Origin of the sequence: uncultured Marinobacter sp., assembly GCF_913055835.1 — a bacterium.
Taxonomy (GTDB): Bacteria; Pseudomonadota; Gammaproteobacteria; order Pseudomonadales; family Oleiphilaceae; genus Marinobacter.
In genome coordinates this window covers 1-113765 of sequence record NZ_CAJXKQ010000002.1, presented here as the reverse complement: position 1 = coordinate 113765, position 113765 = coordinate 1, and the positions used below count along the sequence as shown (strand labels likewise).

Below are 113765 nucleotides of genomic sequence, written 5' to 3'. Positions count from 1 at the left end.
TCGAGCTCAAGGGTAATGGGCGGATCACCGTCTGCTGGTTCACCGCAGTGGAAGCAATCCAGGGTGGTCAACCTTGGGCAGACTCCCCGGCCTTGACCGTTATGCCGCTTTCAGAGGGTAGCCAGGCTTCGCCCTTTAGACGCCATTCGTTGGCCGGGCCCCGAAGGTCATAGTACCAGCGGCCGTCGATGTCGTTGTGGAGCTTGCCAGCGAAGCGTCCCGGGGCGACCTGCTGGAACTGGATGGTACGGTCTTTGTCGGACAGCGTCGGATGGAACAGATTGAGAACCAGATAGGGGAAATCGGCCGGACCGTCAACGGTATTCAGGTCCACGGTCACGTTCCGGTTCTGGAAATCGATCTGGGCTACCATTCCCAGGTCCACTGCTTTCTGGTCGCGGGCGATGGACATATTGATACCCCGTCCTTCCTTGGACCAGTCGTCTGTCACCATCGCATTTTCAGTGTTGATTGCGATGGTGATTGCGACGGCGCAGTAAATGATGGATGCGCCCGGAAATATCAGCAGGAACCAGAACCAGGGCTGGCGGTACCAGGGTGCTACGGGTGTTTCAGTTGTCATAACTCAGTGTCTCGTAAAAACGGTCAGATCTGTGCGATCGAAAATCAGCGCGTTGGACCGACAAATCGGCTTTCAGTTTCAAGGCTCAGCGAAGAATCTGTCTCGGACTGTGCTCGGAACAGGATCTCGTTGTTGGATTCGGTAATGGATTCCGGAGGCACGTCGACAACCGTCGGTAGTGAGCGGTTCTCACCACTTTCAACAGTTACCGAGGTATCGGTCAGGATCCGGATCCCCTCCAGGCCGGTCACTGCGACGGTGAAGGTCTGGGGCACCTCTGTCATATTGGCAATTTTCAGCGTGTAGCTGTTCTCAACCCGCCCCTCGCCATTGAAGCTGTAAAGGGCTCCGCGATCTCGAAGGGCGTCCATCTGGGCCGGCACTCGTGTGGCGATTGTGAAAATAATTGCCGCAATCATCAATGACAGGACTGCACCATAGCCAAAGGTTCTTGGGCGCAGGAGCTTCGAGGTCTTGCCTTCCAGTTCATTCTCTGTGGTGTAACGGATCAGCCCCCGCGGGTAATTCATCTTGTCCATGATCTCGTCACAGGCATCAATACACAGGGCGCAGCCAATACATTCGTACTGAAGGCCGTCCCTGATATCGATGCCCGTTGGGCATACCTGGACACACTGGCCGCAATCGATGCAGTCACCCAGCCCGGCCTCCGCCGGATCCACGCCTTTCTTGCGGCCACCCCGTGGCTCGCCCCGGTTGGGGTCATAGGAGACCACTCGGGTGTTGGGATCAAACATAACCGACTGGAAGCGGGCATAGGGGCACATGTACAGACAAACCTGCTCGCGCATCCAGCCCGCGTTGAGATAGGTGGCGACGGTAAAGAAGGCAACCCAGAAATAGGCCCAGCCATTGGCTTGCAAGGTGAAGAGGTCGGCAATCAATTCGCGGATAGGGTAGAAGTAGCCGACAAAGGTGAGGCCTGTGGCAAGCGCGATCAGAAGCCAGACTGCATGTTTGGCGGATTTTTTGACCACCTTTTCTGTCGACCGAGGCGCCTTATCGAGCTTCATACGCTTGTTTCGGCTTCCTTCGATCCGCTCCTCAACCCACATGAAAATGAAGGTCCATACCGTCTGGGGGCAGGTGTAGCCGCACCAGACCCGGCCAAACAGTGTGGTAATGAAGAACAGGCCAAAGGCGCAGATAATCAGCATGCCCGAGAGCAGGATGAAATCTTTCGGGTAAAAGGTGGCGCCGTACAAATGAAACTCACGGGCAGGGAGGTCAAAGTGAATCAGTGGCTGTCCGTCCAGGGTGAACCAGACAAAGGCAAAGTACATGCCCATCAGCAGTGTCAGGCTGACATTACGAATGCGCTGAAAGAAGCCTTTCACTTCCTTGACGTAAATCTTCTTACGGCTCGCGTATAGCTCGACGGTTCCGGATTTATTGTTGTTGTCGGAGGGGCCAGAAGATGGGTCAACCTGTTTGACCGGAATCTCACTGCTCATCGTTACCTCCAGGAAAAGGGTAATGCGGGGCAACAGGCCTTGGGGCTGCTGATCTTTTCAAGCCTGTGCCCGCGTCGCAGACACAGGGTTGAAAAGACCGGGCCGGGGCTTACCCCGGCCGGTCGACTCAGTTCGAGAGGCTGTAGACGTAAGCCGCGAGAATCTGAATCTGATCGTCTGAAAGCAGGCGATCCTGGGCAGGCATCTGGTTCTGGCGACCGTTCATGACGGTTTCCTTGATCCATTCGTAGGTCGAACCATAGAGCCAGGTATTGTCGGTCAGGTTGGGCGCGCCCATAGCCTGCATACCCTTGCCCTCAGGGCCATGACAGGCCACACAAGCCTGTGCGAAGACCTGTTCGCCAGCCTTGGCAGCTTCGGCGTCTTTTTCCCGACCACTGAAGCTCAGAACATAGTTCACAACCTGGTCGACCTGCTCGTTGGTCATGCCGGGCATGGTGCCTTTGGCGGGCATGTTACCCATACGACCATTGTGCAGGGTTTCCAGGATGGCTTCCGGTGTTCCGCCCCAGAGCCAGTCGTCGTCGGTCAGGTTGGGGAAGCCAACCTGGCCACGAGCGGCAGAGCCATGGCAGACCGCACAGTTGTTGGCAAACAGACGCTGACCAATTTTCATGGCGTCGTCGTTCTCGGCCAATTCGGGAACCGGGGTCTGGCCGTACTGGGCGTAAATTTCACCGTACTTTTCTTCGGCTTCTGCAACTTCGGCTTCCCACTGGTTGACCGCGGTCCAGCCAAGGAGGCCTTTCCAGTTGCCAAGACCCGGGTACAGCGCGAGATAGCCTAGTGCGAAAACACAGGTAGCCAGGAACAGATAGAACCACCACTTGGGCAGTGGGTTATCGTATTCCTCAATGCCATCGAAGGAATGGCCCATGGTGCGGTCGGTTTCGGTATCGGTCGTCTGGCTCTTGCGGGTTGCCCACAGCAGCCACCAGCAGCCGAACACGGTACCGAGCACGATCACACTGATCCAGATGCTCCAAAAGGTACTCATTCTTTTTTCTCCGTTTTTTCCTGTTCGAGCGTACGCTTTTCCACGTCGTCATCGTCGAAGGGCAGGTGAGCTGCCTCGTCGTTGGCCTTCTTGCGGTGGGCGCTGTAGGCCCACCAGACGATTCCCAGGAAAACCGCCATTACCAGAAGTGTGTGAATGCCGCGTAACTCATTAATATCCATGGGTTCACCGTTTGTCTGAAATCACTGTACCCAGCTGTTGCAGGTAAGCGACCAGAGCCTCGATTTCAAATTTGCCTTCCACCTGCGCAGAAGCCTCTGCAATCTGCTCGTCGGTGTATGGCACGCCCAGCGTCTGGAGAGTCTCCATCTTTGCGGCGGTCTTGGTGTGGTCTACCCGGTCTTCAAACAGCCAGGGGAAAGCCGGCATGTTTGATTCAGGTACAACGCTGCGCGGATCATAAAGGTGCTGGCGCTGCCAGGCGTCGGAATAACGACCGCCTACACGAGCCAGATCCGGACCGGTACGCTTGGAACCCCACAGGAACGGACGGTCGTATACGAACTCGCCCGCGACGGAGTAGTGACCATACCGCTCGGTCTCTGCCCGGAACGGGCGGATCTGCTGGGTATGGCACACATGGCAGCCCTCACGGATGTAAATGTCCCGTCCTTCAAGTTCCAGTGCCGACAGGGGCTCAAGGCCCTCTACCGGCTCATTGGTTTCCTTCAGGAAGAACAGGGGCACCACTTCGGCAAGAAAGCCACCGCTGATGGTCAGGACGATCAGCACGATCATCAGACCAAGGTTTTTTTCAACTATTTCGTGTTTCATCTGATCTCTCTCCCGTTACGCCGGCTGGGTCGCCGCGTTGTCCTGCGCGATCGCATCTTTCTGGCGAACGGTCATGTACACGTTGTAAGCCATGATGAACATGCCGGTCAGGAAGATAGCGCCGCCAAGGAAGCGCACGAAGTAGCCGGGGTAGGAGGCTTCCAGTGCTTCAACAAAGCTGTAGGTCAGGGTGCCGTCCTGGTTGACCGCACGCCACATCAGGCCTTGCATGATGCCGTTGACCCACATGGCAACGATGTACAGCACGGTGCCGACGGTCGCGAGCCAGAAGTGAGCGTTGATCAGGGCCGTACTGTACATGGCCTGCACACCCCAGAGTTTCGGGATCAGGTGATAAACCGCGCCGATACTGATCATGGCAACCCATCCAAGGGCGCCGGAGTGTACGTGGCCGATGGTCCAGTCAGTATTGTGCGAAAGTGCGTTCACGGTCTTGATAGACATCATGGGACCTTCGAAGGTGGACATGCCGTAGAACGACAGGGAAACCACCAGGAAGCGCAGAATCGGGTCAGTGCGCAGCTTGTGCCATGCGCCCGAGAGAGTCATCATGCCGTTGATCATGCCGCCCCAGGAGGGTGCGAGCAGAATCAGGGACATCACCATGCCTGCGGTCTGTGCCCAGTCTGGCAGTGCAGAGTAGTGCAGGTGGTGACCACCGGCCCATACGTAGGTTGCGATCAGGGCCCAGAAGTGGACGATCGACAGGCGATAGGAGTAGACAGGACGGTTGGCCTGCTTGGGAACGAAGTAGTACATCATGCCCAGGAAGCCGGCGGTCAGGAAGAAGCCTACCGCGTTGTGGCCGTACCACCATTGCATCATGGCGTCAGTGACGCCAGCGTAGGCGGAGTAGGACTTGAAAGCACTGGCGGGCAGCGCCATGTTGTTACCGATGTGCAGGCAGGCAACCGTAATGATGAAAGCGCCGTAGAACCAGTTTGCCACGTAGATGTGGGGAGTGCTGCGCTTCATGACGGTTCCGAAGAACACCAGCGCATAAGTCACCCAGACAATGGCGATGGCAATATCGATTGGCCATTCGAGTTCGGCATATTCCTTGGAAGAGGTAAGGCCGAGCGGCAGAGTAATAGCTGCCGAGACAATGATCGCCTGCCAGCCCCAGAAGGTGAACGACGCAAGGCCATCGGAAATCAGACGGGCCTGGCAGGTACGCTGCACCACGTAGTAGGAGGTAGCGAACAAGGCACTTCCACCAAAGCCGAAGATTACGGCATTGGTATGCAGCGGCCTGAGACGGCCGAAGTGGGTAAAGGGCAGGTCGAGGTTGAGGGACGGCCAGACCAGCTGTGCTGCAATCAGCACACCCAGCGCCATACCTACAATACCCCATACCACTGTCATGATGGCGAATTGTCTCACCACCTTGTAGTTGTATGTCAGGTTTGCATTTACTGTGCTCATAGCCTTACCAATGGGTTTAGAGTGGGGAATTATGCGGGCGCAAGTATGGAGAAACGATTAGCTGTTTGCAATGACTCAGGTCAACTCCTGACATCCGTCAAATGCGCCGAAATCAGCAACATGGCTTCCTTTTCAGTGCCGTTTCTGTAGTTGTTTCAGCGCAGGGAATGAGTGTTGCCTGAATGCAATGATAGTCGCTTAACCGGATGAGGTGAATTCTGTGGAGTTGATTAAGACCAAAGGCTATGAAAGTCCTTCTAAAGTCGTGCTGATTCTGGCGCACGGTGCGGGTGCGCCGGCCGACTCGCCCTTTATGGAAGAGCTCTCTGCGGCGCTTGAGCGTGAGGGTATCGAAACGGTTCGTTTCGAGTTCCCTTATATGCAGAAACGACGCCAGGATGGAAAAAAGCGTCCCCCTGACCGCGAGCCGGTCTTACTGGAGTATTTCTCCAGGGTGATAGACCAGGTGCGGGCAGAGCAGGGAAGCGGAAGTTTGATCCTGGTGGGAGGCAAGTCCATGGGCGGCCGGATGGCAAGTATTCTTGCCAGCCGCAGGGAAGGCATTGATGGTGTTGTCTGTTTTGGCTATCCGTTTCACCCGCCGGGAAAACCGGACCGTTGGCGGACTGCTCATTTCCAGGATCTCCACTGCCCCATGCTGGTGCTTCAGGGAACCAGGGATCCTTTCGGCAAGCCCGCCGAAATGGACGGCCACGAGAAGGAGCTGGAAACCATCAGTCTGCGCTGGCTGGAAGGCGGCAATCACGACTTCCAGCCACTGAAAAGTCAGGCGCTGACACAAAGTGAATTGATTGCGTTGGCTGCCAGGGAAACCAGGATCTTCGCGGATGAGCGACTATCGGCCTGATCTTCACTCCACCTCAATAGCTTCGGATAACCGGGCACGGTTGCGGCCCTCGCTTTTTGCCCGGTAAAGGGCTTCATCCGCTCGCTCGAACAGCTGGTTTTGAGTCTCGTCAGGCTTCAGTGACGCGATGCCAGCGCTCAGAGTCAGTCGTACCCTGGTGCCGTCCGGCGACGAGAGCGGGGTGTTGGCGATATCACTCAGCAATGCGGCGCAGACGTTCATGGCACCGGCCGCATCGGTTCCGGGCAGCAGCAGGGCAAATTCCTCACCGCCGAAACGGATAGCTACATCCCTTGGACGCTTTACATGCCGGGTGAGCATTTCGGCTATGAATTGCAGACAGGTATCTCCGAATCCGTGGCCCCAGGTGTCATTGATAGTCTTGAAATGGTCGGCGTCCACCAGGGCCAGGGTCAATGGTTGGGAGTTACGACGGGCTTCGGCGCAAAGTTCAGGGAATATGTTGTTAAGGTGTCTTCGGTTGTACAGCCCGGTGAGAGCGTCGTTCAGGCTCATCGTCGATAATTTACGGTTGGCCTTTTCCAGCTCTCTCATGGTGTTTCTGAGCTGCGCAGTGCGCTCGTGCACCTTGAATTCCAGTTCTGTCCTTGCGCCGTGTTCCACGTCCAGCAGTTTCTGGTTGAGCAGGCGCCATCGTTGCACCATGGCGTAGTTCAGCAGGATCACCTGTCCACCCACCGCTGACTGCATCAGTGCTTCCCTCGCCAGGAAATCCGTGAGATAGCCGAAGGCCGCCAGGGCGTAAATGAGGCCACCAACGAGCATGATCAGCCACGCCAGAAGATACCAGATTGCAGGTTGATAGCCTTGCTTCCAGCGGACGGCTGCAATAATGAACAGGCTGGAGATGACCGTCATCGCCAGAACCGTGTTGAGCAGGATGGTCTTGTTGTAAGGCAGGATCAAAGTCAGCACTAGGAATCCGATACAGAACCAGGCCTGACCCTTGAGCACGGTATCCGGGATGGTTCCTCTCTCAACTTCCAGGAACGACCGGCCAAAAAGTATCATGGCCAGGGCGCACAGCGACAACGAAAGAGGAATGGAGGTATTGGCAAAGCTGGCGTTGTCCGGCCAGAAGTACTGGTTGGCAAATCCGCCCATGGCGAACAGAAAGAGCCCCAGCGCCGCCAGATAGAACGCGTTATAGAAGTAATAGCCGGTTCCGGAGCTGAAAAAAAGCAACAGGTTGAATACTGCGAACACCAGGAGGGCGCCATAGAAAAGCCCGTGGGTCAGGGTAAGGTGGTTGCTTCGTGCAATGACTTCTGCCGCAGTTTCAAAGCTGAGCGGCACATTGAGCGCGCCATTACTATGGATCCGGATCGTTAGGGAACGGGTTTCACCGCCATCCAGGGTGACGGGGAGCAGAAAATACCGGTAGTCTACCGCCCGGGATGCGAAGGGGCGTTGATCACCGGTAACAAGTGTCTCTGTAGTATCCTCTCCGGTTTGCCAGAATGTAACTTCGTCCAGCAGGGGATAGTTGAGCTTCAGGAACCAGCTGGCGCGCTCAGCCCCGGAGTTCCTGACCAGCAGATGGACCCAGTAAACGGATTTGGTGTGGCTGAAAACCAGGTCCCGCCCGTTTGCCGGCGTCCACTCCAGATCTTCCGGAAGCCCTGCCGGATCCTTGGCTGTATGGCCGGGCGCGTCCGGCGGAGCACTGTAATAGCAGATATATTGCATCAGGGAAGCGCGCGCAGCAGGATCGGTTGCCTCCAGTGTGGGGCAGCCGGACGGGAAGGATCCTGTGTCTGGCAGCGCCAGTGCAGGGATCAGCAAAAGGCTGAGAATGGCAATCAAGCGCAAAACGGACGTCATTCATGGCTTCCCGCGGTTATCAGAGCGGGAAGTGTAGCCAGAGAGGACAATCTGCGCTGTTAAACAGATTCAACTTTTGCGGGTTGGTCTTCAACCCTCATTCAGGAAACGCATGGAACAGATTCTCGTATTTTGCCGGCCTGGTTTCGAAACTGAAGCCGGCCGTGAAGTGACCGACTCGGCCGCGGAGCGGGGTATTTTCGGGTATTTCGAGCCCCTGAAAGACCAGGGGCTGGTGCGGTTCTATCCGGCTGCTCCGGAAATCGCGGATGATGTGATGGCCCGTCTGCCGCTCGCGGAGCTCGTCTTCGTGCGCGACTGGATCGTCGTTTTGGGGCAATTCCGCCTGCCGGAGACGGACAGGGTCGGCGCCGTTATCGAGGGAATCCGCGGGCTTGGGCGCGGTTTCCCGGGGTGTGCGCGGCTGGAAGTCCGGCTACCGGAAAACAACGCGGACGGAGACCTTGGAAACTTTGGCCGGAAGTGGGTGTCGCCCTTATCCCGAGGCTTGCGTGGAGCCGGCCTGCTTAAGCCCGACCAGAATGCCTCCGCTCCGGCCCGGCTAGAGGTTTTCCTGCCGGACTTCGCTTCGGTGGTAGTGGGGTACAGCCTCGCGGATAACCGGGCCAGGTTCGTCGGCGGCATTCCGCGACTGCGGCTGCCGGCATCGGCGCCCAGTCGTTCCGCGCTCAAGCTGGAGGAGGCCTGGAAAGTGTTCCTGCCTCCGGAACAGGAACTGGACTACCTCGGCGGTGGCAAGAAGGCTGCAGATCTTGGTGCCGCGCCCGGCGGCTGGACCTGGCAGCTTGTTCGCCAGGGGATGAACGTAACTGCAGTCGACAACGGCCCGATGAACGATGAATTGATGGCATCGGGGCAGGTGGAGCATGTGGAAGCGGATGGCTATGGTTGGCGTCCGAAACGGGGAATTGACTGGATGGTCTGCGACATCGTGGATCAGCCCCGGAAAACCGCGAAGCTGGCGGTGACATGGGTTGGTGAGGGTCTTTGCCGTTATACGGTGTTCAATCTCAAGTTGCCGATGAAAAAGCGGTACGACGAGTGGTTGATCTGCCGGGACATACTGGTCAGCGGTCTGAGAGCGGCGGGCATTGGCTTTCGTCTCAAGGCCCGCCACTTGTATCATGACAGGGAGGAGATCACCTGTTTCATTGAGCGGACAGGTTAAAAGGCGCTTTGCTCCAGGACCGTGATGTGCTCCTCTTCGTCCATCATGGGGACAAGCTCCAGCATGAGCTCACGGCGTTCATCGGAGTGAAACCAGCGGTCCCAGTCTGCTTCTGACCGCCAGTTTGCCAGTGTTATGCGGTGATTGGGGTCATGGCTGTCGACCAGGGTCTCGCCGGATATAAAGCCGGGGGCACTGACAGCCTGCTGGAGAACCTTGCGGGAGCGTTCTTCGTATGCTGTTTCAAGTGTTTCAGCAATATGGCGTTCAATGAGAACCCTGATCATGGCAAACCTCCACGTGTTTTAACTGTTATAAACAATAATTTAGCAGGTTTTTACGAAAAATCAGGTTCATTGACAGGAGAGTTAGTGTGAAGGCAACCGAATACGATCTGGAGCTGGACGCCCGCGGGCTTTTTTGCCCGGAGCCGGTCATGATGCTTCATAACCGGATCAACGATGTTCAACCCGGTGGGGTGCTGCGGGTTGTAGCCACTGATCCTTCCACTACCCGTGACATACCCAGGTTCTGTCAGTTCCTTGGTCACGAGCTGATAAACCAGGTTGAGGATGATGACCTGTTTATCTACCTGATACGCCGAGGGTAACTGACGCCCCCATTGCTAAACCTCCGGGCGCAGGGTCCGGAGGTGACCAAGAAATTCCTCCCGATCCATTTCGCCCAGCACCCTTCCCTGTGAAAGCTCTTCGCCATTGCTGCCATAGAACAGAATGGCGGGCGGTCCGAACAGGCCAAGTTCGTCCAGCATGGCCTGTTGTTCCGGCGTGTTGTCGGTCATGTCGATCTGTAGCAACGTGTAGGGGGCAAGCGCCTGTATGACATCCGGCTTGCTGAACACATTGCGCTCCATGACCTTGCAGGAAATACACCAGTCAGCATAGAAATCCAGCATAACGGGCCGGCCCTGTTGCCGGGCCTGTTGCATCATTGCCCGGATTTCAGAAGGTTGTTCCACGCGCACAAAATCCGCGTGCTGGAGACTTCCAGTGCCCGCTGCGCCGGACGATGCAGATGCTACTGTAAAGGGCGCCAGAGGTTTCAGGGGGTCATTGGCCCCGCCCACCGCGCCCGCCAGCAAAGCGAGGCCGTAGGCGAAAAGTACCAGGCCAAGGCCTTTACGGGTTCGCTCCCAACCTGCCTTGGCCGCATCAAAGGCGCCCAACTGGACGCCGGTGATGGCAACGAGAAGGCCCCAGAGTGTCAGTGCCAGCCACCCCGGGACCAGGCGCTCAACCAGCCAGATGGCCACCGCCAGCAACATCACACCATAGAAGTGTTTTACCGCAGTCATCCAGTGGCCGGTGGTTGGCAGCAGTTTCCGACCTCCCACCGCCACTAGAATCAAAGGAATGCCCATGCCGAGGCCGAGTGAAAAAAGGGCGACACCGCCGATGACCGCATCTTGGGTGGTGGATATATACAAAAGGCTGCCGGCCAGCGGAGCAGATACACAGGGGGACACAATCAGGGCAGACAGGGCGCCAATTCCGAAGATGCTGACAACCCGGCTTCCGGTGAGCCGGTGGCTGGCGTCATTGAGTGGTTCACGAATGAAGCGCGGTAGCTGGATTTCGAACAGATCGAACATGGATAGCGCAAAAACCACGAACAGCAGCGCAAAGATGCTTAAAACCCAGGGTGATTGCAGCTGCGCCTGAAGATTGAAGCTGGCACCCAGAAGACCAGTCAGCACGCCGGCTGCGGCATAGGTCAGTGCCATACCCAGAACGTAACTGCCGGACAGGAGCAGGGCGTGCCCGGTGGTTCTTGTGTTCCTGCCGGAAACCAGGGATGAAATAATCGGTACCATGGGCAAAACGCACGGGGTGAAGGTCAATCCAAGCCCCAGCAACAAAAACACGCCTGCGATCACGAGGGTAGATTGCTGGGCGAGAAAGCCTGCAAGCCCGGTGGCGGTTTCGGTGTTGACGGGAGTGCTGCCGCTGCCCGGAATGCCGGCAGTCGACGCAGCGGGAGAGCCTGAGCCGCCGTTGCCCTGGTAGAAAAGTACATCCCGTGTCTGGGGCGGATAACACAGCCCCGCCTTGGCGCAGCCCTGATAGGTTACCTGCAGTTGGGCTTCCCGGACGCCGGCCGGAAGCGAAACAGGAACTCGGGCTTCAATGGGGTCGAAAAACACTTCGGTTCTGCCGAAGAATTCGTCTTCAGTCACCGTACCTGGCGCCGAAAACACCGGCTCGCCGAGTTCTACATCGGGATTGGTGGCGCTAATGCTTACCCGTTCGCGATAAAGATAGTGTCCGGGTGTGATATTCCAGGACAAAACGACGGCGTCAGCGTCAGTGGTGAAGCTGAAAGGCAATGCTTCGTCCACAGGGAGAAACTCGTTACCCTGGCCGCCAAACAGGGAGCCCCCGTTGCTACCAAGAGCCCAGGTTGAAGGGGAGGCAAGAAGCGCAAGGGTGAGTGCAAGAAACAGGCGCAGTGGATTCGCCCGTTGGCGTTTCATCTTCGATACTGCAGTGAAAGCCATCATTGATTGTACAATTTCCCGGTTAGTGTCTCTTTGAACAGACTCTCTTGGAGTCGGACTGTTACAGCGCAATCGCTGCCGGCTCACGCCAGCAATGGACACCAGGGGCCTGTCAAAGTTCCCTCTGGTATTGGGGGCGGTAAAGTCGCACAATAGCCACCCAATGAATCCGAGCCCAAATGATCTTATCATGCTGTTTAATGACCTTTTCCGGGAAGCATACCGGACAGTTCTGGTCAAAGGCAGCGGTGAACCTGAATACCTGCCTGCCAGCGGGCCCGAAGGCCTTGCTCAGGTAGTTTTTGCCCATGGCTATTATGCCAGTGCTTTGCATGAAATAAGCCACTGGTGTATTGCTGGTGAGTACCGGCGCACACTTCATGACTATGGTTACTGGTACTGTCCGGATGGCCGTACACTGCAGCAGCAACAGGCGTTTGAGCGTGTTGAGGTCAAGCCTCAGGCCATCGAATGGTTGTTTTCTGTGGCTGCAGGGTCCCGTTTTCACATCAGTGTGGACAACCTTTCGGGCGTTGGCGCTGCCAATGAAGGGCGTTTCCGGCACAACGTTCGGAATCAGGCAGGCGAGTATCTGGTACGGGGGTTGCCACCCCGAGCCCAGACATTTCTTGATGCGCTGGCAACGTTTTATGGCACCGGAGAAGCCCTTGAAGAGCGCTGGCACGAGGATGCCCGGCGTATTGCTCCGTTATATTCTGAATCAGGACATTCCCAGGAAAACTGAGACTTTATGACATCTGACCCAAAACACACCGGCGACCTGAGATTCAGTGACCTGAACCTCGACAAGCGTTTGCTGGATGCCATTACGGCCATTGGTTTTGAATACTGCACACCCATACAGGCAGAAACGCTGCCCTGGACACTGGCCTGCGAAGACCTGATTGGTCAGGCGCAAACCGGTACTGGTAAAACCGCCGCGTTTCTGATTACAGCCATCCAGAGTCTGCTGGAAACTCCGGTTCCCGAGAAAGACCGTTTCGCTTCGGAGCCCCGGGTACTTGCCCTGGCTCCCACGCGGGAGCTGGCGATGCAGATCGCGAAGGATGCAGAACAGTTATGCAAGCACACCGGGCACAATGTGGTGACGGTTGTAGGCGGCATGAACTATGACAAGCAACGGGACCAGTTGCAGAACGAGATTGTCGACATCCTCGTTGCCACTCCGGGGCGCCTCATCGATTTTCTCGGATCCCAGGACGTGTTCCTGGATCAGCTCGATATCCTGATTCTGGACGAAGCGGATCGGATGCTCGACATGGGCTTCATCCCGGATGTGAAGCGGATCATCCGCAAGTGCACACCCAAGGAGGAGCGCCAGACGCTGCTGTTCAGTGCCACCTTCAACCAGGATGTGCTCAATCTCGCCTCCATGTGGACGAGCAACGCCGAGTTCGTGGAAATAGAGCCGGAGCAGAAAACGGCGGAACGGGTTGAGCAGACGGTGTATCTGGTGGGCGAGGATGAGAAGCTTCCGGTTCTGGTGAATTTCCTGAAACGTCCGGAAGTGGAAAAGGCGCTGGTATTTGCCAATCGTCGGGATCAGTGCCGCGATCTGGAGGAAGATTTGAGGAACCAGGGTGTCAAGGTGGCTTTGATGTCTGGTGAGATCGCCCAGAACAAACGCCTGAAAACCCTGGATCAGTTCAAGAAGGGCAGTATCCAGGTGCTGGTGGCAACCGATGTGGCCGGCCGTGGCATTCACGTCAACGGCGTCACCCACGTTTTCAACTACAATCTGCCGGATAATGCCGAAGATTATGTGCATCGTATCGGGCGCACGGGCAGGGCTGGCAAGCATGGGGTTTCCATCAGTTTTGCCGGTGAGGATGATTCTTTCGCGCTGCCGGCCATCGAAACCTACATCAGCCAGAAGCTGAAGACCGCAGTGCCCGATGAATCGCTCATGGCGCCGATGGAAAACCCGCCGATTACCCGCAAACGTGGCCGACGTCCCCAGGGTTCGGGTGGTCGTGGTCAGGGTGGGCGTAATCAGCGTCAGCGCAGGAACTGACAGGGCCGGACATCATCATGTTGATCGTAGCAGACGAAAACATTCCCCTACTGGACTCCTTCTTTGGAGACATCGGTGAAATCCGGCGAGTGTCCGGTCGAACCCTGTCGAACGAGGATGTCCGGGACGCCGACATACTGCTGGTTCGTTCCGTCACCAGGGTAAACCGCAAGCTCCTGGAGGGCAGCCGGGTCCGCTTTGTCGGCACATCCACCATCGGTACCGATCATGTCGATCTGGACTGGCTGGAACAAGCGGGAATCCGGTTTTCTGCGGCGCCCGGCTGCAACGCCAACAGTGTGGCGGAGTATGTGCTGTCTGTGCTGTCACTGCATGCTGAACGGCGCGGGCTTGTAGACTGGTCCCAGCTCAGTGTCGGCATCGTGGGTGTCGGCAATGTTGGAGGTGAGCTGGCGCACAAGCTGGAGCGGCTGGGGTTTGATGTCCGCCTTTGCGATCCACCCAGGGCAGACAGAGAAGAAGACGATCAGGAGTTCGTGGCGCTTGAAGAAGCGATGAAATGTGACGTGGTGTCCCTGCATACACCGCTGACCCGCGAGGGAGATCATCCCACCCTGGGCATGATCGGCCGTGCCGAACTTGAGAGCCTGGGTTCGGATCAGCTTCTTATTAATGCGGGTAGGGGAGAGGTCATCGAGTCTTCAGCGTTGCTGGCCCGCCTTGAGCAGGCCAATGCGCCCACGGTGGCCCTGGATGTCTGGGAGCAGGAACCCAGGATTCATCCCGAGCTGGTTGACCGGGTCTGGCTGGCGACACCGCACATTGCTGGGTACAGCCTGGAAGGCAAGGTACAGGGAACCGAAATGATCTATCAGGCCCTGAGCCACTTCCTGGGCCTGCCGGTTCGCAAAAAAGCGGGCCAGTTTCTGCCGGAGCCAGCGTTGAGCAAGATTTCCTTTACCAGCTCCGCCGATGAAGAGGATGCTATTCGCATCGCTTTGAGAGCCTGTTATGACCCGCGTCGAGATGATGCAAGGCTTCGTAATGCCATGACAGGCTCGCCGGAAGAGCGAGGTGTCGCGTTTGACAGACTGCGCCGGGATTATCCGGTGCGTCGGGAATGCTCCAGCCTCAAGATTCAGCTCAAGGGCACAAGCAAATCCCTGCAGGACAGTTTCAGGGCAATCGGGTTCAAGCTGAAAATCTGATCGAAGGCTCTGAGGCCTCGCTGGGAACAAAGAAAAAGCCGGCGCCCCGGGGCGCCGGCTTTTCTATTACAGCTTGGCGCTCTGCAACGCCTGTATCCGGTCTTCCAAGGGTGGGTGGGTCATGAACAGGGCGCTCAGCCCACCCCGGGCGCCCCGGTTAATGCCGAATGCCTGGAGGCTGTCGGGCATCTGGTCCGGCACCTCGCTTTCCTGCCTCAGCCTCGCCAGGGCGCTGATCATTGCCGCACGACCGGCCAGCTGTGCACCGGCAATATCCGCCCGGAACTCCCGGCGGCGGGAGAACCAGAACACAATGGTGCTGGCAAGAATACCCAGAACGATTTCGGCAACGATGCTGACGGCGAAAAAACCGAGCCCATGACCGCTTTCATTCTTGAATATTACCCGGTCGACAAAGGAGCCGATGACCCGGGATGCGAAGATGACAAACGTATTCACCACCCCCTGAATCAAGGCCAGTGTCACCATGTCGCCATTGGCAACGTGGCCGATTTCGTGGCCGAGAACCGCCCTGATCTCATCCTTGTTGAAACGATGCAGAAGGCCCTCGCTGACCGCTACCAGCGCATCGTTCTTGTTCCAGCCTGTTGCGAAGGCATTGGATTGGGACGCCGGGAAAATAGCGACCTCCGGCATGCCGATGCCGGCGTTTTTCGCCAACTCTGCCACAGTATCCACCAGCCAGCGTTCGGCGGGCGTTCTCGGAGAATCAATGACCCGGGCTTTGGTGCTCCATTTCGCCATTCGCTTGGATATCAGCAGAGACACGATGGCGCCGGCGAATCCGAAGACCGCTGCGAAGGCCAGCAATGAGCCATACTGGATACCATTCTGGGCGAGATAGCTGTCCACGCCCAGCAATCGCAGCGTAAAGCTGGCGACAAGGATTACAGCAAGGTTGGTTGCCAGAAACAGCAGAATACGCATGTTGGTTCCCTGATCAGTTTGTCACAGAAAATAAAGCCGTTATTCAGACCGTTATATGCGGCCGCGGTTCAATCAATCAACGAGCTTACGGTGATTTAATAATCGCCGCGATCCGCGAAGAAGGTCGTCTGCATGATCTGGCTGATTCGGGCGGAGTTACCGCTGCGCAGCGCAGTTCGAATCAGGTGAATATGGGTGGAGAGATCATCTTTCACGGAAGGGGGCAGGGAACTGGCCGAGCCTTCTTCGGGAATGCCGAACTCCCTGGCCAAAGCCTGCGGGGCGGGAGAACTCAGACGGATAAATGCGTCCCGGGTCAGCACAGCCTGATCCAGTGCCTCCTGGCGAATAGTATCGATATACCTGAGCAGGCCTTCCTCTGAAAGCCAGAGCAGGGCGCCGAAACAGGCCATATGTCGCTTGCTGTGAAGCCCGAACTCGTCCGGCTCATCCGGACCGGCTATGTCCTCGACGAACAGGTTTATCCGGCGCGGGAACGCGCCGTACAACTGTACCAGAGCAATTGCCGCATCCTTGTAGAATTCTTCAACATGGATATCTGCCATGGTTTGCCCCGTTATTGCTGGTATTGGCCAAGGAAGTTCCCGAGCCGGCCCATGGCGTCCTCCAGGGTGTCTTCCCGTGGCAGGAAAACCACTCTCAGGTGCTGTTTGTCATCAATGTTGAAGGCCGATCCCTGTACAAGCAGGATTTTCTCCTGCAGCAGGAGGTCCAGAACCAGTTTTTCATCATTGACGATGGGAAAACGCTTCGGATCCAGTTTCGGGAAAAGGTATAACGCGCCCTGAGGTTTAACGCAGCTGACCCCGGGGATGTCGTTGAGCATTCGCCAGGCGGTTTCCCGTTGCTCATACAGGCGCCCGTTTGGTGCAACCAGATCGTTGATGGACTGATAGCCACCAAGCGCTGTCTGGATGGCCAGTTGAGCGGGAACATTGGCGCAGAGTCGCATGTTGGAGAGCATTTCAATGCCCTCAATCAGATCCTTTGCCCGATGCTTGGCACCACTGACAATCATCCAGCCGGAGCGGTAACCCGCTGCCCGATAGTTCTTGGACAGACCGTTGTAGGTGAAGAAAAGCACATCGTCTGCCAATGAGGCGGTGGAAATGTGCTGGGTGCCGTCGTAAAGAATCTTGTCGTAAATCTCGTCGGACAGGACGATCAGATTGTGCTTGCGGGCCAGCTCGATGACCTGTTCCAGAAGCTCTTTCGAATACACGGCCCCGGTCGGATTGTTGGGGTTGATCAGCACAATGGCCCGGGTACGACGGGTAATTTTCTTGCGGATATCGTCGATATCTGGAAACCAGTCCTGCTGCTCGTCACAGCGATAGTGCACGGGCTTGCCGCTGGAAAGTGTAACGGCAGCGGTCCAGAGCGGGTAGTCAGGGGCCGGGATCAACACCTCGTCACCGGTGTTCAACATAGCCTGCATGGTCATGACAATCAGCTCGCTGACACCATTGCCCAGAAAGATGTCGTCAATATCGACCTTGTCGATGCCTCGTTGCTGGCAGTAGTGCATGACCGCCTTGCGGGCTGAGAACAGCCCTTTCGATTCCACATAGCCCTGGGCCAGGTGCATGTTGTAGATGACGTCCTGCTGAATCTCTTCCGGGACATCCAGCTCGAAGGCGGCGGGGTTGCCTATGTTGAGCTTGAGTACCCGATGCCCCTCCTCTTCGAGTCGACGCGCTTCCCGCAGAACTACGCCACGGATTTCATAACACACGTTATCCAGCTTGGCGGATTTGTAGTAGTTCTGCATAAGACCCGGACGTCCTTCTTTTGAGATCGGTAAATGGCACCTGCCGACACGACAGGCCTTTATTCTAGCGGAGCGAGGGCCAGCGGCAACAGGGGAATTATGATGAATTGTGTCGTGATAAGGCAGATTTAGCTCACAAACCTGAACCGGTTTTTAAAAATGATCCCCGTACAGCCTGCCTTGCCATGGTTTTTTCTTCCGTGTTGTGAACAATGGTTCCAGAAGAACGCAAAACACCAAATGGAGAGGTTTATGGCAGGCGAGACGATCTACGATTTCACGGTCCAGGATATCAAGGGTAACGAGAGAAGCATGGCAGAGTACCAGGGCAAGGTGCTTCTGATCGTGAATACCGCCAGCAAATGCGGTTTTACGCCACAGTTCGAGGGCCTGCAGTCCCTTCACACGGAGTTGGGCGATAAGGGTTTTGAGGTACTGGGCTTTCCCTGCAACCAGTTCCTGAACCAGGATCCGGGCGACGAGGATGCAATTAGCCAGTTCTGCAGCCTGAACTACGGTGTCGATTTCCCCATGTTCTCCAAGATTGACGTCAATGGCGATGGCGCTCATCCGCTATTCCGTTTTCTCAAGCGGGAAGCCAAAGGGCTTATGGGGTCTGAAAAGGTGAAGTGGAACTTCACCAAATTTCTGGTCGGGCCCGATGGCAAGGTTGTTCGCCGCTATCCGCCCACCACAAAACCTGAAGATATCCGGGCCGACATCGAAAAGCTGCTAACGGCTTGAACCCTCGGGAGGGGCAGAGGGGCGCCAGCGTTCAATCACTGACCGTAGTTCGTCTCGCTTGTACGGCTTGGTTATGTAGTCGTTCATGCCCGAGGCAAGGCAGTCTTCGCGATCGCCCTGCATCACATTGGCCGTAACCGCAATGATGGGCAGGTGTTTCCATTCCGGGTTCTGGCGGATCCTCTGCGTTGCCTCATAGCCATCCATCACAGGCATCTGGCAATCCATCAGCACCAGGTCGTAGTGATTCTGTTCCAGGGCCTGTATGGCTTTAAGGCCGTTCTCGGCATGGTCCGTACGGTGCCCCAGTCTTTTTAACAGGCTACTGGCTACCAGTTGGTTTACCTGATTATCCTCAACCAGAAGGATCGAGAGGGCTGGTTCCGTAACGGTCGGCTCCGTTGTTTCAGTGGCCGGGGCCAACTGGTCTTGGGAGGAAACCAGGCCTGCAGCGCGGCCAAGGCAGCGAAGCAATTCGTCCCGTCGCAATGGCAGTGACAGTAGCTGATGATGCCCCTTGCCCGGTGGCAGGGTCCCGGTAGAGTCGGCAAGAATAACGCCGGCGCCTTGCCAATCGGCAGCAAATTCCAGGGTTTCCTTATCCTCGGCGCCGGCCAGCGCCAGGAGAATTCCCTCCGGATGCCGGCTCGCTCCACGGATCGGAATGCCCCACTTGCGAAGCTGGGCCTCGATCGCGGAGCGATAGGGGTTATCCGCCGGGATGGCCATGGCAATGCCAACGTCTTTTAGCCGGGAGTCTACTTTCGGAAGCTCCTGCTCTGCGTCAGTCTGTTGAATTGGCAAGGGCAGGGTAACGGTGAAGTGAGTCCCGCTGCCCTCCCGGGAGTCCACCAGGATCTGGCCATGCATTCGTTCCACCAGTTGACGGCAAAGGGTCAGGCCAAGGCCCGTGCCGCCATACAGGCGGGTGGTATCCGCGTCCGCCTGGGAAAAAGGCGAGAATATCCGGTGCAGTCCTTCATTGGACATCCCGATCCCGGTGTCTACCACGTCGATTCGCAAGCTGCCCCCGGAATAGGCTGCCCGAATCCTGACGCTGCCCTCATCGGTGAATTTGATGGCGTTGCTCAGCAGGTTGTTGAGCACCTGGCGCACCCGTGTCGGATCTCCGAGGAATTTCTCAGGCAGATCAGGATCGACCTCGGTAATCAGGTGAATATGCTTCCGGCGCGCCTGCTGGGCGTGGAGTGTTGCGCATTCCTCTATCAGATGCCGAACGCTGAACGGGATGTTCTCCAGACTGAGTTTGCCGGCTTCCACTTTGGAAATGTCCAGAATGTCGTTGAGTAGCCCGAGGAGGCTCTCGCCGGCATTGAGGGCAATTTCCATGCGATTGCGTTGGGCCGGGTCCAGTTCACCCTCCAGTGCCAGGCCGAGCATGCCCAGAACGCCATTGAGAGGGGTGCGGATTTCATGGCTCATGCTGGCCAGAAAGTTGGCTCTTGCCCGTGCCCGGCGAACTGCATCTTCCTTGGCTTTCACCAGGGCGCGGTTACCCCGTTGCAGGGCCTCGTTCTTTTCGGAGATTTCCCGGGTACGATCCTCCACTTCCTGTTCAAGATGAGTGGAATAGTTCTTCATGGCGCTTTCGGCGTGCCGTAGCTGGGCCAGGCTCGAATCAATGGTCTCGAGATGCTGGTTGATAATGCCAACCATGGTTCCGATCTCATCCTCCCGGTGGTTTGCCGGGATTGGAAGTCTGACTTTTTCCGGAGAGCTGGCCCGAACCTGGCTAAGAGCGCTGATCACGTTGAGCATGGGACGGGTAAGAACGAAATAGAAGATGGCCAGCAATGCCGCAGACAGGATCAGACTTTTCAGCAGGCCGCTGATCAGCGTGTAGCCGGCCCTCTGAAGAAACAGTGCACCATAGTGATAGGTATCAATGGTGACGATCAGGTGCCCGAGTGGCAGATCCTCTAACTGGGGAACCTGTAATTCCTGACGGAAAACACGGTCGGAGCCAAACAGCAGATCACTGACCCATCGGTAGGGCGACACCGGGCTGCTTTTGCTGGCTGCAGCCATGGTTTCGTCGTCGTTGTCCGTGATCCGAGCGTCGATGGTGGCGGGATGGCGAAGCAGGCCATCGAGTAATTCCTCCGCCAGGCGGACATCAATGTTATAGGCAATCTGGGATGCAGGGCTGTTGCTGATATCGATCAGCGCGTGGATTTCCTTTTCCATGGACTCTTTCGCGCTGAAGTAGTCCAGGGTGATCTGGACAACATTCAGCACCAGCCCGAGGGCCATGGCAACCAGTACCGTGTCCCGGGTCAGTCGATAGGAAAGTCGTTGTTTGAAGCCCTTGCTCACGGGTTTGAACTGTCCCTGTTGGCGGGTCCGCAATGGTGACCCGCTTTGTGCCTTCAGTCGTCGTAATCGGCTTTTTTCTTCCACTCATCGTCGTGGAGAAAAGTATCCCATTCCCTGTCCAGCTTGGATTCACCCTGCGGGCTTTCCTTGCCCTCTGCGCTCAGCGCCTCCAGTTCCTTGATACGGGTGCGAAAACTCTTGACCGCTTTCATGGCGAGAGGATTGTCTCGGGATTTGCCCATTTCAGTACTGGCAAGGTGGTAAGCATGGATGGCCTTGCGAAACTGGTTCTGGCGCACGTAGTCGCGGGCCTGAAACACATGCAGGTCGGCGTGGGTCTTGTGGACCAGGAAGAGCACATACTTGAGGTTTTTCTTGGCCGTGGCCGCGTCAATCCGGCCACTCTTGTGCATGGCTTCGATCATCTTGAACAGATTCTGAAGCAATTCCTTGACGTAATTGGATTTTTCGGCGGAATCAATCTTCACCGGAGTGGTGGTGTCGCGCTTCTCGATGATCTGGGTTTTCAGCTCGGCAGCAGCATTCTGCCAATCCTTGACCGGCAGGTTGGATTTAAGGCCGGCAAGCTCGGCACAGGCTTCTTCCATGCGTTTGATCAGGAGCAGTTTCAGGTCGGCCGTCAGGTATTGGCCGGGAATTTCGGTCAGCAGCCGATTGGCCCTGTTGTAGGCGTCTTCCTGGGCTGTAATCTTGCGTGCCCGTTCTATACGGGCACGCTCGCGCATCTGGCTGAGCACAATAATGACAATCGAGACGGTAACGATGGCCGCCAACAGAAGGACGATCGTAGTGGTATCCATTTTGTCAGTAACGACTCCGGCTTCAGGATCAAATGATGGCGGGTCTGTGAACCGGCCTCAAAATACCGATATTATTCAGCAAGTATCCGGAAGACTAGCAGAAATCCCGCCCGAGATCCGTTTTCAAATGTGAAAGTTCGTGTCCCGGATTGATTACGTGAATCCTTTGTATCCTGTATATTGTTTTAATGAATGAGCCCGGTTTTTCCCGTTTTTCTGGCGTTTCGGAGTTTTTGTGGATATTTCCCGTGTTGACTTGAATCTGCTCGTTTACCTGGATGTGTTGTTGCGCGAGCGGAACGTTACCAAGGCCGCCAACCACCTGGGTATCACCCAGCCCGCCATGAGTAACGGCCTTAAGCGGTTGCGCGACCTGTTCAGTGACCCGCTGCTGGTGCGAACCAGTGAAGGCATGACGGCCACTGAGCGTGCCCGGGAACTGCAGCCGCTGGTACGGGGAATTCTGTCGGATATTGAACAGGCAGTGCAGGAGAAGACACCGTTTTCGGCGTTGGAAAGCCAGCGTGTGTTCCGGATTATGGCCAGTGATTACGCCGAATCCTGTCTGATGCCCCGGGTTCTGCGACGGATTCGTCAGGAAGCGCCCCATGTCACCCTGGACGTGCTCACCCCCAGCGATGTCAGCTTTCTGGATGTGGAACAGGGCCGGCTCGACATGGCCATCAACCGGTTCGACAAGATCCCCCAGTCTTTTCACCAGAAGACCCTCTGGACCGAGTATTTTGCCTGTCTTATGAATGCCCGGAACCCGGTGCTGAAAGAGCCCTTTACCCTGGATACCTATCTGGATGCCAGCCATATCTGGGTCAGCAAGACCGGGTTTGGTGTTGGTGTGGGTGTGAACCCCAAGGATGTCCAGCGTCTGGGCTGGGTAGACGAAGCGCTGTCGAGAATGGGCCGTAAACGCCAGATTTCGGTATTTACCCGGCATTACCAGGTGGCGATGTTGCTGGCCGAGCAGCACGATCTGATTGCCACCCTGCCATCCCGGGCTGCCTGGCTTCAGAAAGACAATCCGAATCTGGTCGTGAAGGTGCCTCCTTTCGAGATTCCTCCGTTCGAACTGAAAATGGCCTGGAGCCCGTTGCTGCAGCACAACGCCGACCACCAGTGGCTACGTAAACTGATCGCCGAGGTGGCGACTGAGGTGGATGCCGAGTTTGCTCCTTTCGGAGCCAGGTTTGAAGCGCCGGACTCGCCCCAGGCGCATCACTCAGAGCGGTAGGTCCCGGAGTTCCAGGGAAGGGCGCGCCGCATCCCACATACGCTGGAAACTTTCAGACAGCAGTTTTACCCGACCGCCATCCGAGAACTTGGCAAAACCTTCAGGTTTGTAGAAGTCGTGCCGGTAAACCACGCCTTCGCGGTCAGCGATAATGAACGGCTGATCTTCAACCGGATAGTCCTCGTTTACCAGTCGAAGCTCCATGCGGCTCGGCAGTCGGCGCATAAGCTCGACAAGCGCGTGGCGACGTTTCACCAGGGGTTTGTCGTCATGGATGAGCAACCTGACCTCACTGAGCCGGTGCCGACGGGCAAGGGAGGAGATCAGCTCCCGGAATCGGTGCCTGTCGTAAAGGTCATGTTCAAGTAGCCGGTCATACAGCCAGATGCGCTGGCCAGCCTGCCCAACCACCGAATCCATCAGCCCCAGAAGTCTGGCCTCGGTATCAAACAGCCAGGAGCCCGTGTCGCTGCCCAGAATCATCGGCTGGTCTTTGTCTTTGAGGCGCTCGGCGGCAAGGTCCGGTGCCAGGCAGCGCATGTCAAAGTGGGGAATGCCGGCGTCGTCATAAACGCCCGAACAGACATGGAAGCCTGAACGCTGGTAGAAGGGAATGGCATGCTCCTGGGCAGACAGCCTGAGCTCGGAAAACCGGTCGGCGGATTCTGCAATCAGGTGCCTCAGCAGTGCTTCGCCGATACCCTGTCCACGATACTGGGGCAGTATCGCCATGCGGCCAATGTGGCCCGTTTCTTCCAGGGTTGAAAACAGGCGGGCGACGCCTGCGGGGGTGTTGTCCGGTAGCACTGCGAGGTAATGGTCGGCAATTTCGTCGGTTTCATCCCATTCCAGTTCCGGCGGGACTCTCTGTTCCTCAATGAACACCCGCTCGCGAATATCGCGGATGGATCCCGGAGCCAGCTGCCAGCTGTATTTGCGAAACCGAATGCTCATAAGACTTAGTCGAAGTAAACCGAACCCTGATTGTAGAGCGTGGTCAGAAGCCCCAGCAACGCTTCATCTTCAGCAAATCGGGCCAGGGCAGTCATATCCACCCGAGCCGCGGAGCACAGTAACGGAGCGAGTGGTCGCGCGTCGCCCTTGAGCAGAAACTGCTCGCCATCAACAAACAGTGCGGTTTCACTGGGGAAATCGTAGTAGGCGAAACGGGAGCCTTCGTTCCAACGCAACTGCTCGCCGGCGTGAATCGCTTCGGCAACGTCCTCATTGGACGCTGGCTCGTCGGCGGGAACAACAATGTCCATACTCTTGGGCGCTGTCGAGAACTGGCCAAACCAGAGCGCCAGTTGCCGGCGATCGCCAAGCTTTTCCCGGATCACACTCTCCAGGCGATCAACCACGTCGGGCTGGATCGTGCCGGGATTGTTCTGGACCTTCAGGTCCGGATCATTCAGGTGGTCCCCTGCGTCTGACTGACTGCAGAGGAAGTCGGTAAATCCGGTAAGAATGTCGTCGACGGTCGGCGCCCGGAAACCCACCGACAGTGTGATGCAGTCATCTTCCGCAACTCCGTGGTGGCCAATACCCGGGGGAAGGTACAGCATGTCGCCGGGTGCCAGGGTAACGGTTTCTTCGCCATCCCAACTGCTCAGAATGCGGAGCGGGGTGCCTTCGACCCGGGGCGAGGTGTGGTCGCAGTGGCCTCCAAACGTCCACCGGCGGTGACCCTGGGCCTGGAGCAGGAATACATCGTACTGGTCGTAATGGGGCCCAACACTGCCGCCTTTCGGGGCAAAGCTGGCCATGATGTCATCCAGGCGCCAGTTGGGAATGAACCGGAAATGCTCCAGTAGATCGGCAATATCGGGCACCCAGTGGTCCAGACCCTGAACCAGGAGCGTCCAGTCCTGTTCCGGGAGTGAGCTGAACCGGTCCGGCGAGAAGGGGCCGTTATGGAGCTGCCAGGGCTTGCCATCATCGTTTTCGATGACAATCCGGGACTCCACGCCTTCCTCGCAGGCGAGGCCAGCCAGTTCATCGGCGCTGACGGGGCACTGGAAGTCGGGAAATGCCTGACGGATGACCAGCGGCTTTTTCTGCCAGTAGTCCCGCAGAAATTCAGAGGGTGTCAGTCCGCCAAGCATGTCCATGGGTGCTACTCCCGGTTTCAGATGTTTTGTGCCTGATCGACCGCGTTACCGATATAACGGCCCGGAGTCAGGGCCATCAGCTCGGCCTTGGCCTGTTCCGGAATGTCGAGGCTCTCTACGAAATTCTTGATCACTTCCGGAGTCATTGCCTTGCCGCGGGTCAACGCCTTGAGCTTTTCGTAGGGCTTTTCAATGTTGTAACGGCGCATCACCGTCTGGATCGGCTCGGCAAGCACTTCCCAGGCATGGTCCAGGTCTTCATCCAGGCGAGCCGGGTTAATTTCCAGTTTGCCAAGGCCCTTCAATGTGGCTTCGTAAGCAATCAGGCTGTGGGCGAAGCCAACGCCCAGATTGCGCAGTACGGTGGAGTCGGTCAGATCCCGCTGCCAGCGTGAAATGGGCAGCTTGGCGGAGAGATGGCTGAACAGTGCGTTGGCGATGCCCAGGTTGCCCTCGGAGTTCTCGAAATCGATGGGGTTGACCTTGTGGGGCATGGTCGAGGAACCCACTTCGCCTTCCACCGTTTTCTGCTTGAAGTAGCCAAGAGAGATATAGCCCCAGATGTCACGATCCAGGTCGATCAGGATCGTGTTGAAGCGGGCGATGGCATCGTACAGTTCGGCGATGTAATCGTGGGGCTCGATCTGGGTGGTATACGGGTTCCAGTCGAGGCCAAGGCTCTCGATGAATTCCTGGGCATTCAGGGCCCAGTCGATTTCCGGGTAGGCGGACAGGTGAGCGTTGTAGTTGCCCACGGCGCCGTTGATCTTGCCCAACAGTTCGGTGTCACGGATCTGTTTTACCTGGCGACGCAGCCGATGAACCACGTTAGCCAGCTCTTTGCCCACGGTGGTGGGGGAGGCAGTCTGGCCGTGGGTGCGCGACAGCATCGGCTGTTGGGCGTGGTCATGAGCCAGTTGCGCCAGCTTGTTGACCACACGGTCCATGGCCGGCAGCAGGCCATGGTCCAGGCCTTCCCGCAGCATCAGGCCATGGGAGAGGTTGTTGATGTCTTCGGAGGTGCAGGCAAAGTGAACAAATTCCGTCACGGCGTGCAGTTCCGGAACGCAGGCAATCTTCTCCTTGATGAAATACTCTACAGCTTTCACATCGTGATTGGTGGTGCGTTCGATGTCCTTGATGCGCTCTGCGTCTTCCAGGCTGAATTCGCTCACCAAACGGTTCAGGAACCCGTTGGCATCGGCTGAAAACGCGGGAACCTCGGCCACGCCAGGGTGAGCGGCCAGTTTCTGCAACCAGCGGATCTCGACGGTTACCCGGTTCCTGATCAGGCCATATTCACTGAAAATTTCACGGAAGACGCTAACCTTGCTGCCATAGCGTCCATCGACCGGGGAAATGGCGGTCAGGGCGGTGAGTTCCATCGAAAACCTCTCAAGTCATCAAAGATTCGGATCAAAAGAAAATAAGGGGTGCATATCATACACCACCGGGCGCACTGAATCAGCGCCGTCAGTGGTACAGGGAGCGATTGGCTTCCTCGGCCAACTCGCCGGCAAGCCGGATGACTTTTTTCCGGGCAAAGATCAGTTGCCAGCGACGCCCGCCAGTCTGACGCCAGAGGACGGCGGAACGAATGCCCGCAAGCAGCAGGGCACGTACTTTTGCAGCGTTCTCCTCCCGCTGCAGAATGGAGGGGTTGCCACTGACCTGGATACGCAGCCGGAAGGTGCTGATGGTATCTGCATAGACCGATGCCAGATTGCTGATCAGGTTGGGGTGGGTATATCCGAAGTGGCTAGCGGTGTGTCTGGCCTGGTCAATTCGGCTGCCAATAACATCCAGCATGTCAGAGCGGCGATTCAGTTTGGATTCGAGCTGGACCAAGTTGAGGGCATAGCGCAATACTTCAATGTCCTGCTGCCGGGATTGCTGGCTAAGAACCGACGACAGGGTCACAAGGCCTTCGCGGATGTCGCGAAGTTCGCCACCGTACACGTCCAGGGTGTTCTCCGGATTGGTGGCAAACAGCGAGCGGATGGACGTTTCCAGGCTGGCTTCGTTGCACTGACCGTTGTGGGCAATCTGCTGGACCAGATTGGCGGCCTGGAAAACCCCGGCCAGGGCCAGGGTTTGATCCTTGAGAGAGCGACTCATGCAGTTTCTTCCTGGGGCCGGGTTCCTGTCAGGCGGGCGGGCAAGGGTTCGCCGTCGCGCCAGGTCTGCTCAATGACTCCCCCGCCGAGGCACACATCGCCATCGTAGAAAACGACAGATTGCCCGGGGGTGACGGCGCGCTGGGCGTCGTCAAAATCTACCCGGACACCGCCCTCGATCACGACAACATGGCAATCCTGGTCCGGCTGCCGGTAACGGGTTTTAGCCTTGCACCGGAAGCTAACGGCAGGGGGTGCTCCGGCCACCCAGTCAATCGGCCCGGATACCAGGCCCCGGGAAAAGAGCAGGGGATGGTGCTTGCCCTGCACCGCGATAAGAACATTGCGGCTGAGATCTTTCTCCGCTACATACCAGGGGTCGTCTCCGAATTCGCTGAGACCACCAATGCCCAGGCCCTGTCTCTGACCAATGGTGTGATACATCAGGCCCTGGTGCCGGCCAATTTTCTGGCCATCCGGTGTTTCAATATCACCGGGCTGGGCTGGAAGATACTGCTTCAGGAAATCCTTGAACTTGCGCTCGCCAATAAAACAGATGCCGGTGGAGTCTTTTTTGTCATGGGTGACGAAACCCTGCTGCTCGGCAATACGGCGGACTTCCGGTTTTTCCAGCTCGCCCACAGGGAACAGCGTCCGCGCAATGCGGTCGCCGGAGACGGCATGCAGGAAATAGCTCTGATCCTTGTTGGCATCAAGGCCCTTGAGGAGCTGAGCCTTGCCGGGAGCGTCGGCTATGGGACGCTGGCGGGCATAGTGGCCGGTGGCAATGTAGTCAGCACCAAGGGTGATGGCATAATCCAGAAACGCCCGGAATTTTACTTCCTTGTTGCACAGGATGTCTGGATTGGGGGTACGCCCGGCCTGGTACTCGGACAGGAAGTGTTCAAAGACCCGGTCCCAGTATTCGGCCGCGAAGCTGGCGGTGTGCAGCTTGATGCCGATGGCATCGGCCACGGCCTGGGCGTCGGCCAGATCCGTCATGGCGGTGCAGTACTCGGTGCCGTCGTCCTCATCCCAGTTCTTCATGAACAGGCCTTCAACCTGGTAGCCCTGGTCCTTGAGCAGCCACGCGGCCACGGAAGAATCCACGCCGCCGGACATGCCGACAATCACGCGGGTGTTGGCTATGCTGTTTGAAAACTGGGCTTCGGGTGCGTTGGTCATGACAGCTTCGTTACCGGCTAAAAAACCGAAAGTTTATCATCTTTCCCGAGGCGCCGTCTGCGCATCCACCACCACGTCCAGCGGGTAATGCCGGCCGTTTCGGTAATCTTCTATGCATCGGAGCACAAGCGGGCTGCGCAATTTATCGCCCAACCCGCGAATTTCATCCAGGGTCAGCCAGTGGGCGGCAATGATGCCATCGTCCAGCTGATCGGTAAGGCGGGTGCGAGCCCGGGCTGCATAACAGAAGCGATAGTAGGTAACTCCGTTGGCCGGGGCTTTGTAGGTGTAGATGCCAAGAAAGTGCAGCGGCTCGATGTCCCAGCCCGTCTCTTCCAGGGCTTCCCTGCGAACGGCATCCAGAATGGCTTCGTCTTCCTCCACGTGGCCTGCGGGCTGGTTGAAAACAACTTTGCCGCCGCTGACTTCTTCAACCATGAGATAGCGGCCGGCGCCGTTTTCTACGATGACGGCCACGGTGGCGTGGGGTGTCCAGGTCATGATTTCCGGTGTCTCCCGGGTCGGGCGCCGCCGGCTTTGGGGCGACGGGTTGATTTTGCCGAGGCTGGAAGATTAACGGTAATGGCCCGGTGGGCTCCCGAATCCAGGCCCTCCAGCGTCCAGTCTCCAATCCGGTATCGGATCAGCCTGAGTGTTGGAAAGCCTACGGCGGCGGTCATTCGTCGCACCTGCCGGTTCTTGCCTTCGGTGATGGTCAGCTCAATCCAGCTGGTGGGAACTGTTTCTCGATGGCGAACCGGCGGCACCCTGGGCCAGACGGCAGGAGCGGCCATTCTGGCGGCTTTCGCCGGCCGGGTCAGGCCATCTTTCAGCTGAACTCCGGTCGCCAGGTGTTTTAACGCGTCTTCCGTAATGTCGCCTTCCACCTGCACCCAGTAGGTTTTCGGCATCTTCAGCGAGGGGGAAGCAATCCGGTGTTGCAGTGAGCCTTCGGAGGTAAGAAGAAGCAGGCCCTCGGAATCATAGTCGAGACGACCGGCCGGGTAGATACCAGGGATCCGCAGATAGTCCGCCAGGGTTGCTCTCGGTGAGTTGCCACCGGAGACGCCATCGTCAGTAAACTGGCTCAAAACCTGGAAGGGTTTGTTGAAAAGCACGAGTTCTGCCATGCGCTGCCGGGTTCCCGAAATTCGGAGGTGTTGGTTGGGGCAGGGTACTGCAAAGAGAGGCAGTGGCAAAGTAATGCCGGTGTCGGTCAGAAGGAAGTGGTTTTAAACGGCACGAGAAATTGGGCCCACCAGCACGCCACCGGTGGGTGTGGTTGCTTGATTGTCACAATCGTTCAGGCGTTTACTGCGCGGGGCGGATAGCCGTCCCGGCCAGACTCCTGCTGCCCCGACTTTCCGGAAGATTCGCTCCCGGTGCCAGCTTGCGCTTTGCTGGCGGGCAATTCGTCAGGGACGATATTGACTGCGTGAATGCCCTTGTCGCTGGGCTTTTTGTCGAAGGTTACGGCCTGGCCGGCTTTCAGGGTCTTATAGCCGTCCATTTGCACCGAAGAGAAGTGCGCAAACAGGTCGTCACTGCAGCCATCCTCGATGATGAATCCGTACCCTTTGGCATTGTTGAACCACTTGACCTTGCCTCTTGGCATGATGAACTCCCCTGTTCTTTTGCTGTCTCTATTCTTGTTGATTCTTTGTTTGCCTATCGGTGCCGTCGCACGGTCGGTCCGAATCCTGTTACACAATCCTTGCATGGATTTACATTATTTTACAATGCAACTTAACTTTCGGCCAATCGTGACGGCGAGTCAATAGTTTGTGTGCCGGGAATGTGTGGTTGAACGCAGTCTGGAAACGGTATCATGTCCGTATTGATAAATATCTCATGCCCCGCTTGAAAACCCGGGGGCGGACATCCACATTTAACAGGAGCACCGATAAACCGGTAAGGAATGATGCGGACTATCGAAAATTCTCTACTAATATTCAATCAGGGGGAGGACGAACAACCGGGGCGACAGGATGACCTCAGCGTTGCTCCCGAGAAGCCTGCTCTCAAGCGTCCGGCGCGATACAGGGTGGTGCTTCTGAATGACGATTACACGCCCATGGATTTTGTCGTGGATGTGTTGATGAAGTTCTTCGGAATGAACGAGGAAAAGGCGACGCAGGTGATGCTGCTCGTCCATACGCAGGGAAAAGCTGTATGCGGGGTATATACCCGGGACATCGCGGAAACAAAGGCGGCACAGGTGAACCAGTATTCCTCGGAATGCGAACATCCGCTCCTTTGCGAGATTGAACGTGCGGACTGAAAGACGTTGGGGTGGCCCATGCTGAGCAAAGATCTAGAAATTACGCTGAATACGGCCTTCAAGAATGCCCGGGATAAGCGTCATGAGTTCATGACTGTGGAGCATCTGTTGCTGGCCCTACTGGATAATGAATCGGCAGTGGGCGTTCTGAAAGCTTGCGGCGCAGACCTCAAGCGGCTTCAGGAAGAGCTGGTCGAATTCGTGGATTCAACCACACCATTGATTCCCAGCAGTGACAGTGAGCGGGAGACCCAGCCCACGCTGGGGTTCCAGCGCGTGTTGCAGCGGGCGGTTTTTCATGTGCAGTCCTCGGGCAAGAAAGAGGTGACCGGTGCCAACGTGCTGGTAGCCATTTTCAGCGAACAGGAGAGCCAGGCGGTCTATGTACTGAAAAAACAGAGCATTGCCCGCATTGATGTGGTGAACTTTGTGTCCCACGGTATCTCCCGCGTCCAGGGTGCGGAAGATCAGGAGAGCCACGACCAAGCATCCCATGATGAAGCTGGCGAGGAAGGCGGACAGTCCAAGCCGCTGGAAAGCTACGCCACCAATCTGAATGAGCAGGCCCGTCAGGGCCGTATTGATCCGCTGATCGGGCGTGAGCATGAAGTCGAGCGGGTCGTCCAGATCCTGGTTCGTCGTCGCAAGAACAACCCGCTGCTGGTCGGGGAGGCCGGTGTCGGCAAAACCGCCATCGCAGAAGGCCTGGCCAAACGTATTGTCGATGGTCAGGTTCCTGACATCATTTCCGATGCGGTGGTCTACTCGTTGGACCTGGGGGCTCTGCTCGCCGGGACCAAGTATCGCGGCGACTTCGAGAAGCGTCTGAAAGGATTGCTTGCCGAGCTCAAGAAAGAAAACCATGCGATTCTGTTCATCGACGAGATTCACACCATCATCGGAGCGGGTTCTGCCTCCGGTGGTGTGATGGACGCCTCCAACCTGCTCAAGCCCATGCTCAGCTCCGGGGAAATCCGGTGCATTGGTTCAACCACGTTCCAGGAATTCCGGGGCATCTTCGAGAAAGACAGTGCCCTGGCGCGCCGTTTCCAGAAAATTGATGTAAACGAGCCCAGCGTTGAAGATACCTATCAGATCCTCAAGGGCCTCAAGCCCAGCTTCGAGAAACACCACGATCTGAAATACACCGACAAGGCGCTGCGTGTGGCCGCCGAGTTGTCGGATCGCTACATCACCGATCGTCATCTGCCGGACAAGGCCATCGACGTAATTGATGAGGCCGGTGCCCGCCAGAGGCTGCAGCCTGAAGGCAAGCGCAAGAAGACCGTTGATGTCACCGAGATCGAGGATGTGGTTGCGAATATTGCACGCATTCCGCCGAAGAACGTGTCTACCAGCGACAAGGATCTGCTGCGGAACCTGGAGCGGGATCTGAAGATGACCGTCTTTGGGCAGGATCCGGCAATCGAATCGCTGTCCACCGCCATCAAGCTGGCCCGTGCCGGACTGAAGGCGCCGGAGAAGCCGGAGGGTGCCTTCCTGTTCGCAGGGCCGACCGGTGTCGGTAAAACCGAGGTTACCAAGCAGTTGGCCAAGGTTCTGGGCATCGAGCTGGTGCGGTTTGACATGTCCGAGTACATGGAGCGCCATACAGTGTCACGGCTGATTGGTGCGCCTCCGGGCTACGTCGGCTACGATCAGGGCGGCCTGCTGACCGAATCTGTCAACAAGCATCCGCACTGTGTGCTCCTGCTGGATGAGATCGAGAAAGCCCATCCGGAAGTGTTCAACCTGCTGCTGCAGGTCATGGACCATGGCACGCTGACCGATAACAACGGCCGCAAGGCAGATTTCCGCCACGTGATTCTGGTGATGACCACCAACGCCGGCGCCGAAAGCATGGCCCGCCGGTCCATTGGCTTCAGCGAGCAGGATCACAGCACCGACGGCATGGAAATCATCAGCAAAACTTTCACGCCGGAGTTCCGCAACCGTCTGGACGGTATCATCCAGTTCGGTGACCTGCAGATGGACACCATTACCCATGTGGTGGACAAGTTCCTCACGGAACTGCAGGCGCAGCTGGACGAGAAGCGTGTGGTTCTGCATGTGGATGATGATGCCAAGGCCTGGCTCGCCGAGAAGGGCTATGACATCACCATGGGCGCCCGTCCCATGTCCCGTCTGATCCAGGACAAGATCAAGCGGCCACTGGCCGAGCAGATTCTGTTCGGGCGTTTGTCAGAGAAGGGCGGGGATGTCTTCATTCACCTTCGTGATGATGAGCTGGTATTCGAGTACGAGGACGAGCCTGCCGAGGCCGTCTGACCTTCTCGAGAAAGGGAAAACCGCTGTCCGGGTGACCGGCAGCGGTTTTTTTATGTGCTAACGAAAAAAGCCCCCGAAGGGGCTTTCAGATGTCACGGGAGCATCAACGGGCGCGGTATACGATGCGGCCCTTGCTCAGGTCGTAGGGAGTCAGCTCAACCTTGACCTTGTCACCTGTCAGGATGCGGATGTAGTTCTTGCGCATCTTGCCGGAGATGTGAGCTGTCACAACATGACCGTTGCTGAGCTCAACGCGGAACATGGTGTTTGGAAGGGTGTCGATGATAACGCCTTCCATTTCAATGGCATCTGATTTCGGCATTCAGTAGAAACCTCGCTTGGATATGCTTCTCGTAATTTTAAATTGCGCAATTCTGCCTGATTTATCGGCGTTTGGCAAAGTTAGCCTGGGTCCAGTTCACGCCAGTGGCCGTCTCGAAGCGCCTCGATCGGGCGAAACCGGGTTTTGTAGTTCATCTTCCGGCACTGTTTGATCCAGTAACCGAGATACAGATGGGGCAAACCCCTGCGGCGGGCTTCTTCGATTTGCCAGAGGATCGCGTAGGTGCCCAGGCTCCTGTCCTCCATGTCAGGGTCAAACACCGTGTAAATGGCCGAAAGCCCGTCGTCCAGCAGGTCCACGGCTGCCAGTCCTACGAGTCGATCATCCTTGTGGATCTCCAGGAACCAGGAGTCGGTTGCACCCTCTACCAGGAACGACGTGAACTGTTCCCGGGTGGGTGGGTACATATCGCCATCCTGGTGTCGCTGCTCAATGTAGTTGGCGTAGAGCTGGTAGTACCTTTCCGCGAAGGTGGCCGGCACCATGGTGCACTTCAGGTCGGAGTTCTTCTTGAGTACTCGCCGCTGACTTCTGTCCGGGCTGAAATCGTCGACCTTCAGTCTGACCGGGATACAGGCATTGCACTGTTCGCAGTGAGGGCGGTAATAATGCGATCCGCTGCGGCGGAAACCAAGGGCGGTGAGCTGACTGTAAAGCCTTTTATCGATATGGGCCCGCGGATCCACAAACATGGTGGTTGCCTCGCGGTCTGGCAGGTAGCTGCAATCGTGGGGCGGCGTCGCGAAGAACACCAGGGTTCTGAGATTGCTCATTCACTCCTCCGGCCCGGGCCAACGCCATCGGAAGGTCCAGTCGGTCTGATCCGGTTTCTGGTCGATGCTCATCCTGAGTATAGATAAAAACTCTTCCCGTGGAATAGTCCGTGCGCCCATGGTCAGAAGGTGCCGGCTTTCCACCTGGCAATCCATGATCCGGTAACCCCAGAGCTGTAACTGGTGCGCCAGGTGCACCATGAGAACCTTGGACGCGTTGGTTTCCAGGGAAAACATGGATTCTCCGAAAAAGCACCGGCCAATCGCCAGTCCGTACATGCCACCGGCCAGTTCGCCACGCTGGTTCCAGATCTCGATGGAGTGGGCGACACCCATGCGGTGGAGCTCTGAGTAGCTGGCGATCATCTCTTCGGTAATCCAGGTGCCTTCGGCCCGGGTTGAGGCGCAAAGGCGGATAATCCGTCCGAAGTGTTTGTCGGCGGTTACCTGGAAACGCTGCTGGTTCAGGGTGCGGCGCAGGCTGCGGGACACGTGGATTTCGTCTGGAAAGAGGACGCATCTCGGGTTTGGCGACCACCACAGGATGGGTTGGTCGTCGCTGTACCAGGGGAAGATGCCGTTCCGGTAGGCCAGGATGAGGCGCTCTGTGGACAGGTCTCCGCCGAGGGCAAGTAGGCCGTCCGGGTCGTCCAGGGCTTCGTTGGCGGGGGGGAACCAGAGTTGGTCCGGGTCTAGCCAGGGTAGTGAGGTCATCCTTCTCCGGCAATTACTGCAATGTTTCGGTTCTATTCTACAGAGTACCGGCCGGTGAGAGCCGCCTTCTGAAACACGCTGTGAATACGTCCTTGTACGCTTGGCTCCGCCATCCATGGCTCCGCACAGTTTCAGAAGGCGGCTCCCACCGGCCTTCGCAAACTTTTGAGTTCGCGTTCCTTTTCTTTACTCAAGCACAATCAGTCTTGCTGATCCAGAAACTTTTCCGCATCCAGGGCGGCCATGCAGCCGAAGCCGGCAGAGGTGACGGCCTGGCGGTAGACGTGGTCGGCTACGTCGCCGGCGGCGAAGACGCCGGGAATGCTGCTTTGGGTGGCCATGCCTTCGAGGCCGGAGCGGATGCGGATGTAGCCGTTCTCCATGTCCAGTTGGCCCTGGAACAGGTCGGTGTTGGGTTTGTGGCCGATGGCGATGAATACGCCGGCCAGGTCCATTTCCTGGGTGGAGCCGTCTTTGGTGCTCTTGATGCGCATGCCGGTCACGCCGGTGCCGTCGCCCAGGACTTCGTCGAGGGTGTGGTCCCAGACGATCTTGACGTTGCCGTTTTCGGCTTTTTCAAACAGTTTGTCCTGGAGGATCTTTTCGGCGCGGAGGCTGTCGCGGCGGTGTACCAGGGTGACCTCGTCGGCGATGTTGGAGAGGTACAGGGCCTCTTCGACGGCGGTGTTGCCGCCGCCGATAACGGCGACTTTCTGTTTCTTGTAGAAGAAACCGTCGCAGGTGGCGCAGGCGGAGACGCCCTGGCCTTTGAATTTTTCTTCAGATTCCAGGCCCAGGTACATGGCGGAGGCGCCGGTGGCGATGATCAGGGCGTCGCAGGTGTATTCACCGCCGTCGCCCTTGAGGCGGAAGGGGCGGTTGCGCAGGTCGGCTTCGTTGATGGTGTCATAGACGATGCTGGTTTCGAAGCGTTCGGCGTGTTTGAGCATGCGCTGCATGAGCTCCGGGCCCTGAACGCCGTCGTTGTCGCCGGGCCAGTTGTCGACGTCGGTGGTGGTGGTGAGCTGGCCGCCGACTTCAATACCGGTAATCAGGGTCGGGTTCAGGTTGGCGCGGGCTGCGTAGACAGCAGCGGTATAGCCAGCAGGGCCGGAACCGAGGATGATCAGTCGGGAATGTTTGGTGTCGCTCATTGAAGATTCTCTCACTGAAAAAACCGTACGTTGCCGGGCCCGGTTTCAGGGCCAGACGCTTCGGGGAAAGGAGCAAAGGCTAACATGAAAGGCGCGGTCTGCCATTCGTTTTGGCCAATTCCGCTTATAAAACCTTGCTATTTACTCAAGCACGGAAACGGTTGCCAGCAACTGGCGAACCCTTTCAGCACTTTTGCCGGATTCTCCCTGTTCGAGGCGGTGGGCTGCCACGGCGGGAAAGACCGCCTGGATGTCATCCGGTAGCACGTGATGACGGCCCTCCATCAGGGCCCAGGCCTTGGCGGCCCGTACCAGCCCCAGTCCCGCCCGGGGTGAAAGCCCGTATAGAAGGCCGGGCATTCTCCGGCTCTGTTCCAGCAATCTTTGTACGTAATCAAGAAGCGCCGGGCTGGCGGTAATCCGGGTTACGCCTTCCTGCAAGGTTTTCAGATCGGCCTGGGAGAGCAGCGTGGGGAGTTTTTCCGTCATGGTGCGACGGTCTTCGCCCTCCAGCAGTTCCCTTTCGGCCCGTGGGTCCGGATAGCCCAGCCGAAGGCGCATAAGGAACCTGTCCAGCTGGGATTCGGGCAGGGGGTAGGTACCACCCTGTTCGATGGGATTCTGGGTGGCAATTACAAAGAAGGGGTGGGGCAGTGGCCGGGTCTCTCCCTCGATGGACACCTGCCGCTCTTCCATGGCTTCGAGCAGGGCGCTTTGCGTGCGCGGTGATGCCCGGTTTATTTCATCTGCCAGCACCACCTGGGCAAAAATCGGCCCCGGATGAAATACCAGGCTGCCCGCCTGTTTATCGTACATGGAGTAACCAAGCACATCCGCGGGAAGCAGGTCGTTGGTGAACTGGATACGCTGGTAGCTGAGTCCCATGACTTTGGCCAGGGCATGGGAGAGGGTGGTCTTGCCCATGCCGGGAATGTCTTCGATCAGCAGGTGGCCCCTGGCCAGGAGCCCGCAGAGGGCCAGGCGCACCTGCTGGTCTTTGCCCAGGAGTATCTGGTTCAGTTCACTGACTACGGTATCGACCAGTTTTTTCATTCCGGGCTCAGTCCCTTACGCGTTTGAGAATGTCGCCGTAGGCGTCTATTCGGCGGTCTCTCAAATACGGCCAGATACGGCGAACCGATTCACTGCGGTTGCGATCCAGGGTGACAGCCAGAATGCACTCGGAGTTGTCATCGCCACGGGCCAGAAACTCGCCCTGGGGGCCACAGATAAAACTGTTGCCCCAGAAACGAATGCCATCGCTGTGTCCGGAGGGGTCCGGTTCGGTGCCGACCCGGTTGGGTGCCACTACCGGTAGGTTATTGGCAACCGCATGGCCCCGCTGTACGGTGACCCAGGCGTCCAGTTGGCGTGCCTGCTCGTCCGGGTCATCCGTTACATCCCAGCCGATAGCAGTGGGGTATATGAGCATCTCCGCGCCGGCGAGTGCCATCAGCCGGGCGGCTTCGGGGTACCACTGGTCCCAGCATACCAGCACGCCGAGTCTGCCAACGGATGTGTCAATGGGCGTGAAACCGCTGTGGCCGTCATTGAACTGGGCGTCGCCGGGCGTAAAGTAGAATTTTTCGTAGAAACCTGGGTCGTCCGGAATGTGCATCTTCCGGTAAAGGCCTGCGATGGAGCCGTCTGTTTCTAAGACGACGGCGGTATTGTGATACACGCCATTCATGCGCCGCTCAAAAATGGAACCAACCAGCACTATGCCCAGTTCGCGGGCCAGATCCGACAGGCGCTGGCTGGTGGGGCCGGGAATCGGCTCGGCCAGGTCGAAAACCGAGGTGTCTTCGGTCTGGCAGAAATACAGAGTGGCGTGGAGTTCCTGGAGAATAACCAGATCTGCACCGCCGGCCGCGGCTTCGCGGACCAGTTTCTCGGTAACGGCGAGGCTGGCGGTCTTATCACTGCTGCAGGCCTGCTGTATGGCGGCTATGTTGATCTGGTTTTTGCGCGATTCACTGCTCATCAACTGACTACTCCGGCTGGGATTTGCATGGTCACACAGTGGAGGCTGCCATGCTGGTAAATCAAGGGCCGGCAATCAATGGGCACTATCTCCCGGCTCGGGAAAATGTCTTTCATGACAAGGATGGCGTCTTCATCCTGTGGCACGCCATACACGGGCAGCAACACCGCATCGTTGATGATCAGGAAGTTTGCGTAGGTGGCGGGCAGGCGCTCACCGTCCTGGTCGTAGATGGCGTCTGGCCAGGGCAGAGGCGTCAGTTTGTAAGGGGAGCCGTCGGCCTGACGGAATTCCTGGAGCTCTTCTTCCATTGCCGCAAGCGCACTGTAGTGTTCATCGGCCACATTGGGACAAGCCACATAACAGATATGATCCGGCGCGCAGAATCGGGCCAGGGTATCAATATGGCTGTCGGTGTCGTCTCCGGCAAGGTAGCCATGATTGAGCCAGAGAATCCGGCTCACGCCCAATACCTCTGAGAGCAGCTGCTCAATGGCTGTCCGATCCATGGCCGGGTTTCGGGTCGGCGTCAGCAGACATTCAGAGGTGGTCAGCAGGGTGCCCCGGCCATCCGATTCAAAGGAACCGCCCTCCAGCACGAAGTCCACCTGTTGCATCGCGGTGGTGCCAAAGACACCGGCATTGAGCAGATGATTGTTCAATGCGTCGTCTTTTTCCGAGGGGAACTTTCCGCCCCAGGCGTTGAACCGGAAATCCAGAAGTGTGGGCTTGTCGTCACTCAGTATAGTGATCGGCCCATGGTCCCTTGCCCAGGTATCGTTTGCTGGCGCAGGAACCGCCTTCACACGGCCAGGGAAACCGCTTTGCTCGGCGAAGCGGTTCAGGTCCCGTTCCAGCTCCTGCAGACGGGCGACGTGTTCACAACTGATAACCACATGTTCGTATCGGAGAACGGCTTTCGCGATGTTCTCGAAGACTGGCTCCACCTCCTTGATCAGGCCTGCCCAGTCGGTTCCCGGATGGGGCCAGGTCAGCATTACGGCGCTTTGGGGGGCCCATTCCGGGGGCAACACTCGTTTGGTTGTCACTACGTCACCTTGAATCATAAAAGACGCCATTCTAACCAACGATTGGTTGAACGTCAGGACATGAGAAGGGAATTTCCGACCTGGAAAGGCCCCTCGGGCCTTCAGCGATTATGCTTGAGAACGGTATGGATAACCCGGTCGCCTTCGAAATAAACGACAAAGTTCTGGTAATGCCATTGGGTGATCGGTGGCTGGCCTACCGGGCCCTGAATCTCCATGGGCGCGCCCCAGGATGCGCGGACTGAGGACTGGCTCATACCGGAGCCCGGAAAGCTGGCCTGATCGCGATCGGCCTGGGCACCAACCGGCACCCGAACTTCTTCAGCTACCGCGGACGTCATCTGGAAAAAGGCCAGTGTGGCAGTCACTGCCAGTGCACCGAACAGGGTAGATTGTTTTCTCATTGATGGGTCTCCGTGAAAACTGGCGTCCTCGGAAGGACATGGATAAAGCGTAATATCCGAAAAAGACTAGCAAAAGTCACCCGTTTTTCCCCAGTCTACTCTTTTTGTCGCTGTCGAATCTGCCACCGCATCACATGCCGTGCGATTTGTTGGCGATCTCCGTCATCAATCCTGGCAAATTCCGTGTGAACCCTTGCTCCGCCTGAGGAATCAGGGTGTACCTCGAGAACCCGGGCAATCGCCTGTGGTTGGAAAAGTTCGGGCGGGAGGGTCATCCGGACAGCGGCCCGGTCTCCGGGTTGCCAGGCGGGGGTGCTGCTGGAGAAGGAGAGGCCGCCTTCGCTGAGGGTTACTTCCTGCCAGTCCTCAGGTTGCAACGGATTTTGCTCAAAGGCCATAATGCGCGCAAGCGTGTCCAGCTTGCCGTTCAGGGACTTGATCAGCCCGGTTAGCAGCCGGTCTCTCTCGGCTAGGCTGGCAAGCTGGGATTTTACGTCCTGGTCCAACCGCCTGAATTCAGCTTTCAGGCTTTCAAGGTGGTCACCATCGAAGGCATTCCCGTCCATTGGGGTGTCGGGTGCCAGCTTGCGGATCTCCAGGCCGATCCGGTCTTCAATGCGGTAAAAGTCCCGGCGTTCGGGTGAATAGTCCACCGGTTCGTTTGGGATGTCGGACGACTGCATCGCGGCTCCGGAAAGCTGAATTTTTATTGGTACAGAACAGTTTAGCAGTTTCCCTCCGTGCTGGAAGGTAGAAGGTACTCGGGAAAACCAGACCACGACAGACCTGAAGGTAGCAACAGGCACCTCTTCATGTTCAGACCCTTATCGTTTTACATTGGCTTGCGATACACGGCCGCCAAGCGCCGCAATCACTTCATTTCCTTCATATCCCTGACCTCGATGATCGGGCTGATGCTGGGCGTGGCGGTACTGATCATCGTACTGTCCGTCATGAACGGCTTCGACCGGGAACTCAAGCAGAGGATTCTCGGGATGGTGCCCCACGCCACAATACAGGGCGCGGGGCCCCTGGACGATTGGCAATCGGTTGATGCACGGGTGCAGGAGCATCCACGTGTGCTGGCTGCGGCTCCTTTCATTCAGGGGCAGGGTATGGTCACCGGCGGCGGGAATGTTCGTGGCGTTATGCTTAACGGCATTCTGCCGGAAGAAGAACGCACGGTTTCGATCATCGAGAATCATATGATCGAAGGTGGGTTGGATGATCTGGTGTCCGGCGAGTTTGGCATCATTATCGGTCGCCTGATGGCGGCCAGCCTGCGTCTGCAGGTGGGTGACAAGGTGACCGTGGTGCTGCCTGAAGCCTCGGTGACGCCAGCAGGGGTGCTCCCGAGGCTCAAGCGTTTCACCGTCAAGGGCATATTCAGTGTCGGGGCTGAACTGGATGGCAACTACACCCTGATCCACATGGATGATGCCGCCAAGCTCATGCGCACCGGGGGTAAGGCTGAAGGCGTCCGCCTGCTCGTGGATGACCTGTTCGCCGCACCCAAGGTGTCGCAGCAGGCCGCTGAGGCCCTGGGCGGGCGCTACTACGTATCCGACTGGACCCGCACCCACGGCAATCTGTTCCAGGCCATCCGCATGGAGAAAACCATGATCGGCCTGCTTCTGATGTTTATCGTCGCTGTGGCGGCCTTTAATATCGTTTCCACTCTGGTGATGGTTGTCACTGATAAAACCGGTGACATCGCGATCCTTAGAACCATGGGAGCGACGCCGGGGCGGATCATGCGCATCTTTATCGTTCAGGGGGCGGTTATTGGTATCTTCGGAACCATCGTCGGCACCGCGCTGGGTGTCTTCGGAGCACTCAATATCAGTGCCTTTATCTCCTGGCTTGAGGGTGCGCTTGGGCATCAGTTCCTCAGCGCAGATGTCTACTTTATCAGCTACCTGCCGTCCCAGCTGCAATGGCAGGACGTTTTCATAATCAGCGGCGCCGGCCTTGCCATGAGCTTGTTGGCAACCATTTACCCGGCCTGGCGGGCCTCCAGGGTAGATCCGGCGGAGGCGCTTCGCTATGAGTAAGGAATATTCGGCTATGGCGCATTCTGCCCCGGTGATCGACTGTCGCCAGGTGACCCGGACCTACAATGAGGGCCCCGGAAAGCTGACCATTTTTTCAGACATCTCACTGGAAGTTGCCCAGGGTGAGACCGTTGCCATCGTTGGCAGCAGCGGTGCGGGGAAAACCACCTTGCTGAACCTTCTGGGCGGGCTCGACAAGCCGTCGTCCGGCCAGATCTCTATCTGCGGTGAGGACATTCATCGGCTCTCTGAAGCTCGGCGGGCGCGGTTCCGCAACGCCCATCTGGGCTTTGTCTATCAGTTTCACCACCTGTTGCCGGAATTTACCGCGCTTGAGAACGTCATGATGCCCTGTGCCCTGGGTGGTATGGCGGTATCCAAATCGCGAGACAAGGCAAGCAGTTTGCTGGAACGAGTGGGTCTTGCCGAACGGCTGGATCACAAGCCTGGCGAGCTCTCTGGCGGTGAGCGTCAGCGGGTGGCTATAGCGCGTGCGTTGGTCAATGAGCCGGACTGCGTGCTGATGGATGAGCCGACCGGAAACCTGGATGAGCACACCGGCGAAGGCGTCCAGGCACTCATCGAGTCCCTCAGGGATCAGTTGGGCATTGCCTTTGTGATGGTAACCCATGATATGAAAATGGCCCGAAGCCTGGGGCGGGTCATGCGGCTTGAGCAGGGCCGGTTGATTCAGGAAGTCTGATCAGCCGCCCGACGGCGCCTGAGTCTTGCAGTGCGCCGCACCTGCCAGTCGGAGCGGATTTTCCTGCGCCAGAGATACTGGATGATCAGATAGGCCAGGCAAGCGGACACGGTGGCAACCACCAGGGACCCGAGATAGAGGGGAATACCGATATCCAGCAGCCGCTCGCTGATCCAGGACCAGGACAGTTCAAATTCAAAACTCAGGACAGGGCGGTCCAGGACCCAGGCGCCGATCTTGTAGTTGAAATAGAACATTGGCGGCATGGTTACCGGGTTACTGATCCAGACCAGAACAACCGACAGTGGCAAATTGGCATTGAACCAGATAGCAAAAAAAGCTGCTGCGAGCATCTGGAAAGGCATGGGAATAAAGCAGAACCAGATGCCGACGAGAAAGGCCCTGGCGACACAGTGACGGTTGATGTGCCAGAGGTTTGGCTCATGAAGAATATCGCCCAGAAAGCTCAGCGACTGCATCGCTTGCACCTTCTCTGGTGAGGGCAGATAGCGTTTCATGAACTTCTTTGGCATTGGAAGTTCTGCCTTTAAGCGGAGTTAGTAAACCGGCTCATCGGATGGCGCCGGTGTTTATTACAAACAGGAGGACAAGGATTGTCCGGAAGTATCAACCGCCCGGCATGCTCTCACGGCAAGTCCGGTTTTGCAGTAGTGGGCATTATCGCCTTCTCTTGTGGCGTCATCTTACTGTATTGGCTGCCGATACTGCCACCTCCTGAGTGGTTGATCGCCGCGATATTGCTGCCCGTTCTTGCCCTGTCCTGTGCTTTATCGCCCCTTGCCTCCCGGCTCACCGTGTTCGGCCTGGGCCTTGTTGTCGGGCTGTCCTGGGCCTCCTGGCATGCCGGAGACCGTCTCTCGGCCGTCCTTCCGGCCAGTCTCGAAAGGGAGCGACTCTCAGTCTCGGGATACCTGTGCGACATACCGTCTCCCGGAAGCTTCAACAGCTTACGTTTCAGCTTCTGTGTCACCCAGTGGCACAACCTTCCCATCGAAGCCGGACGCGAATCAAGGATGCCGGACCTGCTCAGATTGGCCTGGTACGGTCACGGGGATGCACACCTTCCCGCCCAACGCCTGCGGCTGGAGGTGATGCTCAAGCGGCCCCATGGCACCTTGAATCCTGCCGGTTTCCGCTACGAGGACTGGCTCTTTCGTAAGGGGTACCGGGCCACGGGAAGCGTGCGTAGTGTTCGGGTTGACCCGACGGTAATGTGTTCGCTGTATTGCCAGTACCGGAGTCTCCATCTATCACTCAAAACCTGGACCACGGAGCGGTTTGGTGATGCCAGGCATTTTCCACTGGTGTCCTCGCTGTTAATTGGCCATCGCGGCCACATGGAACAGAGGCACTGGGATGTCCTCAAGGCGACCGGCACCATTCACCTGGTGGCGATATCGGGGCTGCATCTGGGGCTGGTTGCGTTGGGTGCCGGCTTTTTATGCAGGCGACTGTTGCTGGCGTTGCCGGCCCGAACGGTAAGTGATCAGGCAAGACGTTGGATTGTCTTCACATCGGTTCTGAGTTGCTGCCTGGTTTACGCCCTGGCGGCCGGCTTTACCGTGCCGACACGTCGGGCTCTGGTCATGGTGGTTGCAGGCGGTTGGCTGATTCTTATGAGTCGTCAGGCGCCGGTTTGGCAGGCCTTCCTGGCTGCACTGGCGGCTGTTCTTCTGCTGGATCCCTTTGCGCCCCTGGACCAGGGTTTCTGGCTGTCCTTCACGGCTGTCGCCGTGCTGATTGCGGTGTTCTCGGCGCGGCTTGCGGGAACCGGCTCGTTGACCGGGCTGGTGCTTGCGCAGTTCGCCGTCTTCGGGGGGTTATGGCCAATTCTGGAGGTGTTTGGGCAAGGACAGCCCCTGGTTGGTTTGTTGGCCAATGTCGCGGCGATTCCGTGGGTGTCCTTCGTTGTCATGCCATTGCTGGTCACAGGCGGGTTGATTGTGGCCGTCGCTCCGGCGTCTGCCGAGCTGTTTGTGCCGCTGTTCGATTGGGCACTGGGCGTGCTCTGGTACGTGCTTGCATGGTTAGCGGAGTGGCAGGCGCCGGGCATAGAAGCGAGTGTTCCGGAGATTGTTGGTTGGGCGTTACTGACTGTGGTCCTGGTGTTTATGCCGTTTGCGAGATTTCGCCTTGTTGCGGCCCTGTTGGCGGTGTTGTGGCTGATGTACCCGGGCCCGACGTCGGTGAAAAATCCCTATTTGCGCGCGCCGGAAATACGGGTCTGGGATGTTGGTCAGGGCCTGTCGGTACTGGTCCGTCATGGGCATGAGGTGTTGGTCTACGACACAGGGCCTGCCGTTCCGGGTGTATTCTCCGCTGTTGAATCGACCCTCCTGCCCAACCTTAAGGCTGAGGGCATCAGGCGGATCGATACCCTGGTGATCAGTCACGCCGACAGCGATCATGCCGGCGGTGTATCCGAACTGACCCGGCAGATCGAAGTCGGAAAAGTCATTTCTGGCGAGCCGGCTTCCGTCAGACAGCAGGTTGCTGATCGGACTGTCTCGGGCTGCAAGCGCTTAACCCAGCAACTGGGCGGTTTGGTTCTGGAGTTTTGGCAGGGGGAGGGTGCGAAAGAAGGTAACGATGCGTCCTGTGTTCTGCGGATTTACCATCCCGAATCAGGCACCGAATGGCTGTTGCCGGGGGATATCACCGACCACATGGAAGCCCGGTATCTGGTTTATCTCGCTGATCGAGAGGAGCATCAAGTGCCGGTTACCCGAGTGCTTGTCGCGCCCCACCATGGCAGCAAAACGTCCTCCTCTGAGGCCTGGGTCAAGGCGTTGAAGCCGGACCAGGTGATCTTTACCGCCGGCTATCGACACCGGTATGGCCATCCCCATCCAACGGTTACCGCCCGCTACGACGGAATCGGGGCCGTTTCCCTGAATACAGCCTGTTCCGGCAGCATCGTGATGACTATTGTCGATAACCAATTGGCGTTAAAGGAAATGCGCCATCAGTCGCCATTCTGGATTGGCGGCCCGGGGCTTGCCCGTGCTCAATGTAAAATACCGTGACATTGCAGGTGTGGCCTCCACCGGTAGCTATGCTAAAGTAGCGCGGCTTGTAAACAATGAGGGAGACCAAGCGTGTTCGAGCTGTTGAAAGCCGGTGGCATTCTGATGGTGCCAATTGTTGCCTGTTCCATTCTGGCGCTGGCCATCATTCTGGAGCGTTTCTGGACCCTTCGCGCCTCCAGGGTAGCGCCTCCCCAGACCATTAACGAGTTATGGCGCTGGATCAAGAAAAAAGAGCTCAATGGCCGGAAGCTGAAAGCCCTGCAGGGTTCCTCCCCCCTCGGTCGTATTCTGGCCGGTGGCCTGCTTAACGCGAAGCATGGCCGGGAGATCATGAAAGAGAGCATCGAGCACGAAGCGAGCCAGGTCATTCATGATCTCGAGCGCTTCCTGAACCCCTTGGGCACCGTAGCGACCATTACCCCACTGCTGGGTCTGCTGGGCACGGTTATCGGCATGATCAAGGTATTTGCCGAGATCCAGCTGGCCGGGGTTGGCAACGCGGGCAATCTGGCGGGCGGCATCTCTGAAGCGCTGATTACCACGGCCGCCGGTCTGAGCGTGGCCATTCCGGCGCTGATCTGCCACCGCTACTTCATCCGTCGGGTGGATGAGCTGGTTGTCAGTATGGAGCAGGAAGCCATCAAGCTGGTTGAGGTAGTGCACGGAGACCGCGAAATCGACGTGGAAGGAGCCTGAACGCCGTGAAGTTCAAGCGCCAGAGAAGCCAGGAAGTCGGGGTAGACCTGACACCACTGATCGACGTGGTGTTCCTGCTGCTGATTTTCTTTATGGTTTCCACAACCTTTACCCGGGAAAGCCATCTGCAGATCGAGCTTCCCGAGTCCAGTGGTGAGCCTGCGCCGGCATCGGAAGTGCAGCAGATTGACGTGGTGATCAATGCCGAAGGGCAGTACATCCTGAACGACCGGACCCTGGTCAACAACCGGCGAGAGACGCTGGAGCGGGGTGTGCGAGAGCTGGCTGAGGGCAACAATTCACTGCCGTTTATTATTACCGCCGACGCCCGTACGCCCCACGAGTTTGTGGTTCGTGCCATGGACGTCGCAGGCCGTCTGGGATTTGCCAAGCTCAGCATTACTACCGAGCGGGAGGCTGAAAGCCAGTGAAGGTAAGCGAGCCTTTGCCTGATCCTTCGGCGGGGTTGCCAGCGGGCAGTTGGGAAACCTACAAACGCCTCCTCGCTTATGTGAAGCCCTTTCTGCTGGCTTTTTCCCTGGCGGTGCTCGGGAACATCATCTATGCCGCCGCCTCGACCGGTATGGCGGCTGCGATGGAATACGTCATTGCAGCCATTGAGAACCCGACCGACCAGAACCGCCTGATGCTTACCCTGGTCATCGTGGGGGTGTTCGCATTCCGCGGGCTGGGCACCTTCCTGAGCCAGTATTTCATCAGTTATGTCGGCCGCCAGGTCATCAATGCACTACGCAATGATGTTTTCGATCGACTGATGACTTTGCCCTCCCGTTATTTTGATGACAATGCGGCGGGTCGTCTGGTTTCCAAGCTCACATTCAACGTTGAGCAGGTGGCGGAGGCTACAACCAACGCTGTAACCATTACGCTACGGGAAGGCCTGACCATCGTCGGCTTGCTGGGCTACATGTTCTACACCAACTGGAAGCTCACGCTGATCTTCCTGGCGGTAGGGCCGCTCATCGCGGCGGTCGTAAGTTATGCCAGCAAACGCTTCCGCAAGATCAGCAAGCGTATCCAGGGATCCATGGGCGACATAACTCACGTGGCCTCCGAATCAATTACCGGCTACCGCGTTGTTCGCACCTTTGGTGGGGAAGACTATGAACGCCAACGTTTTCAGGAAGTTAATAATAAGAACCTCAAGCAAAGTCTGAAGATGGCGTCTACCCAGGCCATCAGTGTTCCGGTGATTCAGGTGCTCGTGGCCATCGCCATTGCGGGCTTGGTCTGGATGATGCTCGCGCCAGAAATCCGTGGTGAAATGACCACGGGGCAGCTTGTTGCCTTCATCACTGCTGCAACCACCATGGCAAAGCCAATCCGCCAGGTTACGTCGGTCCACGCCAAGATCCAGAAGGGTGTCGCTGCGGCCTATGATGTCTTCGAAACCATTGATGAGTCCCCGGAGCAGGATCCGGGGACTTATTCTCCAGATCGCGTTGAAGGCGACATCGAATTTGATGACGTGGCGTTCCGGTACCGCGACCAGTTGGACAACGTGCTTGAGGGTATTTCACTCAACATTCCGGCCGGGCAGAGCGTGGCTCTGGTCGGTCGCTCCGGGAGCGGAAAATCCACGCTGGTGAGCCTGTTGCCGAGGTTCTACGAGTACACCGGCGGCGATATACGGATCGACGGCCATTCGCTGCGTGATTTTTCCCTGAAAGCCTTGCGGAAACAGATCGCTCTGGTAACCCAGAATGTTGTCCTGTTCAACGACACCATCGCTGCCAATATTGCCTACGGTTCGTTGAGGGACTGCACACCGGAGGAAATCCGGGAGGCCGCCGCCAAGGCCCATGCGCTGGAGTTTATCGACCGAATGCCGGAAGGCCTGGACACGATGATCGGCGATAACGGTGTGATGCTCTCGGGTGGACAGCGGCAGAGGCTCGCCATCGCCCGGGCACTGCTCAAGAATGCACCGATCCTGATTCTCGATGAGGCCACCTCGGCGCTGGATACCGAATCTGAACGGCACATCCAGGAGGCCCTGGAAACAGTCATGAGAGGACGTACCACATTGGTTATCGCGCATCGCCTCTCCACTATCGAGAAAGCCGACAGGATTCTGGTGATGGAAAATGGACGAATTGCAGAATCCGGCCGCCATGATGAGCTTCTTGCTGCTGGCGGCGCATATGCCCAGCTGCACCAGATGCAGTTCAGCGATCAGCCATGAACGCGTTGCAATCTGCCATGAGCGCGCTGGTTGAGCGTCTCTGGTATGGCAGCAAGCGCCCGCTGGCTTTTCTTGCACCGCTGTCGTGGCTGTACCGAAGCATCGCGGAAGCCCGGCGGCGCGCTGCCTGGGACGCGCGGGATGCCTCTCTCCCGGTTCCGGTCATTGTGGTTGGCAACATCACCGCTGGTGGAACCGGGAAGTCGCCACTCACCGCCTGGCTAGTCTCTGAACTGGTATCGGCTGGCTGGCGGCCGGTCATTCTCAGCAGGGGGTATGGCGGTGATGCGGGCCAATACCCGCTGGCTGTCGCGGCGGACACCAGTCCAGACGAGGCCGGTGACGAGCCGGTGATGCTGGCGCTCAGCACCGGGTGCCCGGTGGTTGTTGATCCCCGGCGTCGACGCGCCGCAGATTATGCTCTCGAGAATAACCTCGGTGATTTGCTGATCTGTGACGACGGTCTACAGCATTACAAACTGCCCAGGGATCTCGAGCTATCGGTATTTGATGGGCGGCGGGGCATCGGCAACGGCGCCCTGATTCCCGTCGGCCCCCTGCGAGAGCCGATTTCGCGGCTTGCTTCTGTGGATTTTGTTATCGTAAACGGTAAGGAATTTTCGGAGCAGGCGCTTGAGACTTTTGCTGGCGTCGACCATCCGGCCGTCTATTCCATGGATCTTGAGCCCGCTTCCCTTGTTCACCTGAAGACGGGTGTTTCCAGGCCGGTTGGAGATCTCGATGGGAAGACTGTGACGGCGGTGGCCGGGATCGGCAATCCGGCCCGCTTTTTCGATACACTCAGAGCCTTGGGTGCAGATGTTACCGAGAGGGCTCTCCCGGATCACCATCGGTTCCGCCCTGAGGATCTGACGACCGACAATGGAGAGTTGATTGTCATGACGGCCAAGGACGCGGTGAAATGCCGGGACTTCGCGCCCGAAAATGCCTGGAGCCTGGTGGTTGAGGCCAGATTGCCGGAGCAGTTCCGGGATGCCTTTCTGGCCCGGGTTAGCCAGTGTGCCGAACCGTTAACTTCGTGATATCAAGTGAGTAAGCAACATGGATAAGAAACTGTTGGCGATGCTGGCCTGCCCGGTCTGCAAGGGCGATCTCAAGCTCAACGAGGACAGAACCGAGTTGGTCTGTTATCAGGATGCCATGGCATTCCCGATCCGGGAGGGAATCCCGGTGATGCTGGCTACAGAGGCCAGGACCCTGTCCACCGATGAGCGCCTGCACAAGCGCTGAACCCAAGTCCACCAGGGTAGATACTTCATGTCTTTTACCGTTGTGATCCCGGCGCGCTATGCCTCCAGTCGCCTACCAGGTAAGCCGCTGGCGGACATTGCCGGAAAGCCCATGATCCAGCATGTTTGTGAGCGTGCTTCAGAAAGCCGGGCAGACCGGGTGGTTGTAGCCACTGACGACGACCGGATTCGCACCGCCTGCGAGAGCTTTGGTGCCGAGGTGGTCATGACGTCTCCGAATCACGCCAGTGGCACCGACCGACTCGAGGAAGTCGCCCGGGCGCTTGGATTCGACGCCGACCACCGGGTAGTCAACGTGCAGGGCGATGAACCCCTGATTCCGCCAGAGCTGATCAATCAGGTGGCAGACAACCTTGAGTTTTACCCGGAAGCCGCCATTGCCACCCTGTGCGAACGAATTCATGACCCGGAGCAGGTCTTCAACCCCAATGTGGTCAAGGTGGTGTTTGATCACCAGGGGATGGCCCATTACTTCAGCCGGGCACCCATTCCATGGGCCCGGGACCAATGGCAGGAGGGTACGCCGCTGACGGGCGTCGACATATCCTTGCCACACAATATGGGTTACTTCAGGCATATCGGAATTTATGGTTACCGTGCTTCGGTGCTTGCACAGTTTGTCAGTTGGGCGCCTGCCCCCACAGAGGTTAGCGAATCCCTGGAACAGTTGCGGGCGCTATACAACGGTGCCCGGATCCATGTGGATGTGGCTGCCGTGAACCCGCAAGGTGGCATTGACACCGAAGCTGATCTGCAACGGGTCCGCAGCTGGCTGGAAAGGAGAGACATCGACCATGGCTGAACCGGTAAAGGTACTTTTTGTCTGTCTGGGCAACATCTGTCGCTCGCCCAGTGCCGAAGGTGTGTTTCGCTCCCTGGTGCAGCAGGCGGGCCTCGCGGATAGGGTTCACATCGACTCCTGCGGCACCGGCCACTGGCATATTGGCAAGAGCCCTGATACGCGTGCCCAGGAGGCTGCTCGGCGCCGGGGTATCGATATCAGCGGATTGCGGGCACGCCAGTTCAGTCCAGAGGATCTGGATAGCTTCGATTACGTGCTGGTGATGGATCGACAGAACCTGGCTGATATAAAGGATGTCTGGCATCAGAATGGCGGCACTCGGCCGGCACTTTTTCTTGAGTATGGTCGATCGTCACATCAGGAAGTGCCAGACCCGTATTACGGCGGTGACGAAGGTTTCGAAACCGTGCTTGATCTGATTCACGATGCGGGCGAGGGGCTGCTGGCGGATATCCGGGGGCGCCTGGCTTGAGTCAGCGGCCTGAGATCCGTGAGAACGTCGAGCTGAGGGCGCTAAACACCCTGCACGTTCCGGCCAGGGCCCGCTTTTATGTGGAGGCTCATAGCGCGGACGAGCTGGTCTCGTCATTGGACTGGGCTGCGTCCGAGGGCCTGGAAGTGCTGATTCTCGGTGGTGGCAGCAATCTGGTATTGGCCGGAGATTTTATCGGCCTGGTGCTCCGTGTGGCCATTCGTGGACGCCGCTGGGAGCATATCGAAGATCACATGGCCACGCTGGTACTTGGCGCCGGAGAGAACTGGCATGAGGCGGTCGTGTACGCGGCCCGTGCCGGTTACCGCGGCATCGAGAATCTGGCGTTGATTCCCGGAACCGCGGGTGCGGCTCCGGTTCAGAATATTGGTGCCTACGGCGTCGAACTCTGCGATTGCCTGGAATCGGTTACGGCGCTGGACCGCAACACTGGCGAGCTGGTGGTTCTGGAAAACGCAGAGTGCCGGTTTGCGTACCGCGATAGCCTGTTCAAGCAGACACCGGGCCGTTACGTGATCATCGAAGTCCGCCTGGCCCTTTCGCGCTCCAGGCCCCTGGTGCTCGGGTATCGGGATCTTCAGGAATACCTCGGTGACACGAAGGACTCCGATCTTGATCCCCTGCATGTGGCAGAGGCCGTTATGGCCATCCGGCGCCGAAAGCTGCCGGACCCGGATATCATTCCGAACGCCGGGAGTTTCTTCAAGAACCCGGTGGTGGACACCGCCACGTTTGAGTCTCTCCGGGAACGCGACCCCGATATCGTGGCGTATCCTCAAGAGCACGGCGTTAAACTGGCCGCGGCCTGGCTGATTGACCAATGTGGCTGGAAAGGGTTTCGTAACGCCAGGGTGGGCGTTCATAACCGTCAGGCACTGGTTTTGATTAATCACTCCGGCGGCACAGGTGCTGACATACTCGAGCTTGCGGAAACGATCCGCCAATCGGTGGGAGAGCGGTTCGGAGTGACGCTGGAAATGGAGCCGGGGATTGTGGGCGGTACCGAAAAACATAATCGCTGACGGCAACCTTTTGACAGGTTGCCGTCAGAACCAGGTCTGCCCGAGGCGGGCAGGGTTTTAAAGCCCTTTGCGGGGCGAAGCATTGATCAGGAAGGGGAGTGCGTCCGCCACCTGGACATCCTGTTTTTCCGCATCCCTACGGCCCTTGTATTCCAGGGTTCCTGCAGCCAGGCCGCGCTCGGACACCACAAACCGGTGCGGAATCCCAATCAGTTCCATGTCAGCAAACTTCACACCCGGACGCTCTTTGCGATCATCCAGAAGCACGTCGTAGCCGGCCTGGCGAAGCTGCTCGTAGAGCTTTTCGCCAGCCTCGGCAACCGTGGGTGACTTGTGGGCGTTAAGGGTGACAATGGCCACCTGGAAAGGCGCGATGGCGTCGGGCCAGATGATGCCGTTCTCGTCGTGGTTCTGTTCAATAGCGGCCGCGACAACCCGGGAGACGCCCAGGCCATAGCACCCCATTTCCATGGTCACAGTTTTGCCGTTCTCATCCAGAACCGTGGCGTTCATGGCGGTGCTGTACTTGTTGCCGAGCTTGAAGATGTGACCGACCTCAATACCCCGCCGGATTTCCAGGGTGCCCTTGCCATCCGGGCTGGGGTCGCCTTCAACCACGTTTCGCAGGTCTTCCACACGGTCAAGCTCTGCGTCCCGCTCCCAGTTTACCCCGGTGAGGTGGAAACCTTCACGGTTGGCGCCGCATACAAAGTCTGCAAGGTGAGCAGCGCTGCGGTCGACAATGACCGGCACATTGAGTTTAACCGGTCCGATAGAGCCTGCCTTGCACCCGACGGCCTGCTCGATTTCCTCGTCGGTGGCCATGGTCAGCGGCTCGGCCACGCCGGACAGATTTTCTGCCTTGATTTCGTTAAGGGTGTGGTCGCCACGCAGGACCAGTGCGACCAGCCCTGCGTTGCCATCTTCGTCTGCTTCTGCTTTCACCAGCAGGGTCTTCACCGTGCGGGTGGCATCAATGCCGAGCAGCTGCGATACCGCTTCAATGGTTTTCTGGTCCGGTGTGGCGACTTCTTTCATTTCCTCGGCCGGAGCAGGGCGGCTTCCAGTGGGTGCCAGCGCTTCTGCCTTTTCAATGTTGGCGGCGTACTCGCTGTCTGTGCTGAATACGATGTCATCTTCGCCGGAGGAGGCGAGTACGTGGAACTCATGGGATGCGCTGCCGCCAATGGCGCCGGAGTCTGCCTGTACGGCACGGTAATCCAGGCCGAACCGGTCGAAGATGGCGCAGTAGGTGCGGTGCATCAGCTCATAGGTTTCGTTCAGGGATTCTGCATTCAGGTGGAAGGAGTAGGCATCCTTCATGAGGAATTCCCGGGCCCGCATGACACCGAACCGGGGGCGACGCTCGTCCCGGAATTTGGTCTGGACCTGGTAAAAGTTGGCCGGCAGTTCCTTGTAGCTGCTGATCTCGTTCCGGATCAGGTCGGTAATGACCTCTTCGTGGGTCGGCCCGAAACAGAAATCCCGGCCGTGGCGGTCTTTCATTCGCAGTAGTTCGCCGCCGTACTGGGTCCAGCGCCCGGATTCCTCCCAGAGTTCGGCCGGCTGAACCGCCGGCATCAATACTTCCTGGGCACCACTCTTATCCATTTCTTCACGAACAATCCGCTCAACCTTGCGCAGGGTGCGCAGGCCCATCGGCAGCCAGGTGTACAGCCCGGCGGCCAGTTTACGGATCATGCCGGCACGCAACATCAACTGATGGCTGATGATCTCGGCGTCGGCGGGGGTCTCTTTCTGGGTGGCAATCAGGTAGCGGCTTGCTCGCATCGTGTCTTCCGTTTGTAATAAATCTGAAGTGTTAGACTAATGGACAGGCGGCGGTTTGCCCGCCGAAGCCTTTATTTGTCGTAAAGTGGCCATTATTGTACGGAGCCTGTTGCACAAGGTACAGATGATGACCGACGAATCTATTGATGTGGCCCCGCGGCGCCAGCCGGTTCAGGCGCGAAGCCGCGAAAGGGTCAACACCATCCTTAGCCATGCCGCCGCCATTTTTCACGAGACCGGCGTCGATGCGGTCAGCATGTCAGCGATTGCCAGGCAGTCGGGAATGTCGCTGGCTTCCCTGTACCGGTATTTTCCCAATAAGGCGGCTATTGTTCATGCCATTGCCGAACAGCATGTGGAGAAGATCGAGCGTGCTTTGAGGGAGCGTTTACAGGAACTGAGTCTGGTTGATGCGGTGGACGTTCTTATCGATCAGTTCTACGAGTTTTACCGTGATGAACCCCCCTATTCGGCGATCTGGAGCGGCGTGGAAGCCATGCCGGAACTCCGTAAACTGGACCTTAGAGAACTTTACACCAACGCCCGTGACCTGGATGAGAAACTCAAAGAGGAGTGCCCCAGGATACCTGAGGACCGCCGTTGGACGGCAAGCCTGCTGCTTCCAAGGTCTGCGGGCACTGTGCTGAGGCTGGCGGTGACCCTGCCAGAGGCACAGGGCCGTCAGTTGGTAGAGGAGCTCAAGTGTATGGCCCGGGCTTACGTTCGCGAGCTTGTAGCGTGAATCACGAAAGATACCCGAGGGGCAGGGCGGTACTGTCGATTACTCTGCGGAGTACAAAGCTGGAATGGACTCCACTGACTCCCTGAATACGGGTAATACGGTTCAACAGGAAATGATGGTAGTGGTCCATGTCCGGAACCACCACTTTCAGCATGTAATCGGCATCCTGGCCGGTGATCAGGTAGCACTCCTGCACCTCTGGGTATTCGGCTACCTGCTCTTCAAAGGCTGCAAAACGCTCTGGCGTGTGGCGGTCCATGCCTATGAGTATGATCGCTGTCAGTGACAGACCGAGCTTCTTGTGGTCCAGAATAGTGACGGTTCTGACAATGATGCCGGCTTCCTCGAGGGCCCTGACTCGCCGCAGGCAAGGTGAGGGAGACAGCCCGACTTTTTCCGCCAGTTCCTGGTTGGTGAGGGAGCCATCCTGCTGGATATGTTCGAGTATCCGACGGTCCATCTTGTCAATTTTGACGAGCGATTTCTGATTTGCGGTCATAAAATTCTACGAATCTCTCATATTCAGCAATTTATAGATTAGAAAATACCCCTTCCCGGTAAAGTTCGCAATCAAATACCAGCTTTATCGCGTTAACCTGTACACACTGAAAATTTCATCCCGGAAACCGCAAGGAATCACACGCATGGCTTTCGATCATCGCAAATACGTTGCGTTCAAACCTGTTGCCAAAACTGACCGGCGCTGGCCGGATAAGGTCATCGAAAAGGCGCCGACCTGGTGTGCCGTAGATCTTCGGGATGGCAATCAGGCTCTTGTGAAGCCTATGTCCGTCGCTCAGAAAACGCGGATGTTCGAGTTGCTGGTCAAGCTGGGATTCAAGGAAATCGAGATTGGCTTCCCCGCTGCCAGCCAGCCGGATTTCGACTTCTGCCGAAAGCTGATCGAAGAAAACCGTATTCCTGAGGATGTGAAGATCCAGGTGTTGACCCAGGCGCGCCCTGAATTGATCGAACGGACCTATGAAGCGTTGGCCGGCGCCCGCAAAGCGATCGTCCACGTGTACAACTCCACCTCCACCGTGCAGCGGGAGCAGGTATTTGGCCTGGATCGCGATGGTATCAGGGACATCGCCGTCAATGGTGCGAAACTGGTTCGTGACATTGCCGCCCGTCACCCGGAAACCGAATGGACGTTCCAATACTCACCGGAGAGCTTTACCGGTACCGAGCTGGATTTCGCCGCGGAGGTGATTGATGCTGTGAGCGAGGTCTGGCGGCCGGAGGAAGGGCAGCCGATGATCATTAACCTGCCTGCCACCGTTGAGATGGCGACACCGAATGTGTTCGCCGACCAGATCGAGTGGATCTGCGACAACATCAAGCGTCGTGAGCACATCAGCATCAGCGTGCACACCCACAACGATCGTGGCTGCGCCGTGGCGGCTGCAGAACTGGCGGTGATGGCGGGAGCCGACCGGGTCGAAGGTACCCTGATGGGCAATGGCGAGCGCACCGGCAACATGGACCTGGTGACCATGGCCATGAACCTCTATTCCCAGGGCATTGATCCAACTCTGGATCTGTCCGGCATGGCGGAGATCACCGAGGTGGTTGAGGCCTGTACCGAGATTTCCACCCATCCGCGGCACCCTTATGCCGGCGAACTGGTCTTTACCGCCTTCTCCGGCAGCCATCAGGACGCCATCCGCAAATGTCTGGCCCGCCGCAAGGATGGTGAGATCTGGAATGTCGCCTATCTGCCCATCGACCCGTTCGATGTCGGCCGCCGCTATGAAGAGGTGGTGCGCATCAACAGTCAGTCTGGAAAAGGTGGTGTTGCCTATGTTCTGGAGCGGGATTACAACATCAGCTTGCCGCGCTGGCTGCAGATCGAGTTCAGCAAGTTGGTCCAGAGAGAAGCGGAAACCAACGGTGGTGAGATCGACTCCCTGACCATTCATCGCCTGTTCGAGGATCGGTATCTGAAAGTCCACGCCGATTGGGCGCTGCGCTCTTACGACCTGCATCGGGACGAAGAGGGTGTTCACGCCGAGGTGTCGGTTGGTCGAGAGGCTTCTCCCATTCGCCTCGATGGTCATGGACTGGGCGCTGTTGAGGCCGTGTCGGAAGCACTGGAGAAGCGTTTTGGCATATCCATCGCAGTAGAAGCTTACGATGAATTCGCCCTCGGTGAGGGCACCAATGCCAACGCCCTTGCCTGCATCCGCTTGACCGCAAGCGATAGGCATTGCAGTGCAGCGGCACTGGCAGAAGACACGACGTCTGCAACCTTGCAGGCACTGTTTTCGGCGGTAGCCCAGGCAGTGGGCGTTGAAATGCCCAGAGAAAAAATGGAGGCGGAAGCGGCGGGCGCGTAAAACCTACCGCCCAGACGACACAAGCCGGCACGAGTGCCGGCTTGTTGATTTTCCGATGCCCGTGAGGGGCAAAGGACGGAGCGTAGACCCTCAGACCGGGGTAACGTTTTCCGCCTGCGGGCCTTTCGGGCCCTGTGTCACGGTGAACTGCACCTGCTGGCCTTCGGTCAGGGTGCGGAAACCGCTTGCGTTGATTGCGCTGTAGTGAACAAACACGTCGCTGCCACCGTCCTGAGCGATAAAGCCGAAGCCTTTTGATTCGTTAAACCACTTTACGTGGCCGGTTTTAGTATCGGACATTGATCTTTCCTGTCTTTCTGTAATTTGCCCTCACGGGACCTTCAAAATTCCACATGGAATCGTTGCTGAGAAATCCAGAGAGTACTGAGGAAGGGGCAACGAAGAGCACTTCGGCAGGACGTTGAAACGCATTCACCAAATACCGCTGTATTTTCACAGCAATTTCAGTATAGACCGACTTTGGGGGGCGTCAACGAAATTTTGCACCTTTCATGCAGGTTTTATTGTGGGCAAAAACAACGGCTTGGGATTTGATTGAACAAAAAATGCCCGCCCCCGGTTCAGTGGGGACAGGCAGGGTTCAGAGCGCCGTTGTCAGTGGCGGAATTGCTCGCTGATTTCTTCCAGTATGGCCGGGTCATCAATGGTGCTGGGCACCGAGTATTCCTCGCCATCAGCGATCTGCCGGATAACCCGTCTCAGGATCTTGCCGGAGCGGGTCTTTGGCAGTCGTTCCACCACCAGTGCCCGGCGGAAGCAGGCAATGGCACCGATCTTGTCACGGACCATCTCGACCAGCTCGTCTTCCAGTTCGTCATGGTCGATGGTTGCGCCATCCTTGATGAGGACCAGGCCGATGGGGATCTGTCCCTTCATGTCATCGTGAGCACCAACGACGCAGCATTCGGCCACCGCGGGATGGGAGGCAACGACTTCTTCCATCTCGCCGGTGGACAGCCGGTGCCCGGCCACATTGATCACATCATCGGTGCGGCCCATGACAAACACATAGCCGTCGTCGTCGATGAAACCGCCATCTCCGGAGCTGTAAAAGCCTGAGATGGGCTCGAGGTAGGTTTTGCGGAAGCGCTCGTCGTCGCCCCAGACGGTCATCATGCAGCCAGGTGGCAGCGGCAGTTTTACAGCAATCTGACCCTGCTCGCCTGCGGGCATCTGGCTGCCGTTCATGTCTACCACCTGAACGTTGTAACCTGGGGAGGGTACGGTTGCCGAGCCCGGCTTGGTGGCCATCAGTTCGATGCCCACCGGGTTGCAGCAAATGGCCCATCCGGTTTCGGTTTGCCACCAGTGGTCAAGCACTGGCAGGCCGGTGTGTTCCTTCAGCCACTCATAGGTGGCTGGATCCAGGCGTTCGCCGGCCAGGAACAGGCGCTTCAGTGAACTTATGTCATAGCGTGACAGCTGATCCGCTTCCGGATCCTCCTTGCGGACGGCGCGGAATGCGGTGGGCGCGGTAAACAGCATGTTCACCTTGTGGTCCTGAACCACCCGCCAGAAGGCACCCGCATCCGGCGTTTTCACCGGCTTGCCTTCGTACAGGATGGTGGTGCAGCCGGCAAACAGCGGGGCGTAAACAATGTAGCTATGGCCAACGACCCAGCCAACGTCGGAAGCTGCCCAATAAACATCACCGGGTTTGGCGTCGTAGACCAGCTTCATGCTGTAGTTCAGCGCAACCGCGTGGCCACCGTTGTCACGAACCACACCCTTGGGCTTACCGGTGGTGCCCGAGGTGTAAAGGATATAGAGAGGGTCGGTAGACTTGACGGGCACCGGGTTGGCCGCCTTGGCCGTTTTCATGAGCTCGTTCCAGTCATGGTCCCGGCCGGCCTGAAGATCGGCTTGCACCTGGGGGCGCTGGTACACGATGCAGGTTTCCGGTTTGTGGCTGGCCTGGTCAATGGCCTTGTTGACCAACGGCTTGTACTCGATCACCCGGGTAACTTCGATGCCGCAGGAGGCGGTAATTACCGCCTTGGGTTTGGCGTCGTCAATGCGAACCGCAAGTTCATGGGCTGCAAAACCGCCAAAGACCACGGAGTGGATGGCACCGATCCGCGCGCAGCCCAGCATTGCGATAACGGCTTCCGGGATCATTGGCATGTAGATGATGACCCGGTCGCCCTTGGTGATACCGCGGTCCTTCAGGGCGCCGGCAAATCGTGCAACTTCATCGGTGAGCTCGTTGTACGTGTAGCTGCGCTGGGTATCGGTAACCGGAGAATCGTAGATCAGGGCTTTCTGCTCACCACGTCCTGCGCGGATGTTGGCATCCAGCGCCACATCGCAGGTGTTCAGGGTGCCGTCAGGGAACCACTGCCCGTGGCCGTTGTCGGTTGGCTGCCAGATGGTTTTCGGCGGTTCGATCCAGTCAATTTTTTCCGCCTGTTCACGCCAGAATTCGTCCGGTTTGTCTATCGACCGCCGGAACTCTGAGTGGTAGTCCATACATTCCACCTCATCGTGCCTGTTGTTGTTTTAGTTCGTTTCCTGACAACTTTAGGCCGTTTGAAATCATGGACTAGTAGACCATTGGCTTAGTCTGAGGGTTCTAGGGGCCAGTTTCTTCTTCAGATTTGACTGAAGTCACCTTCGCAGTCATTTCACCTCTCGAAACACGGGCTGAAATGGTATCGCCCGGTTTAACGCCCGAGGCATCTCGGAGAATGTTCCCGCTCTTGTCGCGTACGATGGAATACCCTCGTCCAAGCGTCGCCAGGGGACTGACCACATTCAGGGTCTTCGCCGCATGTTCCAGGTTGTCGCGACGTTGTTTCAGATCCTGTCGCATTACTGAGGCCAGTCGCTCGCTCACGCGCCGGAGAGCTTCCTGACTCTCCGACAGCTGTCGGCGGGGTGACTGCATGGCCAGCCTCTGGCTCAGGTGATCGTTGTGTACGCCAAGGGTTGTGAGGCGCTGTCGGATGGCTTTCTGAAGCCGCAACTCCAATTCATCCATGCGCTGGGCTTTTTCCAGAAGCTCCCTTCTGGGGTCCCGCAGTCTCGCGCCCAGATGCCCAAGCTGGGTGCCCAGGCGCTTCAGAGCGAGGCCCATGGCAGTGGATAGTCTGAGTTCCCGCTCACGGAGCTGTCTGAGCCAGTCAGACTGATCCGGTGAAATCTTTTCGGCCGCGGCCGAAGGCGTTGGTGCCCGAAGATCGGCCACGAAATCTGCAATGGTGACATCCACCTCATGTCCGACCGCGCTGACTGTGGGAATACTGCAAGCGGCAATGGCGCGTGCAACCGACTCTTCATTGAAGCACCAGAGATCCTCCAGGGAGCCACCGCCACGACCGATAATCAGTACATCGGCAACACCGTGGTTCTGGGCAGCTTCAATGGCTCGTACTATGTCAGCAGTCGCCGCCTTGCCCTGGACGGCCGTGGGGTAGAGCGTTACCGGTATAGCGGGGCACCGCCGCGCCAGAACGGTGAGAATGTCGTGAATCGCGGCGCCGGTGGGTGAGGTGACTACGCCAATGTGTCTGGGCAGTGAGGGCAGAGGTTTCTTGCGGGCCTGTTCAAAAAGCCCCTCGGCGAGCAGTTTGCGTTTGAGTTCCTCGAATGCCTGTTGCAAAGCGCCGAGGCCCGCGGGCTCAATATGCTCGACGATGATCTGGAAGTCGCCCCGGTTTTCGTAGAGGGTCACCCTGCCGCGAATCCGAACCTGGTCGCCCTCCTTGGGAAGCGTCCTGATACGCTGGTTCATCCCCCGGAACATGGCGCATCGCACCTGGCACTTCCGGTCTTTCAGGGAAAAGTACCAGTGACCGGAGGAGGGGCGTGAGAATCCGGAGAGTTCTCCTTCAACCCATACCTGCATGAAGCTGGATTCCAGAAGGTGTCTGGCCTGGTGGTTCAGCTCACTGACACTGAGTGCCCGGGGCCGGGTGTCCTGAAGATGCGGGGTCGCCGGTCCTGATCCGTCGTTATACATACGCAATAGCCGAAAAAAGGGAGGGTAAAAATAGCGAAATTTCAAAAAGATGCAATCGAACCTTAAAAACGGGCCGGTTTACTGTCCCCGAGAGCCCCATTATAATAGATCGATTAAGGATTTTGCTTTGCTGTACCGCCGCGGGTACGGCACGGAAACTCCCAACTTAGCACGATCAAAAGGCGGATCCCAATGCTGCGAATTGCCGAAGAAGCCCTCACATTTGATGATGTTCTGCTGGTTCCCGGATACTCGGAAGTGCTGCCCCACGAGGTCAGCCTGCAGACTCAACTGACCAAGGGTATCACCCTAAACATTCCTCTTCTGTCATCCGCCATGGATACCGTTACCGAGGCGGAATTGGCCATCGCCATGGCCCAGGAAGGCGGTATCGGCATCATGCACAAGAACATGACCGTTGAGCAACAGGCGGCGGCAGTCCGCAAGGTCAAGAAGTTCGAAAGTGGTGTTGTCAAGGATCCGATTACAGTATCGCCAGACACCACGGTACGCGAATTGGTCGATATCACCATGGCAAACAGCATTTCGGGCCTGCCTGTGGTGGATGGTCACGATCTGATCGGTATCGTAACAGGTCGTGATATCCGGTTTGAAAGCCGCATGGATACGCTGGTTCGCGATATCATGACCCCGAAGGACAAGCTGGTAACCGTCAAGGAAGGCGCCTGCCTTGAAGAAGTGAAAGAGCTGCTGCATCGCCACCGGATCGAAAAGGTTCTGGTGGTCAACGACAACTTCGAGCTGCGCGGCCTGATCACCGTCAAGGATATCCAGAAGGCCAAGGATTATCCGCTGGCGTGCAAGGATGATCAGGGACGTCTGCGGGTTGGCGCGGCGGTCAGTACTGGCGGCGACACCGAAGCACGAATTACCGCACTGGCCGAAGCCGGGGTTGATGTGATTGTTGTGGATACGGCCCATGGTCACTCCCGTGGCGTCATCGAGCGTGTTCGCTGGATCAAGAAGAATTTCCCGGATGTGCAGGTCATTGGCGGTAACATTGCCACTTCGCACGCGGCGCTCGCCCTTGCAGAAGCCGGAGCGGATGCGGTGAAGGTGGGTATCGGTCCCGGTTCCATCTGTACCACTCGCATCGTAGCGGGTATTGGCGTTCCCCAGATCTCTGCGGTTTCCAACGTGGCGGCCGCCCTGAAGGAGAAGGGGGTCCCGGTAATCGCAGATGGCGGTATCCGTTTCTCTGGCGATATTGCCAAGGCTATTGCGGCTGGTGCCCACAGCGTCATGATCGGCAGCCTCCTGGCAGGTACCGATGAAGCTCCGGGTGAGGTTGAGCTGTTCCAGGGGCGCAGTTACAAGGCGTATCGGGGTATGGGGTCCATCGGGGCCATGGGTCAGGGCTCCAGCGACCGTTACTTCCAGGACGCCAGCAAAGGCATCGAGAAGCTGGTGCCGGAAGGCATTGAAGGCCGCGTTGCCTGCAAGGGTCCGATGCGTAACATTGTTCACCAATTGGTTGGTGGTCTGCGTGCTGCCATGGGCTACACCGGTAGCGCCACCATGGAAGAAATGCGTACCAAGCCCGAATTCGTGCGCATCACCAACGCCGGTATGCGTGAGAGCCACGTGCACGATGTGACCATCACGAAAGAATCGCCCAACTACCGTATCGGTTAACCATTGCCCTACCAGACGCGGCCCCCAGAGGGCCGCGTTGTTTATTCAGCTCCGAGGACTCCATGGCCCAGAACATTCACGACCACCGCATCCTGATTCTCGATTTCGGTTCCCAGTACACCCAGCTGATTGCCCGCCGTGTGCGGGAAATTGGCGTTTACTGTGAGATCAAAGCGTTCGATATTACCGAGGACGAGCTCAATGAATTCAATCCCAAGGGGATTATTCTTGCGGGTGGGCCGGAGTCGGTAACTCAACTTGGCGGTCCCCGAGCGCCGGAAGGGCTGTTTGATCGTGGCATCCCCATTCTCGGCATCTGCTACGGCATGCAGACCATGGCTGAACAACTTGGTGGCCGCGTTGCCAGCTCCGAGAAACGTGAGTTCGGCTATGCTCAAGTCAAGGTGCGGGCCAAGGGGCCGTTGCTGGCGGATATCACCGACCATCTGACACCGGCCGGTGAGTCGTTGCTGGATGTGTGGATGAGCCACGGTGACAAGGTTGTGGCCATGCCCGAAGGCTTCGAGTTGCTGGCCTCTACCGAAAGCGCGCCGATTTCTGCAATGCAGGATCTCAGTCGGAACCTGTATGGTGTTCAGTTTCATCCCGAGGTCACCCACACCCTCCAGGGCAAACGGATTCTCGAGCATTTCATCCTGAATATCTGTAAATGCGAAGCCCTGTGGACACCTGCAAAGATCGTCGATGACGCCGTTCAGCAGATTCGCGAGCAAGTCGGCAGCGACAAGGTTTTGTTGGGATTGTCTGGTGGCGTCGACTCCTCGGTAACAGCTGCACTGCTGCACCGGGCAATTGGTGATCAGCTTACCTGCGTGTTCGTGGACAACGGCCTCCTGCGTCTTCACGAAGGCGACCAGGTGATGGATATGTTTGCCAGTAACATGGGTGTAAAGGTCATTCGTGTTGATGCCGAAGACCTGTTCCTGTCGAAGCTCAAGGGCGTCAGTGATCCCGAACAGAAACGCAAGATCATCGGCAACACCTTTATCGACGTGTTCGACGATGAGGCGGCCAATATCAAGGATGTGAACTGGCTGGCCCAGGGCACGATCTATCCGGACGTGATCGAATCTGCCGCCTCCAAGACTGGCAAGGCTCACGTTATCAAGTCCCACCACAATGTGGGCGGCCTGCCAGAAACCATGAAAATGAAGCTGGTGGAGCCCCTGCGAGAGCTGTTCAAGGATGAGGTGCGCCGGATCGGTCTGGAGCTCGGCTTGCCTTACGATATGGTTTACCGTCACCCGTTCCCGGGGCCTGGACTGGGCGTGCGTATTCTTGGCGAAGTGAAAAAGGAATACGCCGATATCTTGCGCAAGGCTGACGCCATTTTCCTGGAAGAGCTCCATCGTGCGGACTTCTACCACAAGACCAGTCAGGCCTTTGCGGTATTCCTGCCGGTCAAGTCGGTCGGCGTTGTAGGGGACGCCCGTCGCTATGAATACGTAGTGGCCCTGCGTGCCGTTGAAACCATCGATTTCATGACCGCCCGTTGGGCGCATCTGCCTTACGATCTCCTCGAAACCGTTTCCAACCGGATCATCAATGAGATCACCGGCGTTTCCCGGGTGACCTACGATGTGTCGTCCAAGCCGCCCGCCACTATCGAGTGGGAATAATCTAATCTGCCGGAACAAGGGGGCAGAAGGACGCTTTCTTCTGACCCTGTTTTAGAGGGCCCGGGGGACAACAATGTCAGAGGAGCGCACTGACGAATGCTGGATGAGCCGCGCACTGCAGCTGGCGGGCGAAGCTGCAGCCAAAGGCGAAGTGCCAGTTGGTGCCGTGGTGGTTCTGGATGGCAAGGAAATCGGCGCGGGTTTTAACGCGCCGATTTCCGGTTGCGACCCCACGGCCCATGCCGAAATCCGGGCGCTGCGCGATGCCGCCGCCCGGGTAGGCAATTATCGGCTGCCCGGTGCCACGCTTTACGTTACTCTGGAGCCCTGTACCATGTGCGTGGGCGCCATCGTTCATGGTCGTATCAGTCGGCTCGTTTACGGTGCCAGTGAGCCGAAGGCGGGCGCAATAGAGTCCGCACGTCGAACTCTGGATGAGCCCCATCTGAACTGGGACGTAACGGCTGTTGGCGGTGTGCTTGCAGATCAGTGCGGCCGGGTAATCAGTGAATTTTTCAGTCGGCGGCGGGCAGAGATCCGGCGTCTGCGCAAACAACCTTCAGGGAAGGAGTAGTTCTCGCCTATGAAAGTCCTCGTTACCGGCGGAGCCGGGTATATTGGCAGTCATGTGGTTCGCCAGCTAGGCGAGGCCGGTCACGACATCGTGGTGTTCGATAACCTCTCCACAGGCTACCGCTGGGCGGTGACAGCCGGCGAGCTGGTGGTCGGGGATCTGGCCGACGAAGCGGCAATCGAAGATCTATTCTCCCGTCACCGGTTTGAGGCGGTTCTGCATTTCGCGGCCAATATTGTGGTGCCGGAGTCTGTCGCCAACCCCCTTAAGTATTACAGCAACAATACCCGCAATACCCTGAACCTCCTGAAAGCGGTCGAAAGATACGAAGTGCCCTACATGGTGTTTTCCTCCACTGCGGCCGTATATGGCATGCCGGAGCAAACGGTGCTCACCGAGGATCTGCCGCTGGCTCCGATCAACCCCTACGGTGCGTCCAAGATGATGAGCGAGCGGATGATCATGGATCTGGCCGCAGCTTCCAGCCTCAATTATGTGATTCTCCGTTACTTTAATGTGGCAGGCGCGAATCCGGAAGGGCTGCTGGGGCAGGCCACGCCCGAAGCCACCCATCTGATCAAGGTGGCCTGCGAATGCGTGACCGGGCAGCGCGAGGGTATGAGCGTGTTCGGCACCGACTACGATACCCGGGATGGCACCTGCATTCGCGACTACATCCACGTAGAGGACCTGGCCAAGGCTCATGTGATGGCGCTGGACTATATGTCAGAAGGCGGTCATTCGAAGGTCATGAATTGCGGGTATGGTCGCGGCTTTACGGTCCGGGAAGTGATTGATGTGGTCAAGGCGCAATCCGGCGTTGATTTCCCGGTTACGGAAACCGGTCGCCGCGCCGGCGACCCGTCGGCTTTGATGGCGGACAACACGCTTATCCGCCAGACCCTGGGCTGGCAGCCGGACTACGACAACCTCGAAACGATTGTCGGCACGGCCCTGGCGTGGGAAGCGATCTGGCAGAAGAAAAAAGCCGACAACACCCAATAACTCTTAACTTTTCTGTATTTGTATCGGGATTTAAAGGATGAAAATAACGATTTTCGGGACAGGCTATGTAGGACTAGTGACCGGCGCCTGTCTGGCGGATGTTGGTCATCATGTTCTGTGTATGGATGTTGACCAGGGCAAGATTGAGAAGCTCAAGAATGGCCAGATTCCCATCTATGAGCCTGGCCTGGACAATATCGTAAAACACACTGTGGAAGCCGGACGTCTTTCTTTCACAACAGATACCGAGGAGGCCGTTCGCCACGGCACGCTTCAGTTTATCGCTGTAGGTACGCCTCCGGATGAAGATGGTTCTGCCGACCTCCAGTATGTTACTGCCGTAGCCCGTTCCATTGGTGAACACATGGAGGACTACAAGGTGGTGGTCGACAAGTCCACGGTACCGGTGGGTACCGGCGACAAGGTCCGGGCTGCGGTTCGCGCCCAGTTGGATCGTCGCGGTCTGGAGCTTGATTTTGATGTGGTTTCCAACCCGGAGTTTCTCAAGGAAGGCGCTGCCATCAATGATTTCATGAAGCCTGATCGTATTGTCGTTGGTACCGACAGTGAGCGGGCTGCGGAATTGCTGCGGGAAGTCTACTACCCGTTCAACCGCAATCATGACCGGATGATCTTTATGGATCTTCGGTCTGCGGAGCTCACCAAGTATGCGGCCAACTCGATGCTGGCCACCAAGATCAGCTTCATGAACGAAATCGCCAATCTGGCAGAGCGGTTGGGCGCCGATATCGAAGCCGTACGCCGTGGTATTGGTTCCGATCCGCGGATCGGTTATCACTTCATCTACCCGGGTTGTGGTTATGGTGGCTCCTGTTTCCCGAAGGATGTCCAGGCTCTGGCCCGAACGGCGAGCGATTGCGGCTACGAGGCACGACTGCTGAACGCTGTTGAATCGGTGAACTATGCCCAGAAACACGTGCTGTTCGACAAGATCAGCCATTACTTTGGCGGCGATCTGAATGGCAAGGTCGTTGCGCTCTGGGGACTTGCGTTCAAGCCCAACACCGATGATATGCGTGAAGCTTCCTCCCGCACGTTGATGGAAGATCTCTGGAAGGCGGGTGCCAGGGTGCAGGCCTTTGATCCGGAGGCGATGGAAGAAACCCAGCGTATCTATGGTGACCAGGATGGTCTGACCCTGTGCGGCACGAAAGAACAGGCGCTTAAAGGGGCAGATGTTCTCGCTATCTGCACCGAGTGGAAAGAGTTCCGGTCGCCGGACTTCGAATCCATTGCTGCGACCATTCGTGAGCCTGTGGTCTTCGACGGCCGCAACCTTTACGAGCCGGAAATGCTGGATCGCTACGGCCTGATTTACTACGCCATTGGCCGTGGCCGCACCCAGTTCCACTCCGAGTAAACCCGGAGAATCGGAGGATGAGCATGAGCGAACCGTCAGTTTTCCGGTTACACGAGCGACTGAACGCCGATACGATTGGCCTCGGAAGCAGCTCGCTTTGTGAAATCCGATTGATGAATGACAGCACCTGGCCTTGGGTGCTGTTGGTGCCAGCGGTCGCCGGGATCCGTGAGATCTACCAGTTGTCGGCGGACCAGCAGCACCAGTTGGTCCGCGAGTCCTCCGCGCTCAGCGAAGCCATGATGGATGTCTTCGGCGGCGACAAGATGAACGTCGCGGCCCTTGGCAACATGGTGCCCCAGCTTCATCTTCATCATATCGTACGATTTGAGGGCGATCCGGCGTGGCCGGGCCCGATCTGGGGCAAACAAGCGCCGGTACCCTATACCGATGCCGAGCTGGAGCAGGTTCGGCAAAGACTCGAGCCCGTGCTGGCCGAGCTGGAATCCGGCGTTTAAAGCCAGTTCAGATTACTGGCGCTTCGCCAGAGTCTGGGAGCCGACCAGAATCATCCTGAGCTCGGTTTTCAGCTTGGCCTTCAGCTCCTCACGTTCCCTGGCCGTTGCGTCCAGTGCCTCGGCACCCTGGTTGAACACCAGCGTCACCATGGCTTCGGCCACCAGCCTTGCTTCGGAAAGTGGTCTGCTCTGTTCATCGGCAATCCGCCGAAGATCGTCCGCCAGTTCGGTGACAAAATGATCGATCTCCGCCTTCACCGCCGTCCGGAACGGCTTGGATACCCCGGTTCTTTCCCGAAGCATCAGCCGGAACAGGTTTGCATTGTTGCCCAGGTACTCCATGAAGGTTTCAACGGACGTGGAAATGGCGCTGCCACCGTCCCGGGCAATACGCTTGCGGGCCTGGCGCATCAGTTGCCTCAGGGCAACACCGCCTTCGTCCACCAGAGCCAGCCCCAGCTCATCAAGCTCCGCAAAGTGGCGGTAGAAAGACGTGGGGGCGATGCCCGCCTCTCGGGCAACTTCCCGCAAGCTCAGGCTCCCAAAGCCCCGATCCGCACTCAGTTGCGAAAGCGCCGCATCCATCAGTGCCCGCCGGGTTTTCAGTTTCTGCTCCGCTCTGGTGGCCAAGTTCAGACTCCATCTGCCGGTAAAAAAGAAGCATTCTAGCTGGCTGCCAACCTGCAGTCATCCGACCGCTTGATTTGCGTGCCGGCACGCCTGATTTTCACCGCCATTGTGTTTATAATGGGCGGCTTTTCCGCTATGGTCGCAACATTTTTGAGCGGGCACGAATCAAGGTAGCGCCGGGTGTGGTGGCTCTATACGAAACCTTGCGGAGCCATGGATGGCGGAGCAGAGCTTACAGGGACGTATTCACAGCGTGTTTTGGATAGAGCCACCACAGCCGGTGCTGAACCTATGGCACCAAACATGAACACATCAAAAGTAACGGGAACCGGTATGCGCAGTCATTATTGCGGTGGGATTAACGAATCTCACATCGATCAGGAAGTCACACTTTGCGGATGGGTCCACCGCCGTCGTGACCACGGTGGGGTTATCTTCCTGGATCTGCGGGATCGGGATGGTATGTCTCAGGTGGTTGTCGACCCTGATACCCCTGAGAGCTTTGCGCTCGCGGAAAAAGTCCGTAGCGAGTTCGTGATCAAGGTAACCGGTCGGGTGCGTCGCCGTCCTGCCGGCACCGAGAACAACAACATGCCGACCGGGCAGGTTGAGCTTCTTGGCAAAGAGCTGAGCATTCTGAACGCCGCAGCCACGCCGCCGTTCCCGCTGGATGAGCATGTCGATGTTGGCGAGGATGTGCGCCTGCGCTACCGCTTTGTGGACCTGCGTCGTCCGGAAATGATCAACCGTCTGCGTTTTCGTTCCCGGGTAACCAGCTATATCCGCAACTACCTCGACAGCAAGGGCTTCATGGATGTGGAGACCCCCATCCTGACCCGTGCCACGCCGGAAGGTGCGCGAGATTACCTGGTGCCGAGCCGTACCCACGAAGGCTCCTTCTTCGCGCTTCCGCAGTCTCCCCAGCTGTTCAAGCAACTGCTGATGGTGTCTGGTGTTGACCGTTACTACCAGATTGCCAAGTGTTTCCGGGATGAGGATCTGCGTGCGGATCGTCAGCCAGAGTTCACCCAGGTAGACATTGAGGCCTCTTTTATCGATGAAGAGACTTTGATGAAGCTGAACGAGGATATGATCCGCTCCCTGTTCAAGGACGTGTTGGATGTTGAACTGCCGTCCTTCCCGCAAATGCCGTATGCCGAGGCAATGCAGCGCTACGGCAGCGACAAGCCGGACCTGCGTATCCCGCTGGAGCTGCTGGATGTGAACGATCTGGTTGAAGGCGTGGACTTCAAGGTCTTCGCCGGTCCCGCCAAGGATCCGAAGGGGCGTGTGGCGGCACTGCGTGTGCCGAAAGGCGGCGAGCTGACTCGCAAGCAGATTGACGACTACACCAAGTTTGTTGGCATCTACGGTGCCAAAGGCCTTGCCTATATCAAGGTCAATGACCTGTCCAAGGGCGTTGAAGGTCTGCAATCCCCGATCATCAAGTTCCTCGGTGATGACGTCGCTCTGGCCATTATGGAGCGTGTGGGTGCCGAAGACGGCGACATTGTTTTCTTTGGTGCAGATAAGACCAACGTGGTCAACGAGGCCCTGGGCGCATTGCGGATCAGGATCGGTCACGATCTCAACATGCTGACGTCCGAGTGGGCGCCGCTCTGGGTTGTCGATTTCCCGATGTTCGAAGAAACGCCGGACGGAAGCCTGACCGCGATTCACCACCCGTTCACGGCTCCCTCCTGCAGCCCGGAAGATCTGGCCGCAGACCCCGCCAATGCGTTGTCCCGTGCCTATGACATGGTTCTGAACGGCACCGAGTTGGGTGGCGGTTCCATCCGTATTCACGATGAGAAAATGCAGGAAGCGGTGTTCCGTATCCTGGGTATCGGTGAAGAGGAAGCCCGTGCCAAGTTCGGCTTCCTGCTGGATGCCCTGAAGTTTGGTTGTCCGCCCCATGGTGGTCTGGCATTCGGCCTGGACCGCCTGGTCATGCTGATGACCGGCGCTACGTCCATCCGTGACGTTATCGCATTCCCGAAAACCCAGAGTGCCACCTGTCTGATGACCCAGGCGCCGGGCGAAGTGGATGAGAAGCAGCTACGTGAGTTGCATATTCGTCTGCGCAAGCCGTCAAAGCCGGTTGAAGGCAACAAGGCGGAAGCCGGTGAGGGCAACGCGTAAGTCAATGATTTAAGGGAGGAGCTGTATGGCGGGTCACAGTAAGTGGGCCAACATCAAGCACCGCAAGGCGGCACAGGATGCCAAGCGGGGCAAGATCTTCACCAAAATCATTCGTGAGCTGACCGTGGCCGCGCGCCAGGGCGGGGGTAATCCCGATGACAACCCCCGTCTGCGCGCGGTCATCGACAAGGCGCTCACCGCGAACATGAAAAAAGACACCATCGAGCGCGCGGTAGAACGTGGCACCGGTGGTGGCGATGATGACAACTACGAAGAGCTGACCTACGAAGGCTATGGCCCAGGTGGTGTGGCGATATTCGTGGAAGTCATGACCGATAACAAGAACCGCTCGGTCGCTGAAATCCGTCACGCATTCAACAAGATGGGTGGCAATCTCGGTACCGACGGATCGGTAGCCTACCTGTTCAGCAAGCAGGGCATCATCAGCTACGGTCCGGAGTGGGAAGAAGATAGGCTGGTGGAAGCCGTACTCAGCGCCGGTGCCGAAGACCTTGCGGCCCAGGAAGATGGCTCCTGGGAAATCGTAACCACGCCCGAGCAGTTTCTGGACGTCAAGGAATCTCTGGTCAACGCCGGGCTGGTCCCGGACAATGCCGAAGTAACCATGGTTCCGTCCACGCGGGTTGAGCTGGATCGCGACGGCGCGGAAACCATCCTCAAGCTCATTGATATGCTCGAAGATCTGGACGATGTTCAGAATGTCTACCACAACGCGGATATCTCCGGCGAAATCATGGAATCACTTTGACCAGTCAGGAGCATTGATGTGGCGATAATTCTGGGCGTAGATCCGGGGTCACGAATTACCGGTTACGGCGTCATTCGGGCCGATGGTCGTCACATCGAGTACATCGACAGTGGTTGTATTCGGGTGGGTGAGAAGCCCATGGCGGAGCGCCTGCAGACCATCTTCCAGAGCCTTGCCACCCTGATTGGCGAGTACCGGCCGGAAGAGTTTGCCATCGAGCAGGTGTTCATGGCCCGCAATCCTGACTCCGCCCTGAAGCTCGGCCAGGCCCGTGGTGCGGCCATTGTCAGTGCCGCCAACAGTGGCTTGGCGGTTCATGAGTACTCGGCCCGGCAGGTTAAACAGGCGGTTGTCGGAAAGGGCGGTGCTGACAAGTCCCAGGTGCAGCACATGGTTCAGGCGCTGCTCTCGCTCTCACGCAAACCCCAGGCGGATGCGGCCGATGCTTTGGCCATTGCCCTGTGCCATGCCCACATGAGCCAGAGTATTCTGCGGGTGGCCAGTGGCACCGGAAAGGTCCGAAGCGGTCGGGTGCGACAACAATAAACCGCTTCCAATAGCGACAGGAGATTGAGCTTGATTGGTCGTATCCGAGGTATTCTGGTTGAAAAGGCTCCGGGCCAGGCGTTGGTGGAATGCGCCGGCCTGGGGTACGAAGTCGACATTCCCTACACCACCTTCTTTCACCTGCCGGAAACCGGCGATGAAGTGACCCTGCACACCCATTTTGCCGTCCGCGAAGATGCCCAGAGCCTTTATGGCTTCGCTTCCCGTCTGGACCGGGACCTGTTCCGCCTGCTGATCAAGGTGAATGGCGTTGGCCCGAAACTGGCGGTTGGCATTCTTTCGGGTCTGGATGCCCAGCAGTTCATTCGCTGCGTCGAGAACCGGGACTCCGCCTCACTGGTCAAGCTCCCCGGCGTTGGCAAGAAAACCGCAGAGCGGCTTCTTATTGAAATGGCGGACCGGATAGGGCAACTTGAAGGGCAATTTGTGCCAACGTCGCCCGAGACGACAGGGTTGGGGCAAGTGGACGGACAAGGTCCGGTTGGCGGCCCGGCGGCTACCGAGGAAGCGGAAGCCGCACTGATTGCCCTGGGTTACAAACCCCAGGAGGCCGCCAAGGCCATCAGCAAAGTGGCCGAGGAGGGCATGAGCAGCGAAACCCTCATCCGTCTGGCCCTGCGAAACATGATACCGGCCTGACCGCCAGAACCTGTCGTGAACCTGTAGAGAGCGTAACGTGACACCTGCTAACCCCTTTGTACAATTGGGGCTGCGCTGGAATAGCGGGTAAACGTGAGGCACGATGTTGATTCCCACACTATGGGTGATGCCATGATCGAATCCGACCGGTTGATCTCGGCCCGGGCCGGTGAATACGAGGAAGTACAGGACAGGGCCATTCGCCCGACCTTGCTGGCTGAATATGTTGGCCAGCCCACGGTCCGTGAGCAGATGGATATTTTCATATCCGCCGCCCGTGGCCGCCAGGAAGCGCTGGACCACGTTCTGATCTTTGGCCCGCCCGGTTTGGGTAAGACAACGCTGGCCAATATCATCGCCAACGAGATGGGCGTTTCCATCAAAACAACCTCTGGCCCGGTGCTTGAGAAAGCCGGGGATCTGGCGGCCATGCTGACCAACCTCGAGGAAGGTGACGTTCTCTTCATCGACGAGATTCACCGTCTCAGCGCCGCCGTCGAGGAAGTTCTTTATCCTGCGATGGAAGATTACCAGCTCGACATCATGATTGGTGAGGGCCCGGCGGCCCGATCCATCAAGCTCGATCTGCCACCGTTCACCCTTGTCGGGGCCACTACCCGTGCAGGGTTGCTGACATCGCCCTTGCGGGACCGCTTCGGGATTGTGCAGCGTCTGGAGTTCTACAACACTGAAGATCTCACCAGCATCATTCTGCGCTCCGCACGGCTTTCTTCGGTAGCCGTTGATGAAGCAGGCGCGTTTGAAATCGCGCGTCGGTCGAGGGGCACGCCGCGGATCGCCAACCGGCTTTTGCGTCGGGTCCGGGATTTTGCGGAGGTCCGTTCCGACGGTCGGATCACGTCTGACATTGCCGATCAGGCACTGAATATGCTCAAGGTAGATAATCAGGGCTTCGATCATATGGATCGGCGTCTGCTGCTGGCGATGATCGAGAAATTCGACGGTGGACCAGTGGGTGTTGAGAGCCTTGCCGCCGCCATCAGCGAGGAACGCGGCACCATTGAGGATGTGCTTGAGCCCTTCCTGATCCAGCAGGGTTACATGGTTCGGACCCCGCGGGGACGGATGGTGACCTCCAATGCCTATCAGCATTTTGGTGTTATTCCACCGAAGTCGGGCAGGGAGGATGATCTTTTTGGTTGAACAGGCGCCAGAGGCAAGGTTCGAGCTGCCGATCCGGGTCTACATTGAGGACACCGATGCCGGCGGCATCGTATTTCACGCCAAATACCTCCATTACATGGAGCGGGCGCGAACCGAATGGGTACGCAGTTGCGGCGTTGGCTTGAGGGCAGGGCTGGCAGACAACATCAGTTATGTTGTACAGCGCCTGGACATTCATTATGCGGTAGCCGCAAGGCTGGATGATGAGCTGCTTGTCACAGCCGAACCGGTGGCTTTTGGCCGGGTCTGGATGGACTTTCGCCAGCGTGTCCTGCGGGCCGCCGACCGCAAGGTTTTGAGTGATAGCAATGTCCGGGTTGCCTGTGTTGCGCTCGATACTGGCCGCCCCCGGCGTTTGCCGGAAAACATGCAGGAATTGCTGGCCAGGAATGTCCAGCCGATTGAAACGATAAACAGAACGAGCCAGGAGTAAGAAGTGGATTCAGAACTTTCAGTCTGGTACCTCATTGCAAACGCCGGTGTCCTGGTACAGCTGGTCATGCTTTTGCTGGCCCTGGCGTCGATCATGTCCTGGGCGCTGATTTTCCAGCGTCTGCAGGTATTCCGCAAAGCCAAGCGGGCCCAACTGGCGTTTGAAGAGCGGTTCTGGTCCGGTATGGATCTGGGCCAGCTATACCGGGAAGTGAATGCCGATCCGACGCCGTTCTCCGGCATGGAATCCCTTTTCCGCGCCGGTTTCAAGGAATTTTCCCGGTTGCGTCAGCAAAGCCGGGATGCCGATGCTGTTATGGAGGGTACCCAGCGGGCCATGCGTGTGGCGTTTTCGCGGGAGCACGAGCGGCTTGAGGCAAGCCTCCCGTTTCTGGCTACGGTGGGCTCCACCAGTCCGTATATCGGCCTGTTTGGTACTGTATGGGGCATCATGAATTCGTTCCGCGGACTTGCTCAGGTTCAGCAGGCAACGCTGGCCACGGTAGCGCCCGGTATTTCAGAGGCCCTGATTGCGACCGCCATGGGTCTGTTCGCCGCAATACCGGCGGTTATCGCCTACAACCGTTTCTCGGCCATGTCCGATGCTCTGTTGAAAAACTATGAAACCTTCGCCGATGAGTTTTCCAGCATTCTCCATCGTCGGGTGCACCAGAGCGAAAAGGGTGCCGCATGATGGCACGGAAATTCATGGGCGGGGATCAGCTTAGGAGCGCTGCTTTATGAAAGGCATGGGAATGATGCCGGAGAACAGGCGCAAACCAATGTCGGAGATCAACGTGGTTCCGTACATTGACGTCATGCTGGTGCTCCTGATTATCTTCATGGTCACCGCGCCGATGCTGACCCAGGGGGTCAAGGTTGATTTGCCTCAGACCACCTCGGACCCGATCCAGGCAGATAAGGACGTAGAGTCCATCATTGTTTCCGTGGATGCGAACGGTGCTTACTACGTCGAAATCGGTGATGAAGGCAGTGACCCCATGACCCTGGCGGATTTGCGGGAACAGATCTCCAAGATTCTTTCGCAGCGGGCTTCAAGTGAGATTCTGGTTCGTGGTGATGAGAACGTTCCCTATGGCACCGTTGTCAGATTGATGGCGGAATTACAGGGTGCCGGGGCGAGCAGTATCGGCCTGATCACTGAATCACCCCGGGACGACAATTGATAGTGGTGCGGGCAGGAGTGTTGTGAGAGATCACGAGCGCGAAGTTACCACAACCGGCATGGCACCGTGGAAATCACCGGTGGCGCTCTCGGTAACGCTGCATGCGTTGATTCTGGGTATCGCGCTGGCAGGTTGGTCCTGGACCAGCACCGACCATGAGCCACCTCCCAGAAGCATATCGGCGCGGTTGATTACCCAGCAAGAACCGGAGCCGAGCCCGGTTGTCGAACCGGACGATCAACAGAAACGCGATGAGGAGCGTCGGGCCGAGGAGCAGCGCCGTCGGGAAGAGGCCGAGCGGCAGCGGCAGGAGGAAGAAGCCCGTCGTATTGCCGAGCAGGAGCGCCAGAAAGAGCAAAAGCGGCTGCAGCAACAGAAAGAGCAGGAGCGTCAGGAAGCCGAGGCGAAGGAACGTGCAGCACAGAAAGCGCGTGAAGAAGAAGCGGCGCGTAAAAAGGCGGAAGCGGAGGCCAAGGAGCGGGCTCGCCAGAAGGCGGAGGAAGAGAAACGCCGTCAGGAAGAAGCCAGACGAAAAGCCGAAGAAGAGAAGCGTCGGCAGGAAGAGCAGAGGAAGCGCGAAGAAGCCGAACGCAAGCGACAGGAAGAACTGGCCCGCCAGGAAGCAGAGCGTAAACGTCTTGAGGCGGAGCGGAAGCTGCGTGAACAGCAGTTGGAGGCCCAGGCGGAGGCGGCTCAAAGAGCTCGTGAAGAGGAAGCTCGTCGCCAGCAGGAAGCAGCGGCCGCGAAAGCCCGGGAAGCGCAGATGTTGTCGGAGAGCGAGAAGTACCAGGCATTGATCCGGGAGCGGTTGAGCCAGGCGTGGTATCCGCCATCCTCGGCAACGGAAGATATGACTGCGCGGCTTCAGATTACCCTGTTGCCAACCGGCGAGCTCGCCGGAGTGCGTCTGGTCAGTAGCAGTGGCAACACTGCGTTTGATAACTCCGCTCTGGGGGCCGTGCGTTCACTGAGCCGTTACCCGATACCCAATGATCGGGATACCTTTGAACGGTATTTCCGACAGTTTACGATTGAATTCAACCCACGCCGGTTGAGATAAGGATACGGATAACACCATGACATATCGGATTTGGTATAAACCGTCCAGAATAGTGCTCGCCGCTATCGCCCTGATCTTCGTCGCAGTTTCAGGTGCCCGTGCCGAGCTGTTGATCCGGATTACCGAGGGTGCGGATTCCGCCATTCCTGTGGCAGTGGTGCCCTTCGCTGAATCCGGACAGATGCCCGCTGGAGACAAGGTCGGCAGCATTGTCCAGGCGGATCTGACGATGACGGGGGAGTTTCGGACCCTGCCTCCGGAAAAAATGCTGAGCCTGCCATCGCGGCGGGAAGAAGTGTATTTCCGGGACTGGCGTCTGCTCGGTCAACGCTACGTACTGGTCGGTTCGCTTACCCGAAGTGGTGACCGTGTACAGGCCCGGTATGAACTGTTCGATGTAAACCGCGAAGAAAGGATTCTAGGGGAAACCGCAGCTGCACCGGCTTCCAATATGCGTTCTCTGGCGCACCACATCAGCGACAAGGTTTATGAGGCCATCACCGGCGTACCTGGTGCCTTTTCCACGAAGCTGGCGTATGTAACGCTGGATACCGCTAATGGCAAACCCCGCTACCGCCTGCAGGTGAGCGATGTGGACGGCAAGCGTGCCCGTATTCGTCTCGAAAGCCAGGAGCCCATTCTGTCCCCGGCCTGGTCACCAGACGGAGAAAAATTGGCCTATGTGTCTTTCGAAACTGGAAAGCCGGTTATCTTCGTTCATGAGCTCGCAACCGGCCAGCGCACCAAGGTTGCAGATTTTCCAGGCCTGAATTCGGCACCCGCCTGGTCTGACGATGGCCGATCGCTGCTGATGACCCTCTCGAAGGATGGCAACGCCGAAATCTACCGGATGAATCTGGATAGCCGGCAACTGACCAAACTCACCAACCACTGGGCCATTGATACCGAACCGAGCTACGACGCCAGTGGTGAGGGGATTTTCTTCACCTCGGATCGTTCCGGCGGGCCCCAGATATACCACATGGAAACACCGGGTGCCGAGCCCCGTCGTATCACCTTCGGCAGCCGCTACAACGCTCGGCCCAGGCCGGACAATGACGGCAAATATGTCTATTACGTTCACCAGCGGGATCGGGCATTTCACATTGCCCGTACCGAACTGAAAACCGGGGAGGAGACCATCCTTACCCGCACGGAGTCTGATGAGTCTCCCAGTGTTGCGCCCAACGGCCGGATGCTGATCTACGCTACCCGGCAGAACGGAAGCAACGTGCTTACGGTTATTTCTGCGGATGGCGGGGCAGCCTACAGCTTGCCGGCATCCGAAGGCGATGTCCGTGAGCCGGCCTGGGGACCTTTGGTTCGCTGATCGCCGGATTTAATAGGCGTCGGCAATGGTTCAACTGATCATGTCACTCAACTGAAAGGAAAAAAGTATGAATTTCTCGGCTCAATCAAAAGCGTTTGCACTGTTGCTGTCCGTAGGCCTGGTAGCTGGCTGTAGCTCCACCGGCGGTACCTCCGAGGAAGGCGGTGAGTACGGTTCCGATGTCGCTGCTGTCGATCAGGAAGGCGGTTCCACAGTTTATGGTGGTGATGACCAGGGTGGAGTATCTTCTTCTGCCATGACTGAAGAAGAGCGCATGGCCGCGCGCGAACAGGCGGAGCAGCAGGCGCTGCGCGAAATCACCGTGTTCTACTTTGATTTCGACACTGCTGAAATCAAACAGGAAGCCCGGGACGTGCTGGTCGCCCATGCTCGCTTCCTCGCCAATAACCCGGGTCAGAATGTGCGTATCGAAGGTCACGCTGATGAGCGCGGCACCAAGGAATACAACCTGGCCCTGGGTGAGCGTCGTGCCAACGCTGTTCAGCGTTTCCTGATCGTCAATGGCGCTTCACGCGGCCAGCTTGAAACCGTAAGCTATGGTGAAGAGAAGCCGGCAGTGATGGGCTCCAGCGAGAGTGCCTGGGCCCAGAACCGTCGTGTAGAACTCGTATTTGAGTAATCACACAGGACCGACCATGAGAAAAATCCTCATGGCGACAGTGGTGCTGCCGCTTGCCCTCGGGCAGGCGGGAGTCGCCCTGGCGCAATCAGCCCAGGACTCTCAGCGCAACGCCAATAATAGCCAGGCGACGGCTGAGCTGTTCTACATGATCCAGCAGCTTCAGGGTGAAGTCCGCAGGCTTCAGGGCCAGGTGGAGGAGCAGAGACACCAGATCGAACGCCTGCAGCAGCAGGGGCGCGATCGCTACATAGATCTGGACCAGCGTATTCTGGATCTCTCGGAGAAGGTGGCGTCCCAACCTGCTCCCGCGGCAAGCACAACAGGTAACGACTCGACAGCTTCCGGACCAGCGCCGGCAGCAAGGGAATACCGTCAGCCGGGTGCGGAAGAGCGCAAGGCCTACGAACAGATTCAGGACCTGATCCGAAACCAGAAAAAATACGATGAGGCCATCAGTCGGATATACGAATTTATCGATGAGTATCCGGAGGGTGATCTGACGGTCAATGCCTACTATTGGCTCGGTGAAGTCTATCTGGTCAAGCCGCAGCTCGAGCAGGCAAAACAGGCGTTCACCATTGTTGCCACCCGTTTTGCCGATCACCGCAAGGCACCGGATGCCGTCTACAAGCTGGGCGTTACTCATGACCGTCTGGGGGAAGAAGAGCAGGCACGGCGCAGCATGCAAACCGTGATTGAGGATTACCCGTCCAGCAGCGCTGCGGACCTTGCCAGGAAGTTTCTGGAGTCCCAGAACAGCTGATTGCCGGGCGTGGCAAAAATGTTGAGAAACCTGAGAAAAAGGGGTTGATCAACGGCCAAAAATCATTACTATATGCGCCTCGTTTGGGTCGTTAGCTCAGTTGGTAGAGCAGTTGGCTTTTAACCAATTGGTCGAAGGTTCGAATCCTTCACGACCCACCAAATAACAGAAACCTGCGGGTTTTTGTGAAAAAAGAGCCTCCGGGCTCTTTTTTTTTGCGTATACGTTCCTACCTAGGTAAACAGGTAACAGAAATCGCAATCACAACTTTGTGATAGCACTGTTTCAGAAACATGAAAGCCGGGTATGAGTGCTATAATCTCCCGGTTAACGCAGCACAGAGACGCAGTAATGACATACGCTGAAGATCGTATCCTTGTTCAAGAACACCTGGCCCATGCCGCCGAGCCGAAGCCACTTAGCGAGGACGAAAAGTCCGAGCTGGAGGCTCGGATCAAGTTGGCCCTGCAGGAACAGGATGCGGTGCTTGTGGCCCATTATTACACCGATCCCGATATTCAGCGCCTTGCTGAGGAAACCGGTGGCTGTGTTGCGGATTCACTGGAGATGGCGCGGTTCGGCAACCAGCACCCGGCCTCGACTATCGTGGTTGCAGGCGTGCGCTTCATGGGTGAAACCGCCAAGATCCTGAACCCTGAAAAGCGCGTTCTGATGCCAACCCTTGAGGCAACCTGTTCCCTGGATGTGGGGTGTCCTGCCGACGAATTCGCCGAGTTTTGCGATCAGCACCCGGACCGCACGGTTGTGGTTTACGCCAACACATCGGCGGCAGTGAAGGCGAGGGCAGACTGGGTGGTCACCTCAAGCTGTGCCCAGGCGATTGTTGAAGATCTGGATGCTCGGGGTGAAAAAATTCTCTGGGCGCCAGACAAGCACCTGGGACATTACGTCCAGAAAACCACCGGCGCGGACATGCTGCTCTGGGACGGCTCCTGCATTGTTCATGAGGAGTTCAAATACCGTGGGCTGGAGGATCTGAAGGCCCTGTATCCGGACGCCGCTGTATTGGTCCATCCGGAATCCCCCGACGCGGTAGTTGAGATGGCCGACGTTGTCGGTTCAACCTCGCAGCTGATTCACGCGGTCCAGACCCTGCCCAATGAAAAGTTCATCGTTGCCACCGACAATGGCATCTTTTACAAGATGCAGCAGCTGGCTCCGAACAAAACCCTGATTGAAGCGCCCACTGCCGGCAATGGTGCTACCTGCCGGAGCTGTGCCCATTGCCCCTGGATGGCCATGAATGGCCTTCAGAATTTGCTGCAGGTGCTGGAGGAAGGCAATCAGGAAGTGCTTGTGGATCCAGAGCTGAGGGAGAAGGCCCTGCAGCCGCTGCAACGCATGCTGGATTTTACCGCGAACATGAATCTCAAGGCGGCAGGTAACGCCTGATCAGCTGTTGGCGCGAGCGTGGAGGCGGCTGGTAATTTCTGCCAGCCGCTCAGTCACAATCTGCCGTTGTGGTGCGCCCGCTGGCAGCTTCTCCTGCGCCTGCCTCAGCTGACGCTGAGCAGACTCCAGATCCCCCATCAACACGTCGTACTCTGCCCGTGCGCGATGCACGCCGACGATGTTCCTTGCCATCCCCTCGGCCTCGGCCAGTTTAAGCCATAAGTGTTCCTGCCCTGGTAACTGGCGGGTCAGTTGTTTAAGGTATTCAGCCGCTGCCGCGCCGTTACCGTCGGCTATTTCGGTTCGGGCCAGGGTGTGGGTGATCGGGTAGTTCCCGGGATTTCTCGCCAAAGCGTCTGTCAATATGGCCCGTGCCTCGTCCACGCGATCCTGGGCAAGTCTGACTTCTGCGAGAGTTACCTGGAAAGTGATTCGTCCCGGATTTTTGGTCAGCAGATCATTCAGTATTTCCACTGCCTTGTCGTATTGCCTGTCCTCCAGGTAGGCCACTGACAAACCATACCGGATAGCGTCGTTTCTCTGGGCATCCGGTCGATCCAGGTACGCCTCGAAGGTTTCCACGGCAACATCTGGCGATGGGGCATAGTGCACCTGCAGCCGGCTGCGCATCAGGTGATATTCCTGCCCGTCCCGGATGTTTTCGTCCGGATACTGTTCGGCCCGGCTGCGGGTGTCGGCAACACGGCTCTGCGTAAGCGGGTGCGTGGAGAGATATTCAGGCAGACGGTTACCCTGCATGCGGTTCTGGCGCATCATGATTTCGAACATTTCGGGCATTCCGCGAGGATCCATGCCCGCGCTGGCCAGAATGTCGAGCCCGACCCGGTCGGCTTCCTGTTCATGAGCCCGGCTGTAAGCCAGCATATTCTGGGCCGCGAGAGCCTGGGTTCCGGCAATGGCGGCAAAACCGATGTCCGACTGGGTGACCGCCGACAACACAATGCCGGCAATCATGCCCGCCAGAGTGAGCGGGGCACTGGTTTCCTGCTGCTCCATACGGCGGGCAAAATGCCGCTGGCTGAGGTGGGCAAGCTCGTGGGCCAGAACGGAAGCAAACTGTTGCTCCGTTGCGGCGTTCAGGAACAGGCCGCCATTCACCCCCACAATGCCGCCTGGTACCGCGAACGCGTTGATGGCAGGGCTATCGATCAGTGCGAGGGTCAGGTTTCGGTCCTGCAGAGGCGCAGAGGGAACCAGACGATAGGTAATGGCGCTCAGGTAATCATAGACCAGGGGATCGCTGATCCGGGGTGCCGACCGACGGATAGACACCATCACCTGCTGACCGATATCAGACTCCTGCTGGCCGGCAATAAGACCTCCGCCGCCGCCACCGATGCTTGGTAGCCTGCTTTCCTGGGCATGAACCGGCAGGGAAACAAGCAGAATTGCCAGCAGGGCAGTTATGGCCAGTGCCGGTAGCGTTCGGGAGCGGGTTTGGTTCTCAATCATGTAGTGCCGGGTGCCTGTGGTCTGAATCGCCGGTTTGACAGCGGTTTGCGATAAAAAGTTCGGATCTTCAGCTTGAAGAGTATTGTGATGCAATACATTATCACTGTCGGCATAATGCCCGCTTGTTAAATCCGCTTATTATTTTGTGATGGTGTGTCGCTAGTATGGTTGATCGAACGCTTGATGCCTCTGGGTTGCGCTGCCCGATGCCGCTGCTGAAAACGAAGCTGGAACTGAACAGCATGGCGCCCGGTGAAGAGCTTGAGGTGATTGCCACGGATTCCGGTTCCGCCCGGGACATTCCGGCCTTCCTGGAGCTGTCCGATCACAAGCTGATGAGCAGTTCTGAAGCCGCCGGGGAGTACCGGTTTGTGATAAAGTGCGGCGGTTAAGGATTCGGAGCTGTAAATGATCAGGACACTACGCGGTCTCGCACACAAATACTTCTCGGATGAAGAAGCGGTCATCCTGTTCCTGATACTGGTAACGGGGACCATTTTCGTTATCTGGTTCGGCGCCATGCTTGCGCCCGCCATTGCCTCCCTGATCATAGCCTTTATTTTGCAGGGCCTGGTGACCAAGCTCAACAAGCTGGGGGTGCCGGAGACTGTATCGATCATTGGGGTATTCCTGGTCTTTCTCGGTGTGCTTGTCGGATTCCTGTTTGGACTGTTGCCGCTGATCTGGACACAGCTGAGCAATTTGGCCGGCGAGGCACCACGCATCATCCGGGAGCTGCAATCCTATCTTGAGTTGCTGCCGCAACAATATCCCCATCTGATTTCAGGGGAGGCCGTCAGCACCGTTTACAGCCAGGTGAGTACCGAAGTAGGGCACATGACCCAATGGCTGGTGTCGTTTTCCCTGTCCAGCATTCCGGACCTGGTGGCGCTCCTGATCTACATGGTGCTGGTACCGATTCTGGTGTTCTTCTTCCTGAAAGACAGGGCGGTGCTGCTCAACTCCATTGCCCGGCTTTTACCGCCCCAGCGCCCGATGATGTTGAAGATCTGGCATGAGGTGAACCTTCAGTGTGCCAACTATGTCCGCGGCAAGGCGGTTGAGATCCTGATCGTTGGGGGCACCACCTACGTGTCCTTCAAACTGTTGGGCATGCCTTATGCGGCACTGCTCTCATTGCTGGTCGGGCTAAGCGTTGTTATCCCCTATATTGGTGCGGCTGTTGTGACCATCCCTGTCGCTGTAATTGCCCTGTTTGCCTTCGGGTGGGGCAGCCAGTTTATCTGGGTGATGGTGGTCTATGGTGTTATCCAGGCGCTGGATGGCAACGTACTGGTCCCGATTCTGTTTTCGGAGGTGAACAACCTTCACCCGGTTGCGATTATCGTCGCTGTTCTGTTCTTCGGGGGTATCTGGGGGCTGTGGGGTGTCTTCTTTGCCATTCCACTGGCAACCATGCTCAAGGCTGTGTTTGCTGCGTGGCCGGTAAAGGAATCGGCGCCGTTGGCTGAAACCGGGGATGCCTGAAAGGCGCTTAAAGCGCCTTTACAGCCTCGAGAACCTCGTCCGCGTGGCCTTTGACCTTCACGCCACGCCATTCAGCTCTCAGTACCCCGTCCTTATCGATCAGGAAGGTACTGCGGTCAACGCCCATGTACTCCTTGCCGTAGAGCTTCTTGAGCTTGATCACGTCAAAGAGGTTGCACAGGGCTTCGTCCTTGTCTGAAATCAGGTGGAAGGGAAACTCATGCTTGGCCCGGAAGTTCTCGTGGGCTTTTAGGCCGTCCCTGGATACGCCGAGAATCACGGTATCCAGTTCTTCAAACTGTTTCATCCGGTCCCGGAAGTCCTGGCCTTCGGTGGTGCAGCCGGGTGTGTTGTCTTTCGGATAGAAATAAATCACCACATTGTGACCCTTCAGACTATCGAGCCGAATACTCTGGTCTCCGGTTGCCGGTGCTTCAAAATCCGGAACGGGTTTGTTTAACTCAACGGATGGCATGACATCTCCTTTAATTCCCTTGTGTCAGTTCGTGCCCAACATTACCATATCGGTTTTATTCGGACGGAGCTTTTATGATTACGGGTAGCCTTGTCGCACTGGTCACGCCCATGCATCCAAACGGTGATATCCACTGGGAGGATCTGGACAAGCTGGTAGACTTTCATATTGAAAACGGCACGCACGGCATTGTTGCTGTGGGCACCACCGGCGAATCCGCAACGCTCGACCCGGAAGAGCATTGCCAGACTATTGGCCACATCATCAAACGCGTTAATGGCCGCATCCCCGTCATTGCGGGCACGGGCGGTAACAGCACCCGTGAGGCCATTGAGCTGACTGCGGAAGCCCACAAGCTTGGAGCTGATGCCTGCCTGCTCGTTGTTCCCTACTACAACAAGCCGACCCAGGAAGGCCTGTACCAGCATTTCAAAGCCATCGCCGAAGCCGTCCCCGGCATGAACCAGATGCTGTACAACGTACCGGGTCGAACCGCCTGCGACATGCTGAACGAAACCGTCCTCCGGCTTGCCGATATCCCGAACATCGTGGGTATCAAGGACGCCACCGGCAATATTCACCGTGGTGCTGAACTGATCGAAGCGTTGGATGGCCGTCTGGCGGTCTATTCGGGTGATGATGCCACCGCAGCGGAGTTGATGCTGGCCGGTGCCAAGGGCAACGTCTCTGTGACTGCCAACGTGGCTCCGAAGGCAATGGCCCAGCTTTGCGAGGCGGCCGTGGCTGGAAACCGCGAAGAAACCGAGCGTCTGAATGAGCTGCTCATGCCTCTCAACCGGAAGCTTTTCCTCGAGGCGAACCCGATCCCGGTGAAGTGGGCGTTGTATCGGATGGGGATGATTGGAGAGGGCATTCGCCTGCCGCTGACACCGCTCAGCGAAAAATTCCATAGTGAAGTGGAAGATGCCCTCAAGGCCTCAGGTGTACTCTGAGTTTGCTTAAAACATCCCAGCCCCGGAGTAACCTGATGCAGGTTCGAAAAGGAACCGGTAATACCCTGATGTTCAAACCCGTTGTTATTGTATCCGGGCTGTTGCTTCTGGCAGCAGCTTCGGGATGCAGTCTCGTTGAAGACCGTTCCGAACGCTATGTGAATGCGACGGAAGGGAAGCCACTGGAATTGCCGCCAACCGCTGACGATTCCCGCTTCAGCCAGACCATGCCAATCCGTGATGTCCAGCCGGCCGATGCCAGCAAGATGTATCCGTCCGATATACCGCGCCCGCCGGACATGACCTCGGACATTCTGGACGAGAATTACGTCATTGAAGAGCTTGATGGCCGGCTCTGGCTGTTGGTCAACGATGTGCCGGGCAGAATCTGGCCGGCGGTGAACAGCTATCTGTCCGAGCGTAGCCTGGGTGTTGGCTTCGATAGTCCTCAACTGGGCATCCTGCAGACGGAACTCGCCAACTTCAGCAAACGGGCGAGGGATCTGGTTGAGCTTTCCGACAACCCGTCTGCCGGCGAGCAGAAGGTGGTCCTTCAGTTCCGTATGGCGCCCGGCGTTCGCCGCAAGACCACCGAAGTGCAGGTGCGTAAACTGGAAGTTCCGGATCAGCCGGACGAGCTGATTCCCTGGAGCGGAGTATCCGATCCCTCTGAGCAGCAACTGGAGTTGCAGAGACGGCTGTTGTCCGACCTCGGTGACTTTCTCAGGGCCCGGGAGGAAACCAAATCCTTTTCCCGGGCGGCATCCGGAATGGTCAGCGACCCCCTGGTTCGCCTGATCTCGGAAAATGATGAGGCCGTGGCGATCCGTATGGAGCTCGATTATGGCCGCTCCTGGGCAGAAGTAAGCCGCGCACTGACGGATTCGGGTATTCCCGTTGTTGACCTTAACCGCAGTGAAGGCTGGTTCCACGTCGACTTCCGCACCGAAGATGAGCGGGATCCGGGCTGGTTTAGCTGGTTCAGCGACAAGGACGAGCCGCGGCATACCCACACAGTGAGCCTCAGTCAGCAGAGCGACGCTATTGTCATCTCTGCCGAGGAGGTTCCGGACTACAGCGGCAGCCGTACGACGCCGGATCTGCTCGCGCAACTGTTCGATTACCTATACTGATTCAGGAAGAGGCCGCCCCGGGGCGGCCGCTTTTCGGAGAACCCCAATGGAAAAACGCGAAGAACTTTACGCCGGCAAGGCAAAATCCGTCTATCGCACCGACGATCCCGAGCGGTTCGTTCTGGTGTTCCGTGACGACACATCCGCCTTCGATGGCGAGAAAAAGGAACAGCTCAATCGCAAGGGCATGGTGAACAACAAGTTCAATGCGTTCATTATGGAAAAGCTTGAAGCGGCGGGCGTCCCTACCCATTTCGAGGGACTGCTGTCGTCCACCGAATCGCTCGTGAAGAAACTGGACATGATTCCGGTTGAATGCGTGGTTCGTAATGTCTCCGCCGGCAGCCTCTGCCGCCGTCTTGGCGTAGAAGAAGGGCAGGAGCTGAATCCGCCGACCTACGAACTGTTTTTGAAGAACGACGCGCTCCACGACCCCATGGTCAACGAATCCCTGGCCGTCAGCTTTGGCTGGGCTGCCGCGGATGAGCTGGAGCAGATGAAAAAGCTGACCTACCGGGTAAACGACGTACTCAAGGCACTGTTTGACGACGCCGGCATGCTGCTGGTGGACTACAAACTGGAGTTTGGTCGCAGTGAAGGCAAGATCGTGCTGGGGGACGAATTCAGCCCGGATGGTTGCCGTATCTGGGACAAGGAAACCCGCAAGAAAATGGATAAGGATCGCTTTCGCCAGGGTCTCGGGGAAGTGATTGAAACGTACGAAGAAGTCGGGCGCCGTTTGGGAATCCAGTTCGACTGATCGAAACAGACAACAAATAGAAGGTGTGTCATGCGTAAACTGATGCTTGCTGTAGGTGGTTCACTGATCCTGGTGGCGCCGATGTCACAGGCAGACGTGGTTGGTCTGGGTGCCAGCGTGAGTTATTGGGATTCGGATCTGTCCGGTCAGGCGGCTAACAATGGCGATGTGGTTGATGTAGAAAATGACCTCAACCTCGATAGCGATTCAAATGCCAATGCGTCCCTGTATCTTGAGCACCCGGTGCCAGTGCTTCCCAATGTTCGATTGAATTACACGGTAATCGAACAAAGTGGTCGTGGCCGCGTGGGCGCCTCAGGATTTGTCGGTATTCCGGGCAACGTTGAAGTCCAATCCGATTTGGATCTCGACCAGCTGGATCTGACCCTTTATTACGAAATTCTGGATAACTGGGTGAATTTGGATCTCGGCATTACTGCACGTGATCTGTCGGGCGAATTGGTTGTTCAAGACACAAACGGTCTCTTTAGCCCGAGTGAAACCAAAGTGGACGGTGTGATTCCCATGGGCTACCTGGCAGCACGCTTCGACCTGCCGCTCACAGGTGTTTCCGTGGGTGCTGAGGGCAACTTCATCAGCTTCGACGGCGATTCACTGCACGATTTCAACGCTTACGGTCAGTACGAAATCTCACTGATCCAGTTCCGTGCGGGCTATCGTCAGATGTCCATTGATTATGAAGACGGCAATGACCGCCTGGATGTCGAGATTGGCGGCCCGTTCGTGAGTGCAGGGGTTTCGTTCTAAGGACCGTATTCCGTTCAAGGAGAGGCGCTTGAAGATTCTTGTGACCGGCACCGCCGGGTTTATTGGTTCACACCTGGCCCATCGCCTGCTTGATCGGGGCAATGAAGTCATTGGCGTGGATAACGTTAACGACTACTACGATGTGAACCTGAAGGAAGCGCGGCTCAAGCGCCTAACCGACAAGGCCGGCTTTACCGAAGTCCGCCAGGATGTGTCAGACCGCGCCGCCATGGAAGCACTGTTCGCCGAGCACAAACCGGAGCGGGTGGTGCACCTGGCGGCGCAGGCGGGCGTGCGGTATTCGATTGAGAACCCACATGCCTATGTTGATGCCAACCTTGTCGGCTTCATGAACATCCTCGAAGGTTGCCGGCACAACAAGGTCAAGCACCTGGTGTATGCCTCGAGCAGCTCGGTATACGGCGCCAACGAGACCATGCCGTTCTCGGTGCACGACAACGTCGACCATCCCCTGAGTCTCTACGCAGCCTCCAAGAAGGCGAACGAGCTCATGGCCCACACCTATAGTCATCTGTACAACCTGCCAACAACGGGCCTGCGGTTCTTCACGGTCTATGGTCCCTGGGGCCGGCCGGATATGGCGCTGTTTATCTTTACCAAAAAGATCCTGGCTGGAGAGCCCATCGACGTTTTCAATCATGGCCACCATCGCCGGGATTTCACCTACATTGACGACATCGTCGAGGGCGTGATCCGGACGCTGGACCACGTTGCCGAACCAAACGGTGAGTGGAGCGGAGCAACCCCGGATCCCGGCACCAGCAAAGCGCCTTATCGCCTCTACAACATCGGGAGTAACAACCCGGTTGAGCTGTCCCGCTTCATCGAGATTATCGAGGAGCGAGTCGGGAAGAAAGCCCAGAAAAACCTGCTACCGTTGCAGCCGGGCGACGTGCCGGCCACCTACGCCAATGTTGATGACCTGATCGACGATGTGGGCTACAAGCCAGCTACCCCCGTAGAGGAGGGTATTGCGCGGTTTGTGGATTGGTATCGAGACTTCTACAACGTATAAAAGAGGGCCAGCAACTGCTGGCCCTTCTCGTATCTGGGACTCGAAAATGGAGTACTGGCGATGATAACAGTGTTAAAAAGATGGTTTCTGGTAGCCGCGCTTATCGGCCTGACCGGCTGCACCGGTCTTCCAGAGGGTATTGAGCCAGTCTCCGGTTTTGAGAGTGACCGTTACCTGGGTACCTGGTACGAAATCGCCCGCCTGGACCATTCCTTTGAGCGCGGTCTAACCAATGTTCGTGCGGAATACAGCCGTAACGACGACGGCAGCATCGAGGTAATCAATCGCGGTTATAACGGCGAAAAAGAGACATGGGAGGAAGCTGACGGCCGAGCGGTGTTTGTGGAGGATAAAAGCACAGGCCACCTGAAGGTGTCTTTCTTCGGACCCTTCTACGCTTCTTACGTGGTGTTCGAGCTGGACAGGGAAGAGTATTCCTATGCCTACGTGACCGGCTACAACCGCGACTATCTCTGGTTCCTTTCGCGCACACCGGAGGTTAGCGAAGAAGCGATGGCGGCGTTCAGGGATCGGGCCGCGGCGGAAGGATTCAATCTGAATGAACTGATCCTGGTAGAGCAGGAAAAGAAACGCGAGGAGCCCTAGGGTTGCCCACCTAAAGCGGTCTGAACTCCTCCAGTCGAGCGTACTTGGTAAACCGATGGCCATCCCAGTAGAGCGTATAGTGGCCAGCCTGAACAACGGGTGTCGTTGCCGGTGGTCGGAACAGGGCAATAGCTTCTGCTCCGGGGTTGCGGACCGAATTATACAGAACCCCGAATTCGCCAGCGTTCAAAAGGTCAGCGGCGATTTTCTGTCCGGGTTCATAGTTGGTTTCGTGCATGTATTGAGGCTGGTTTCGAAGGTCAACCAATGGTTTTGCCACATGGCCACTGTAACAACGGACCACCGCCGAAAAATCGTTCCCCACACCAAAACCCCGCCATACACTGCCGGCATGGTAGACCCACTCCCGGATCGCCGTTTCAACGGAGTCTCCAGCATAGTAAGCCCCACGATTTCTGGTATTGAAACGCCCCGTTGCGGGGTAGCAGAAGGACGCCATGACCGGGCTCCAGCCGGGTCCGGCACGGAAATCCGCCTTATCGACGTAACGGGGCCAATGAGCAATGCGGTCGCTGGTGGCGGATTCCAGTTCCGCCAGAACCATGGAGTCCGGGCTTTCAAAGCAGTCGATCGGAGGATGCTTGCTATGGATGACCCGATGATGCTTCCATTCAGGCTTTATACGATTCAACTCAGACTCCCTGTCTTTTCAACTTTTTCAGCCGCGCATCGCGTCCAGGTTCCGGCGAACGTAATAGAGCGCATCCATGGAACCTTGCTCAAGCAGGTAGTCTCGGATCGATGTGCCCTGCAAGCCCATTAGCTCGATCGGTGTCTGGAACCACTCGTACGCCAGTTGCTCATGTCCGGTCGGACTAAGCAATGTCAGGGCCTTGTGAATGCCCAGGAGCAGACTGATTCGATCCATGGTATCCCGGGAAACTTCCACTTGTTCGCCACGATTGATCTTTTGTTGCCAATCTGTGAGCGTCCTGCGACGAATGCCGCCAAGAAGGATCCCCAGTTGATCCATAGTCAGCCCCCAGAGTTCCCGGTGTTCAAATAACCAGCGAAGTCCTGCTGTGCTATGGGTAGCAGTCAGTACAAGCCCGGCATTCGTGGGCGGGTTAATGTCCAATGGTTGGTGGTGTTTCAAGCCAAGCATGGCTGCCTCTCCCGGGCCCTTTGCATTTATAGGCCCATCACTGAATAAGTCTATGGTGAAAGTATAGGCTCTTCACTGAGGCTGAGCAATATTGCTCTCAGGAGAAAGGAGTGCGCGGATATGCGCAAATTCCGAGTGGCGGTTCTCCTTAACGAGGTAAAAGACGCAGGCAACCCGGGCAGAAGAAAATTGCAGGCACAAAAAAAGCCAGTTCTTACAGGAGATGTAAGTAACTGACTTTCTTCGCAGGAGTGGTAGGACCACCCAGATTCGAACTGGGGACCTCTACCATGTCAAGGTAGCGCTCTAACCAACTGAGCTATGGTCCTGTGTCCTGCAACGGGGACGAAATATACTGATTCAGCCGGTGCCGGTCAACCACTTTTATGCGGTTTTCCGGCTCCGGAGTTTATCCTTGATGACTTTGCTCAGAACTGCCCAGCGGTTGACGATCAGTGCTGCGAAGATGAGGCCGCAGCCGGCCAGTTGAATACTGGTCATTGTCTCGCCAAACCAGCCTGCGGCGAACAGGGCGACCCACACCGGTTCCAGTACCAGAATGACTACACCATGGCTGTTTGCAGACAGGCTCTGGGCCAGTGTCTGAAGCAGGAAGCGGCCAGCGGTTCCAATGACGGCACTGGCCACCACCCACCAAACCAGGATTGGCGAGAGGCTATTCAGCGTAGGCAGCCAGGGCTCCATAATCATGGACTCGATCAGGGTCAGCATACCTACCGTGAGCAGCGCAATGGCTGTGAGGGGCAGGGCGGGTACCCTATGCTTTTCCACGGTCTTCCCCAGGCGGTTTGTCACTGTTCTCTGGTTGGCCGCCCGGGTATTGAGGTTGAAATACAGGGCGAAAATCGTCGCTGCCATGACAAAGAAAATCTGGCCGGCTTCCGGGCGGAAGCCGTTTTCCAGGGAGAGCAACGCGAGCCCGGCAACGGCAATGGGAATTGCCAGCCAGGTGCTTGGCGGTTGGGCTTCCTTGAATACCAGGCGGGCAATAATGGGGACAATCACAACGCCCAGGCTGGTCAAAAAGGCGCCTTCGCCAAGGCTGGTCCCATGAACCAGACCCATCACCCAGCAGGTCATGGCCGTGCCGAATACCAGGCCAACACCCACGCTTCGACGAAGTTGATCAAAGCTGAGCTTCATCAGTGCGCGGCGAGCGAAAAAGGCGAGCACCGTTCCGGCAATCAGAAACCGGGCTGCCATGAACATCAGCGGCGGCATTAGAAGTACCGCTTCCTTGGAAAACATCCAGCTGATGGCCGCGAACAGGGTTACAACAACCAGGAGAAGATCGGATTTGTGGGTGTCAGACATCGGTTTTCGCTTGCCGGAAATGAGTGAATAAAACGGGGAAAGCGAACCAATGTATAGTTTGCGAACTAAAAAGGAAAGATGGGTAGAACTACCGAGGTGATAAGTGAGATTGGGGTCAGAAGAAATTTTCTTCTGACCCCCTCTTCTGCATGCTGCGTAAGTGTTCAGTTATTGAGAGTTGTGTAAACCAGATTGGACATGTCGGTCTGATCTGAACCGGGCACCTCGATGTAACGGTCACCGGAACCCCACCACTGCCACCATGCACGCTTGTTGTAAGTGCGGCTGGCGAAATCAACCTGCAGGCCGCCAAGGGTGGTGTTGTTGACCACGGGAACGGAGATGTTGCCTGTCTCAGAACCAAGCACACCACTGTGGGTGACTCCCTCGTTCATCAGCACCGGGTAGTGATTGAAGTAGAGAGCGCCCGGACCATTCTGGCTGGTTACCTTGCCCGCAAGGCTGATGCTGGAAGAGCAGGAATCAATGCCGGCGGCGGAGGTTGCACCACAGGCCGAGTGGGTGGGTACCACGCCGTCGTCAGTGCCGGCAATGAACGGCTTGGTGATCCCGCCATAGGAGGAACCACCAGCGACGAAGCGCAGCCGGGGGATAGAATTCGGGCTCACCGCCAGGTTGCGCGCTGCGTTGGTCTGCAGGTCGTTGACCACACCGAGTTTGCCCGGCTCCGGTTCAATGCCGGTGAAGGCCTCTACTGCAGCCCTGAGGGGCCAGTTGTACCAGCTGTCGTTGTAGGCAAGGCTCAATGCAAGATTCGCCAGTTCAGTGCCACCTCCTGCTCCTGAATAATCCAGGGTTGCCAGGATCTTCAGAGGTTGGAGGCCCTCGGACTGAAGCCACCGAGCCTGGTTCTCGAGCAGATAGCGGGTAACCAGATCACCGGTGGAGTGGGAGACGACAATGCAGTAGTCATTGCACAGCCCTTGCTGACTGATCTGACGCATCTGTTCATAGGCCTGCTGGGCAATGTCACCTTCAACGCGTCCGTCGCTGCCCCAGTCAATACGGGCTTCTGCTCGGGAGAGCCAGAAGGTGCGCCAATAGTCCTCGCCAGCGCTTTTCACTTCCTGGATGTTGGCGGGAGGGTTGGCCAGATCTTCCTGCTGGAACCCGTGTACCAGAATCACATTGTGCCCAGCCAGTTGGGCCTGGGCGGTGCCGGCAAACAAACTGCCGGTGATGGCAACCGCCAGGGCGGTTTTACAGGCACTTCCGATCTTTGTTGTTTTCATAGTTGCTCCGTCCTTGCTGAATTATTGTTGTCACAAGACGTTTCTCCGCCGGCATGGCGGTACAACCCGGCGTCAGCCGGCCCAGAGCAGCAGCTCTGGCATCAGAACTTGTCGGCAAGCTGCCGGAGCAGTGCCGCCCGTTGTTCCGATTCGGGGTTCACCGCCGGCGTATCGGTAAGACTGTCGAGGTCCGGCGGTGTGAATGCGTAGCCCTCGTCGGGGCCGAACGCGTAATTGGTTCTGTCACCTGGCTTGGCGGGGAGCTGGCGAATCTGCAGGTTCTTCAGCTGAAGCTGACCGTCCACAGTCCGGTTTGCCAACACCGTGCCGTGAGCCTTGAGGTTGATGGTGTTTGAAGTGCCGTCCAGCCTTTTTTCCATCTGCAATTGGGCAACCGGGCGCTGCCCCACGAAAAGCTGGGCTGAAAGTGCGTAAAAGCCGGGGGCCTCAGGTGAGAACTTTACGGGGATAATCAGATTGTTGCCGCTGATGCGGGCATCGCCCAGCCCTTCGAAGTCTCCCAGGTAGGGTTCGATGGTCAGGCTCGAGGCATGGCGAACCGGTTTGCCATCAAGTCGGGCTTCCACGATCAGGCGGTACTCTCCCGGTGATTCATCGGCAGACAGAACGCCCTCGAAGTAACCCGGCGACCCTGCTTGTTCCAGTGTGGTGCTGGCGACGGAATCGCGGCTTTCTGGTTTTTCCAGGGTTGCAGACAAAGCGCGATCAACCACCTGTGGGCCCTGTATGGCCGCTGCAACAAGAATTTGCTCGCCCTCGGTAAACCGGTACTTCTCGAGCGTGACAGTGAACTCACCGCCACCCTCCAGCGGCAGGCTGATCGGCTCGTAGTGATTGCCACGATAAGCGCTGGCCTGTTCCGGGCTCAGAGGCACCGACCAGGCAGGGTAGCGGGTGGATTCAGCGTATTGCTCGGCAACGCTGGCCAGCATAAATCCCAGGGCGTTGTCGGACGGTGGCTCGGGTTGCTTAGCGCGCTCCGACGGTTGCCTTGTTGTCGTTGGGCTCTGAGCGGGCCGGGACTCGTTCGCGCCGGGCGGTTCCGCGAGCCAGCTGAAACTGGCGCGATTGTCGGCAGAGAGCATGTACCCTGTGCCGAACACGCCGGCGGTTACCAATGTCAGAATCAGAAAAGCCTTACCGGGCATGCGGCAGGTCCCTTGTTTATTGTTGTTCTTTTAAACATAACGGGATTTGCGCCGCAGCCCAAAAATCCGGCCTGATTGTGTAACAGAATGTGTCCGTGTTGTGCGGCAGGTCACATTCTTGTTGACCTGACGGCATGCCTGGAAATCAGAGCCAGCCGGACTCCCGAATTGCTTCGAATCCGAAGTGCAGTTTCACTTCATCGCCGACCATTGCTTCATCGAGGCCGTAGGTCATTCCCCATTCACTGCGTTTAAGCGTTGTCGAAGCACTGATGCCAAGGGTGTATTCCTCGTGGCCAAAGGGATAAACGTCAGCCTTGTTAAGGGTTACGTCCAGTACCACGGGTCTGGTCTGGCCGAGGAGTTCCAGGTCGCCTGTTACCTTACCGGTATTCTCGCCGGTGGTTTCGAAATCGGTAACGGTGAAGGTGATCTCCGGATGCTCTTCGCTGTCGAGGAAGTCTTCATTTCGAACGTGCTCGTCTCGTTTTTTGTGGTTGGTAAAAACGCTGTCACTCTGGAACACCAGTTTGCCGGATTTCAGTTCCCTGGCTTCCTCGTCATAAACGAACTGACCTTCAACTTCCCGGAACATGCCCATTACCGGGGCATACCCGATGTGCATGATCTCGAAGAACATCGAGAAATGCTCGTCATCGACGACAAAGTTCCTGGGCTCGGCCATCGCCACCGGGCTCAATACAAGGGCCGCAGGAAATGCAATGGCAATGTGGGCAGGGGTTTTCCTGTTATTGAACATCATGGTGATGTCTCCTCTGGTAAAGCCAGTGAATATCGGTAACAAATGACCACACAAGCAGCGCAAGAGCGGTTGCAAGCGTGGTACTGGCAAACAGCGTGTTGACCGGCGGCAGTACTGCCACCAGCAGGGTAACGATCTGCCAGACACAGACTGTCTTTCGTCTGAAGCTGTCCGGCAGGGGAGCGTTCAGCCAACTCAGGATATAGCTGGCAGCGACAAAGGCGTAACGGATGAGGCCCAGAGCAAGCACCCAGATGCCGGCCTTGCCCAGCGTGAGAACAGCGATGCTTAGCCCAAGGATGAACAGGGCATCCAGCTCCATGTCGAACCGGGCGCCGAAGTCACTCTGGGAGCCGGTGGCTCGTGCGACCTTGCCGTCCACTCCGTCCAGAATCAGTGCCAGCAGCGCCATCCAGCCATACAGCCAGAGACTGTCAGTCAACTGGCCGGCGAAGGGCGCCAGGGCCACGAGAACAATCACCAGGCAGGCTCTGAGAAGGGTTGCCCGGTTTGCCCAGCCGAAATCCCGGGCTTCTGGCCAGTAACGAGTAACCAGGCCACAAACGCCAAGGTAAAGCGCTGCGGCCAGCACGTAAAAAAGAGCAGGGGGCGAGGCAAGCCAGCCGGTGGCCAGGCAAAGCAGGGCGGCAAGACCGAAACCCCAGGCAAGGTCGAGCGGCAGGGGAACCTTTTGCGCAACTGAATGGCCGTTAGAATCCATCACTGAACTCCAGCGTATAGGTTTGCAGGCATCAAACACCCCGGATGCGCTGTACACTGACTATAGTTGATGTGTGTGAGTGTGCTTACGAGCATTGACCGCGTTCAGACCTCAAGGTTCAGCTCGTGCAGTTCGGCGGGCAATGTCAAAAGAATCGCTGCCAGGATAGGAGTTCCCTTTGCAACGTGACCCCGAGATTCCCGATACCAAGACAACAGCTCGTGCCTGGTGGGTAACCGGAGCCGGTAAGGGCGAGATTCAGGATACGCCGCTCGAGCCACAAGGTAGCGATGAGGAAGAAGAGCTGGTTACGGTTCAGGCTCTCTATTCGGGCATCAGTCGGGGTACCGAATCCCTGGTTTTCCATGGCCGCGTTCCCAGGAGTGAATACTTGGCAATGCGGGCTCCCTTTCAGGATGGCGATTTCCCCTGGCCGGTGAAGTACGGCTACGCCAGCGTGGGTGAGGTCATCGAAGGGCCTGTAGAACTGGTCGGGCAGAAGGTGTTTTGCCTGTACCCGCACCAGGATCGCTACCGGGTGCCGGCGTCGGCGGTGACGCCCTTGCCGAAAAAACTGCCCGCTGAGCGAGCGATTCTTGCGGCGAACATGGAAACCGCGGTCAACGGGCTATGGGACGGTACACCGGCGGTCGGGGACCGCATTGCCGTGGTTGGACTCGGAGTGGTCGGTCTGCTCGTTGCCTGGCTGGCCAGCCGTATTCCGGGCACCCGTGTAACTGCAATCGATACGAATCCAGAAAGACAGACCATTGCAGAACAATTGGGGCTGGATTTCAGCAGCGAATCCGGCGCTGACGATCACGACCTGGTGATTCATGTCAGTGGCCATCCATCGGGCCTGGAGACGGCCCTTGGACTGGCTGGACAGGAAGCGACCATTGTTGAAATGAGCTGGTATGGAGATCAACCGGTACCCGCACCATTGGGGGCCGCATTCCATCCCCGGCGGCTCACGCTAAAATCCAGCCAGGTGGGCCAGATCGTACCCTCACGAGTTCCGCGGTGGGACTATCGCAAACGTCTGGGCCTGGCCTTGGAATTGCTTCAGGACGAAGCACTGGATGCGCTTATTACCGGCGAGTGCCGGTTCGATGACCTGCCAAAATCCATGGCACGAATTCTGATCGATGGCCGGGAGACGCTCTGCCATCGCGTTGTTTACTGAGAATCCAAAATATTTGCTAAGGAGAGACTATGTTCGGTTTGACGGTCCGGGACCACATGATGATTGCCCACAGCTTCAACGGAGAGATCTTTGGTCCTGCGCAGAAGGTACACGGTGCTACTTACATAGTGGACGTGACTTTTGAGCGTCACCAGCTGGACAAGGACGACCTGATCGTCGACATCGGTATGGCTTCCGAGCTTCTCAATAACATCCTCTCCGAATTCAACATGCAGAACCTGGACGAATTGCCCGAACTGAGAGGCCGCAATACCACCACGGAATTCATGGCCAAACTGATATTCGACCGGATGGCAGCAGCCATTCACGGGGGACGACTGGGGGAGGCGGGTAAAGGCATCGTCAGCCTGAAAGTCACCCTCTCTGAGTCCCACATTGCCTGGGCGAGCTACCATGCCGGAATCTGACAAACCGGGTGTCCTGGAGTTCCTGGTCCCGGGGGATCCGGAGCAGAACACTGGCGGTTACCGGTATGTCCGCAAGCTGGTGGAGGCTCTTTGTTACGCGGGGTGTGAGGCACGGGTCACCGGTCTGGTCGGGCAATTCCCGCGCCCGGATCGGATCGCCCGCACTGCCATGGATGAGGCGCTCTCCAGACTGCCCGATGGCGTCTCGGTGATACTTGACGGGCTTGCCATGGGAGGCCTGCCGGAGATCGTCGAAAAGCATTCCCGGCGTCTGAATCTGATTGCCCTGGTGCACCACCCCCTTGCCGACGAGACCGGCATCAGCGAAGCCGACAGACAGTGGTTTCTTGATTCTGAAAAAAGGTCGCTCGGGTTCGTAAAGGGTGTCATCACCACGAGTCAACACACTGCTGACCGTCTGGCGGATTACGATGTGCCGGCCGGGGCCATCAGGGTTGCCGAACCGGGTGTGGCCAGAACCCAAAACCTGAAATCCCGAATCAAGTCTTCGGAAAATAATGGGCCTCATATTCTGTGCGTCGCCCACCTGTCTCCACGAAAGGCCCAGCACCAGTTGGTGGAGGCGCTGGAAAACCTGAAAGCCTTGCCCTGGCGCTGCACCATGGCAGGTTCTGGCAGTCGCGATCCGGAATACAGCCAACAGGTGCGTGGGGCAATTGCAAAAGCCGGTCTGGACGACAGGGTTGGACTGGTAGGAGAAGTGGAAGAGTCGGGTCTTGCCGATCTTTACCGCGAGGCAGATTTCTTTGTATTGCCTTCGCTGTATGAGGGCTATGGCATGGTGATTGATGAGGCACTGGCTGAGCGGCTGCCCGTTATCTCCTCCGATGGCGGGGCCCTCGCCAACACGTCAGCGAAGCCAGGTGTGGTTCAGTATTGTGCGGGCGATGTCAGAGCGCTTACGGCGCGGCTACGGAGCTGGCTGGAACATCCAAACGAGCTGGACCATGCCCGCAAGCTTGCCGCAAGGGAATCCCGCCGGATCCGTTCATGGGCGGATACCGCCATAGATTTCAGCGAGGCGCTACTTTACTTCAATAACCTTTCCGCCCGTTTGCACCAGCATTCAGAATTTGCAAGCACCTGGCTGGCGGCCCGGGAAGCAGCGGATCATCGGGCCCGCTCAAAAAAGCTGATCGATCAGCTGAATCAGTGGTTTCTGGATCGATATGATGGTGTGGCGTCCGAAAGCCACCATCCGATGCGAATTGTCGACATTGGCACTGGCCGGGGTTCCAACGCCCTGTACCTCGTGCCTGCGCTGCAGGTGCCTCAAACCTGGCTGGCGCTGGACCAGGATTCCGCGTTGTTGCGGGAGGCCAGACAGCGTGTGGACTCCCTGGATGTACCCTTCGAAACCCGCACGGCTCAACTGACGCCAAACAACATGGCGCAACAGCTACCTCCAGAGGCTGACCTGATAACAGCATCGGCGCTGATTGATCTGGTGTCGGAATCATGGCTGGGAGCCCTGGCCCGGTCTGCTGCGCGCAGGAAGTCCGCGATACTGATTGTGCTGAGCTACGCCGGGATGTTCGAGTTGTCACCAGCTCATCCTGATGATGAGCTGGTCAGGACCCTGGTGAATCAGCACCAGCACGGCGATAAGGGAATCGGTGCGGCCCTTGGACCCGAGGCCAGCACCGTACTCAAAGACCTTCTGATTGCCGAGGGTTTCCGGGTTGAACTCGACGAATCCCCCTGGACTTTGGGTAGCGGAGACCAAACCCTGGCCCAAATGCTGATGCAGGGCTGGATCGACGCGGCCACTGAGCAGTCACCGGATGATCGAAACCGGTTGATCCAGTGGCTGGAGACACGGAATCGTCAGTTGTCTGAAGGAAATCTGACGGTGATCGTCAGTCATCTTGACATGCTGGCGCTGCCCCCCGAGGCGTTGCCTTGAGGAAGCGGCGTATAAAGCAGGTACGGCTGGCTGCCCGGTGGCTGTTCACCATTGTGGTTATCGGATTCGTGGTTCGTTCGATCGATGCCAGCGCGCTCTGGCAGGAGCTTGTCCGCTTTTCGCCTTATGTCCTGGTGCCCGCATTGGCGCTTACCGTCTTTCAGGTTGCTTTGTCTGCCTGGCGCTGGCGCTACACGGTGGAGCGGCTTGGGCTGCCCCTGGCCTATGGTGCCGCGGTCCGGGAGTACTACCTGGCCACGTTTCTGAACCAGGTGTTGCCCGGCGGTGTGCTCGGTGACGTCAACCGGGCCTGGCGCCATGGTAGTGGCGCCGGAGAACGGCTCGCCGCCGTGCACGGAGTGGCCATCGAACGACTCTCCGGGCAATTGGTGTTGGCGCTGGTGGTTGTCCTGTCGGTCGGCTGGCTGCTTGGTTCCGGAAAGATCATGGCGGGTCCTTGGAATGGCGGTGTTTGGCTGGCTGTTGGGGTTGTCGCGGTGTTTATTGCATTCTGGTTGGCCCTGAAAACCGGGCTGGCGGTTTATCTGCAGCGGCTTCGACGGGATCTCTTCCGCTCTTTGCTAAACCGGAGGGTGCTGCCCGTTCAGCTTGGCTCCTCTTTACTGGTGCTGGCCAGCTACCTCGGCGTGTTTCTCTGCCTCGCCTGGGGCGCGGGCTATGTGGAAAGCTGGCCATCGGCGGCAATCATTGCCAGTCTGGGAAGCATCCTGCTGCTGAGCATGGTCATCCCGCTGACGGTTGCCGGTTGGGGTATCCGGGAAGGCGCCGCCGCGGTGTTATGGCCCATGGCAGGATTGCCGGCGGAGCAGGGGGTTGCACTCAGCGTGGGGTATGGGGCGTTGGTGCTGGTGTCCAGTTTGCCGGGTGCTGGGTTTTTGTTGGATGGCAGGCCGGCCCAGCGAATGGTAAATCCTGACTGATTGTCGGATTACGCCTTTGGCTAATCCGACCTACCGCGTCGCGGGGAAAATCGAAGGTCCGTAGGTCGGATTAGCGAAGCGTAATCCGACAAATCCTTTCGAGTTGCACCTCCCCTAATCCAACTTCCTGTCGCGTGAGAAATCCAGGTCAAAGAGCATATCGCTCCCAAGGTTCACCAACCGCGCCCGCGGCCGTAAGGCATCATCCAGAAAATCAATCTCCGGAAGCGAGAAGGCGGGTCTGCCACTGCCGATGATCATGGGCGCGACCATCACGTGCAGACGGTCCAGCAAGCCGGCGTTGAGAAACGCGGAGACGGTAACGCCGCCTCCTTCCACGAACACCTTTTTCAATCCGAAATCCGCCAGAACCTCAAGGATGAACTCTGGATCTATGGGGGCCTCTGCGTCCGCATCTCCAAGACAGGGGATCTCGCTGACCCCGGAACCGATGGATGGATTTCTGCTCTTGTCGTAGTGGCCCGCCACTAACCGTAGGGTAGGGGCCTCACCGTCGGTAAACAGGTGATGGCTGTCCGGGACACGATGATGGCGGTCGATGACAACACGGACCGGATTACGCCCGCTGGTTCGGCGAACGGTCAACCGGGGATTGTCGGTAGAGGCCGTGCCGGCACCCACAATTACGGCATCGGATACCGCACGAATCCGATGGAGATGGGTAATGCCATCGTCGCCGTTAATGAAGCGGGAGCGGCCGGTCACCGTCGCGATTCGCCCGTCGAGGCTCTGGCCCAGTTGGCCGATGACCTTGGGTCTGCCGTCTTCTGCAACGGGGCGACAAAGCGGAAGGAACACCGAGAGCAGATCCTTCGCCTCGCCCGTGGCCGGCTGCATCAGGTGCCAGGCACCGTGACCATTGAGTTTCACTGCTTCTTTATCGGTTCCCGGCAACGGCAGCGTCACATTAGTGCGATTAACTGCGCTGAGGACCAGCTCCCATGCCGAGTCGATGTCCAGGGTTCTTGCCGCCATAAATAGCCTGTTCGGTTGTTGCCGAGGAGCTGCCAAGACTCCTTTAGTATAGGCAGATTGTGTGCAAAGCTATATGTACGTTACATTTCCGGATTGATTCACTTCGCAGGGCATTATCGGGACAAGTTTCCCGATCTGGATGACGAGGTAAATGGCCATGCAACATGCGCAACCCATTCAGCACTGGGAACCAGAGAAGCCTGAAGACCACGGGCAACTTGAGCTTCCCGGCATTGCCCTGGACAAGAGTGATGAGCTACTGGAATCGGTAGCTGAGCTGGAGGAGGCGCTTGAAAAAGTTCAGCTGACCGGGGAAGAGGTGGAGCTGCTTCGCCGGTTCCGCAGGACGAGCGCGGAGAACCGGCGAATGATTCTTCAGATCTTGGGCAACTGACTCGCCCGGTATTCCTTACTTGCCTTTCTTGTAGATATTCTCGTAAACGTAGTTGGTGGCTTCCACAAAGCCATCAATGCTGCCGCAATCGAATCGGCGCCCTTTAAACTGGTACGCCAGTACGCACCCGTTCTTCGCCTGCTCGAGAAGGGCATCAGTAATCTGGACCTCTCCGTTCTTGCCCGCCGGCGTCTTTTCAATGATGTCGAAAATGTCCGGTGTCAGAATGTACCGCCCGATAATCGCCAGGTTGCTCGGTGCGTCTTCCGGAGCCGGCTTCTCCACCATGTCGGTGATCCGGTAGAGGCCGTCTTTCATGGATTCACCGGCAATCACACCGTACTTGTGGGTTTCATCGGCCGGCACTTCCTCAATGGCAACAATGGAGCAGCGGAACTGGTTGTAGAGCTTCACCATTTGCGCCAGTACGCCGTCTTCACCCTCGGGGCCTATACAGAAGTCATCGGCCAGCACCACAGCAAAGGGACTGTCGCCCACCAGGTTGCGACCGGTCAGGATGGCGTGGCCGAGACCCTTCATTTCATTCTGCCGGGTGAAGGCAAAGCTGTTGTGGTCGATCAGGTCCCGGATGGAGGTCAGCAGATCTTCCTTGCCGGAACCTGCAATCTGGTGCTCAAGCTCGTAGCTGATGTCGAAATGATCCTCGATAGCCCGTTTGCCCCGGCCGGTCACGAAGCCGAATTCATGAATACCGGCTTCCGCGGCTTCCTCAACGCCGTACTGAACCAGAGGTTTGTTCACTACCGGCAGGATTTCCTTGGGCATCGCCTTGGTGGCTGGGAGAAAGCGAGTGCCGTAGCCGGCCACGGGGAACAGGCATTTTTTGATCATATCATTCGTCCTTTAATGGTCGTTTTCACGCCCTGTTGGCTGCTCAACGCCTCAACGTAAGCTTATGTAAGGTTGTTCTTTCACAAAGTGTGCCGAGTTTACCCAAGTTATATGTCGAAATGCAGGGGGATGTGGAAAATTGTAAGTTTTAGCAAAGGGCTATGGCTTGAGGATTAACATTTTTTTAAAGTTCCGGGTGCCGAATTTTCATCTTCCGAGGCATCCGATTTGCGACCTCTGTGTCTTATTGCACTATTCTGGTGCGTGCCTGTTGGCGCGGCCTCCCTGCCAGACATGGTGTCGAGGCCTTTAACAACCATCGTTCAGTATTCGGACAGAATCCTGCGATCTGTTTCCAGCTACTTTGCGCCGCGCGTTCAATTCTCCGGCAGTTCCGACCATGACACAGAGCGGGCAAAGGGCCGGCTCAGTCTCTCCGGCAGCGATATACTATGGTCCAGTCACGATCTGGGGCTGGAGTTCCGGGATTCCGTCGCCCGACGGGACGGGGGCGAGTCTCGGTCGCTACGCTTTCGATATTCGCTCCCGCTGGCGGGCAGCAAATTGAAAATAATGGTCAACAATTCGGAGCATGCCGGTGTTGCGAGCAACGCCGGTCTCAGACACGATTCGCGCAAAAAATATCAGGGCGTGAAATTCTCCGCCAGCCGGCCATTCTGGTCCTGGCGGGGCATCAAAGTGGACAGTGTGTTCAGCCACTCCACGGGCAAGAAGCGCTCCTTTGAGGATTCGGAATGGGTTTCAGACTCATCCCACAGTTTGTCCAGTTTCGGGTTGCGATGCGGGGGCAAGCAGGAGCTGCTCGGCGGCTTTGTCGCAGGAACAGGGTTGACCGCCGTTGGTGGCACTGAGCACCACGAATCGGTCAGCCCGACAGCCCACTCCAATGAAAAGAGCCGGTTTCATAAACTGGCCGTGTCTGCCTCACTGCACCGCGGGTTTTATCGCTGGGACATGGAGGTGAATGGTCGTTACCAGTTCGCCCCTGAGGACCTTGCTTCGTCTGAGTATCTGAAGATTGCCGGTCCGTCCATGATGCGCGGGTTCAATGGCCAGTCATTTTCAGTCTCCGAAGGCGGCTGGGTCCGCCTCGATGCGCGTAGCCCGCGCTACGTCATTCCCTTCGTGGACGCAACCGTCTCCAACGTTGTGGTCTCGGTTCTGAGGGGGTGGTCGCCGTCATCAGGTACCAGCGAAGAAAATTTCGAGGCGAGTACTGGAGAAGTCGCGCTGCAGCTTCAGACACCCGGCTTCGAGGCCCGGATGAGTGTTGGTCGGATTCTCGATGTGTCCGGCGCTGGTATGGACAAACCGTCCAGACCGGATGTCTCGCTCTCCATGTCGATGGCGATTTGATCCTCGCCCCCGCCAATTTGCGCTAATTGCCTTTCCTCGTTCGTACATAGTCCACAGGTTCTCTATGTGGCACTCTTTTACTGGCGAAGGAGAGGCAATGACGATGGACAGGCGGTCGCTGATCAAGGCTCTGGCTGCACTCATGGGCGCGAGTGGCTTGCCTTTGGCAACCATAGCGAATGCAGCCGGGATTCAGCCGGTATCGGACACCAGGTCTCGGACTTTCAACTATGCATGGCTCAAGGGGAGAGCGCGTAGGTTGGCAACCGAGGCCTATGTGTCCCACAGAGGCGATTTGCCTCAATCTTTGAAAAACCTCTCCTGGGATGATTACCAGGCCATTGCTTTCCGCCAGGACCAGTCGCTCTGGCGTAACGAAGATACCGCTTTCCAGATCCAACTCTTCCACCTGGGGCTGTATTTCCAGCAACCCGTTAAAATCCATGAAGTCATTGATGGCAAGGCCGCCGAACTGGCCTATCGACAGGATCTGTTCCGGTATGGCGGAGACCAGCCCCTGGACGATCTGCCCGAAGACCTGGGCTACGCCGGGTTTCGGGTTCACTACCACAACAATTTTGCCCTGGACCTGGCCGCCTTTCTCGGCGCCAGCTATTTCCGGGCGGTGGGTTCCGAAATGCAGTATGGCCTGTCGGCCAGGGGGCTGGCCATTGATACCGGCATGAATCGGAAGGAAGAATTCCCTCGTTTCTCGGAGTTCTGGCTAGAGAAACCGACGCCGGGCAGCCAAACGCTGCGTGTATGGGCCTTGCTGGATTCCCCCAGCACCACCGGCGCCTACGCGTTTGTTCTTGACCCCGGGCGCAACATGGTCATGGATGTTGATGTGGCTCTGTATCCCAGAACCGAACTCACCCGGGCAGGCATCGCGCCGCTGACCAGCATGTACCAGGTGGGTGAAAATGACGATCGCATGGGCTACGACTGGCGCCCGGAAATACACGATTCCGACGGCCTGGCCATACGCAACGGCAGCGGCGAATGGTTGTGGCGACCACTGGTGAACCCCGCCAATCTCCGGTTTAACAGTTTCCAGGATAACAACCCGGTTGGCTTTGGCCTGTTGCAGCGCGACAGGAATTTCGACCACTACCAGGACGATGGCGTGTTCTACGACCGCCGGCCCAGCCTGTGGGTGGAGCCCCGCGGAGACTGGGGGCAGGGCAGTGTGGACCTGGTGGAGATCCCCACCGTGGATGAAACCTTCGATAACATCGTGGCCTTCTGGCATCCGGAAGAACCATTGCTGCCTGGGCAGGAATATCTCTACAGCTACCGCCTGCATTGGGGCGCGGAAGCGCCCTTGCGGCCCTATGAGCTGGCTACGGTGCAGGCAACCCGGACCGGACTGGGTGGTGTCGTGGGCCAGGAACGCACCTATTTTTCACGGCGATTTGCCGTTGATTTCGCTGGCGGTGCCCTGGAGATGCTCAGCAAGGACGCGGATGTGGAGCCGGTTATCAGTGTGAGCCGCGGAGAGGTTGAAATCACGTCTGCCAGGCCATTGTCTGCAATCGACGGCTACCGGGCCATGTTTGACCTGGTGCCGGATGAGTCGGTTGAGCCCATCAATATTCGCCTGTATCTCAGGCTGGGCGCCGAGGTGCTAACCGAAACCTGGCTTTATCAGTACACCCCGCCACCGGTCGCTGAGCGAAAGCTCTATTGATTAACTGGATCTATTGTAAACAATCAAGGGGTCAATTTAGCCAATATTGTTGACAATATGACCGCTCAGGCGTAGCTTTGCTCAAAATCAAACGGGTTTTGTTGACAAACTATGTCTGAGTTACTGTCTCCTACCTACACCCGCGCCGATGAGGCCTTCGATTGTCTGCAAACGGCAATCGTAAAAGGCGAACTGGCTCCGGGGGAAAAAATCGGTGAACTGGAGCTGTGTTCCCGGTTCGATCTCACCCGCGGCCCGCTTCGGGAAGCCCTGGGCCGCCTTGAGTCCCGCGGCCTTCTTGTGCGCCGGCCCCATGCCGGCGTCAAGGTAGTTTCCGTCAGCGCCTCCGAGCTGATGGAGCTCTACCGTATTCGCGAAGTCATGGAGGGACTGGCCGCCCGCCAGGCAGCCGAGCGCATGACCGACCAGGAAATCGCCGACCTCCAGGCGACCCTCGACAGCCACGAACAGATGATCGATGAAGCCCAGGGCCAGGCCTATTACCAGGCCGAAGGCGACTACGACTTCCACCACAGGATCGCCACCGGCAGCCGCAACACCAAACTGGCCCAGATGCTATTGGGTGATCTTTACTACATGGTGCGCATGTACCGTTACCGGCTAAGCACCTCCACCGGGCGCCCGAAACGGGCCCTCGGCGAACACCGACGAATCGTAGAAGCCATCGCCCAGCGCGACGGCGAACTGGCGGAGTTCCTGATGAAACGACACATCAACGCCGCCAGACAAAACATCGAAAAGAAAATCCAGGAAGGCGAAATCACCATCTAACGTAGGTCGGATTAGCCAAAGGCGTAATCCGACAAACCAGAATCAATACCCATAGGTCGGATTAGCAGCAGGCGTAATCCGACAACAAGAATCCAAAAGAGAAGAGGCCACCACCATGACCAACAAACTCAGCCCCGGCGCCCGCTTCCGCAAGGCGCTTAAAGAAAACCAGCCCCTGCAGATCGTCGGCACCATCAACGCCTATGCCGCCATGATGGCCGATAAAGTCGGCCACCAGGCCATCTACCTGTCCGGTGGCGGTGTCGCCAACGCCTCCTATGGCCTGCCGGATCTGGGCATGACCACCATGAACGATGTGGTCGAGGACGTTCGCCGTATTACCGCAGCCACCGACGTGCCGCTGCTGGTCGACATCGATACCGGCTGGGGTGGCGCCTTCAACATCGCCCGCACTATCCGCGAAATGGAACGTGCCGGTGCTGCCGCTGTCCACATTGAAGACCAGGTTGCCCAGAAGCGCTGTGGCCACCGTCCGAACAAGGAAATCGTATCCCAGGAAGAAATGGTCGACCGCATCAAGGCCGCCGTCGATGCCCGTGAAGACAAAGACTTCTTCATCATGGCCCGCACCGACGCGTTCCAGAAAGAAGGTCTCGAGGCCGCCATCGAACGCGCCAAGGCATGCATCGAAGCCGGCGCCGACGGCATCTTTGCCGAAGCGGTTACCGAACTCGAGCACTACAAGGCATTCTCTGAAGCCTTGGACGTGCCCATCTTGGCGAACATCACCGAATTCGGTGCCACACCGCTGTACAACCGCAAGGAACTGGCCGAAGCCGGCGCCGACATGGTCTTGTACCCGCTCAGCGCCTTCCGCGCCATGAACAAGGCCGCCCTGACCGTTTACCAGAACATTCTGGAGAAGGGCGACCAGAAAGACGTGGTAGACCTGATGCAGACCCGGATGGAGCTGTACGATTTCCTGAACTACCACGATTTTGAGCAGAAGCTGGACCAGCTGTTCCAGCAGAGCAAGGGTTAACGAGGTTTGTTGGATTACGCCTCCGGCTAATCCAACCTACAAGAATCAGGGAGCCTCAAACGTAGGTCGGATTAGGCGAAGCCGTAATCCGACAGGCCCCAAAACCAATCAAAACATTAGTGGTCGGATTAGCCAAAGGCGTAATCCGACAGAACCTCAGAACCGACCAAAACATAAGTAGGTCGGATTAGCCAAAGGCGTAATCCGACAGACGCCCAAACAAGTTAAAGATGGGAGACAACAATGGCTGAAGCAAAACAACTAAGCGGCGCAGGCCTCCGTGGCCAGGTAGCTGGCGAAACCGCCCTGTGTACCGTCGGCAAAAGCGGCGCCGGCCTGACCTACCGCGGCTACGACATTGCCGATCTGGCCGAGAAAGCCCAGTTTGAAGAAATCGCCTACCTGCTGCTGCGCGGTAAACTGCCGAACCGCCAGGAACTGGACGCCTACACCAAAAAACTCCAGAGCCTGCGCGGCCTGCCGGCTGCCCTGAAAACCGTGCTTGAGCAGATTCCCAAAGACGCCCACCCGATGGATGTGATGCGTACCGGCTGCTCCATGCTGGGCAACCTGGAAACCGAAGAAGATTTCAGCGAGCAGGACGACAAGATCGACCGCATGCTGGCAGTGTTCCCGTCCATCATTACCTACTGGTACCGCTTCGCCCACGAAGGCGTTCGGATCGAAACCGAGAGTAACGTGGACTCCATCGGCGGCCACTTCCTCCAGCTTCTGCACGGCAAGAAGCCCAGCGAGCTGCACGAGCGCGTGATGAATGTGTCGCTGATCCTGTACGCAGAGCACGAATTCAACGCCTCCACCTTCACCGCCCGCGTTTGCGCCTCCACACTGTCTGATATCCACAGCTGTGTGACCGGCGCCATCGGTTCATTGCGCGGACCTCTGCACGGCGGTGCCAACGAAGCGGCCATGGCTCTGATCCAGAAGTTCAAGACTCCGGAAGAGGCCGAAGAAGGCCTGATGGGCATGCTTGAGCGCAAGGAAAAGATCATGGGCTTCGGCCACGCGATCTACAAAGAGTCTGATCCGCGCAACGCCATCATCAAGCAGTGGTCCAAGAAGCTGGCTGAAGAAGTGGGCGATACCGTGCTGTACCCGGTATCCGAGCGCTGTGAAGCCGTTATGTGGCGCGAGAAGAAGTTGTTCTGTAACGCCGACTTCTTCCACGCCTCGGCCTACCACTTCATGGGCATTCCGACCGAACTTTTTACCCCGATCTTCGTGATGTCTCGGGTATCCGGCTGGGCCGCCCACGTGAAAGAGCAGCGTGCAAATAACCGCATCATCCGCCCAAGCGCCGATTACACCGGCCCGGCGGATTCGAAGTGGGTGCCAATCGACGAGCGGCCGTGAATTAACCAGCCCTGAGCGTCGGATTACGCCTTCGGCTAATCCGACCTACGGGTTAGCGCCATCATCCAAGTAGGTCGGTTTAGGCAAAGCCGTAATCCGACAAGTTTTCGCAGGTCGGATCAGCCCACGCCGTAATCCGACAATGCTTATGTAGGTCGGATTAGCCCATGCCGTAATCCGACAAAGTTTATGTAGGTCGGATTAGCCTACGGCGTAATCCGACAGAACCAGAATCAGGGTACCGCCCATGAACACCGAATACCGCAAACCGTTGCCAGGCACCGACCTGGACTACTTCGATACCCGCCAGGCCGTGGAAGACATCCAGGCCGGCGCGTACGAAAAGCTTCCTTACACCTCCAAGATCCTGGCGGAACAACTGGTTCGCCGTTGCGATCCGGAGATGCTCACGGGCTCACTCAAGCAACTGATCGAACGCAAGCGGGACCTGGATTTCCCCTGGTACCCGGCCCGCGTTGTGTGCCACGACATCCTGGGCCAGACTGCCCTGGTGGACCTTGCCGGCCTGCGTGATGCCATCGCCGAGAAGGGCGGTGACCCCGCCAAGGTCAACCCCGTCGTCCCGACCCAGTTGATCGTGGATCACTCCCTGGCCGTTGAGCACGCTGGCTTCGAGAAAGACGCGTTCGAGAAGAACCGCCAGATCGAGGATCGCCGTAACGACGACCGGTTCCACTTCATCAACTGGACAAAGACCGCGTTCAAGAACGTGGACGTGATTCCTCCCGGCAACGGCATCATGCACCAGATCAACCTGGAGAAGATGTCGCCGGTGGTTCAGAACCGCGATGGTGTTGCTTTCCCGGATACCTGTGTCGGTACCGACAGCCACACCCCCATGGTCGACGCCCTGGGAGTCATTTCCGTGGGTGTAGGTGGCCTGGAAGCCGAGAGCGTGATGCTGGGCCGTGCCTCCATGATGCGCCTGCCGGATATCGTTGGCGTGGAGCTGACTGGCAAACTCCAGCCGGGTATCACCGGTACCGATATGGTGCTGGCCATTACCGAGTTCCTGCGTAAAGAGCGCGTAGTTGGCGCCTACCTGGAGTTCTACGGTGAAGGCGCTGACAGCCTTACAGTGGGCGACCGTGCCACCATCTCCAACATGACCCCGGAATACGGCGCTACGGCCGCGATGTTTTACATCGACGGCCAGACCATCGACTATCTGAAACTGACCGGTCGTGAAGACGAGCAGGTCGCCCTGGTAGAGAAATACGCCAAGGAAACCGGTCTCTGGGCCGACAGCATGAAGAACGCCGAATACGAGCGCGTGCTGAAGTTCGACCTGTCCAAAGTGACCCGTACCCTGGCTGGCCCCTCCAACCCCCATGCCCACCTGCCGACATCCGAGCTGGCAGAACGCGGCATTGCCGGTGAGTGGGAGCAGGAAGAGGGCAAGATGCCGGATGGCGCCTGCATCATCGCCGCCATCACCAGCTGTACCAACACCAGCAACCCCCGCAACATGGTGGCGGCCGGCCTGATCGCCCGCAACGCCAACAAGCTGGGGCTGACCCGCAAGCCATGGGTGAAAACCTCCCTGGCGCCGGGTTCCAAAACGGTCAAGATGTACCTGGAAGAAGCCAAACTGCTGCCAGAACTCGAGCAGCTCGGCTTCGGTGTAGTCGCTTTCGCCTGCACCACCTGTAACGGCATGAGTGGCGCCCTGGATCCGAAAATCCAGCAGGAGATTATCGACCGGGACCTGTATTCCGTGGCGGTGCTCTCCGGTAACCGGAACTTCGACGGCCGGATTCACCCCTATGCCAAGCAGGCGTTCCTGGCGTCGCCGCCGCTGGTGGTTGCCTATGCGATCGCAGGCACCATCCGCTTCGACATCGAGAAAGATGCTCTGGGCTATGATAAGGACGGCAACCCCGTCACCCTGAAGGACATCTGGCCGGACGATGCGGAAATCGATGCCATCGTGAAATCCAGCGTGAAGCCGGAGCAGTTCCGCAGCACCTACATCCCGATGTTCGACATCACCCGGGATGCCCAGGCCAACACCAACCCGCTATATGAGTGGCGTCCGCAGAGCACCTACATCCGTCGCCCGCCCTACTGGGAAGGTGGCATGGTCGGTGAGAAAACCCTCAAGGGCATGCGCCCGCTGGCGGTGTTGCCGGACAACATCACCACCGACCATCTGTCGCCATCCAACGCCATCCTGATGAACAGCGCAGCTGGTGAATACCTGCACAAGATGGGTGTGCCCGAGGAAGACTTTAACTCCTACGCAACCCACCGGGGCGATCACCTGACGGCCCAGCGTGCCACCTTCGCCAACCCGAAACTGTTCAACGAAATGGTCCGGGACGAAAACGGCAACGTGAAGCAGGGTTCCCTGGCGCGGATCGAGCCGGAAGGCAAGGTCACCCGCATGTGGGAAGCCATCGAGACCTACATGGAGCGCAAGCAGCCGCTGATCATCATCGCCGGCGCCGACTACGGGCAGGGTTCTTCCCGTGACTGGGCCGCCAAAGGCGTCGCCCTGGCTGGTGTTGAAGCGATTGTGGCCGAAGGCTTCGAGCGGATTCACCGCACCAACCTGATCGGTATGGGCGTGATGCCCCTGCAGTTCGAGGAAGGCACCACCCGCAAGACGCTCGGCATCGACGGCACCGAAACCTACGACGTAGAAGGCACTCCGGCGCCCCGCGCTGAACTCACGCTGGTAATCCATCGGAAGAACGGTAGCACCGAACGCATTCCGGTAATCTGCCGCCTGGATACCGCTGAAGAAGTGTCTATCTACAGCGCAGGTGGTGTGTTGCAGCGGTTTGCGGAGGATTTCCTGCAATCCGAAGGGGCTGCGTAGCCTGACAAAATGTCGGATTACGGCCCTCTGGGCCTAATCCGACCTACGCCATAGCTATCGCCAAACCCGTAGGTCGGATTAGGCGAAGCCGTAATCCGACAATGAAACCGGCCCAAGTAGGTCGGATTAGCGCAGCGTAATCCGACAAAGCAACCGCCCCCCGTAGGTCGGATTAGCGCAGCATAATCCGACAAGAAACAAGGAGTCAGAAGAAAGCCTTCTTCTGACCCCGTCTTCACGGATACAGAGAGTAAAACCATGCCCCACGCTCCACAAATTCGCATCCCCGCCACCTACATGCGTGGCGGCACATCAAAAGGCGTCTTCTTCCGCCTGCAGGACCTTCCCGAACCTTGCCAGACTCCAGGCGAAGCCCGGGACAAACTCCTGTTGCGGGTGATCGGCAGCCCCGACCCTTACCAGAAGCAAATCGACGGTATGGGCGGAGCCACGTCGAGCACCAGCAAAACCGTCATCCTGGCCGACCCCACTCAGCCGGATCACGACGTCGACTACCTCTTCGGCCAGGTCTCCATCGACAAGCCGTTTGTCGACTGGAGCGGTAACTGCGGCAACCTCACCGCTGCTGTAGGCGCCTTCGCCATCAACAGCGGCTTCGTTGCCAGGGACAGGATTCCGGAGAACGGCACCTGCACCGTCCGTATCTGGCAGGCAAACATCAAGAAGACCATCGTCGCCCACGTGCCCATCACCAAAGGTGAAGTGCAGGAAACCGGCGATTTCGAGCTGGACGGCGTGACCTTCCCGGCGGCCGAAGTGCAGGTGGAATTCATGGACCCGGCCGATGGCGAAGGCTCCATGTTCCCCACCGGCAACCTGGTGGACGACCTCGATGTGCCAGGTGTAGGCACCCTGAAGGCCACCATGATCAATGCCGGCATCCCCACCATCTTCGTGAACGCGGAAGACATCGGGTACAAAGGCACCGAGCTGCAGGACGACATCAACTCCGATCCCGCAGCCCTGGCCCGATTCGAGACCATCCGGGCCCACGGAGCGGTAAAGATGGGGCTGATCCAGAACATCGAAGAAGCCGCCAATCGCCAGCACACGCCGAAAGTGGCCTTTGTGGCGAAGCCGATTGATTACGTTTCATCAAGCGGAAAAAGCATTGGAGCAGGGGACGTGGATGTACTGGTTCGTGCTTTGTCCATGGGCAAGCTTCACCACGCCATGATGGGTACGGCTGCAGTGGCCATTGCCACGGCATCGGCAGTTCCCGGAACCCTGGTGAATCTCGCTGCAGGCGGTGGCGACCGTACCCACGTGACCTTTGGGCATCCCTCTGGCACGTTGCGTGTGGGAGCCGAAGCGAAGGAAGTCGATGGTCAGTGGACCGCAACCAAAGCCATCATGAGCCGGAGTGCGCGGGTTTTGATGGAAGGTTGGGTGAGGGTGCCTGGCGATAGCTTCTGACGGAATCTATAGTGGTGGCAAGGAGGCTCCACTATGTCCGCAACATTTGATCTCAACGAACGTCCCGACTACGACGAAGTTCTGCAACAAATTGCGGACTACGTTCTCACCTATGAAATAACCAGTGAAGAAGCCTGGAGCACCGCCCGCTATTGCCTGATGGACACCCTGGGATGTGGCCTTCTGGCTCTGCGCTTTCCCGAATGTACCAAACACCTCGGCCCAATCGTCGAAGGTACAATGGTCCCTAACGGTGCCCGTGTGCCCGGAACGCCATTCCGCTTGGATCCGGTGAAGGCCGCTTGGGACATCGGTTGCATCGTTCGCTGGCTTGACTATAACGACACATGGCTGGCGGCTGAATGGGGGCATCCATCAGACAACTTGGGCGCTATCCTGGCTGTTGCAGACCACCTTTCGCAGAAACGGGTCGCTGAGGGCAAAGAACCGTTAACCATGCGAACTGTACTGGAAGCCATGATCATGGCTCATGAAATTCAGGGCGTTCTGGCGCTGGAAAATTCTTTTAATCGCGTTGGGCTAGACCATGTGGTGCTTGTTAAAGTGGCGTCAACGGCGGTGGCGTGTCGGTTAATGGGCGCGGACCGAGAGCAGCTGCTTTCTGCGCTGTCCCATGCCTGGGTAGATGGGCAATCCCTCAGGACCTACCGCCATGCCCCCAACGCCGGTTCGCGGAAGTCCTGGGCAGCGGGTGATGCCACGTCACGGGCGGTCCGGCTGGCAAATATCGCAATGCGAGGTGAAATGGGAGTTCCGGGAGTCCTGACAGCGCCCCAATGGGGTTTTTACGACGTCCTGTTCAGTAAAACCAATAAAGATCAGAAGCTCAAACCCGAGGATAAGCGCCAATTCTCGCTCCCACAGGATTTCGGATCCTACGTGATGGAAAATATCCTGTTCAAGATATCTTTCCCGGCAGAATTTCATGCTCAAACTGCGGCAGAAGCAGCTGTTATTTTGCATCCGGAAGTTAAAGACCGGCTGAACGAGATAAGTAAGATCGTGGTCACGACTCATGAATCTGCAATCCGAATCATTTCCAAGGTCGGGAAGCTCGCAAACGCCGCAGATCGTGATCATTGCCTGCAATATATGACTGCCGTGCCACTTGCCTTTGGTAGCCTCACCGCAGAGCATTATGAAGACGGTTTCCATCTGGCCAACCCGATAATCGATGAACTTCGAGACAAAATGGAAGTTATAGAGGACGAGAGGTATACCCGCGAATATCTGGAACCGGAAAAACGCTCCATCGCTAACGCCATTCAGGTGTTTTTCAATGATGGTTCGAACACGGACAAGATTGCTGTCGAATATCCGATAGGTCATCGTCGTCGCCGGAAGGAGGGTATGCCGCTTCTGGAAGAAAAATTCGTTGCCAACCTTGCAACCCGCTTCCCCGCAAGGCGATGTAACGCTATCTTCAATCTATGTCAGGAGCAGAAAACCCTGGAGAATACTCCGATCCAGGAGTTCGTGGAGTTGTTTGTCATCTGAGTAGGGAAGCGTGCCAAAACGTACCGACATCCAAAGCATCCTGATCCTGGGCGCCGGCCCCATCGTGATCGGGCAGGCGTGCGAGTTT

General features: G+C 57.6%; 113 protein-coding genes and 2 tRNA genes (1 of these 115 running past the window's edge). 64 read left to right on the top strand and 51 right to left on the bottom strand.

The window, feature by feature from the left end; translation table 11 throughout:
- The 7 genes from QZ534_RS02215 to ccoN all read right to left on the bottom strand — a co-directional run.
- Positions 1-71: the 5' end (the start) of a heavy metal translocating P-type ATPase gene (locus QZ534_RS02215; RefSeq protein ID WP_296930965.1), read on the bottom strand. 2377 nt of this gene lie to the left of the window's left edge; only the first 71 of its 2448 coding nucleotides appear in the window; the start codon lies at positions 69-71; the stop codon falls past the left edge of the window.
- Positions 68-583, bottom strand: a complete 516-nt coding sequence (locus tag QZ534_RS02210) for a FixH family protein (RefSeq protein ID WP_296930963.1) — start codon at positions 581-583, stop codon at positions 68-70. Before QZ534_RS02210 ends, QZ534_RS02215 begins: the two co-directional genes overlap by 4 nt.
- A 44-nt stretch (positions 584-627) precedes the next feature.
- Complete coding sequence (gene ccoG, locus QZ534_RS02205; RefSeq protein WP_296930960.1) at positions 628-2058, bottom strand: cytochrome c oxidase accessory protein CcoG; 1431 nt, start codon at positions 2056-2058, stop codon at positions 628-630.
- Positions 2059-2185: 127 nt separating this feature from the next.
- Positions 2186-3076: a cytochrome-c oxidase, cbb3-type subunit III gene (gene ccoP, locus QZ534_RS02200; protein ID WP_296930957.1), complete on the bottom strand. Its 891-nt coding sequence runs from the start codon at positions 3074-3076 to the stop codon at positions 2186-2188.
- Positions 3073-3258 (bottom strand): CcoQ/FixQ family Cbb3-type cytochrome c oxidase assembly chaperone, encoded by a 186-nt coding sequence (locus QZ534_RS02195; protein ID WP_064230202.1) that lies wholly within the window; start codon positions 3256-3258, stop codon positions 3073-3075. The genes ccoP and QZ534_RS02195 overlap by 4 nt, the downstream gene beginning before the upstream one ends.
- A gap of 4 nt (positions 3259-3262) precedes the next feature.
- Positions 3263-3871 carry a cytochrome-c oxidase, cbb3-type subunit II gene (ccoO, locus tag QZ534_RS02190; protein WP_064230201.1) on the bottom strand — a complete coding sequence of 203 codons (609 nt, stop codon included), beginning with the start codon at positions 3869-3871 and terminating at the stop codon, positions 3263-3265.
- A 15-nt stretch (positions 3872-3886) separates the two neighbouring features.
- Positions 3887-5317, bottom strand: a complete 1431-nt coding sequence (gene ccoN / locus QZ534_RS02185; RefSeq protein WP_296930953.1) for a cytochrome-c oxidase, cbb3-type subunit I — start codon at positions 5315-5317, stop codon at positions 3887-3889.
- 220 nt (positions 5318-5537) lie between these two features.
- On the opposite strand from ccoN, the gene QZ534_RS02180 reads away from it, so the two are divergent.
- Complete coding sequence (locus tag QZ534_RS02180; RefSeq protein WP_296930950.1) at positions 5538-6185, top strand: alpha/beta family hydrolase; 648 nt, start codon at positions 5538-5540, stop codon at positions 6183-6185.
- Between the two features lie 3 nt (positions 6186-6188).
- Here QZ534_RS02180 and QZ534_RS02175 read toward each other — a convergent pair whose 3' ends face one another.
- Entirely contained in the window at positions 6189-8030 is a 1842-nt protein-coding gene (locus QZ534_RS02175) for a diguanylate cyclase (RefSeq protein WP_296930947.1), read from the bottom strand.
- Between the two features lie 112 nt (positions 8031-8142).
- Here QZ534_RS02175 and rlmM point away from each other — a divergent pair, with 112 nt between their 5' ends.
- Positions 8143-9219: a 23S rRNA (cytidine(2498)-2'-O)-methyltransferase RlmM gene (rlmM, locus tag QZ534_RS02170; protein ID WP_296930945.1), complete on the top strand. Its 1077-nt coding sequence runs from the start codon at positions 8143-8145 to the stop codon at positions 9217-9219.
- On the opposite strand, the gene QZ534_RS02165 is transcribed toward rlmM, so the two are convergent.
- Positions 9216-9506: an antibiotic biosynthesis monooxygenase family protein gene (locus QZ534_RS02165; RefSeq protein ID WP_296930942.1), complete on the bottom strand. Its 291-nt coding sequence runs from the start codon at positions 9504-9506 to the stop codon at positions 9216-9218. The genes rlmM and QZ534_RS02165 overlap by 4 nt on opposite strands.
- A gap of 86 nt (positions 9507-9592) precedes the next feature.
- Here QZ534_RS02165 and tusA point away from each other — a divergent pair, with 86 nt between their 5' ends.
- Positions 9593-9829 (top strand): sulfurtransferase TusA, encoded by a 237-nt coding sequence (tusA, locus tag QZ534_RS02160; RefSeq protein WP_296930939.1) that lies wholly within the window; start codon positions 9593-9595, stop codon positions 9827-9829.
- 15 nt (positions 9830-9844) lie between these two features.
- Here tusA and dsbD read toward each other — a convergent pair whose 3' ends face one another.
- On the bottom strand, positions 9845-11713 hold the full coding sequence (gene dsbD / locus QZ534_RS02155; protein WP_296930937.1) for a protein-disulfide reductase DsbD: 1869 nt from the start codon (positions 11711-11713) through the stop codon (positions 9845-9847).
- A gap of 214 nt (positions 11714-11927) precedes the next feature.
- Here dsbD and QZ534_RS02150 point away from each other — a divergent pair, with 214 nt between their 5' ends.
- From QZ534_RS02150 to pdxB, 3 genes are read left to right on the top strand one after another with little or no spacing between them, the layout of a single operon-like run.
- Positions 11928-12482, top strand: coding sequence for an elongation factor P hydroxylase (locus QZ534_RS02150; RefSeq protein ID WP_296930934.1), 555 nt, complete (start codon positions 11928-11930; stop codon positions 12480-12482).
- 6 nt (positions 12483-12488) lie between these two features.
- Positions 12489-13772, top strand: a complete 1284-nt coding sequence (locus tag QZ534_RS02145) for a DEAD/DEAH box helicase (RefSeq protein WP_296930931.1) — start codon at positions 12489-12491, stop codon at positions 13770-13772.
- Positions 13773-13789: 17 nt separating this feature from the next.
- A complete protein-coding gene (pdxB, locus tag QZ534_RS02140; protein ID WP_296930928.1) occupies positions 13790-14941 on the top strand; it encodes a 4-phosphoerythronate dehydrogenase PdxB in 1152 nt (383 codons plus the stop codon).
- Between the two features lie 66 nt (positions 14942-15007).
- On the opposite strand, the gene htpX is transcribed toward pdxB, so the two are convergent.
- The 3 genes from htpX to QZ534_RS02125 form a co-directional block, all read right to left on the bottom strand.
- On the bottom strand, positions 15008-15889 hold the full coding sequence (gene htpX / locus QZ534_RS02135) for a protease HtpX (RefSeq protein ID WP_296930925.1): 882 nt from the start codon (positions 15887-15889) through the stop codon (positions 15008-15010).
- 95 nt (positions 15890-15984) lie between these two features.
- Complete coding sequence (locus QZ534_RS02130; protein WP_296930922.1) at positions 15985-16455, bottom strand: hypothetical protein; 471 nt, start codon at positions 16453-16455, stop codon at positions 15985-15987.
- Between the two features lie 11 nt (positions 16456-16466).
- Positions 16467-17681 (bottom strand): pyridoxal phosphate-dependent aminotransferase, encoded by a 1215-nt coding sequence (locus QZ534_RS02125; protein WP_296930919.1) that lies wholly within the window; start codon positions 17679-17681, stop codon positions 16467-16469.
- 252 nt (positions 17682-17933) lie between these two features.
- On the opposite strand from QZ534_RS02125, the gene QZ534_RS02120 reads away from it, so the two are divergent.
- Positions 17934-18425 (top strand): glutathione peroxidase, encoded by a 492-nt coding sequence (locus tag QZ534_RS02120; RefSeq protein WP_296930916.1) that lies wholly within the window; start codon positions 17934-17936, stop codon positions 18423-18425.
- On the opposite strand, the gene QZ534_RS02115 is transcribed toward QZ534_RS02120, so the two are convergent.
- Positions 18414-20762, bottom strand: a complete 2349-nt coding sequence (locus QZ534_RS02115; protein ID WP_296930914.1) for an ATP-binding protein — start codon at positions 20760-20762, stop codon at positions 18414-18416. The two genes, QZ534_RS02120 and QZ534_RS02115, sit on opposite strands and share 12 nt — an antisense overlap.
- A gap of 53 nt (positions 20763-20815) precedes the next feature.
- Complete coding sequence (locus tag QZ534_RS02110) at positions 20816-21583, bottom strand: hypothetical protein (RefSeq protein WP_296930911.1); 768 nt, start codon at positions 21581-21583, stop codon at positions 20816-20818.
- Between the two features lie 235 nt (positions 21584-21818).
- Here QZ534_RS02110 and QZ534_RS02105 point away from each other — a divergent pair, with 235 nt between their 5' ends.
- The gene (locus QZ534_RS02105) at positions 21819-22829 is read left to right on the top strand and encodes a LysR family transcriptional regulator (RefSeq protein ID WP_296930908.1); all 1011 of its coding nucleotides are present in this window, start codon (positions 21819-21821) and stop codon (positions 22827-22829) included.
- On the opposite strand, the gene QZ534_RS02100 is transcribed toward QZ534_RS02105, so the two are convergent.
- From QZ534_RS02100 to QZ534_RS02065, 8 genes are all read right to left on the bottom strand, one after another.
- Positions 22818-23783 (bottom strand): GNAT family N-acetyltransferase, encoded by a 966-nt coding sequence (locus QZ534_RS02100; RefSeq protein WP_296930906.1) that lies wholly within the window; start codon positions 23781-23783, stop codon positions 22818-22820. The two genes, QZ534_RS02105 and QZ534_RS02100, sit on opposite strands and share 12 nt — an antisense overlap.
- A gap of 5 nt (positions 23784-23788) precedes the next feature.
- Entirely contained in the window at positions 23789-24940 is a 1152-nt protein-coding gene (locus QZ534_RS02095) for a cupin domain-containing protein (protein ID WP_296930903.1), read from the bottom strand.
- A 17-nt stretch (positions 24941-24957) separates the two neighbouring features.
- On the bottom strand, positions 24958-26325 hold the full coding sequence (gene purB / locus QZ534_RS02090; RefSeq protein ID WP_296930899.1) for an adenylosuccinate lyase: 1368 nt from the start codon (positions 26323-26325) through the stop codon (positions 24958-24960).
- 88 nt (positions 26326-26413) lie between these two features.
- Positions 26414-27058 carry a high frequency lysogenization protein HflD gene (gene hflD / locus QZ534_RS02085; RefSeq protein WP_296930896.1) on the bottom strand — a complete coding sequence of 215 codons (645 nt, stop codon included), beginning with the start codon at positions 27056-27058 and terminating at the stop codon, positions 26414-26416.
- Complete coding sequence (gene mnmA, locus QZ534_RS02080) at positions 27055-28242, bottom strand: tRNA 2-thiouridine(34) synthase MnmA (protein ID WP_296930893.1); 1188 nt, start codon at positions 28240-28242, stop codon at positions 27055-27057. Before mnmA ends, hflD begins: the two co-directional genes overlap by 4 nt.
- A gap of 36 nt (positions 28243-28278) precedes the next feature.
- Positions 28279-28743, bottom strand: coding sequence for an NUDIX hydrolase (locus tag QZ534_RS02075; protein WP_296930890.1), 465 nt, complete (start codon positions 28741-28743; stop codon positions 28279-28281).
- On the bottom strand, positions 28740-29372 hold the full coding sequence (locus tag QZ534_RS02070; RefSeq protein WP_296930887.1) for a pseudouridine synthase: 633 nt from the start codon (positions 29370-29372) through the stop codon (positions 28740-28742). Before QZ534_RS02070 ends, QZ534_RS02075 begins: the two co-directional genes overlap by 4 nt.
- A gap of 173 nt (positions 29373-29545) precedes the next feature.
- Positions 29546-29857: a cold shock domain-containing protein gene (locus QZ534_RS02065; RefSeq protein WP_296930884.1), complete on the bottom strand. Its 312-nt coding sequence runs from the start codon at positions 29855-29857 to the stop codon at positions 29546-29548.
- 306 nt (positions 29858-30163) lie between these two features.
- On the opposite strand from QZ534_RS02065, the gene clpS reads away from it, so the two are divergent.
- Complete coding sequence (clpS, locus tag QZ534_RS02060; RefSeq protein WP_091990741.1) at positions 30164-30523, top strand: ATP-dependent Clp protease adapter ClpS; 360 nt, start codon at positions 30164-30166, stop codon at positions 30521-30523.
- An 18-nt stretch (positions 30524-30541) separates the two neighbouring features.
- The gene (gene clpA / locus QZ534_RS02055) at positions 30542-32812 is read left to right on the top strand and encodes an ATP-dependent Clp protease ATP-binding subunit ClpA (protein ID WP_296930877.1); all 2271 of its coding nucleotides are present in this window, start codon (positions 30542-30544) and stop codon (positions 32810-32812) included.
- 103 nt (positions 32813-32915) lie between these two features.
- On the opposite strand, the gene infA is transcribed toward clpA, so the two are convergent.
- The 9 genes from infA to QZ534_RS02010 all read right to left on the bottom strand — a co-directional run bounded on the left by infA (position 32916) and on the right by QZ534_RS02010 (position 39916).
- Positions 32916-33134: a translation initiation factor IF-1 gene (gene infA / locus QZ534_RS02050; protein ID WP_008169200.1), complete on the bottom strand. Its 219-nt coding sequence runs from the start codon at positions 33132-33134 to the stop codon at positions 32916-32918.
- A gap of 80 nt (positions 33135-33214) precedes the next feature.
- Positions 33215-33928 carry an arginyltransferase gene (locus QZ534_RS02045; protein WP_296930876.1) on the bottom strand — a complete coding sequence of 238 codons (714 nt, stop codon included), beginning with the start codon at positions 33926-33928 and terminating at the stop codon, positions 33215-33217.
- Positions 33929-34642: a leucyl/phenylalanyl-tRNA--protein transferase gene (gene aat / locus QZ534_RS02040; protein WP_296930875.1), complete on the bottom strand. Its 714-nt coding sequence runs from the start codon at positions 34640-34642 to the stop codon at positions 33929-33931.
- Between the two features lie 200 nt (positions 34643-34842).
- A complete protein-coding gene (gene trxB, locus QZ534_RS02035; protein WP_296930867.1) occupies positions 34843-35796 on the bottom strand; it encodes a thioredoxin-disulfide reductase in 954 nt (317 codons plus the stop codon).
- 141 nt (positions 35797-35937) lie between these two features.
- The gene (locus QZ534_RS02030; protein ID WP_296930861.1) at positions 35938-36849 is read right to left on the bottom strand and encodes an AAA family ATPase; all 912 of its coding nucleotides are present in this window, start codon (positions 36847-36849) and stop codon (positions 35938-35940) included.
- 7 nt (positions 36850-36856) lie between these two features.
- The gene (locus QZ534_RS02025) at positions 36857-37780 is read right to left on the bottom strand and encodes a carbon-nitrogen hydrolase (protein ID WP_296930857.1); all 924 of its coding nucleotides are present in this window, start codon (positions 37778-37780) and stop codon (positions 36857-36859) included.
- Positions 37780-38829 carry an agmatine/peptidylarginine deiminase gene (locus tag QZ534_RS02020; protein ID WP_296930854.1) on the bottom strand — a complete coding sequence of 350 codons (1050 nt, stop codon included), beginning with the start codon at positions 38827-38829 and terminating at the stop codon, positions 37780-37782. Before QZ534_RS02020 ends, QZ534_RS02025 begins: the two co-directional genes overlap by 1 nt.
- Positions 38830-38930: 101 nt before the next feature.
- Positions 38931-39233 (bottom strand): hypothetical protein, encoded by a 303-nt coding sequence (locus QZ534_RS02015; RefSeq protein ID WP_296930851.1) that lies wholly within the window; start codon positions 39231-39233, stop codon positions 38931-38933.
- Between the two features lie 95 nt (positions 39234-39328).
- Positions 39329-39916: a PilZ domain-containing protein gene (locus QZ534_RS02010; protein WP_296930849.1), complete on the bottom strand. Its 588-nt coding sequence runs from the start codon at positions 39914-39916 to the stop codon at positions 39329-39331.
- A gap of 129 nt (positions 39917-40045) precedes the next feature.
- Here QZ534_RS02010 and QZ534_RS02005 point away from each other — a divergent pair, with 129 nt between their 5' ends.
- Positions 40046-41287, top strand: coding sequence for a lipoprotein-releasing ABC transporter permease subunit (locus tag QZ534_RS02005; protein WP_296930847.1), 1242 nt, complete (start codon positions 40046-40048; stop codon positions 41285-41287).
- Positions 41280-41990, top strand: coding sequence for a lipoprotein-releasing ABC transporter ATP-binding protein LolD (gene lolD, locus QZ534_RS02000; protein ID WP_296930844.1), 711 nt, complete (start codon positions 41280-41282; stop codon positions 41988-41990). The genes QZ534_RS02005 and lolD overlap by 8 nt, the downstream gene beginning before the upstream one ends.
- Here lolD and QZ534_RS01995 read toward each other — a convergent pair.
- Complete coding sequence (locus tag QZ534_RS01995; RefSeq protein ID WP_296930842.1) at positions 41978-42523, bottom strand: DUF2062 domain-containing protein; 546 nt, start codon at positions 42521-42523, stop codon at positions 41978-41980. The two genes, lolD and QZ534_RS01995, sit on opposite strands and share 13 nt — an antisense overlap.
- 81 nt (positions 42524-42604) lie before the next feature.
- Between QZ534_RS01995 and QZ534_RS01990 the strand changes: the two genes are divergently transcribed.
- The 9 genes from QZ534_RS01990 (at position 42605) to murB (ending at position 51530) form a co-directional block, all read left to right on the top strand.
- Positions 42605-45037 carry a DNA internalization-related competence protein ComEC/Rec2 gene (locus QZ534_RS01990; RefSeq protein ID WP_296930839.1) on the top strand — a complete coding sequence of 811 codons (2433 nt, stop codon included), beginning with the start codon at positions 42605-42607 and terminating at the stop codon, positions 45035-45037.
- Between the two features lie 72 nt (positions 45038-45109).
- Entirely contained in the window at positions 45110-45736 is a 627-nt protein-coding gene (locus QZ534_RS01985; protein WP_296930836.1) for a MotA/TolQ/ExbB proton channel family protein, read from the top strand.
- 5 nt (positions 45737-45741) lie between these two features.
- Positions 45742-46167, top strand: coding sequence for a biopolymer transporter ExbD (locus tag QZ534_RS01980; RefSeq protein WP_296930833.1), 426 nt, complete (start codon positions 45742-45744; stop codon positions 46165-46167).
- Positions 46164-47942 (top strand): lipid A export permease/ATP-binding protein MsbA, encoded by a 1779-nt coding sequence (gene msbA, locus QZ534_RS01975; RefSeq protein ID WP_296930830.1) that lies wholly within the window; start codon positions 46164-46166, stop codon positions 47940-47942. The genes QZ534_RS01980 and msbA overlap by 4 nt, the downstream gene beginning before the upstream one ends.
- Positions 47939-48985, top strand: coding sequence for a tetraacyldisaccharide 4'-kinase (gene lpxK, locus QZ534_RS01970; protein WP_296930828.1), 1047 nt, complete (start codon positions 47939-47941; stop codon positions 48983-48985). The genes msbA and lpxK overlap by 4 nt, the downstream gene beginning before the upstream one ends.
- A 19-nt stretch (positions 48986-49004) precedes the next feature.
- The gene (locus QZ534_RS01965; RefSeq protein ID WP_064230163.1) at positions 49005-49193 is read left to right on the top strand and encodes a Trm112 family protein; all 189 of its coding nucleotides are present in this window, start codon (positions 49005-49007) and stop codon (positions 49191-49193) included.
- A gap of 27 nt (positions 49194-49220) precedes the next feature.
- Positions 49221-50015 (top strand): 3-deoxy-manno-octulosonate cytidylyltransferase, encoded by a 795-nt coding sequence (gene kdsB, locus QZ534_RS01960; RefSeq protein ID WP_296930825.1) that lies wholly within the window; start codon positions 49221-49223, stop codon positions 50013-50015.
- Entirely contained in the window at positions 50008-50487 is a 480-nt protein-coding gene (locus QZ534_RS01955) for a low molecular weight protein-tyrosine-phosphatase (protein ID WP_296930822.1), read from the top strand. Before kdsB ends, QZ534_RS01955 begins: the two co-directional genes overlap by 8 nt.
- A complete protein-coding gene (murB, locus tag QZ534_RS01950; RefSeq protein ID WP_296930819.1) occupies positions 50484-51530 on the top strand; it encodes a UDP-N-acetylmuramate dehydrogenase in 1047 nt (348 codons plus the stop codon). The genes QZ534_RS01955 and murB overlap by 4 nt, the downstream gene beginning before the upstream one ends.
- 57 nt (positions 51531-51587) lie before the next feature.
- On the opposite strand, the gene QZ534_RS01945 is transcribed toward murB, so the two are convergent.
- Positions 51588-53321, bottom strand: coding sequence for a proline--tRNA ligase (locus QZ534_RS01945; RefSeq protein ID WP_296930816.1), 1734 nt, complete (start codon positions 53319-53321; stop codon positions 51588-51590).
- A 127-nt stretch (positions 53322-53448) separates the two neighbouring features.
- Between QZ534_RS01945 and QZ534_RS01940 the strand changes: the two genes are divergently transcribed.
- Positions 53449-54063: a TetR/AcrR family transcriptional regulator gene (locus tag QZ534_RS01940; RefSeq protein ID WP_296930814.1), complete on the top strand. Its 615-nt coding sequence runs from the start codon at positions 53449-53451 to the stop codon at positions 54061-54063.
- Between the two features lies 1 nt (position 54064).
- Here the strand turns inward: QZ534_RS01940 and QZ534_RS01935 are convergent, their stop codons facing one another.
- Positions 54065-54562: an Lrp/AsnC family transcriptional regulator gene (locus tag QZ534_RS01935; RefSeq protein ID WP_296930811.1), complete on the bottom strand. Its 498-nt coding sequence runs from the start codon at positions 54560-54562 to the stop codon at positions 54065-54067.
- A gap of 145 nt (positions 54563-54707) precedes the next feature.
- Between QZ534_RS01935 and leuA the strand changes: the two genes are divergently transcribed.
- The gene (gene leuA / locus QZ534_RS01930) at positions 54708-56402 is read left to right on the top strand and encodes a 2-isopropylmalate synthase (RefSeq protein ID WP_296930808.1); all 1695 of its coding nucleotides are present in this window, start codon (positions 54708-54710) and stop codon (positions 56400-56402) included.
- A gap of 90 nt (positions 56403-56492) precedes the next feature.
- Here leuA and QZ534_RS01925 read toward each other — a convergent pair whose 3' ends face one another.
- The 3 genes from QZ534_RS01925 to xseA all read right to left on the bottom strand — a co-directional run bounded on the left by QZ534_RS01925 (position 56493) and on the right by xseA (position 60384).
- Positions 56493-56702: a cold-shock protein gene (locus QZ534_RS01925; RefSeq protein WP_008169155.1), complete on the bottom strand. Its 210-nt coding sequence runs from the start codon at positions 56700-56702 to the stop codon at positions 56493-56495.
- Positions 56703-57017: 315 nt separating this feature from the next.
- Positions 57018-58892 (bottom strand): propionyl-CoA synthetase, encoded by a 1875-nt coding sequence (locus QZ534_RS01920; protein WP_296930805.1) that lies wholly within the window; start codon positions 58890-58892, stop codon positions 57018-57020.
- A 103-nt stretch (positions 58893-58995) separates the two neighbouring features.
- Positions 58996-60384 (bottom strand): exodeoxyribonuclease VII large subunit, encoded by a 1389-nt coding sequence (xseA, locus tag QZ534_RS01915; RefSeq protein WP_296930802.1) that lies wholly within the window; start codon positions 60382-60384, stop codon positions 58996-58998.
- A gap of 192 nt (positions 60385-60576) precedes the next feature.
- Here xseA and guaB point away from each other — a divergent pair, with 192 nt between their 5' ends.
- From guaB to QZ534_RS01885, 6 genes are all read left to right on the top strand, one after another.
- A complete protein-coding gene (gene guaB / locus QZ534_RS01910) occupies positions 60577-62040 on the top strand; it encodes an IMP dehydrogenase (RefSeq protein ID WP_296930800.1) in 1464 nt (487 codons plus the stop codon).
- A gap of 62 nt (positions 62041-62102) precedes the next feature.
- Positions 62103-63680 (top strand): glutamine-hydrolyzing GMP synthase, encoded by a 1578-nt coding sequence (guaA, locus tag QZ534_RS01905; protein ID WP_296930797.1) that lies wholly within the window; start codon positions 62103-62105, stop codon positions 63678-63680.
- Between the two features lie 73 nt (positions 63681-63753).
- A complete protein-coding gene (gene tadA, locus QZ534_RS01900) occupies positions 63754-64254 on the top strand; it encodes a tRNA adenosine(34) deaminase TadA (protein ID WP_296930795.1) in 501 nt (166 codons plus the stop codon).
- Between the two features lie 9 nt (positions 64255-64263).
- Positions 64264-65259: a UDP-glucose 4-epimerase GalE gene (gene galE / locus QZ534_RS01895; protein ID WP_296930792.1), complete on the top strand. Its 996-nt coding sequence runs from the start codon at positions 64264-64266 to the stop codon at positions 65257-65259.
- A gap of 37 nt (positions 65260-65296) precedes the next feature.
- Positions 65297-66640 (top strand): UDP-glucose/GDP-mannose dehydrogenase family protein, encoded by a 1344-nt coding sequence (locus tag QZ534_RS01890; RefSeq protein WP_296930790.1) that lies wholly within the window; start codon positions 65297-65299, stop codon positions 66638-66640.
- A gap of 23 nt (positions 66641-66663) precedes the next feature.
- The gene (locus tag QZ534_RS01885) at positions 66664-67098 is read left to right on the top strand and encodes an HIT family protein (protein ID WP_296930787.1); all 435 of its coding nucleotides are present in this window, start codon (positions 66664-66666) and stop codon (positions 67096-67098) included.
- Between the two features lie 12 nt (positions 67099-67110).
- On the opposite strand, the gene fabR is transcribed toward QZ534_RS01885, so the two are convergent.
- Positions 67111-67728: an HTH-type transcriptional repressor FabR gene (gene fabR, locus QZ534_RS01880; protein WP_296930785.1), complete on the bottom strand. Its 618-nt coding sequence runs from the start codon at positions 67726-67728 to the stop codon at positions 67111-67113.
- Between the two features lie 333 nt (positions 67729-68061).
- On the opposite strand from fabR, the gene aspS reads away from it, so the two are divergent.
- From aspS to nadA, 14 genes are all read left to right on the top strand, one after another.
- Positions 68062-69870 (top strand): aspartate--tRNA ligase, encoded by a 1809-nt coding sequence (gene aspS / locus QZ534_RS01875; protein ID WP_296931145.1) that lies wholly within the window; start codon positions 68062-68064, stop codon positions 69868-69870.
- A 25-nt stretch (positions 69871-69895) separates the two neighbouring features.
- Positions 69896-70639 (top strand): YebC/PmpR family DNA-binding transcriptional regulator, encoded by a 744-nt coding sequence (locus tag QZ534_RS01870; RefSeq protein WP_296930783.1) that lies wholly within the window; start codon positions 69896-69898, stop codon positions 70637-70639.
- A gap of 18 nt (positions 70640-70657) precedes the next feature.
- Entirely contained in the window at positions 70658-71185 is a 528-nt protein-coding gene (gene ruvC, locus QZ534_RS01865) for a crossover junction endodeoxyribonuclease RuvC (protein ID WP_296930781.1), read from the top strand.
- A 30-nt stretch (positions 71186-71215) separates the two neighbouring features.
- Positions 71216-71845 carry a Holliday junction branch migration protein RuvA gene (gene ruvA / locus QZ534_RS01860; protein ID WP_296930778.1) on the top strand — a complete coding sequence of 210 codons (630 nt, stop codon included), beginning with the start codon at positions 71216-71218 and terminating at the stop codon, positions 71843-71845.
- A gap of 132 nt (positions 71846-71977) precedes the next feature.
- Positions 71978-73009 (top strand): Holliday junction branch migration DNA helicase RuvB, encoded by a 1032-nt coding sequence (ruvB, locus tag QZ534_RS01855; protein ID WP_008169131.1) that lies wholly within the window; start codon positions 71978-71980, stop codon positions 73007-73009.
- On the top strand, positions 72993-73463 hold the full coding sequence (locus QZ534_RS01850) for a YbgC/FadM family acyl-CoA thioesterase (protein ID WP_296930775.1): 471 nt from the start codon (positions 72993-72995) through the stop codon (positions 73461-73463). The genes ruvB and QZ534_RS01850 overlap by 17 nt, the downstream gene beginning before the upstream one ends.
- Positions 73464-73466: 3 nt before the next feature.
- Positions 73467-74156 (top strand): protein TolQ, encoded by a 690-nt coding sequence (tolQ, locus tag QZ534_RS01845; RefSeq protein WP_008169128.1) that lies wholly within the window; start codon positions 73467-73469, stop codon positions 74154-74156.
- A 46-nt stretch (positions 74157-74202) separates the two neighbouring features.
- The gene (tolR, locus tag QZ534_RS01840) at positions 74203-74649 is read left to right on the top strand and encodes a protein TolR (protein ID WP_064230141.1); all 447 of its coding nucleotides are present in this window, start codon (positions 74203-74205) and stop codon (positions 74647-74649) included.
- A gap of 79 nt (positions 74650-74728) precedes the next feature.
- A complete protein-coding gene (gene tolA, locus QZ534_RS01835; RefSeq protein WP_296931143.1) occupies positions 74729-75709 on the top strand; it encodes a cell envelope integrity protein TolA in 981 nt (326 codons plus the stop codon).
- Between the two features lie 16 nt (positions 75710-75725).
- Entirely contained in the window at positions 75726-77039 is a 1314-nt protein-coding gene (gene tolB, locus QZ534_RS01830) for a Tol-Pal system beta propeller repeat protein TolB (RefSeq protein WP_296930770.1), read from the top strand.
- A gap of 67 nt (positions 77040-77106) precedes the next feature.
- On the top strand, positions 77107-77679 hold the full coding sequence (gene pal / locus QZ534_RS01825; RefSeq protein WP_069183424.1) for a peptidoglycan-associated lipoprotein Pal: 573 nt from the start codon (positions 77107-77109) through the stop codon (positions 77677-77679).
- A gap of 16 nt (positions 77680-77695) precedes the next feature.
- Entirely contained in the window at positions 77696-78445 is a 750-nt protein-coding gene (gene ybgF / locus QZ534_RS01820) for a tol-pal system protein YbgF (RefSeq protein ID WP_296930767.1), read from the top strand.
- A gap of 85 nt (positions 78446-78530) precedes the next feature.
- Positions 78531-78606 (top strand) — tRNA-Lys (locus QZ534_RS01815).
- A gap of 190 nt (positions 78607-78796) precedes the next feature.
- On the top strand, positions 78797-79858 hold the full coding sequence (gene nadA / locus QZ534_RS01810; protein WP_296930765.1) for a quinolinate synthase NadA: 1062 nt from the start codon (positions 78797-78799) through the stop codon (positions 79856-79858).
- Here the strand turns inward: nadA and QZ534_RS01805 are convergent, their stop codons facing one another.
- Positions 79859-81331, bottom strand: coding sequence for a M48 family metalloprotease (locus tag QZ534_RS01805; protein ID WP_296930763.1), 1473 nt, complete (start codon positions 81329-81331; stop codon positions 79859-79861).
- A 164-nt stretch (positions 81332-81495) separates the two neighbouring features.
- On the opposite strand from QZ534_RS01805, the gene QZ534_RS01800 reads away from it, so the two are divergent.
- Complete coding sequence (locus QZ534_RS01800) at positions 81496-81723, top strand: sulfurtransferase TusA family protein (protein ID WP_296930761.1); 228 nt, start codon at positions 81496-81498, stop codon at positions 81721-81723.
- 16 nt (positions 81724-81739) lie between these two features.
- Positions 81740-82819 (top strand): AI-2E family transporter, encoded by a 1080-nt coding sequence (locus QZ534_RS01795; RefSeq protein ID WP_296930759.1) that lies wholly within the window; start codon positions 81740-81742, stop codon positions 82817-82819.
- 7 nt (positions 82820-82826) lie between these two features.
- Here QZ534_RS01795 and QZ534_RS01790 read toward each other — a convergent pair whose 3' ends face one another.
- A complete protein-coding gene (locus QZ534_RS01790; RefSeq protein WP_296930756.1) occupies positions 82827-83294 on the bottom strand; it encodes a peroxiredoxin in 468 nt (155 codons plus the stop codon).
- A 74-nt stretch (positions 83295-83368) separates the two neighbouring features.
- Between QZ534_RS01790 and dapA the strand changes: the two genes are divergently transcribed.
- Genes dapA through QZ534_RS01760 form a run of 6 tightly spaced genes read left to right on the top strand, consistent with a single transcriptional unit; the run spans position 83369 to position 88550 of the window.
- Positions 83369-84247 (top strand): 4-hydroxy-tetrahydrodipicolinate synthase, encoded by an 879-nt coding sequence (gene dapA / locus QZ534_RS01785; protein WP_296930754.1) that lies wholly within the window; start codon positions 83369-83371, stop codon positions 84245-84247.
- 35 nt (positions 84248-84282) lie between these two features.
- On the top strand, positions 84283-85380 hold the full coding sequence (gene bamC, locus QZ534_RS01780; protein ID WP_296930753.1) for an outer membrane protein assembly factor BamC: 1098 nt from the start codon (positions 84283-84285) through the stop codon (positions 85378-85380).
- A 46-nt stretch (positions 85381-85426) separates the two neighbouring features.
- The gene (purC, locus tag QZ534_RS01775) at positions 85427-86140 is read left to right on the top strand and encodes a phosphoribosylaminoimidazolesuccinocarboxamide synthase (protein ID WP_296930750.1); all 714 of its coding nucleotides are present in this window, start codon (positions 85427-85429) and stop codon (positions 86138-86140) included.
- A 30-nt stretch (positions 86141-86170) separates the two neighbouring features.
- Positions 86171-86908, top strand: a complete 738-nt coding sequence (locus QZ534_RS01770) for a TIGR04219 family outer membrane beta-barrel protein (protein WP_296930747.1) — start codon at positions 86171-86173, stop codon at positions 86906-86908.
- A 28-nt stretch (positions 86909-86936) separates the two neighbouring features.
- Complete coding sequence (locus tag QZ534_RS01765) at positions 86937-87944, top strand: NAD-dependent epimerase (protein WP_296930745.1); 1008 nt, start codon at positions 86937-86939, stop codon at positions 87942-87944.
- Positions 87945-88004: 60 nt separating this feature from the next.
- Positions 88005-88550: a lipocalin family protein gene (locus QZ534_RS01760; RefSeq protein WP_296930742.1), complete on the top strand. Its 546-nt coding sequence runs from the start codon at positions 88005-88007 to the stop codon at positions 88548-88550.
- 10 nt (positions 88551-88560) lie between these two features.
- Here the strand turns inward: QZ534_RS01760 and QZ534_RS01755 are convergent, their stop codons facing one another.
- The 8 genes from QZ534_RS01755 to QZ534_RS01720 all read right to left on the bottom strand — a co-directional run bounded on the left by QZ534_RS01755 (position 88561) and on the right by QZ534_RS01720 (position 94917).
- Entirely contained in the window at positions 88561-89202 is a 642-nt protein-coding gene (locus QZ534_RS01755; RefSeq protein ID WP_296930740.1) for an RES family NAD+ phosphorylase, read from the bottom strand.
- Between the two features lie 27 nt (positions 89203-89229).
- Positions 89230-89676 carry a hypothetical protein gene (locus QZ534_RS01750; RefSeq protein WP_296930738.1) on the bottom strand — a complete coding sequence of 149 codons (447 nt, stop codon included), beginning with the start codon at positions 89674-89676 and terminating at the stop codon, positions 89230-89232.
- 252 nt (positions 89677-89928) lie between these two features.
- Positions 89929-90005 (bottom strand) — tRNA-Val (locus QZ534_RS01745).
- Positions 90006-90060: 55 nt separating this feature from the next.
- On the bottom strand, positions 90061-91011 hold the full coding sequence (locus QZ534_RS01740; RefSeq protein WP_296930736.1) for a DMT family transporter: 951 nt from the start codon (positions 91009-91011) through the stop codon (positions 90061-90063).
- Positions 91012-91175: 164 nt separating this feature from the next.
- Positions 91176-92264: a hypothetical protein gene (locus tag QZ534_RS01735; protein ID WP_296930733.1), complete on the bottom strand. Its 1089-nt coding sequence runs from the start codon at positions 92262-92264 to the stop codon at positions 91176-91178.
- A gap of 101 nt (positions 92265-92365) precedes the next feature.
- The gene (locus QZ534_RS01730) at positions 92366-93433 is read right to left on the bottom strand and encodes a hypothetical protein (RefSeq protein WP_296930730.1); all 1068 of its coding nucleotides are present in this window, start codon (positions 93431-93433) and stop codon (positions 92366-92368) included.
- 145 nt (positions 93434-93578) lie between these two features.
- Entirely contained in the window at positions 93579-94196 is a 618-nt protein-coding gene (locus tag QZ534_RS01725; RefSeq protein WP_296930726.1) for a YceI family protein, read from the bottom strand.
- The gene (locus QZ534_RS01720) at positions 94183-94917 is read right to left on the bottom strand and encodes a CDP-alcohol phosphatidyltransferase family protein (RefSeq protein ID WP_296930723.1); all 735 of its coding nucleotides are present in this window, start codon (positions 94915-94917) and stop codon (positions 94183-94185) included. The genes QZ534_RS01725 and QZ534_RS01720 overlap by 14 nt, the downstream gene beginning before the upstream one ends.
- A gap of 178 nt (positions 94918-95095) precedes the next feature.
- On the opposite strand from QZ534_RS01720, the gene QZ534_RS01715 reads away from it, so the two are divergent.
- Genes QZ534_RS01715 through QZ534_RS01700 form a run of 4 tightly spaced genes read left to right on the top strand, consistent with a single transcriptional unit; the run spans position 95096 to position 99399 of the window.
- A complete protein-coding gene (locus tag QZ534_RS01715; RefSeq protein ID WP_296930720.1) occupies positions 95096-96103 on the top strand; it encodes a zinc-binding alcohol dehydrogenase in 1008 nt (335 codons plus the stop codon).
- Between the two features lie 29 nt (positions 96104-96132).
- A complete protein-coding gene (locus QZ534_RS01710) occupies positions 96133-96531 on the top strand; it encodes a 6-carboxytetrahydropterin synthase (protein ID WP_296930717.1) in 399 nt (132 codons plus the stop codon).
- On the top strand, positions 96518-98458 hold the full coding sequence (locus QZ534_RS01705) for a glycosyltransferase (RefSeq protein ID WP_296930714.1): 1941 nt from the start codon (positions 96518-96520) through the stop codon (positions 98456-98458). Before QZ534_RS01710 ends, QZ534_RS01705 begins: the two co-directional genes overlap by 14 nt.
- Positions 98455-99399, top strand: coding sequence for a lysylphosphatidylglycerol synthase transmembrane domain-containing protein (locus QZ534_RS01700; RefSeq protein WP_296930711.1), 945 nt, complete (start codon positions 98455-98457; stop codon positions 99397-99399). Before QZ534_RS01705 ends, QZ534_RS01700 begins: the two co-directional genes overlap by 4 nt.
- A 114-nt stretch (positions 99400-99513) precedes the next feature.
- On the opposite strand, the gene QZ534_RS01695 is transcribed toward QZ534_RS01700, so the two are convergent.
- A complete protein-coding gene (locus tag QZ534_RS01695; protein WP_296930709.1) occupies positions 99514-100395 on the bottom strand; it encodes a RibD family protein in 882 nt (293 codons plus the stop codon).
- A 151-nt stretch (positions 100396-100546) separates the two neighbouring features.
- Between QZ534_RS01695 and QZ534_RS01690 the strand changes: the two genes are divergently transcribed.
- The gene (locus QZ534_RS01690; RefSeq protein ID WP_296930706.1) at positions 100547-100789 is read left to right on the top strand and encodes a hypothetical protein; all 243 of its coding nucleotides are present in this window, start codon (positions 100547-100549) and stop codon (positions 100787-100789) included.
- A 15-nt stretch (positions 100790-100804) separates the two neighbouring features.
- On the opposite strand, the gene galU is transcribed toward QZ534_RS01690, so the two are convergent.
- Entirely contained in the window at positions 100805-101641 is an 837-nt protein-coding gene (galU, locus tag QZ534_RS01685) for a UTP--glucose-1-phosphate uridylyltransferase GalU (protein ID WP_008171948.1), read from the bottom strand.
- A 294-nt stretch (positions 101642-101935) separates the two neighbouring features.
- On the opposite strand from galU, the gene QZ534_RS01680 reads away from it, so the two are divergent.
- The 8 genes from QZ534_RS01680 to prpD all read left to right on the top strand — a co-directional run bounded on the left by QZ534_RS01680 (position 101936) and on the right by prpD (position 113677).
- Complete coding sequence (locus QZ534_RS01680) at positions 101936-103018, top strand: ShlB/FhaC/HecB family hemolysin secretion/activation protein (RefSeq protein WP_296931142.1); 1083 nt, start codon at positions 101936-101938, stop codon at positions 103016-103018.
- A gap of 103 nt (positions 103019-103121) precedes the next feature.
- A complete protein-coding gene (locus QZ534_RS01675) occupies positions 103122-104708 on the top strand; it encodes a glucan biosynthesis protein (RefSeq protein WP_296931141.1) in 1587 nt (528 codons plus the stop codon).
- A gap of 111 nt (positions 104709-104819) precedes the next feature.
- Positions 104820-105500, top strand: a complete 681-nt coding sequence (locus QZ534_RS01670) for a GntR family transcriptional regulator (protein ID WP_296930702.1) — start codon at positions 104820-104822, stop codon at positions 105498-105500.
- 115 nt (positions 105501-105615) lie between these two features.
- Positions 105616-106503 (top strand): methylisocitrate lyase, encoded by an 888-nt coding sequence (gene prpB, locus QZ534_RS01665; protein WP_296930699.1) that lies wholly within the window; start codon positions 105616-105618, stop codon positions 106501-106503.
- 243 nt (positions 106504-106746) lie between these two features.
- The gene (prpC, locus tag QZ534_RS01660) at positions 106747-107877 is read left to right on the top strand and encodes a 2-methylcitrate synthase (protein ID WP_296930696.1); all 1131 of its coding nucleotides are present in this window, start codon (positions 106747-106749) and stop codon (positions 107875-107877) included.
- A gap of 247 nt (positions 107878-108124) precedes the next feature.
- A complete protein-coding gene (gene acnD / locus QZ534_RS01655) occupies positions 108125-110722 on the top strand; it encodes a Fe/S-dependent 2-methylisocitrate dehydratase AcnD (protein WP_296930694.1) in 2598 nt (865 codons plus the stop codon).
- A 258-nt stretch (positions 110723-110980) separates the two neighbouring features.
- Positions 110981-112159, top strand: a complete 1179-nt coding sequence (gene prpF, locus QZ534_RS01650) for a 2-methylaconitate cis-trans isomerase PrpF (RefSeq protein ID WP_296930691.1) — start codon at positions 110981-110983, stop codon at positions 112157-112159.
- Positions 112160-112192: 33 nt separating this feature from the next.
- On the top strand, positions 112193-113677 hold the full coding sequence (gene prpD, locus QZ534_RS01645; protein WP_296930688.1) for a 2-methylcitrate dehydratase: 1485 nt from the start codon (positions 112193-112195) through the stop codon (positions 113675-113677).
- Positions 113678-113765: the final 88 nt, after the last annotated feature.

Excerpts from the sequence above, each read along its gene's own strand:
- ccoO (WP_064230201.1), bottom strand. The coding sequence starts at position 3,871 with ATGAAACACGAAATAGTTGAAAAAAACCTTGGTCTGATGATCGTGCTG.
- pal (WP_069183424.1), top strand. The coding sequence starts at position 77,107 with ATGAATTTCTCGGCTCAATCAAAAGCGTTTGCACTGTTGCTGTCCGTA.
- ccoP (WP_296930957.1), bottom strand. The coding sequence starts at position 3,076 with ATGAGTACCTTTTGGAGCATCTGGATCAGTGTGATCGTGCTCGGTACC.
- ccoN (WP_296930953.1), bottom strand. The coding sequence starts at position 5,317 with ATGAGCACAGTAAATGCAAACCTGACATACAACTACAAGGTGGTGAGA.
- QZ534_RS02130 (WP_296930922.1), bottom strand. The coding sequence starts at position 16,455 with ATGGCAGATATCCATGTTGAAGAATTCTACAAGGATGCGGCAATTGCT.
- QZ534_RS01995 (WP_296930842.1), bottom strand. The coding sequence starts at position 42,523 with ATGCCAAAGAAGTTCATGAAACGCTATCTGCCCTCACCAGAGAAGGTG.
- QZ534_RS01870 (WP_296930783.1), top strand. The coding sequence starts at position 69,896 with ATGGCGGGTCACAGTAAGTGGGCCAACATCAAGCACCGCAAGGCGGCA.
- trxB (WP_296930867.1), bottom strand. The coding sequence starts at position 35,796 with ATGAGCGACACCAAACATTCCCGACTGATCATCCTCGGTTCCGGCCCT.
- QZ534_RS02065 (WP_296930884.1), bottom strand. The coding sequence starts at position 29,857 with ATGCCAAGAGGCAAGGTCAAGTGGTTCAACAATGCCAAAGGGTACGGA.
- aat (WP_296930875.1), bottom strand. The coding sequence starts at position 34,642 with ATGACCTCACTACCCTGGCTAGACCCGGACCAACTCTGGTTCCCCCCC.
- purC (WP_296930750.1), top strand. The coding sequence starts at position 85,427 with ATGGAAAAACGCGAAGAACTTTACGCCGGCAAGGCAAAATCCGTCTAT.
- rlmM (WP_296930945.1), top strand. The coding sequence starts at position 8,143 with ATGGAACAGATTCTCGTATTTTGCCGGCCTGGTTTCGAAACTGAAGCC.
- mnmA (WP_296930893.1), bottom strand. The coding sequence starts at position 28,242 with ATGACCAACGCACCCGAAGCCCAGTTTTCAAACAGCATAGCCAACACC.
- QZ534_RS01710 (WP_296930717.1), top strand. The coding sequence starts at position 96,133 with ATGTTCGGTTTGACGGTCCGGGACCACATGATGATTGCCCACAGCTTC.
- QZ534_RS02195 (WP_064230202.1), bottom strand. The coding sequence starts at position 3,258 with ATGGATATTAATGAGTTACGCGGCATTCACACACTTCTGGTAATGGCG.
- QZ534_RS02015 (WP_296930851.1), bottom strand. The coding sequence starts at position 39,233 with ATGAGAAAACAATCTACCCTGTTCGGTGCACTGGCAGTGACTGCCACA.
- QZ534_RS02095 (WP_296930903.1), bottom strand. The coding sequence starts at position 24,940 with ATGGACATGCTTGGCGGACTGACACCCTCTGAATTTCTGCGGGACTAC.
- QZ534_RS02150 (WP_296930934.1), top strand. The coding sequence starts at position 11,928 with ATGCTGTTTAATGACCTTTTCCGGGAAGCATACCGGACAGTTCTGGTC.
- QZ534_RS02175 (WP_296930947.1), bottom strand. The coding sequence starts at position 8,030 with ATGACGTCCGTTTTGCGCTTGATTGCCATTCTCAGCCTTTTGCTGATC.
- purB (WP_296930899.1), bottom strand. The coding sequence starts at position 26,325 with ATGGAACTCACCGCCCTGACCGCCATTTCCCCGGTCGATGGACGCTAT.
- QZ534_RS01795 (WP_296930759.1), top strand. The coding sequence starts at position 81,740 with ATGATCAGGACACTACGCGGTCTCGCACACAAATACTTCTCGGATGAA.
- ruvB (WP_008169131.1), top strand. The coding sequence starts at position 71,978 with ATGATCGAATCCGACCGGTTGATCTCGGCCCGGGCCGGTGAATACGAG.
- QZ534_RS01690 (WP_296930706.1), top strand. The coding sequence starts at position 100,547 with ATGGCCATGCAACATGCGCAACCCATTCAGCACTGGGAACCAGAGAAG.
- lpxK (WP_296930828.1), top strand. The coding sequence starts at position 47,939 with ATGAACGCGTTGCAATCTGCCATGAGCGCGCTGGTTGAGCGTCTCTGG.
- QZ534_RS01850 (WP_296930775.1), top strand. The coding sequence starts at position 72,993 with ATGATCTTTTTGGTTGAACAGGCGCCAGAGGCAAGGTTCGAGCTGCCG.
- QZ534_RS01965 (WP_064230163.1), top strand. The coding sequence starts at position 49,005 with ATGGATAAGAAACTGTTGGCGATGCTGGCCTGCCCGGTCTGCAAGGGC.
- QZ534_RS01670 (WP_296930702.1), top strand. The coding sequence starts at position 104,820 with ATGTCTGAGTTACTGTCTCCTACCTACACCCGCGCCGATGAGGCCTTC.
- QZ534_RS01770 (WP_296930747.1), top strand. The coding sequence starts at position 86,171 with ATGCGTAAACTGATGCTTGCTGTAGGTGGTTCACTGATCCTGGTGGCG.
- QZ534_RS01695 (WP_296930709.1), bottom strand. The coding sequence starts at position 100,395 with ATGGCGGCAAGAACCCTGGACATCGACTCGGCATGGGAGCTGGTCCTC.
- QZ534_RS02120 (WP_296930916.1), top strand. The coding sequence starts at position 17,934 with ATGGCAGGCGAGACGATCTACGATTTCACGGTCCAGGATATCAAGGGT.
- QZ534_RS01790 (WP_296930756.1), bottom strand. The coding sequence starts at position 83,294 with ATGCCATCCGTTGAGTTAAACAAACCCGTTCCGGATTTTGAAGCACCG.
- acnD (WP_296930694.1), top strand. The coding sequence starts at position 108,125 with ATGAACACCGAATACCGCAAACCGTTGCCAGGCACCGACCTGGACTAC.
- QZ534_RS01725 (WP_296930726.1), bottom strand. The coding sequence starts at position 94,196 with ATGATGTTCAATAACAGGAAAACCCCTGCCCACATTGCCATTGCATTT.
- QZ534_RS02210 (WP_296930963.1), bottom strand. The coding sequence starts at position 583 with ATGACAACTGAAACACCCGTAGCACCCTGGTACCGCCAGCCCTGGTTC.
- tolB (WP_296930770.1), top strand. The coding sequence starts at position 75,726 with ATGACATATCGGATTTGGTATAAACCGTCCAGAATAGTGCTCGCCGCT.
- ybgF (WP_296930767.1), top strand. The coding sequence starts at position 77,696 with ATGAGAAAAATCCTCATGGCGACAGTGGTGCTGCCGCTTGCCCTCGGG.
- kdsB (WP_296930825.1), top strand. The coding sequence starts at position 49,221 with ATGTCTTTTACCGTTGTGATCCCGGCGCGCTATGCCTCCAGTCGCCTA.
- QZ534_RS02110 (WP_296930911.1), bottom strand. The coding sequence starts at position 21,583 with ATGGATACCACTACGATCGTCCTTCTGTTGGCGGCCATCGTTACCGTC.
- prpD (WP_296930688.1), top strand. The coding sequence starts at position 112,193 with ATGTCCGCAACATTTGATCTCAACGAACGTCCCGACTACGACGAAGTT.
- QZ534_RS01730 (WP_296930730.1), bottom strand. The coding sequence starts at position 93,433 with ATGCCCGGTAAGGCTTTTCTGATTCTGACATTGGTAACCGCCGGCGTG.
- QZ534_RS01885 (WP_296930787.1), top strand. The coding sequence starts at position 66,664 with ATGAGCGAACCGTCAGTTTTCCGGTTACACGAGCGACTGAACGCCGAT.
- prpC (WP_296930696.1), top strand. The coding sequence starts at position 106,747 with ATGGCTGAAGCAAAACAACTAAGCGGCGCAGGCCTCCGTGGCCAGGTA.
- QZ534_RS02165 (WP_296930942.1), bottom strand. The coding sequence starts at position 9,506 with ATGATCAGGGTTCTCATTGAACGCCATATTGCTGAAACACTTGAAACA.
- QZ534_RS01955 (WP_296930822.1), top strand. The coding sequence starts at position 50,008 with ATGGCTGAACCGGTAAAGGTACTTTTTGTCTGTCTGGGCAACATCTGT.
- guaB (WP_296930800.1), top strand. The coding sequence starts at position 60,577 with ATGCTGCGAATTGCCGAAGAAGCCCTCACATTTGATGATGTTCTGCTG.
- QZ534_RS01800 (WP_296930761.1), top strand. The coding sequence starts at position 81,496 with ATGGTTGATCGAACGCTTGATGCCTCTGGGTTGCGCTGCCCGATGCCG.
- prpB (WP_296930699.1), top strand. The coding sequence starts at position 105,616 with ATGACCAACAAACTCAGCCCCGGCGCCCGCTTCCGCAAGGCGCTTAAA.
- QZ534_RS01675 (WP_296931141.1), top strand. The coding sequence starts at position 103,122 with ATGGACAGGCGGTCGCTGATCAAGGCTCTGGCTGCACTCATGGGCGCG.
- QZ534_RS01925 (WP_008169155.1), bottom strand. The coding sequence starts at position 56,702 with ATGTCCGATACTAAAACCGGCCACGTAAAGTGGTTTAACGAATCAAAA.
- prpF (WP_296930691.1), top strand. The coding sequence starts at position 110,981 with ATGCCCCACGCTCCACAAATTCGCATCCCCGCCACCTACATGCGTGGC.
- infA (WP_008169200.1), bottom strand. The coding sequence starts at position 33,134 with ATGCCGAAATCAGATGCCATTGAAATGGAAGGCGTTATCATCGACACC.
- QZ534_RS02030 (WP_296930861.1), bottom strand. The coding sequence starts at position 36,849 with ATGAAAAAACTGGTCGATACCGTAGTCAGTGAACTGAACCAGATACTC.
- htpX (WP_296930925.1), bottom strand. The coding sequence starts at position 15,889 with ATGCGTATTCTGCTGTTTCTGGCAACCAACCTTGCTGTAATCCTTGTC.
- QZ534_RS01740 (WP_296930736.1), bottom strand. The coding sequence starts at position 91,011 with ATGTCTGACACCCACAAATCCGATCTTCTCCTGGTTGTTGTAACCCTG.
- QZ534_RS01735 (WP_296930733.1), bottom strand. The coding sequence starts at position 92,264 with ATGAAAACAACAAAGATCGGAAGTGCCTGTAAAACCGCCCTGGCGGTT.
- bamC (WP_296930753.1), top strand. The coding sequence starts at position 84,283 with ATGCAGGTTCGAAAAGGAACCGGTAATACCCTGATGTTCAAACCCGTT.
- QZ534_RS02010 (WP_296930849.1), bottom strand. The coding sequence starts at position 39,916 with ATGCAGTCGTCCGACATCCCAAACGAACCGGTGGACTATTCACCCGAA.
- dsbD (WP_296930937.1), bottom strand. The coding sequence starts at position 11,713 with ATGAAACGCCAACGGGCGAATCCACTGCGCCTGTTTCTTGCACTCACC.
- aspS (WP_296931145.1), top strand. The coding sequence starts at position 68,062 with ATGCGCAGTCATTATTGCGGTGGGATTAACGAATCTCACATCGATCAG.
- QZ534_RS02125 (WP_296930919.1), bottom strand. The coding sequence starts at position 17,681 with ATGCAGAACTACTACAAATCCGCCAAGCTGGATAACGTGTGTTATGAA.
- ccoG (WP_296930960.1), bottom strand. The coding sequence starts at position 2,058 with ATGAGCAGTGAGATTCCGGTCAAACAGGTTGACCCATCTTCTGGCCCC.
- QZ534_RS02045 (WP_296930876.1), bottom strand. The coding sequence starts at position 33,928 with ATGAGCAATCTCAGAACCCTGGTGTTCTTCGCGACGCCGCCCCACGAT.
- clpA (WP_296930877.1), top strand. The coding sequence starts at position 30,542 with ATGCTGAGCAAAGATCTAGAAATTACGCTGAATACGGCCTTCAAGAAT.
- QZ534_RS02075 (WP_296930890.1), bottom strand. The coding sequence starts at position 28,743 with ATGACCTGGACACCCCACGCCACCGTGGCCGTCATCGTAGAAAACGGC.
- xseA (WP_296930802.1), bottom strand. The coding sequence starts at position 60,384 with ATGTATAACGACGGATCAGGACCGGCGACCCCGCATCTTCAGGACACC.
- clpS (WP_091990741.1), top strand. The coding sequence starts at position 30,164 with ATGCGGACTATCGAAAATTCTCTACTAATATTCAATCAGGGGGAGGAC.
- guaA (WP_296930797.1), top strand. The coding sequence starts at position 62,103 with ATGGCCCAGAACATTCACGACCACCGCATCCTGATTCTCGATTTCGGT.
- QZ534_RS02145 (WP_296930931.1), top strand. The coding sequence starts at position 12,489 with ATGACATCTGACCCAAAACACACCGGCGACCTGAGATTCAGTGACCTG.
- QZ534_RS01940 (WP_296930814.1), top strand. The coding sequence starts at position 53,449 with ATGACCGACGAATCTATTGATGTGGCCCCGCGGCGCCAGCCGGTTCAG.
- QZ534_RS01890 (WP_296930790.1), top strand. The coding sequence starts at position 65,297 with ATGAAAATAACGATTTTCGGGACAGGCTATGTAGGACTAGTGACCGGC.
- nadA (WP_296930765.1), top strand. The coding sequence starts at position 78,797 with ATGACATACGCTGAAGATCGTATCCTTGTTCAAGAACACCTGGCCCAT.
- hflD (WP_296930896.1), bottom strand. The coding sequence starts at position 27,058 with ATGAGTCGCTCTCTCAAGGATCAAACCCTGGCCCTGGCCGGGGTTTTC.
- lolD (WP_296930844.1), top strand. The coding sequence starts at position 41,280 with ATGAGTAAGGAATATTCGGCTATGGCGCATTCTGCCCCGGTGATCGAC.
- QZ534_RS01750 (WP_296930738.1), bottom strand. The coding sequence starts at position 89,676 with ATGCTTGGCTTGAAACACCACCAACCATTGGACATTAACCCGCCCACG.
- QZ534_RS01935 (WP_296930811.1), bottom strand. The coding sequence starts at position 54,562 with ATGACCGCAAATCAGAAATCGCTCGTCAAAATTGACAAGATGGACCGT.
- leuA (WP_296930808.1), top strand. The coding sequence starts at position 54,708 with ATGGCTTTCGATCATCGCAAATACGTTGCGTTCAAACCTGTTGCCAAA.
- QZ534_RS02070 (WP_296930887.1), bottom strand. The coding sequence starts at position 29,372 with ATGGCAGAACTCGTGCTTTTCAACAAACCCTTCCAGGTTTTGAGCCAG.
- tolR (WP_064230141.1), top strand. The coding sequence starts at position 74,203 with ATGAAAGGCATGGGAATGATGCCGGAGAACAGGCGCAAACCAATGTCG.
- galE (WP_296930792.1), top strand. The coding sequence starts at position 64,264 with ATGAAAGTCCTCGTTACCGGCGGAGCCGGGTATATTGGCAGTCATGTG.
- QZ534_RS01920 (WP_296930805.1), bottom strand. The coding sequence starts at position 58,892 with ATGGACTACCACTCAGAGTTCCGGCGGTCGATAGACAAACCGGACGAA.
- QZ534_RS01720 (WP_296930723.1), bottom strand. The coding sequence starts at position 94,917 with ATGGATTCTAACGGCCATTCAGTTGCGCAAAAGGTTCCCCTGCCGCTC.
- QZ534_RS02100 (WP_296930906.1), bottom strand. The coding sequence starts at position 23,783 with ATGAGCATTCGGTTTCGCAAATACAGCTGGCAGCTGGCTCCGGGATCC.
- QZ534_RS01760 (WP_296930742.1), top strand. The coding sequence starts at position 88,005 with ATGATAACAGTGTTAAAAAGATGGTTTCTGGTAGCCGCGCTTATCGGC.
- pdxB (WP_296930928.1), top strand. The coding sequence starts at position 13,790 with ATGTTGATCGTAGCAGACGAAAACATTCCCCTACTGGACTCCTTCTTT.
- QZ534_RS02005 (WP_296930847.1), top strand. The coding sequence starts at position 40,046 with ATGTTCAGACCCTTATCGTTTTACATTGGCTTGCGATACACGGCCGCC.
- QZ534_RS01705 (WP_296930714.1), top strand. The coding sequence starts at position 96,518 with ATGCCGGAATCTGACAAACCGGGTGTCCTGGAGTTCCTGGTCCCGGGG.
- QZ534_RS01680 (WP_296931142.1), top strand. The coding sequence starts at position 101,936 with ATGGTGTCGAGGCCTTTAACAACCATCGTTCAGTATTCGGACAGAATC.
- QZ534_RS01805 (WP_296930763.1), bottom strand. The coding sequence starts at position 81,331 with ATGATTGAGAACCAAACCCGCTCCCGAACGCTACCGGCACTGGCCATA.
- QZ534_RS01945 (WP_296930816.1), bottom strand. The coding sequence starts at position 53,321 with ATGCGAGCAAGCCGCTACCTGATTGCCACCCAGAAAGAGACCCCCGCC.
- tadA (WP_296930795.1), top strand. The coding sequence starts at position 63,754 with ATGTCAGAGGAGCGCACTGACGAATGCTGGATGAGCCGCGCACTGCAG.
- galU (WP_008171948.1), bottom strand. The coding sequence starts at position 101,641 with ATGATCAAAAAATGCCTGTTCCCCGTGGCCGGCTACGGCACTCGCTTT.
- QZ534_RS02025 (WP_296930857.1), bottom strand. The coding sequence starts at position 37,780 with ATGAGCAGTGAATCGCGCAAAAACCAGATCAACATAGCCGCCATACAG.
- dapA (WP_296930754.1), top strand. The coding sequence starts at position 83,369 with ATGATTACGGGTAGCCTTGTCGCACTGGTCACGCCCATGCATCCAAAC.